Annotated in this window: 97 protein-coding genes and 1 other RNA gene (2 of these 98 running past the window's edge); 35 read left to right on the plus strand and 63 right to left on the minus strand. The window is 32.6% G+C overall.

The window, feature by feature from the left end; translation table 11 throughout:
* Together C6368_RS05185 and C6368_RS05190 are read left to right on the plus strand one after the other, a co-directional pair.
* Window positions 1–861, plus strand: partial view of a DEAD/DEAH box helicase gene (locus tag C6368_RS05185; RefSeq protein WP_107038128.1) — the 3' portion only. The gene continues 435 nt to the left of window position 1, outside the view; the window shows 861 of its 1,296 coding nt (coding positions 436–1,296); its start codon lies off the left edge, out of view; its stop codon occupies window positions 859–861.
* Window positions 862–963: 102 nt separating this feature from the next.
* Window positions 964–2,277 (plus strand): DEAD/DEAH box helicase, encoded by a 1,314-nt coding sequence (locus C6368_RS05190; protein WP_107038129.1) that lies wholly within the window; start codon window positions 964–966, stop codon window positions 2,275–2,277.
* Window positions 2,278–2,533: 256 nt separating this feature from the next.
* Here C6368_RS05190 and C6368_RS05195 read toward each other — a convergent pair whose 3' ends face one another.
* The 7 genes from C6368_RS05195 to C6368_RS05230 all read right to left on the minus strand — a co-directional run bounded on the left by C6368_RS05195 (window position 2,534) and on the right by C6368_RS05230 (window position 10,317).
* A complete protein-coding gene (locus tag C6368_RS05195; protein WP_107038130.1) occupies window positions 2,534–3,673 on the minus strand; it encodes a DegT/DnrJ/EryC1/StrS family aminotransferase in 1,140 nt (379 codons plus the stop codon).
* A gap of 150 nt (window positions 3,674–3,823) precedes the next feature.
* Window positions 3,824–4,426 (minus strand): sugar transferase, encoded by a 603-nt coding sequence (locus C6368_RS05205; protein ID WP_107038131.1) that lies wholly within the window; start codon window positions 4,424–4,426, stop codon window positions 3,824–3,826.
* Window positions 4,426–5,418 (minus strand): glycosyltransferase family 2 protein, encoded by a 993-nt coding sequence (locus tag C6368_RS05210; RefSeq protein ID WP_107038132.1) that lies wholly within the window; start codon window positions 5,416–5,418, stop codon window positions 4,426–4,428. The genes C6368_RS05205 and C6368_RS05210 overlap by 1 nt, the downstream gene beginning before the upstream one ends.
* Before the next feature lie 51 nt (window positions 5,419–5,469).
* A complete protein-coding gene (locus tag C6368_RS05215; RefSeq protein WP_107038133.1) occupies window positions 5,470–6,606 on the minus strand; it encodes a glycosyltransferase family 4 protein in 1,137 nt (378 codons plus the stop codon).
* Window positions 6,607–6,616: 10 nt separating this feature from the next.
* Window positions 6,617–7,573: a hypothetical protein gene (locus C6368_RS05220; protein ID WP_107038134.1), complete on the minus strand. Its 957-nt coding sequence runs from the start codon at window positions 7,571–7,573 to the stop codon at window positions 6,617–6,619.
* Entirely contained in the window at window positions 7,566–8,771 is a 1,206-nt protein-coding gene (locus tag C6368_RS05225) for an O-antigen ligase family protein (RefSeq protein ID WP_159038454.1), read from the minus strand. The genes C6368_RS05220 and C6368_RS05225 overlap by 8 nt, the downstream gene beginning before the upstream one ends.
* 106 nt (window positions 8,772–8,877) lie before the next feature.
* Entirely contained in the window at window positions 8,878–10,317 is a 1,440-nt protein-coding gene (locus C6368_RS05230; RefSeq protein ID WP_107038136.1) for a lipopolysaccharide biosynthesis protein, read from the minus strand.
* A gap of 474 nt (window positions 10,318–10,791) precedes the next feature.
* Here C6368_RS05230 and C6368_RS05235 point away from each other — a divergent pair, with 474 nt between their 5' ends.
* Window positions 10,792–11,826 (plus strand): hypothetical protein, encoded by a 1,035-nt coding sequence (locus tag C6368_RS05235; RefSeq protein ID WP_107038137.1) that lies wholly within the window; start codon window positions 10,792–10,794, stop codon window positions 11,824–11,826.
* A gap of 335 nt (window positions 11,827–12,161) precedes the next feature.
* On the opposite strand, the gene C6368_RS05240 is transcribed toward C6368_RS05235, so the two are convergent.
* Window positions 12,162–13,244 (minus strand): MraY family glycosyltransferase, encoded by a 1,083-nt coding sequence (locus tag C6368_RS05240; RefSeq protein WP_159038455.1) that lies wholly within the window; start codon window positions 13,242–13,244, stop codon window positions 12,162–12,164.
* Between the two features lie 282 nt (window positions 13,245–13,526).
* Complete coding sequence (gene trmD, locus C6368_RS05245; protein ID WP_107038139.1) at window positions 13,527–14,204, minus strand: tRNA (guanosine(37)-N1)-methyltransferase TrmD; 678 nt, start codon at window positions 14,202–14,204, stop codon at window positions 13,527–13,529.
* Between the two features lie 294 nt (window positions 14,205–14,498).
* On the opposite strand from trmD, the gene C6368_RS05250 reads away from it, so the two are divergent.
* Both C6368_RS05250 and C6368_RS05260 read left to right on the plus strand, forming a co-directional pair.
* Complete coding sequence (locus tag C6368_RS05250) at window positions 14,499–15,347, plus strand: transglutaminase family protein (RefSeq protein WP_159038456.1); 849 nt, start codon at window positions 14,499–14,501, stop codon at window positions 15,345–15,347.
* 347 nt (window positions 15,348–15,694) lie between these two features.
* Window positions 15,695–16,180, plus strand: a complete 486-nt coding sequence (locus C6368_RS05260) for a hypothetical protein (RefSeq protein ID WP_107038142.1) — start codon at window positions 15,695–15,697, stop codon at window positions 16,178–16,180.
* A gap of 52 nt (window positions 16,181–16,232) precedes the next feature.
* Here C6368_RS05260 and C6368_RS05265 read toward each other — a convergent pair whose 3' ends face one another.
* The 5 genes from C6368_RS05265 to C6368_RS05285 form a co-directional block, all read right to left on the minus strand.
* Window positions 16,233–17,528, minus strand: coding sequence for a paraquat-inducible protein A (locus C6368_RS05265; protein WP_107038143.1), 1,296 nt, complete (start codon window positions 17,526–17,528; stop codon window positions 16,233–16,235).
* A gap of 137 nt (window positions 17,529–17,665) precedes the next feature.
* The gene (locus C6368_RS05270) at window positions 17,666–18,502 is read right to left on the minus strand and encodes an outer membrane beta-barrel protein (protein WP_107038144.1); all 837 of its coding nucleotides are present in this window, start codon (window positions 18,500–18,502) and stop codon (window positions 17,666–17,668) included.
* Window positions 18,503–18,889: 387 nt separating this feature from the next.
* Window positions 18,890–19,933 carry a hypothetical protein gene (locus C6368_RS05275; protein WP_107038145.1) on the minus strand — a complete coding sequence of 348 codons (1,044 nt, stop codon included), beginning with the start codon at window positions 19,931–19,933 and terminating at the stop codon, window positions 18,890–18,892.
* The gene (locus C6368_RS05280) at window positions 19,933–20,412 is read right to left on the minus strand and encodes an RNA polymerase sigma factor (RefSeq protein WP_107038146.1); all 480 of its coding nucleotides are present in this window, start codon (window positions 20,410–20,412) and stop codon (window positions 19,933–19,935) included. The genes C6368_RS05275 and C6368_RS05280 overlap by 1 nt, the downstream gene beginning before the upstream one ends.
* Before the next feature lie 115 nt (window positions 20,413–20,527).
* A complete protein-coding gene (locus tag C6368_RS05285; protein WP_107038147.1) occupies window positions 20,528–21,520 on the minus strand; it encodes a DUF4421 family protein in 993 nt (330 codons plus the stop codon).
* Window positions 21,521–21,624: 104 nt separating this feature from the next.
* On the opposite strand from C6368_RS05285, the gene C6368_RS05290 reads away from it, so the two are divergent.
* The 5 genes from C6368_RS05290 (at window position 21,625) to C6368_RS05310 (ending at window position 25,677) form a co-directional block, all read left to right on the plus strand.
* Entirely contained in the window at window positions 21,625–22,398 is a 774-nt protein-coding gene (locus tag C6368_RS05290) for a class I SAM-dependent methyltransferase (protein ID WP_107038275.1), read from the plus strand.
* Complete coding sequence (locus C6368_RS05295) at window positions 22,398–23,351, plus strand: cytochrome-c peroxidase (RefSeq protein WP_107038148.1); 954 nt, start codon at window positions 22,398–22,400, stop codon at window positions 23,349–23,351. Before C6368_RS05290 ends, C6368_RS05295 begins: the two co-directional genes overlap by 1 nt.
* Before the next feature lie 70 nt (window positions 23,352–23,421).
* Window positions 23,422–23,847 carry a hypothetical protein gene (locus C6368_RS05300; protein ID WP_107038149.1) on the plus strand — a complete coding sequence of 142 codons (426 nt, stop codon included), beginning with the start codon at window positions 23,422–23,424 and terminating at the stop codon, window positions 23,845–23,847.
* Entirely contained in the window at window positions 23,844–24,773 is a 930-nt protein-coding gene (locus C6368_RS05305; protein WP_107038150.1) for an ABC transporter ATP-binding protein, read from the plus strand. The genes C6368_RS05300 and C6368_RS05305 overlap by 4 nt, the downstream gene beginning before the upstream one ends.
* Window positions 24,766–25,677 carry a YihY/virulence factor BrkB family protein gene (locus tag C6368_RS05310; RefSeq protein WP_107038151.1) on the plus strand — a complete coding sequence of 304 codons (912 nt, stop codon included), beginning with the start codon at window positions 24,766–24,768 and terminating at the stop codon, window positions 25,675–25,677. The genes C6368_RS05305 and C6368_RS05310 overlap by 8 nt, the downstream gene beginning before the upstream one ends.
* Window positions 25,678–25,816: 139 nt before the next feature.
* On the opposite strand, the gene C6368_RS05315 is transcribed toward C6368_RS05310, so the two are convergent.
* A complete protein-coding gene (locus C6368_RS05315; RefSeq protein WP_107038152.1) occupies window positions 25,817–27,496 on the minus strand; it encodes an RluA family pseudouridine synthase in 1,680 nt (559 codons plus the stop codon).
* Window positions 27,497–27,681: 185 nt separating this feature from the next.
* Between C6368_RS05315 and pheT the strand changes: the two genes are divergently transcribed.
* Window positions 27,682–30,120 (plus strand): phenylalanine--tRNA ligase subunit beta, encoded by a 2,439-nt coding sequence (gene pheT / locus C6368_RS05320; protein WP_107038153.1) that lies wholly within the window; start codon window positions 27,682–27,684, stop codon window positions 30,118–30,120.
* A gap of 71 nt (window positions 30,121–30,191) precedes the next feature.
* Here pheT and C6368_RS17615 read toward each other — a convergent pair whose 3' ends face one another.
* Window positions 30,192–30,380, minus strand: a complete 189-nt coding sequence (locus C6368_RS17615; RefSeq protein ID WP_394336203.1) for an RES domain-containing protein — start codon at window positions 30,378–30,380, stop codon at window positions 30,192–30,194.
* 719 nt (window positions 30,381–31,099) lie between these two features.
* On the opposite strand from C6368_RS17615, the gene pepT reads away from it, so the two are divergent.
* Window positions 31,100–32,350: a peptidase T gene (pepT, locus tag C6368_RS05330; protein ID WP_107038154.1), complete on the plus strand. Its 1,251-nt coding sequence runs from the start codon at window positions 31,100–31,102 to the stop codon at window positions 32,348–32,350.
* 195 nt (window positions 32,351–32,545) lie between these two features.
* On the opposite strand, the gene C6368_RS05335 is transcribed toward pepT, so the two are convergent.
* The 6 genes from C6368_RS05335 to C6368_RS05360 all read right to left on the minus strand — a co-directional run bounded on the left by C6368_RS05335 (window position 32,546) and on the right by C6368_RS05360 (window position 36,487).
* Window positions 32,546–33,406: a hypothetical protein gene (locus tag C6368_RS05335; protein ID WP_159038457.1), complete on the minus strand. Its 861-nt coding sequence runs from the start codon at window positions 33,404–33,406 to the stop codon at window positions 32,546–32,548.
* Between the two features lie 187 nt (window positions 33,407–33,593).
* Window positions 33,594–34,004 carry a hypothetical protein gene (locus C6368_RS05340; protein WP_107038156.1) on the minus strand — a complete coding sequence of 137 codons (411 nt, stop codon included), beginning with the start codon at window positions 34,002–34,004 and terminating at the stop codon, window positions 33,594–33,596.
* Window positions 34,005–34,100: 96 nt separating this feature from the next.
* Window positions 34,101–34,736 (minus strand): hypothetical protein, encoded by a 636-nt coding sequence (locus tag C6368_RS05345; protein ID WP_159038458.1) that lies wholly within the window; start codon window positions 34,734–34,736, stop codon window positions 34,101–34,103.
* Window positions 34,737–34,790: 54 nt separating this feature from the next.
* Window positions 34,791–35,168, minus strand: coding sequence for an MliC family protein (locus C6368_RS05350; protein WP_159038459.1), 378 nt, complete (start codon window positions 35,166–35,168; stop codon window positions 34,791–34,793).
* Window positions 35,169–35,369: 201 nt separating this feature from the next.
* On the minus strand, window positions 35,370–35,861 hold the full coding sequence (locus tag C6368_RS05355) for a hypothetical protein (protein ID WP_107038159.1): 492 nt from the start codon (window positions 35,859–35,861) through the stop codon (window positions 35,370–35,372).
* 83 nt (window positions 35,862–35,944) lie between these two features.
* Window positions 35,945–36,487 carry a hypothetical protein gene (locus C6368_RS05360; protein WP_107038160.1) on the minus strand — a complete coding sequence of 181 codons (543 nt, stop codon included), beginning with the start codon at window positions 36,485–36,487 and terminating at the stop codon, window positions 35,945–35,947.
* A gap of 165 nt (window positions 36,488–36,652) precedes the next feature.
* On the opposite strand from C6368_RS05360, the gene C6368_RS05365 reads away from it, so the two are divergent.
* Window positions 36,653–37,639 carry a DNA topoisomerase IB gene (locus C6368_RS05365; RefSeq protein WP_107038161.1) on the plus strand — a complete coding sequence of 329 codons (987 nt, stop codon included), beginning with the start codon at window positions 36,653–36,655 and terminating at the stop codon, window positions 37,637–37,639.
* 35 nt (window positions 37,640–37,674) lie between these two features.
* Here the strand turns inward: C6368_RS05365 and C6368_RS05370 are convergent, their stop codons facing one another.
* The 7 genes from C6368_RS05370 to C6368_RS05400 all read right to left on the minus strand — a co-directional run bounded on the left by C6368_RS05370 (window position 37,675) and on the right by C6368_RS05400 (window position 49,231).
* On the minus strand, window positions 37,675–38,562 hold the full coding sequence (locus C6368_RS05370) for an alpha/beta hydrolase fold domain-containing protein (protein ID WP_199851592.1): 888 nt from the start codon (window positions 38,560–38,562) through the stop codon (window positions 37,675–37,677).
* A gap of 79 nt (window positions 38,563–38,641) precedes the next feature.
* The gene (gene tamL / locus C6368_RS05375; protein WP_107038163.1) at window positions 38,642–40,924 is read right to left on the minus strand and encodes a translocation and assembly module lipoprotein TamL; all 2,283 of its coding nucleotides are present in this window, start codon (window positions 40,922–40,924) and stop codon (window positions 38,642–38,644) included.
* Window positions 40,924–46,047: a translocation/assembly module TamB domain-containing protein gene (locus C6368_RS05380; RefSeq protein WP_107038164.1), complete on the minus strand. Its 5,124-nt coding sequence runs from the start codon at window positions 46,045–46,047 to the stop codon at window positions 40,924–40,926. Before C6368_RS05380 ends, tamL begins: the two co-directional genes overlap by 1 nt.
* Window positions 46,048–46,147: 100 nt before the next feature.
* Window positions 46,148–47,044, minus strand: coding sequence for a DMT family transporter (locus C6368_RS05385; RefSeq protein WP_107038165.1), 897 nt, complete (start codon window positions 47,042–47,044; stop codon window positions 46,148–46,150).
* Window positions 47,045–47,292: 248 nt separating this feature from the next.
* Complete coding sequence (locus tag C6368_RS05390; RefSeq protein ID WP_107038166.1) at window positions 47,293–47,682, minus strand: hypothetical protein; 390 nt, start codon at window positions 47,680–47,682, stop codon at window positions 47,293–47,295.
* Window positions 47,683–47,686: 4 nt separating this feature from the next.
* Window positions 47,687–48,022, minus strand: coding sequence for a hypothetical protein (locus tag C6368_RS05395; RefSeq protein WP_107038167.1), 336 nt, complete (start codon window positions 48,020–48,022; stop codon window positions 47,687–47,689).
* Between the two features lie 330 nt (window positions 48,023–48,352).
* Entirely contained in the window at window positions 48,353–49,231 is an 879-nt protein-coding gene (locus C6368_RS05400; RefSeq protein ID WP_107038168.1) for an aldose 1-epimerase family protein, read from the minus strand.
* A 137-nt stretch (window positions 49,232–49,368) separates the two neighbouring features.
* Here C6368_RS05400 and C6368_RS05405 point away from each other — a divergent pair, with 137 nt between their 5' ends.
* The 3 genes from C6368_RS05405 to C6368_RS05415 are packed head-to-tail and all read left to right on the plus strand — an operon-like array spanning window position 49,369 to window position 50,624.
* Entirely contained in the window at window positions 49,369–49,749 is a 381-nt protein-coding gene (locus C6368_RS05405) for a DUF6249 domain-containing protein (protein WP_107038169.1), read from the plus strand.
* 3 nt (window positions 49,750–49,752) lie between these two features.
* Entirely contained in the window at window positions 49,753–50,286 is a 534-nt protein-coding gene (locus C6368_RS05410) for an RNA polymerase sigma factor (protein WP_107038170.1), read from the plus strand.
* A gap of 5 nt (window positions 50,287–50,291) precedes the next feature.
* Window positions 50,292–50,624, plus strand: a complete 333-nt coding sequence (locus C6368_RS05415) for a hypothetical protein (protein WP_107038171.1) — start codon at window positions 50,292–50,294, stop codon at window positions 50,622–50,624.
* Between the two features lie 49 nt (window positions 50,625–50,673).
* Here the strand turns inward: C6368_RS05415 and C6368_RS05420 are convergent, their stop codons facing one another.
* The 22 genes from C6368_RS05420 to C6368_RS05525 form a co-directional block, all read right to left on the minus strand.
* The gene (locus C6368_RS05420) at window positions 50,674–52,533 is read right to left on the minus strand and encodes a PLP-dependent aminotransferase family protein (protein ID WP_107038172.1); all 1,860 of its coding nucleotides are present in this window, start codon (window positions 52,531–52,533) and stop codon (window positions 50,674–50,676) included.
* Window positions 52,534–52,684: 151 nt separating this feature from the next.
* Window positions 52,685–53,410, minus strand: coding sequence for an energy transducer TonB (locus C6368_RS05425; RefSeq protein ID WP_107038173.1), 726 nt, complete (start codon window positions 53,408–53,410; stop codon window positions 52,685–52,687).
* Between the two features lie 87 nt (window positions 53,411–53,497).
* Window positions 53,498–53,980, minus strand: a complete 483-nt coding sequence (locus C6368_RS05430; RefSeq protein ID WP_107038174.1) for a hypothetical protein — start codon at window positions 53,978–53,980, stop codon at window positions 53,498–53,500.
* A 19-nt stretch (window positions 53,981–53,999) separates the two neighbouring features.
* Window positions 54,000–54,404 (minus strand): hypothetical protein, encoded by a 405-nt coding sequence (locus C6368_RS05435; protein ID WP_107038175.1) that lies wholly within the window; start codon window positions 54,402–54,404, stop codon window positions 54,000–54,002.
* A 209-nt stretch (window positions 54,405–54,613) separates the two neighbouring features.
* Window positions 54,614–55,066 (minus strand): DUF1569 domain-containing protein, encoded by a 453-nt coding sequence (locus tag C6368_RS05440; RefSeq protein ID WP_107038176.1) that lies wholly within the window; start codon window positions 55,064–55,066, stop codon window positions 54,614–54,616.
* 324 nt (window positions 55,067–55,390) lie between these two features.
* Window positions 55,391–56,347 (minus strand): tRNA dihydrouridine synthase, encoded by a 957-nt coding sequence (locus C6368_RS05445; RefSeq protein ID WP_107038177.1) that lies wholly within the window; start codon window positions 56,345–56,347, stop codon window positions 55,391–55,393.
* A 109-nt stretch (window positions 56,348–56,456) separates the two neighbouring features.
* Complete coding sequence (locus C6368_RS05450; protein WP_107038178.1) at window positions 56,457–57,155, minus strand: hypothetical protein; 699 nt, start codon at window positions 57,153–57,155, stop codon at window positions 56,457–56,459.
* A gap of 119 nt (window positions 57,156–57,274) precedes the next feature.
* Window positions 57,275–58,279, minus strand: a complete 1,005-nt coding sequence (locus tag C6368_RS05455) for a T9SS type A sorting domain-containing protein (RefSeq protein WP_107038179.1) — start codon at window positions 58,277–58,279, stop codon at window positions 57,275–57,277.
* A 6-nt stretch (window positions 58,280–58,285) separates the two neighbouring features.
* Window positions 58,286–58,570, minus strand: a complete 285-nt coding sequence (locus tag C6368_RS05460; RefSeq protein WP_107038180.1) for a TfoX/Sxy family protein — start codon at window positions 58,568–58,570, stop codon at window positions 58,286–58,288.
* Window positions 58,571–58,695: 125 nt separating this feature from the next.
* Window positions 58,696–59,124: a hypothetical protein gene (locus C6368_RS05465; protein ID WP_159038460.1), complete on the minus strand. Its 429-nt coding sequence runs from the start codon at window positions 59,122–59,124 to the stop codon at window positions 58,696–58,698.
* A 92-nt stretch (window positions 59,125–59,216) separates the two neighbouring features.
* Window positions 59,217–59,633 carry a DUF1493 family protein gene (locus tag C6368_RS05470; protein WP_107038182.1) on the minus strand — a complete coding sequence of 139 codons (417 nt, stop codon included), beginning with the start codon at window positions 59,631–59,633 and terminating at the stop codon, window positions 59,217–59,219.
* 178 nt (window positions 59,634–59,811) lie between these two features.
* Window positions 59,812–60,144 (minus strand): hypothetical protein, encoded by a 333-nt coding sequence (locus tag C6368_RS05475; protein WP_234369091.1) that lies wholly within the window; start codon window positions 60,142–60,144, stop codon window positions 59,812–59,814.
* Window positions 60,134–60,778, minus strand: coding sequence for a hypothetical protein (locus C6368_RS05480; RefSeq protein WP_107038183.1), 645 nt, complete (start codon window positions 60,776–60,778; stop codon window positions 60,134–60,136). Before C6368_RS05480 ends, C6368_RS05475 begins: the two co-directional genes overlap by 11 nt.
* 250 nt (window positions 60,779–61,028) lie before the next feature.
* A complete protein-coding gene (locus C6368_RS05485; RefSeq protein WP_107038184.1) occupies window positions 61,029–62,384 on the minus strand; it encodes an NAD-dependent succinate-semialdehyde dehydrogenase in 1,356 nt (451 codons plus the stop codon).
* 23 nt (window positions 62,385–62,407) lie between these two features.
* Entirely contained in the window at window positions 62,408–63,592 is a 1,185-nt protein-coding gene (locus tag C6368_RS05490; RefSeq protein ID WP_107038185.1) for a C45 family autoproteolytic acyltransferase/hydolase, read from the minus strand.
* Window positions 63,593–63,699: 107 nt separating this feature from the next.
* Complete coding sequence (locus C6368_RS05495; protein WP_107038186.1) at window positions 63,700–64,893, minus strand: C45 family autoproteolytic acyltransferase/hydolase; 1,194 nt, start codon at window positions 64,891–64,893, stop codon at window positions 63,700–63,702.
* A 22-nt stretch (window positions 64,894–64,915) separates the two neighbouring features.
* A complete protein-coding gene (locus tag C6368_RS05500; RefSeq protein ID WP_199851593.1) occupies window positions 64,916–66,541 on the minus strand; it encodes a biotin carboxylase in 1,626 nt (541 codons plus the stop codon).
* A 31-nt stretch (window positions 66,542–66,572) separates the two neighbouring features.
* Window positions 66,573–69,311 (minus strand): aminotransferase class I/II-fold pyridoxal phosphate-dependent enzyme, encoded by a 2,739-nt coding sequence (locus tag C6368_RS05505; RefSeq protein WP_107038187.1) that lies wholly within the window; start codon window positions 69,309–69,311, stop codon window positions 66,573–66,575.
* A gap of 3 nt (window positions 69,312–69,314) precedes the next feature.
* Window positions 69,315–69,716: a VOC family protein gene (locus C6368_RS05510; RefSeq protein ID WP_107038188.1), complete on the minus strand. Its 402-nt coding sequence runs from the start codon at window positions 69,714–69,716 to the stop codon at window positions 69,315–69,317.
* Between the two features lie 24 nt (window positions 69,717–69,740).
* Window positions 69,741–70,682 (minus strand): carbon-nitrogen hydrolase family protein, encoded by a 942-nt coding sequence (locus C6368_RS05515; RefSeq protein ID WP_107038189.1) that lies wholly within the window; start codon window positions 70,680–70,682, stop codon window positions 69,741–69,743.
* Window positions 70,683–70,684: 2 nt separating this feature from the next.
* A complete protein-coding gene (locus C6368_RS05520) occupies window positions 70,685–71,998 on the minus strand; it encodes an aspartate aminotransferase family protein (RefSeq protein WP_107038190.1) in 1,314 nt (437 codons plus the stop codon).
* A 512-nt stretch (window positions 71,999–72,510) separates the two neighbouring features.
* Complete coding sequence (locus tag C6368_RS05525) at window positions 72,511–74,028, minus strand: DUF4153 domain-containing protein (protein WP_107038191.1); 1,518 nt, start codon at window positions 74,026–74,028, stop codon at window positions 72,511–72,513.
* 235 nt (window positions 74,029–74,263) lie between these two features.
* Between C6368_RS05525 and C6368_RS05530 the strand changes: the two genes are divergently transcribed.
* The 6 genes from C6368_RS05530 to C6368_RS05555 all read left to right on the plus strand — a co-directional run bounded on the left by C6368_RS05530 (window position 74,264) and on the right by C6368_RS05555 (window position 83,123).
* The gene (locus C6368_RS05530) at window positions 74,264–74,812 is read left to right on the plus strand and encodes an RNA polymerase sigma factor (RefSeq protein WP_107038192.1); all 549 of its coding nucleotides are present in this window, start codon (window positions 74,264–74,266) and stop codon (window positions 74,810–74,812) included.
* Window position 74,813: 1 nt separating this feature from the next.
* The gene (locus tag C6368_RS05535) at window positions 74,814–76,652 is read left to right on the plus strand and encodes a hypothetical protein (RefSeq protein ID WP_107038193.1); all 1,839 of its coding nucleotides are present in this window, start codon (window positions 74,814–74,816) and stop codon (window positions 76,650–76,652) included.
* A 205-nt stretch (window positions 76,653–76,857) separates the two neighbouring features.
* The gene (locus C6368_RS05540) at window positions 76,858–79,209 is read left to right on the plus strand and encodes a DGQHR domain-containing protein (RefSeq protein WP_107038194.1); all 2,352 of its coding nucleotides are present in this window, start codon (window positions 76,858–76,860) and stop codon (window positions 79,207–79,209) included.
* Between the two features lie 130 nt (window positions 79,210–79,339).
* Window positions 79,340–80,551 carry a DNA adenine methylase gene (locus tag C6368_RS05545; RefSeq protein ID WP_199851594.1) on the plus strand — a complete coding sequence of 404 codons (1,212 nt, stop codon included), beginning with the start codon at window positions 79,340–79,342 and terminating at the stop codon, window positions 80,549–80,551.
* 62 nt (window positions 80,552–80,613) lie between these two features.
* Window positions 80,614–82,338, plus strand: coding sequence for an AAA family ATPase (locus C6368_RS05550; RefSeq protein ID WP_159038461.1), 1,725 nt, complete (start codon window positions 80,614–80,616; stop codon window positions 82,336–82,338).
* Window positions 82,335–83,123, plus strand: a complete 789-nt coding sequence (locus C6368_RS05555; protein WP_107038196.1) for a retron system putative HNH endonuclease — start codon at window positions 82,335–82,337, stop codon at window positions 83,121–83,123. The genes C6368_RS05550 and C6368_RS05555 overlap by 4 nt, the downstream gene beginning before the upstream one ends.
* Window positions 83,124–83,252: 129 nt before the next feature.
* Here C6368_RS05555 and C6368_RS05560 read toward each other — a convergent pair whose 3' ends face one another.
* The 3 genes from C6368_RS05560 to C6368_RS05570 form a co-directional block, all read right to left on the minus strand.
* Window positions 83,253–86,093 carry a PKD domain-containing protein gene (locus tag C6368_RS05560; RefSeq protein WP_107038197.1) on the minus strand — a complete coding sequence of 947 codons (2,841 nt, stop codon included), beginning with the start codon at window positions 86,091–86,093 and terminating at the stop codon, window positions 83,253–83,255.
* A gap of 176 nt (window positions 86,094–86,269) precedes the next feature.
* Window positions 86,270–89,386, minus strand: coding sequence for a DNA gyrase/topoisomerase IV subunit A (locus C6368_RS05565; RefSeq protein ID WP_107038278.1), 3,117 nt, complete (start codon window positions 89,384–89,386; stop codon window positions 86,270–86,272).
* 69 nt (window positions 89,387–89,455) lie between these two features.
* Window positions 89,456–91,339 carry a DNA topoisomerase IV subunit B gene (locus tag C6368_RS05570; protein ID WP_107038198.1) on the minus strand — a complete coding sequence of 628 codons (1,884 nt, stop codon included), beginning with the start codon at window positions 91,337–91,339 and terminating at the stop codon, window positions 89,456–89,458.
* Window positions 91,340–91,515: 176 nt separating this feature from the next.
* On the opposite strand from C6368_RS05570, the gene C6368_RS05575 reads away from it, so the two are divergent.
* The 5 genes from C6368_RS05575 (at window position 91,516) to C6368_RS05595 (ending at window position 96,235) form a co-directional block, all read left to right on the plus strand.
* The gene (locus C6368_RS05575; RefSeq protein WP_107038199.1) at window positions 91,516–92,628 is read left to right on the plus strand and encodes an outer membrane beta-barrel protein; all 1,113 of its coding nucleotides are present in this window, start codon (window positions 91,516–91,518) and stop codon (window positions 92,626–92,628) included.
* A 63-nt stretch (window positions 92,629–92,691) separates the two neighbouring features.
* On the plus strand, window positions 92,692–93,666 hold the full coding sequence (locus C6368_RS05580) for an NAD(P)H-dependent flavin oxidoreductase (RefSeq protein ID WP_107038200.1): 975 nt from the start codon (window positions 92,692–92,694) through the stop codon (window positions 93,664–93,666).
* Window positions 93,653–94,126 (plus strand): DUF4442 domain-containing protein, encoded by a 474-nt coding sequence (locus C6368_RS05585; protein ID WP_199851595.1) that lies wholly within the window; start codon window positions 93,653–93,655, stop codon window positions 94,124–94,126. The genes C6368_RS05580 and C6368_RS05585 overlap by 14 nt, the downstream gene beginning before the upstream one ends.
* A gap of 93 nt (window positions 94,127–94,219) precedes the next feature.
* Window positions 94,220–95,035: an AAA family ATPase gene (locus C6368_RS05590; protein WP_107038201.1), complete on the plus strand. Its 816-nt coding sequence runs from the start codon at window positions 94,220–94,222 to the stop codon at window positions 95,033–95,035.
* Between the two features lie 12 nt (window positions 95,036–95,047).
* Window positions 95,048–96,235: a vWA domain-containing protein gene (locus C6368_RS05595; protein ID WP_107038202.1), complete on the plus strand. Its 1,188-nt coding sequence runs from the start codon at window positions 95,048–95,050 to the stop codon at window positions 96,233–96,235.
* Window positions 96,236–96,526: 291 nt separating this feature from the next.
* Here C6368_RS05595 and C6368_RS05600 read toward each other — a convergent pair whose 3' ends face one another.
* The 5 genes from C6368_RS05600 to C6368_RS05620 form a co-directional block, all read right to left on the minus strand.
* Window positions 96,527–97,408 carry a DUF6438 domain-containing protein gene (locus C6368_RS05600; RefSeq protein WP_159038462.1) on the minus strand — a complete coding sequence of 294 codons (882 nt, stop codon included), beginning with the start codon at window positions 97,406–97,408 and terminating at the stop codon, window positions 96,527–96,529.
* Between the two features lie 12 nt (window positions 97,409–97,420).
* The gene (locus C6368_RS05605; RefSeq protein ID WP_107038204.1) at window positions 97,421–99,505 is read right to left on the minus strand and encodes a vWA domain-containing protein; all 2,085 of its coding nucleotides are present in this window, start codon (window positions 99,503–99,505) and stop codon (window positions 97,421–97,423) included.
* An 8-nt stretch (window positions 99,506–99,513) separates the two neighbouring features.
* Window positions 99,514–100,743 (minus strand): NAD(P)-dependent oxidoreductase, encoded by a 1,230-nt coding sequence (locus C6368_RS05610; RefSeq protein ID WP_107038205.1) that lies wholly within the window; start codon window positions 100,741–100,743, stop codon window positions 99,514–99,516.
* Window positions 100,744–100,933: 190 nt separating this feature from the next.
* Window positions 100,934–103,351: an outer membrane beta-barrel family protein gene (locus tag C6368_RS05615; RefSeq protein ID WP_107038206.1), complete on the minus strand. Its 2,418-nt coding sequence runs from the start codon at window positions 103,349–103,351 to the stop codon at window positions 100,934–100,936.
* A 102-nt stretch (window positions 103,352–103,453) separates the two neighbouring features.
* The gene (locus C6368_RS05620; RefSeq protein ID WP_107038207.1) at window positions 103,454–103,900 is read right to left on the minus strand and encodes a MarR family winged helix-turn-helix transcriptional regulator; all 447 of its coding nucleotides are present in this window, start codon (window positions 103,898–103,900) and stop codon (window positions 103,454–103,456) included.
* Window positions 103,901–104,040: 140 nt separating this feature from the next.
* Here C6368_RS05620 and C6368_RS05625 point away from each other — a divergent pair, with 140 nt between their 5' ends.
* From C6368_RS05625 to C6368_RS05635, 3 genes are all read left to right on the plus strand, one after another.
* Window positions 104,041–105,093, plus strand: a complete 1,053-nt coding sequence (locus tag C6368_RS05625) for a sensor histidine kinase (protein ID WP_107038208.1) — start codon at window positions 104,041–104,043, stop codon at window positions 105,091–105,093.
* Window positions 105,074–105,808, plus strand: a complete 735-nt coding sequence (locus tag C6368_RS05630) for a LytR/AlgR family response regulator transcription factor (protein ID WP_107038209.1) — start codon at window positions 105,074–105,076, stop codon at window positions 105,806–105,808. Before C6368_RS05625 ends, C6368_RS05630 begins: the two co-directional genes overlap by 20 nt.
* 105 nt (window positions 105,809–105,913) lie before the next feature.
* The gene (locus tag C6368_RS05635; protein ID WP_107038210.1) at window positions 105,914–106,375 is read left to right on the plus strand and encodes an RNA recognition motif domain-containing protein; all 462 of its coding nucleotides are present in this window, start codon (window positions 105,914–105,916) and stop codon (window positions 106,373–106,375) included.
* Window positions 106,376–106,587: 212 nt separating this feature from the next.
* Here C6368_RS05635 and C6368_RS05640 read toward each other — a convergent pair whose 3' ends face one another.
* Entirely contained in the window at window positions 106,588–107,304 is a 717-nt protein-coding gene (locus C6368_RS05640; RefSeq protein WP_107038211.1) for a hypothetical protein, read from the minus strand.
* 642 nt (window positions 107,305–107,946) lie between these two features.
* On the opposite strand from C6368_RS05640, the gene mnmA reads away from it, so the two are divergent.
* Complete coding sequence (mnmA, locus tag C6368_RS05645) at window positions 107,947–109,128, plus strand: tRNA 2-thiouridine(34) synthase MnmA (RefSeq protein WP_107038212.1); 1,182 nt, start codon at window positions 107,947–107,949, stop codon at window positions 109,126–109,128.
* On the opposite strand, the gene C6368_RS05650 is transcribed toward mnmA, so the two are convergent.
* From C6368_RS05650 to C6368_RS05660, 3 genes are all read right to left on the minus strand, one after another.
* Window positions 109,118–109,555: a helix-turn-helix domain-containing protein gene (locus tag C6368_RS05650; RefSeq protein WP_159038463.1), complete on the minus strand. Its 438-nt coding sequence runs from the start codon at window positions 109,553–109,555 to the stop codon at window positions 109,118–109,120. The genes mnmA and C6368_RS05650 overlap by 11 nt on opposite strands.
* Window positions 109,556–110,026: 471 nt before the next feature.
* The gene (locus C6368_RS05655) at window positions 110,027–110,221 is read right to left on the minus strand and encodes a hypothetical protein (RefSeq protein ID WP_107038214.1); all 195 of its coding nucleotides are present in this window, start codon (window positions 110,219–110,221) and stop codon (window positions 110,027–110,029) included.
* Between the two features lie 141 nt (window positions 110,222–110,362).
* A complete protein-coding gene (locus tag C6368_RS05660; RefSeq protein ID WP_107038215.1) occupies window positions 110,363–110,878 on the minus strand; it encodes a hypothetical protein in 516 nt (171 codons plus the stop codon).
* A gap of 150 nt (window positions 110,879–111,028) precedes the next feature.
* Here C6368_RS05660 and C6368_RS05665 point away from each other — a divergent pair, with 150 nt between their 5' ends.
* The 4 genes from C6368_RS05665 to C6368_RS05680 form a co-directional block, all read left to right on the plus strand.
* Window positions 111,029–112,132, plus strand: a complete 1,104-nt coding sequence (locus tag C6368_RS05665) for a hypothetical protein (RefSeq protein WP_159038464.1) — start codon at window positions 111,029–111,031, stop codon at window positions 112,130–112,132.
* A 118-nt stretch (window positions 112,133–112,250) separates the two neighbouring features.
* Window positions 112,251–113,483 (plus strand): 4-hydroxy-3-methylbut-2-enyl diphosphate reductase, encoded by a 1,233-nt coding sequence (locus C6368_RS05670; protein WP_107038217.1) that lies wholly within the window; start codon window positions 112,251–112,253, stop codon window positions 113,481–113,483.
* Window positions 113,484–113,534: 51 nt separating this feature from the next.
* Window positions 113,535–113,627, plus strand: an RNA gene (gene ffs, locus C6368_RS05675) — signal recognition particle sRNA small type.
* Window positions 113,628–114,242: 615 nt separating this feature from the next.
* Window positions 114,243–115,343: the 5' portion of a CTP synthase gene (locus C6368_RS05680; protein ID WP_107038218.1), read on the plus strand. The gene runs 510 nt beyond the window's last position; only the first 1,101 of its 1,611 coding nucleotides appear in the window; the start codon lies at window positions 114,243–114,245; its stop codon lies beyond the right edge, outside the window.

A 115,343-nucleotide genomic window follows, 5' to 3' on the forward strand; every position in this document is an offset into this window, starting at 1 on the left:
AAATCATTGAAAAATCTTGTTTTGGATGAAGCAGATGAAATGTTTCAAGCGTTGAAAGATGATTTGCTGCCAATTCTTAAGGCTTTACCTAAAAAACGACGTACACTTTTATTCAGTGCTACTATGCCGGGTGGACTAAAGGATATCGTTCATAATTACATGTCGAAAAGTGCAATTTCTGTAGATTCAGATATGGTTACGGTTGGACATAAGGGAATTGATCATCAATATACGGTTGTAGAACCGATTGAGAAATTGGATGTTTTATTACACTTTTTAGGAACCCAACAAGGTGGAAGGGGAATTATTTTCTGTAAAACAAAGGCTGCAGTGAATAAATTGGCTAAAAATTTAGCGATACGTAAGATTTCGTCAGGCGCTTTGCATGGAAGCTTAACCCAAGGAATTCGAGATCGAATTATGGAGCAATTTCGTGAAGGCCACATCGATATTCTTGTTGCAACGGATTTGGTTGCACGTGGAATTGATATAAAAGAATTGGCGTTTATTGTGAATTATCATTTACCTGACACTTACGAAGCGTATGTACACAGAAGTGGACGAACTGGTAGAGCAGGAGCGAAAGGACTTTCAATGACTATTCTTCAAAAAGAGGAGGTTGCTGAAATTGCTGGTTTTGAAAAGGAACTGGGAATTGAGTTTAAAGCTATTCAAAAAGCAAATTCTGAGGCCATCGAAGAAAATAATACTTTGGTTTGGGCGAAAAAAGTTTTCAAAACAAAACCAAATCGTCAAATGCCCGAAGAATTGAAAGACCAAGTGAAAACGATTTTTAAGCATTTAACAAAAGAAGAATTGATTGAAAAGGTGTTGGCTAATTATTGGAAAGAAAATAGCTAAACTTGATGGAGTGTTTAAAACGAAGCACTTTAGAAAAGTATAAATTGCAACTAAATTAAAAGAAAGGTATTGAATCAAATACCATTTTAAAGTAAAAAAGAAATGGCTAATAATATAAAATCGCAACGAGATATTCTTGATAAATTAAATATCGAGGAGTTAAATTCTATGCAAAAGGAGGCAAATAAGATAATCGTTAAAAATGAAAATACGATTGTTCTTTCTCCTACTGGAACGGGAAAAACATTGTCGTTCTTGATGCCATTGTTTAGTGTTTTAGATCCTAAAGTTGATGGAATTCAGGCCTTAATTGTTGTGCCTTCTCGTGAATTAGCCATTCAGATTGAACAAGTTTTTCGCCATATGGGAACGGGGTTTAAATTAAATGCTGTTTATGGTGGACGTTCAAAATCAAAGGACAGAATGGAATTAAAGCATATTCCTTCAGTTCTGATTGGAACACCTGGTCGAATTTTGGACCATTTCACAGATGAAAGAATGGATACCAATACAGTTAAATATTTAGTATTGGATGAATTTGATAAAATTCTAGAAGTTGGTTTTGAGGAGGAGTTGAGTCAAATACTTGGTTTTTTGCCCAATTTAGAAAAACGAATCCTAACATCTGCAACGAATATTGAAAAGGTTCCATCATTTGTAAAGCTGAAAGAACCAAAAATATTAAATTATTTGGATGCTGGTTCAAAATCAAAATTAGACCTAAAAGTTGTTGAATATGTGAAATCTCAAAAGGCTGATATTCTGGTAGATTTATTGAAACATTTAGGAAATCAAAATGGAATTGTTTTTTGTAATTTTAAAGCTACGATTGAGGAAGTAAGTTCTCTGCTAGAAGAGAATAATGTTGAGCACAGTTGTTTTTCTGGAGGAATGGAACAAATAGAGCGTGAACGTTCTTTGATTAAATTCAGAAATGGAAGTACGCATGTCATGGTAGCAACCGATTTAGCTGCCCGCGGATTGGATATACCAGAATTGAGTTACATTATTCATTACGAATTGCCTCATGCTTACGAAGAATTTACGCACAGGAATGGACGTACAGCAAGGGTTTCAGCGAATGGAACTTCTTATGTTTTAAAAGATAAGGACAGAAGTTTACCGGATTTCATTAAAAACACAACGCTTTTAAAGCAATTTAAAAATGCAGGATTAGCCAAACCATATCACACAACTTTATTTATTTCAGGAGGAAGAAAAGACAAGATTTCAAAAGGAGATATCGCTGGTCTTTTTATGAAAATAGGAGGGTTGTCAAGCGACGAATTGGGATTAATTGAATTGAAACAAGATTGTGCTTTTGTTGCAGTGCCATTAAAAAAGGCAGATCAATTGATTAAAAAATTGAACAATTCGCACTTGAAAAAAAAGAAGGTAAGGATTTATGGAATTTAGCATAAATCCTTTTTGAGTGTAACTCGTAAAAAATGTAGTTCATTTTTTACGAATAATAACACTGTGAGAGTGCAAAACATAAAATATAGATATAAGTATAGCTATAAAACACAAAATCCTTTGACGTAATGCCAAAGGATTTTAAAATCAATTAATACTAGAGTGATATATTCTTACTTTATTTCATAAATAATTCCAAATAATTTGGCCTCCTTTCTTAATTCAACGTTTGACTTTTTACTTGAATTCCTATACATTAATGATTCTCTACAATCTTCAATATAGCCTTTAAAATTCTTTCTCTATCGTCATCAGACAAATTCGAACTACTTGGCAGACACAATCCAATTTCGAAAAGGTCTTCTGCTACATTTGTACCGTAGTAATCACAATTTTCAAAAATAGGTTGCATATGCATTGGTTTCCAAAGTGGTCGTGTTTCAATGTTTTCTTCTTCAAGGGCCAAGCGTAAATCTTCTCTAGAGAAACCGGCTTCTTTAGCATGAATAAGTACTGTAGACAACCAACGGTTACTGTATATACCTTCTGGTTCATCTACAAATTCAAAACCACGTAGATGACCTAAATTCTCCTTGTAAAATCCAAAATTTGCACGTCGTAAATTTATGTGTTTGTCTAAAATCATCATTTGACCTCGGCCAATTCCTGCAGAAATGTTAGACATTCGATAATTATAACCAATTTCACTGTGTTGGTAATGAGTAGCTGGATCTTTTGATTGAGTGGCAAAGAATACAGATTTTTTCTTTTCTTCTTCTGTGTTACTAATTAAAGCACCACCTCCAGAAGTTGTAATTATTTTGTTTCCATTAAAGGAAAGAATACCATGTTTTGATAGCGTTCCACACTTTTGACCTTTGTAACTACTACCTAAAGCTTCGGCAGAATCTTCAACAACTGGAATATCATACTTTTCTGAAATAGCATTGATTTCTTCAGCTAAATAAGGCATTCCATACAAATGTACAGCTACAATTGCTTTAGGTTTTACACCATGCTTTTTGATGGTTCCTTCAATGGCTTTAATTAAATCAGTTGGACAAATATTCCATGTTTTTGTCTCACTATCTACAAATACTGGGTTTGCACCTTGATATAAAATTGGATTTGCAGAAGCAGAAAAAGTCATGGATTGACAAATTACAAAATCTCCATTTTTAACCCCAAGCATAATTAGTGCTAAATGGATGGCTGCGGTTCCAGAACTTAGTGCTGAAACTTGCTTTTCGTTGCCTAAGTAGGACTTTAAATCTTCTTCAAAACCATTTACATTTGGTCCAAGAGGGGCAACCCAATTTTCATCAAATGCTTGTTGTACAAATGCTTGTTCGTGTCCTCCCATGTGAGGAGATGAAAGCCATATTTTTGAGTTCATTTTTTTGTTATAGTTTTAATGTGAGTTTAGAACTAATGGTATGTAAATTAGTACATTAATCCAAAGTACCATAGCGGAATTGTATTTAAAAATCCTTTTTCAATATTGTCTTTAACAACAAATCCATTTTATATATTTTTAACTTGTTTTTTACCATTCACTTTCATCAAATCCACCTAAAACTGTTTGTATAATCAATTGAAGGTCCAATTTTAAATTTTGACGTTCTAAATAAAGTAAATTGATTCTAATTTTATCAGGGTAAATAACATTGTCATTGTAATGTATAGGGTCTTCTTGCGCAGCCAATAGCTCTTCCTCATTTTTGTACTTTAGACTTGCTGGACCTGTAATACCCGGCTTTAGCTTTAATATATCTCTGTCTCTTCCTTTTAGTAAATCAGCATAACCGGGCACATCTGGTCTTGGACCAACAAAACTCATATCACCAATAAGTACGTTCCATAAGCCAGGTAATTCGTCAATTTTGTATGCACGTAGTTTTTCTCCCAATGGAGTAATTCTGCTTTCTCCTTTTACTGAGATTGAAGATCCACTGTGTGAAACAGACATTGAACGGAATTTTATCATTGTGAACAATTTTCCGTCTTGACCAACTCTTTTTTGCTTAAAGAAAGCTGGCCCTCCTGGCATTTTAATTTTAATAAGAATGGCTACAAGCAATAAAACGGGCCATAATAAGGAGAGTCCGAACAATGCTAACAGAAAGTCTACTATACGTTTTTGGGTCATTATTTTTTAGTGATGAGTTGAATTAATCCCATTAGTGAACCTGTTCCATAAGATAAATGCAAAGTGATAAATGCAAAAAACAAGTAAAATAAATTGAGGTTCTCTTTAGATGAAATCTTTAAACTAATGAAGGTAATTAAAGTTGAATAAGCAAAAATTGATAATAAGGCGAGAAAAATAAATGGAAACCAAATCAAACTTAACAGAGTAGGGACCAGCATAGACATTACGAATATGAAAGGAATGAAATGGCGAATTGATAAAGAATCTAGGTTCTTTGTATATTTCATCATTAATATATTCCACTTTCCATTTTGGAAATTATTTTTTGCTAAAGCACCGTAATCTTCTCTTGCGAAATAAGTACAATAAGTATCAGGAACTAAATAGATCTTTCCACCATTTCTTAAAATCCTCTTGTTTAATTCGATATCTTGGTTTCTTGTTAATTTTGGGTTGTATAAACCATATTCTTCGAAAACTTCCTTTTTATAACAGCCAAATGGAACAGTATCTACTTGAGTAACATCTTCGATACCTAAGCGAAACATTGAATTTCCGACTCCAAATTTATTACTGAGCACTTCGCGAATGGCTAAACTTTTTGGAGTTTTATTGATCACGTCAGTTTGACAAACAGCACCAACGTTTGTGGCATCTAATTCAATCAATGCCTTACTCAAAACGGATACATAGTTCGCTTCGAAATGAGAATGTGCGTCAATTCGCATGATGATATCACCTTTCGCAGCGTCAATTCCATAATTCATAGCGAAAGGAACAGTCCTCTCTGGATTGTCTATTAGTTGAATAAATGGGTGAGTGGAATGGTACCGATTGATAATTTCACGTGTTTTATCTGTACTTCTTCCATCAACAAAAAGTAATTCAATATCTGATTTATCAATATCTTGAAAAAGCATTGAATCAATACACTTTTCAATATATTTTTCTTCGTTGTAAGTTGGACAAATGACTGAAATTTTAGGCATGAAAACTGTTTCTAAACTTGATGTGAATATTGAATTAAATCAATCGCAAAATTAGTTATTTCTATTGGATTCTATCCCATTATACACGTTAACATATTTAAGGGCGATTTTATTCCAGTCTAGTTTTTTAACTATTTTTTTTGGTTCATAGTCAAATTGATCATAGCTGTCAATCACCTTTTTAATTCCTTCAACAATAGATGGAATTGATCTTGGGTTAACAGCAACTCCAATTTTATCTTTAAAAACTCCATCAATTCCTTCATTTTGAGAGTAAATAACTGGAATTCCTTGTGAAAGGGCTTCTCCATATACTAACCCAAAAGTTTCTCGAATAGATGTCATTACATAGATGCTACTTTTTTGAAAGAAATTTTCTAATTTTAATTTATCATATACTTTTCCATGAAATTTGAAATAGGACTTATTCTCAATGAAATTCAAAATTTGTTTCTCCAAAGGGCCACCACCACCTACTAAGTCAAGTTGACAATCAACACCTTGTTTGACTAATTCTTCTACGGCTTTTAGTAAGTTTAGCACATTTTTCGCTTCAGAAAAGACTCCTATGTACAATAACTTAACTGGTTGACCGCAATCTAAATTTTTAGGCTTTACATGTGCTAACCAATAAGGGTCTAATCCGTTAGGAATAACAACTGTTTTAGACTTAATATCTTCACCAAGAATTTTAACTTTATTTAAGTTGAGCAAACGTTTTTGGTAGGTGGGAGTGATTAAGACAATTTTTGAAGCGTTTTTTAATATCTCTAATCCTTGTTTTTTCAGATGTGGAAGTTTCCAAAACTGGTTTAAGTCAGAGCCTCTGACCGCAATCATATACGTAATATTATATTTCTTATGCAATTTTAATGCAACAGCTCCATCGCTAAACCACGTATGTGCATGAATATTCTTGATTTTCGAGAAGTCAACTTTTGATTGAATATCCTTATAAATCTTGTTTATTTTCATATTAAACAAAACCCTATCCACATGCATGTTGAGGATGTTGCTGTAAATGATTTTAGAGTTCTTTTCTTTTAATTCAATCAGGTTCCCACCAATACTTGATTCGCTTTTTACTGGAGTGTAAACAATTTGCTCAATTCCATGCTCATCAAGATTTGAAATCAAATTTTTGTAAACTGTTGAACCCGCATAATCGTTGGTGATGTGGAGAATCATTGTGAAAGTTCTATTTGGTATTATGATTAGCCGTCACATTATCAAAAATATCTTTATTCAAAGTTTTAAGATAATAATTTCTTACAGCATTAATTTGAACATCATTAAGGTCTTCATCAACATTTTGAGAAGACAATGAAATGTTTTGTGCTATTGATATTGGAATCTGAGATGCAAATTGTGAAGAGATTTTATTCAGGTTGGTCCCATTAAGTTTGCTCATAGCATTGAGCCAAACATCATCAGCAAGCTTACAAATTTCCATAAATACTTTTTCATTCGTAGCTTCTGGATGCAAAGAATTTGGTGGAAAAAGTGTACCACCACCACTTGTGAAAAACACTAAGCTTGATGTGGTTGATTCTTTTATTTCTTTAGTCCAGCTGTTGTAACTTTCAACCTTACCATTCTGAGTTGTCATCATGTGACCACGCAAGAAGCAAATGTCCTTCGGATGTTTTTGATGCTCAGAAAATAATTCTTCAATCATATTTGAAGGGTAGAAGAAGTCATCATCAACGGTGATAAAAGCACTGATTGGATATTTTTTTAAGGTATAATAGTATTTTTTGTGTGAACGTATATCTCCTTCACACAACACAATTTCTAAACCTCTGTCTCTTAATTTTAAAAGTCTTTTAGGAAGAATCTCTAAACTGCCAAACTGTTCCTTGGAAAGCCAAAGTATGATTTTATCTGGTTTATGTGTTTGTCTAAGCATACATTCAATCACCAGCCATATTTTATTAATTCTTGCTGGAAATGTAGTTAAAGAAACAATTAGTTGATCATTTCCATCATTAGCTAAACAATGAGAACACGAATTATCTAATTTATACTTTAAAGGGATTAAAAAATTAGCTAACCTTCTTATTATAAATCTTTGAAATCCATAGAATTTAATCTTTGATAAAAAAGGATTTTTATTTTCAATGTCCGTATAGATTCGGATAAGAAAATCAGTCATATGAAATATTTGATTTGTTTAAACTACCTATACAATAGATACTAGCAATAAAAATCCAAACAATAGGATGAAGTAGATAAGTACTGTTGATAATAATTATTAAAGGGAAAGTTAAGAAAATAGAGATAAGCATAGCTTTCGGAGTAGATTTAAGGTTAGGGATATTTTTAAAAAGATTTAAAAGAATAATACATAAAACTACTGTTGCAATTAATCCGAACTGTACTAAGAACTCTAAAAATAAATTGTGAGGTAAGGTGATTAAAACATTTTCCATTTCTTCTTGAATACTTCCAATTCCAGAACCAAAAAATGGTTTTTCCCAGAAGGCATTAAAAGCGCTTAAAAATAATTCCATTCTTCCTTCATCTTGTATAAAAGAACTTCCATTAGAAACACGATTTGAAACTTGATCTAAAATAACATTTATATGGTTAAATATTGCATATATAGCCAAAGGTATGAGAATAAGCATTTTTATTTTTGGATGATTTACTTTTTTTCTTTGGGCAAAAATTATCCATGTTAAAAGAATGATACCACCAGCAATCAACCCACCTCTTGAAGCATTGATGAATAGCACAAAATAGGAAGATGTGATAACCAAAATTGTAAACAATTGAGTTTGAAATCTCTTATGAAGAAACAGAAATCCGAATAAAAAGGGAAGTGCCATTGCAATAACCATAACATAAGTATTATAGTTACCAAAGGTTACTGAAGCGAACTTCTTATAAATCCCTTTTCCATCAACATAAATCTTAAAATCACTTTCAATTAGGCTAACGCTCAAATGTTGGTTGTAAAAAATTTCAAAATAAGCCACAACTAATGACAGTGAAATTAGAATGATCCATCCTTTAGTGAGGGATTTTAATGGATTATTTGCTTTGTTATAACATAAAATGGTCAAGATAAGTAGTGAAAAATGGCTGAGGTAATAGAATATTTCTTTAGCTCCTTGCACAATGTCGGAAGTCCACAGAATAGTGAAAACTATCCATAGAAAGAGTAACCCTGATGTTTTATAAACATTGTTGATGTTTTTTACATCTCTAGTTTCTAAAAAACTAATAATTATAAAAGGAATAGAACTTAACGCAACTACTCGAATAGGTTGTAAACTATCGCCATACATACCAAATATGAGTAAACATATTAGAGTAATCAAAAAATAATCATACTTATTATTTTTCAAATTATCTATTTTGGGCGAAGGATTCATTCTTATCTTTAGCAGTGTTTTATATGTCCTAAATTAACAATATAGTTACATGATTCTAATTTACCATGTATTTTTATCCTTATTTATTTCTGTTTTTAATTAGCCAAATGGCATCATGCAGCGGACTCTTTTTATAAATCAAACTTATAGCTAGGTAAAAGACTATTCCTAAGATAGATGGAATGAAAATTTGAATAGCAATATTACTTTCTGACAAGAATGAATAAATAATGAACATTCCTATAGCCATTAATCCTGTAATTAGAAGCGTGAAAAACATATCTTTTATCTGACTCATGACAGGGTAATTGATTAACTTACTGGAATATAACATAATTACACCTAAGGAAATGAAAGAAGCAATTACAGAACCCCATAAAAGTCCTATAATACCGAATGAGAAGGTTGCTAAAATTGCAATAACGGTAATTCCATTTTTTATTAATTCTAGTTTTAGGAATAAATCACTTCTGCCGTAAACCTTTAGAATATTCAGATTAAACGATTGAACCGGAAAGAGCATCAAGGCAAGACAAAGTATTTGAAAAAAGATAACAGCTGGAAGCCATTCTTCTCCAAGAATTAAATAGAAAATTGGTTCAGCAATGGCAGCTGTTCCCAACATTAATGGTGCTATGAAATAAAATGAAACACGAATTAGCTTTTTATATAAATATTCAAGTTTTTCTTTATCATCTTGAATGCTTGAAAGTAGAGGGTAGGTTACTTTGTTAATAACCCCTGTTAAGGTTGCTGAAGGATAAGTCGCAAATTGTTTTGAACGTTCATAATACCCTAAGGCTTGAGGACTATAATATTTACCGATGATGATATTGTAAATATTTTGAAAGACATTATGAATAACACTTGAAAGCATTAGCTTATATCCAAATCCAAAGTGGTAGCGCATTTTTTCTTTTGAAAATAAAAGTTTTGGTCGCCATTTGGAAGATATCCACAAAAGGCAAGACCTAACAATCTCAGTGGTGAGGTACATCCATACTATACTCCAAACGCCATATCCATTATATCCCAGATACAATCCAACACCTATTCCGCTGAGTGTACTTGGGGCATTGATGAGCGTAATCTTCTTAAACTCCAAGTTTTTATTCAATAATGTGAGTTGAATTGCTGAAAAAGCAATAATTAAAAAAACTAAACAATAAAGTCTAATAACCTCAATAAGTATTTCTTGCTTAAAAAAGTGAGCAATTGCAGGAGCTGAGAAATAAATAACAGAATAGACAAAAAGACTTATCCCCACATTCATAAAAAAGAGGGTAGAGAAATCTCTTTGATCTGCGTTTTTGGTGCGGATTAGTGATTCTGTCATTCCACTGTCACTGATTACTTTCCCTAAACCAATAAAAACAGCAATCATACCTATCAAACCAAATTCTTTAGGACCTAACCAACGTGCCAATAAAAGCATCGCTAGGAAAGATAAAGCACGGATAAAAAATGTATCAATTAATGTCCATATAATTCCAGAAAAGGTTGTTTTCTTTAAAGACATTTAAATTATAAATAGTTTTTTCATAAAAAGACAATGAATATAGATTAGCGTTTTAAACATACATTTTAATCAGAAAATAATTATGGTTTAAGTACGGCTTCGCCCAAGCGAGTCACATTTATATGTGTCGTAACATTCCAGATTTTAACATTTGCGAATATAAAGAAATTAGCGGTACAAGCAATTAAACGGAGAAAAGTCAATGTCGAAAGGGTTGGAGTTTGATTGTATTGAAGCTTTAGTTAGAGCGGTATATTTTTAATTAAATTTAACTTTTCATTAACGCTCAAATATTATGCTTCATATTTATGGTTTAAGGTGTTGTTTTTTAATGTTTTAAATTTACTTAACAAACTATTAAAGTTAAGTTAAAGTCAAAAAAAATAATTCTCTTATGTAAAGAACAAAATAAACTAGATGTTAAGTGAAATTTGTTCATATTTTTGCCGTTTTCAGAATACTAAGATACCGAAAATGACAGAAAATTCACCTCAAACTACAAATTCAAATAAAAAAAAGGAATTCGATTATTTCCTTACCGTAATTAATAACTGGAAATTAATATTTACTGTTTGCTTAGTATTGGCAATTGTTAGTGTTTCTGTTTTTCTAATTATACCGAAACCTCAACAAGTAAAAACAAGTTTTGCAATCTCTTTACCGCAGCATATTTCAACAGCCTACGGTACATACTACCTGAAAACAACGAATCCAGAACATTACTTAGCAAAAGTAGAGAGGAAATTATTCAAAGAAAGGGTTTTACAAAGTCTTGGTTTAGCTGATAAAAAAGGGCTAAAATTGGAATTGGGAGTAGACCGTCAGTTTTTAAATTCAAATATGGAGGTAGATAAATTTCCGAATAAATTTGATTTAGTTTCTTCTGATCCTGATGCAAGCATAGAGGACTTGGTAAAAGTGAATAAAGCTGCTCTAAACAAACTCTTGGATGAATCCGATGCCTCTATAATTAAAGATATGGTGCATCAATTTAAAGTAATCCTAGGTGTAGAAATTAGTAATTTAAAATTTAGTATTGAAACTAAGAAAGAATTAATTGCTGATGTGAAAAACGAGCTTGACCTAATTAAAGGAACAAGTGAAAGTGCCTCTAACAATAATATCAAGAAAATGGCTGATAGTTATTTACTGAGTAATATTGAGGACGGAGAAAAAGGTATAATTATTTCTATGTTGCTTAATGAAGATAAAGGAAATGAATATTATCTTACATCGATGTTATCTTTAGAGAAGGTAAGTTTAAATAGAATGGTTAATGGTTTAAGCGAAAGGGAACGTCTTTTAGAAAAACTAAAGAAAAATGTTGAGAACGATAACTTTAATGATATGTTTAAAAAACCTTTCTCTAATAGTATACTTGTTTTGTCCTCATCTCAACCTTTTGATTCTGAAGGTTCAGGAAGTATGATTAAAATTATTTTAATTGTTTTGTTTGTAGGATTTATCTCTTCGGTTTCTTACGTGTTGGTTCGCGAATATTATGCTTAAGCATTGTTGACCAATTTAATAGAAATCAAAAGTGTGATAAAGAATAGTTTTAAATTATCCTTGTTTACAATTTAATCAGTTTTCATGATACCAATGACCTAACTTAATGTTGGGTCATTGTGTTAATATTCATTAAGAAGCTTCAGCTCTTTTAATGCTTACATTTGTATAAAATCCTAGAGGTTTAATTATACATCTCTTTAGAAATAGTAAGTGGAAAATTAGTGAGTGTTATTCAATTGTAGAGCAAATCATTCCTTGTATTTAAGGAAGCTGGAATAAGAAATACATTAGTCTAGAAAAACGTATTGTTAGGAGATTTAAACTCTCTTTATTTAATTCTTTCGCTCTAATTTTTTAGCAGCATTCCTTTGTTTCCTGAGTACTTTCTTTTTCTTTTTTAAGAAGGTTCCAGTCTTATTTATCATAAAGAAGAAGAGAGTAAGTATTATCAAAAGTCCTATAAACAATGAAAATAATTTCCAATTACTTGTGGTTATCGCCAATAAGGAAATTAGAACAATTACCAAGAAGTTTGAAATCGAAATAAAAAAACTAGCCTTTCTATGTGAAATACTAAATTTATCAATAATAATATGATGAATGTGAGATCTGTCTGGTTTGAAAGGATTCTTCTTTTTTAGAATACGAATTGAGAACACACGTATAGTATCAAAGAAAGGAATGATTAAAATTGCAGCAGTAACGATAGGTAAATTTTCACCACGAATTGGGAGTTTGGCAATATCTGCAGGTTCTAGTGAAAGGAAAGAGATAGCCATTACACCGAGCATGAAACCTAAGATCATAGACCCTGTATCTCCCATGAAAATCTTTTGTTTATCAGAGAAGTTATATCTTAAATAGGCAAATAATGTTCCTATTAGAACTATACATACTGAAAATAGGAAAGTGTTATTGACAGCATAAAAAACAAGTCCAAATGCAGAGAACATTATTATAGATACCGTTGCTGCGAGTCCATCGATACCATCAATCAAGTTTAAAGCATTAATAATTGCGACCAAAATAAAGACCGAAATGATTCCTGCTAAAATTGGGTGAAGATCTTCTATTCCTAAAAATCCATATAAAGTATTGATTGTTTTACTGTAATGATAAACAAACAAAACTGCCGCAAAAGTTTGTGCTAATAATTTTGAGAGTGGAGCTAAAACTAAAATATCATCCTTTAAACCAACTATGAACAAGATTGTTAACCCTGGAATTAACGAGATAATAATGTTACTTGGATCATATGATACTGTTGGGTTTTCAGTAGGGAAAATATTGAATGACGCAATGAAATAAAATGAAATCATTATATTAACAAAAAACGCAATTCCACCTAAATTGGGTGTTGGAACATCATGTGATGATCTATGATCAGGGTGTGCAGCTAAATCCTTAGTAATCATTAAAATTCTAATTTTTGGAATTAAATAATTACAGACAAGAAAAGAGGCAACAAATAATAGTGATATGTGTATGTAGAGATTCATGTTTTGATATCATCGATAAAAAAATCATTAGAATTTATTCTTTGTCAAAATTCTATCTAAAAGATTTTTTATAAGTGTTAATTTAAATTTTACGTTTTATGTAAAATGATTATTTTTCTAAGCAGCAAAATTAAGAATTTACCTGAGATTAAAAGGTATTTAAAATACATATTTAATGGTTTAATAATCTATCAATACTTAGTCTTTTAATAAATCAGGTCTTCTTTCCTTAGTCCTTTTATATGATTCTTCTTCCCTATATTCTTCAATTAACTTGAAATTACCTGACAATAAAACTTCGGGTACCTTCATACCCTTATATTCTGCAGGACGAGTATATATAGGAGGGGAAAGCAAATTATCTTGAAAGCTATCGGTTAATGCAGAGGTTTCGTCGTTTAGTACGCCAGGGAGCAATCGAATAATACTATCTGCAACTACAGCCGCTGCTAATTCTCCACCTGAAAGTACATATGATCCAATTGAAATTTCTTTGGTGATAAATAATTCTCTGATACGTTCATCAACTCCTTTATAATGTCCGCACAAAAGAATAATGTTTTTTAATCTACTTAGAGAGTTGGCTTCAGACTGTTCAAAAAGTTTTCCATCAGGTGTCATATATATGATTTCGTCGTACGCTCTTTCAGATTGCAGTTGCTCAATACAATCTGCAATTGGTTGTATAGCCATAACCATTCCAGCCCCACCGCCATATTGATAATCATCAACATTTTTATGTTTATCTGTTGAATAATCACGAATGTTATGAATATGAACTTCTGCTAACCCTTTATCCTTAGCACGTTGCAAGATAGAGTGGTTAAATGGACTCTCCAATAAATCTGGAACTACAGTTAAAATATCGATTCTCATACTGCAAAATTACGAATTATGCCTTATGATTTACGAATTTTATAGACTATTAATATTATGAAGATCATCAAAAAAAATACTGAGTTACACAAGTGCATAGTCATTACTTAGTTTCAATAATTGGCTTGGACCCTGAGTAATTCATAATTGAAAATAAATAATTTGCAATTGTTTTTAAGGAGTATTAACATTAGATTTTTTATAACAACTTTTAATCTTTAAATATCGCAGAGCATTGTAAGTTATCTTTGTAGTGTGATAACAAAAACTTCAATACATGCATTAATAAAGCTAATGGACGATCCAGACCAAATGGTTGTGGACCATGCCATGGGTAAGTTGATTGAGTATGGAGATGGTATTATTCCCAATCTGGAAAATTTGGAGGATGATTGCTTAATTCATCCTATTCAGTTAGAGAATATTGCGATTGTTTTAGATGCATTGAGGTTTCATAGAATAAGAAATGATTTAACAGATTGGTTAAATTCTGATGATAAATGTTTGATGAAAGCTGTGTATATCATCTGTTCTTATCAATATCCTGAATTAAATATTGATGCGTTTACTTCTAAATTTCAAGAGTTAAAACACTTTTGTTGGATGGAAATTAATTCTCGTCAAACAAGTTTTGAAAAGGTAGATGCCTTAAATAAAGTGTTTTTCGATACTTTTGATTTCGTGAAAGTAAATGAATTACCTCATTCTCCTTTCGAACTTTTTGTAAATTCTGTTATGGAAAGTAAGGAAGGAACAGATTTATCTTTAGGGTTAATTTATAGTATTGTTGCACAATCTTTAGATATTCCAATTTATGGAGTGACTACCATGAATAACAGAGCACCATTTATATTGGCATACATGGATAAGGACAATTTATTGCCCATTCTTGACTGGGGAATTGATAACAATGGAGTTTTGTTTTACATCAGTGTGGGTAATAAAGGATTGGTTATTGACCCAAAACAAATGAAAGAAGCTTATCTTTCGGAAGGATTACCACAGAACAGAGCTCAATTCGAACCTTCTCCGAATTCAGTTATTATCAAAAAGTATTTGAAAGATATTAAAAGAAGCTATGAGAATAAGGTCCAGTTCAGATATAAACTGAAGGATATTGATGAACTTTTGGAACTATTTTAATAGAATTTCGAAAAATCAATTATTTATTGAATATCTTTATATAAATGACTAAGACTTCAATTGTTCTAAAACTTTTCAATTCCTTTATTATCTCAATTTTCATCGTGTTAGGAATTGGTCAGATTGATCTCATTTATTCTTTAAAATTCACTGAAAATGAGAAAGTATTGCTTTACTTAGGATTTCCGTTTGATTATTTCTACTTTTCTCAAAGCAAAGGTCTTCAGGGTTTTATACTGATTAATTTTTTACTGAATTTGGGAATAGTTTATTTTCTATTAGTGTTTTACTCATCTAAAAAATTATTTTTAAATAAAAAGAAGAATCATTAATTCCTTATTATAATTATGACGCGTCTCCTCTTTATAATTTTTCTATGTGTTTTATTTTGCTCTTGTGGAATCAATACTGATAAGAACAATTTAAGTTCTAGTGGTACTTTTAGTTCACAAGATGATATCGAAGACTCCATTAAAACAATGCTTTTAGGTAAATGGAAGAGAACTGATTTTTTTGTTGAGAAAATAGGGGAGCTAAAACATTTTGATCAACTGAAGAATAATTATTACTTTTTATTTAAGGACCAAGGTGTTTTAATAGAAAGATCAAGTTTAAGTGATGATACTTTAAATTGGAGTTTAGAGATGAATCCTTTAAAGGTTATTCTAACAGTTGATGAAGAGAAAATGAATTTAAATTTTTCTAACACCTTATTTATAGAAGAAATAAATGATACCTCACTTCATGTTTTTAGTGAAGAGTCTAATAATTCAAAAGATGGAGAAGACCAAAAAATAAAATTCCACATGAAATTTATTAGAATTCCAAATTAAAGGATTAGTTCCTTTTTTAACACCACATTATTCATATAAAATTAATCATTACTTATACAGTTCTTTTCTTCTGTTTCTTTATTATCCCTTTTAGAATTGCTGCTAAAATCAATCCGAAAAGAACATAGGTAATGAATAAAATATAGCCAGGTTGTAACGAAGTATTGTTGGTGGCAATACTATTCATGGAATCAGATTCTACATTTAGATATTCCATTTGGTCTTCTAAAATTCCATTAAAACCTACATAGGCCATAAAAATTGCCACAACCATAACATCTGCCATCGACCATTTTCCAGATTTAAATGCTAACCAATGGATCAACCTATTACTCTGCCATTTTTCTTTTCCAAATAAGTATACTTGTGTTGACAGTAGTTTAGTGAGGGGTAGTATAACACTAAAACCAAGTACTAATATTCCCACAAAAATGGAATCCACTTTTCCAGTGGAAAGTAAAATTTGCACCAACTGAAGAATACTTTTACTTTGATAGAATATTACTTGGTCTTTAAAAATAACGTGTTCTCCTAATAATACGAAGTCTAGCGTATTAATTCGTGCATCTATTTCTATCATTGCACTGGTTAATCCTACCAAAAGGACAATTACCGCCAGAAGTACAGAAACGAAAAACAATGACTTTTGAAGTTCGATAAATTTAAAAACGAACAACCAAAGTAACAGGAAAATAGCCACTATTCCTAAGAGCCAGAATGTTTCTCTATAATTTTTAATTTCTAGTTCCTTGGCTTTTGTGAGTAAGATTGAATTGATATCTTGGCCCATTGCAATATCATATTTATCATGGACTTTTTTAATCTCTAATGAATCTTGTAAGTCATAAGTGTCATCGGCGAATTCGGTTAATTTACTGATGGCCAAAGTTTTCATTCGAGCTTTGTTCTTCTCTTTCATAACCTCGTCAATAATCCTGCGACTAAATTGAGGAGCACCTGCTTTTATTTCATCGGCATCAACAAATGTATTTACCGCCCACTTGCGAATTGTTTTCTTAAAACCATCATCATCAGCTTGAATTGTGTTGTCAGCTTGATCGACTAAACTGCGGATCATCTCTGTCAATTGAAGATGAAGTAAGCTGTCTTGACTTTTGGTGAGTTCGAAATCGCCTATTTGTTTTTCAACAATATTTATCATCGTGCCTTTCCAAGCTGTTACAGACAACATACCTTTATTGATATAATTAAGGGTGCTAAAGTCGTCTTTGATTTCAGATCTTTTTATAGAATCATTATAAATGTTGTAAGCCAAATACATAGCTAAAGCAAGCAGAGGGACAGTAACAACGAACAGAATAGTTCTACGAATTCTAAATGGTGACATAGTGCTTAAATATTTATATAAATATAATATTTATTGGAGTCGGAATTCAAAAAGCATTTTTTTTTGTGAATATTTTTTAAAAAACAAAAGGCGCCCTATTCGGACGCCAATTGACTCTACCTAAGTTTTAAGTTATATTAGAAACTCCAAGATAAACCAGCTGAAAAAGGTGCGTAATCTGGACCTTTTCCTGATTCAAATAACCCATTTAAACCGTAATTCGCATAAATACTGAAATCTCCAACACCAATACGAACACTTGCATCAATCAGAAATGGATTTAAGTGGTAATGACCTTTTTCAATATCTTTTCTCTTTTGGTCTTGAGTAACATATTTTTGTTTTAACCTTGAACCAATTCTATAATTTACAATAGCTCCTGCAGAAATATGAAAACTTTGATCTGGGTCATTTCCCGGCATAAAAGTTAAAAATACAGGAGCTGAAATATATGTTGTATTCAAATAGTTTTTATCAAATGTTTTCGTGCTATCCGTTCCATTAAAAATATTGGTTTCATCATAAGCCAAGGTAGCACTTGTTGATTTGAATGCATATCTATTAAATCGGAATCCTAATCCAGTAAAAAATCTGAATTTTTCTGTTCCAATGCGTGTGTTGAATTCTGCAAAATTTAAGTTTAGCATAAAGCTTTTGGCATAATTGAGTTCCAAATAAACGTTTGCAGGATCACTGTTAATCCCAAAGTCATTATCTGTAAAATATCCGTTCACTCCAAATTCTAATCCTCTCCATAAATTAACATCCCACTTTTCATCGAGGTCATCCTTATCACCATTTATTACAATTGTAGTGTCCGTATCTCCCTCAGTTGTTATGGTAATGACTTTTCCTTTAAATGAAATAGTTGTCGTTTCTTCCTCATTTTCTTGTGTTCGTTCTTCTTTTTCTTCTTGAGCGAATGTAAAGGTGAAAACTGAAAGCGCTAATAATAATGTAATTGTACTTTTCATAATTTCTAGTTTTTTGTTAGTATATCTGTAGGACGATTAACTCTTTAATTTGTTACAGTTGAATTAAAAATAAATGTCTTTCGGGATCTTTACTTGTAAATTATCTCGATGAATCGAGCTTGTGGATTTAGCAAAATTAATTAGTTGTAACCACTTTTGAATATTCCTCACCAATTGGCTTTATGCGAAATACAGGAAGTTGATCAAAAAATAATAGGTTGTTGCAATTGTAAATGCAAGGAATAGCGATAAAAAACTTACCGATTTAATTTGAAAAGAAATTCTATTGATGTGGTCCCGAAATTTTTTGGAATGTTCCCACAACTAGTCAGATATATGTTGGATTCAAAAGTATTCGAAAATCACTCAAAAAGAATAAACTTTCTTCTATTTTCTTGTTTTACGCTGGATTTTTAAGTTACCAAATTGGAAAACAGTAGTTTTCGAATCAGGTTCCTCTTCAATATAGATAATGGGCTTCTTATTTTCGTTGGAAAAAGAGTTTATTATTCCTTTAACATCTGGTTTACGATCTTCAGTAATGACATTTTTTCTTTGAAGATAATTTTCAGTTATGTCCAAAATAGTTGATGCATTTTCTTTAACTTTTTCAACAGAACTGGAGTTTAGGTGTTCTTTAGGATTTTTTACTAAAACTAAAGAGGCAGTAACTTCAGAAAAGGTTTTAGGTTCTAACTTTGAAATAACCTCTAGAGGCTTGTCCTTTTTTGTATCAGTAAATGGAATACTTTTTTCCGGAGCATCTTTCTGAAAAGTTATTTGAATCGGGGAAGAAGGGCTAAATTCCTTTTTTAGATTAGAATCATTTTTGAATTCCTTTTTAGTTACCAATTTTGGTAAAACCAGGTCATCCGTATTATCAAATTTTTCAATATCAAGTTTTTCATATTTCGCCATTTCATAACGATCAATAGGTTTCTGAAAAGGAATATTCAAATAAATGAAGAATGCCATTGATGCAGCTATCATTCCAAAAATCCATCTTTTAGTTTGAATTGAGATGATTTTGGCCTGTCCAAACAACAATTTATCTTTGTTCGAAAATGAAATTACCTCTATTGGTAATTTAGCCTTATTGAATTGGTTAAACTTTAGTTCTAAGGATGGATTTTGAATTACAAATTTATCTACTAGAAGCATCTCTTCATTTGTAAGATCTCCTTCGGAGTATGCAATAAAGAAGAATTCACAATTTTTTAAATTAATTTGATCAAAGCGAATTGAACTTTTATCAAAATCAGTATTAGAATTTGTGATGGAAATATCGTCTAACAAGCTTAAAGCATCATCATCAAGCAAATCGGGATTTTCATTCATAAATTGAGAAAGCATCGCTTCTTCTTCCTTAGAAAGACTACCTTCCCAAAGATCAAGTAAAAATGCTTCATAATTTTCCCTATTAATATCCATTATATCACTGATTCTAATTTTCCAATATATTTCTGTAATTGTTTTCTTGCTCGATAAATGTATACCTTAACCTGTGATGGATTAAGATCAAGTACTTCCCCAATTTCATCATAATTATATCCTTCATAATCACGTAAAAGAATAGCGGATTTTTGAACAGGAGGTAAGGTTGCCAAAGCCATATTCAAAACATCTTTTAAATCACAAGATTCTTGATGAAACATTGGTTCTGAATGATATTCCTCAATTGAAACTACTTTATTTCGTTTTTTTCCATCTAAAAATTGATTGAAAACAGTTTTAAAAAGATAGGATTTTACTTTTTTTGCTTCAATACTTCCTTTTTTAATCCAAATTTTCTCAAATGCATCTTGAACCAAATCTTTAGCTAAGGCATCGTCTTTGCTCAACTTAAGAGCAAAGCGATACACTCCATCACTGAAGTTGTTAACTGCGCTATGGTATTCTTTAGTATTCAATTAATAATTTTCAATTATGAGTTAGTTATGAAATTAATGATTTTATGACCAATTCATAAGTATGACGATTAAGTATTGGAAAAGTTACAGTTGGTTGAAAAAAATAATATTAATCTTATTTCTTCGATTTCTTAAAAGGATCTCCAAATCGATAACCATAGGTCAGCGTTAAGTTGTAGTAAGTTTGCCTATATTTAAATTCTTTAAAACGAATACTTTTATTGTCAAATTCAGAGGTTAACATTAAAAACCAATTTTCGACATTATAACCAGCTTGCAACTTGAGATCAATTCTTGGAGCGAGTCCAAGAAAACCTCTTCTCGTATTCTCAAAATTGTAAAATTTCGATTGAATGACTAATCCTAAGCCGGCAAAGGCTCCGAACTGCCAACCCTCAACATTGTTTATGTAACCATAACCTGGAACTGCACCAAAATCAAATGCTGAAATTGAGTTTGCTTTATGAATTGAAGATTGTGTATTTAAAAATCCACTTGGGATGATTCCATTGCTGGCAGAAATACCATGAATATTGGTTGTTAATCTTAAATAAGCTCCATGAACAGGAGAAATATATCTTCCTACAATTCCAACTGCTGGTTTCATTCTTAATTCTGGATTAAAAAATCTGTATGCATTTATTCCAAAAGAATTAGATTTTATTTTCCCATTTAAATAATATCCTGAAGGAGAAAGAGGTAAAGTATTGGAAATTAATTCTGCATTTTTTATTCCATAACCTTTGTATTCCTCGAATGAGATTGCAAAGTCCCATTTTTTATAACTGAATTGTAAACCTAAATCAAAGTATTTAGTTTTTCCGAATTTATTGGTGTTACGCACGTAACCTGGTAGTTTATAACTGAATTCTAATGAAAACCATTTGTACGCAACTCCAATTCCATGAATTAAATTTAGATTGTGCTTAAACTTTAATTTGTCAAAGCTGCCGAAATCATCTTTCAACTTAAAAGGGGCACTATTCAATGAAAGTGAAGTATGCGCGACCACATTGTCTGTGTACATAACATAGGGTAGACGTTCTTCTTGACTGTAAGTATAGCCGAAAAGAAACAGACAAAAAATGAGAGTAGATCCAGCTTTCATTGTTAACAAATTTACGTTATTCAAATTAAATTGTGACTATGTCCATCAACTTTATATTTTTGTATCCTCTAAACACTGATTTTGATTATTTTTACATCCACGATATGAAAAAGATATATAAGTTTTTACTCAATACGCTCCCTCGACCACTTCTGATTCGTATGAGCTATGCTTTTAAAAGGGTAGCACCTTTACTATATAAAGGTAATAAAGTGGCATGTCCCGTTTGTGAAAGATCATTTAGTAAATTCTTGTCTTATGGTTCCGATGTTGCACACCGCGAGAATGTTTTATGCCCTTATGACTTAACATTAGAGCGCCACCGTTTAATGTGGTTGTATCTTCAACAAGAAACAGATTTCTTTACAAACGAAAAAGAACTTCTGCATATTGCACCAGAACAATGTTTTCATGGTAAATTTAAAGCACAGAAAAACTTAAAATATATCACTGGAGATTTAGTTTCACCTTTAGCTGATCTACATTTCGATTTACATGAAATCCCTTTAGAAGAAAATAGATTTGATGTGGTTTTTTGTAATCATGTTCTTGAGCACGTTGATGATGCTATGCAATGTATGCGTGAATTGAATAGAGTAATGAAACCTGGAGGCTGGGGAATATTCCAAGTTCCTCAAGACTTATCTAGAGAATTGACTTACGAAGATCCTTCAATCACTTCACCGGAAGAAAGAGAGAAACATTTTTGGCAAAAGGACCATGTTCGATTGTTTGGTCGTGATTATCCAGAATGGCTGAAAAGAGCAGGGTTTGAAGTCGAGGAATTTGTTACTTCAAAAGAATTTCCGGCTGAAGATATAGAACGTTACCGCTTAATTCCTCAAGAAATTCTATATATTGTTAGGAAAAAAGTGTAATGAATTTTAAAATTTGGATTGGTTTACTTCTTTTTCCGTTGCTAATTCAATGTAATTCCAAACAATCTGTTGAGGTTTATAAATTTGAACCGCTAGATTCTATTTCCTTTAATTCGACACTAATCCAGTTAGGGGAAAAACTTTTTTTCGATTCCAGGCTATCACTTGATAATTCTATTTCTTGTGCAACTTGCCATAATCCGAGTCTTGCATTTTCAGATGGCCTATTGGTCAGTAGGGGAATTCATCAACGTTCAGGGAAAAGAAATACTCCTTCATTATGGAATGTCAAAAATCAAGATAAATTCATGTGGGATGGAGGAGTTAAGTCACTGGAATTACAGGCCATTGTTCCATTACAGGATACCAATGAAATGGGTGGATTAATTACTAATTTGTTCCCGAAACTATCTGATGTTGATTTTTATGATAGCTTGGCTCATTTGCTGTATGACAGGAATTTTGATCCTTTTGTTTTAACTAGGGCACTAAGTGCATTTCAACGTAATATTTACCAAGAAAATAGTGAGTTTGATGACTGGAAATTGAAAGGAATTGTAAAGGACTCTGGAATGGTAAGAGGATTTAATTTGTTTAAAGATGTATTAAATTGCACCCAATGTCATGGTGGAAATACGTTCACAAACAACACGCTTGAAAACAATGGATTGTACGCTATTTATATGGATGAAGGTCATTTTAATGTTTCACTGGATTCCTTAGATATTGGGAAATTCAAAGTACCTAGCTTGAGGAATGTTGCAGTAACATCTCCTTACATGCATGACGGGTCATTCGAAAACTTGTATGAAACGATTCTGCATTATGAAAAAGGCGGAAAACAACATGAAAATAAAAGCATTTTAATCGAATCATTCACGTTAACAGAATCAGAACGAAAGGACTTGATATATTTTCTTCAATCCCTAACAGATAAACGCTTTCTAAAATAGTTTTAATATGGGGTTGAATCTTTATTATTAAATGTACTTTTGTTTTGTAGAATATAAAATATCATACTTTATGAAGTGTACAGCACGTTTTTATAAAATGAATTACGATTTTTCACCTGAATTTGCAGAGGCGCATCACGAAGGAAAAGAATCTGAGAATAATCGCTATTATGATTGGGAGGATGAATTGTCAATTACTACTGATGTAAAAGACATTGAAGTAGTAAAAGATGGAATTTATACAATCCAAGGTGAGAAAGGAGGAGAGTCATTTTCTGAAGAGATAAAAAATGTTCACTTGTTCAATCTAATAGGTGATGATGGTTCAGTAACTCAATTGGCCTGTTCAAATTCATTGGTTTTGAAATATGATATTAATAGGGAACCTGAAACCATTACTTTAAAAGTTTTTATGGAGGAAATGGAACCTTTAACAAATCCAATTCCTGGGATTTATATCGCAATTCAAGATTTCCCTAAATCTTTGGTTGATTGATTTTAAAAGCAGATAATATTAGTTTTTCTTATTCTCCTTCAAAATCCATTTTTAAAGGTGTAAGTTTTAATTTGTCTCCAGGTGAAGTCATTAGCATTGTTGGTCCTAGCGGAACTGGGAAGTCAACTCTGTTAAGGTGTATTGCAGGAATTACTCAGCTAGATAGTGGAAAAGTATTTCTTGAAGGGAAAGAAATTTTGCAAGCAAAAAACATGCTTATTCCTGGTCATCCTGAAATTGCTGTGGTGAATCAATTGTTTGAATTAAACGATTATTTCACAGTAAGAGAGAATATTTCAAATCGATTGCATCATTTAGCTTTCGAAGATAGAGAAGAATTCATTGCAGAATTGCTCAGTATATTTGAACTAAAGGAATTGTCTTCAGTAAAGTCAAAGGACATCTCAGGTGGAGAAAAACAGCGATTGTCGATGGCTTGTGCCTTGGCGAAAGAACCTCGTTGTTTGTTATTGGATGAGCCATTTGTTCATTTAGATGTTCATCTAAACAAAAAAATAGGAGAATATATTCGTCGTTTGGCGAAATTGAGAAATATGGGTGTAATTTTGGTTACACATGATGGAGTTGAAGCTTTGTCTTGGTCAGACCGAATTTTGGTAATGCGAAAAGGGAAAATCAGTTCTAAATATACACCAGAACAAGCTTATTTTAATCCTAAAAGTTTATTTGAAGGTCGGTTTTTTGGAGAATTGAACAGCGTTTACCATGAAGATAAACAATTGTTATTTCGTCCTAACGAATTTTCATTAGAAGCTTCAAAGGGTGAATGTAGACTTGAATTAAAATGGAAATACGCTCTTTTTAAAGGTCCTATCTATGCCAATTATTTTGAAATGAATAACGGTAAAGAAATAGTTTTGTATGGAGAAAATGTAATGAAATTTACAAAAGAAATATATGTCTGAAAATAAAACTGAGCTTAAAAAAAACTCCAAAGGTAGGAGCTTAACTTGGCCGGAATTGTGGGAGCTGACAAAAATTAGTTTCAAAGAATTCTTTCAAGGCGATAGTTTCATGCATGGTGCTGCATTAGCCTATTATACGATTTTTGCTTTAGTTCCTATTATTTATTTAGCTATTACTTCATTTGGTTTGATCATGGGCCAAGATGAAGTCATCGCAATTGTTGGAGATTTGATGGAGAACAACATGGGGATTGGAGATGTTTCTTTTTTTACCGACCTCATGTATCAATGGGAAATTGGAAAAGGAGGAACGCCTTTTCTTCAAATTGTAGGTATTGTGTTCTTAATTTTCATTTCTACGGCAATGTTTAATTCTCTAAGTAAAAGTTTAAATACATTTTTTGGAATTGTACCTGTTCAGCATTATAACGTAGTTTTGGAAGAGTTGGTTAAACGGTTGCTGTCCTTCGGTTTAATGGCTGTTTTTGCGGTTATTATTATAATTATTTATTTTGCGCAATCAATTTTAATTGGAATTGGGTCGAGAGTATTATCCGATGGAAGTTTTTTCCAGGAAGTGCTGTTTTCAATTCTTGAACATGTTTCAATTCTATCAATTAACTTCTTGATTTTTACATTTGTATTTAAGTATTTACATGATGGCGTTGTAAAATGGAAATTGGCCATGGCTGGAGCCTTATTTACATCAATTTTATTGTACGCCGGTCAGTTAGGTGTGAATTACTATTTAGCTAATTACTTTTTTGCAGCCAATAGTGGTGTGGCAGGGACCTTACTCGCTGTTTTAACTTGGATTTTCTATATTTCTCAAATTATTTTCTTGGGTGCAAAATACACCTCTGTTTACGCCAGGATGGTAGGTATGCCTATCAAAGCGAAATAAATAATTACGATTTACGAATAGTTCATTATTAATGCATGTAATAATTTTCATGCATTTGAGCTTTTCTTAAAGAAGAATATAAATGGGTTCAAGAATTTATCTTAAGATTTCAATAAACTCAATTGTCAATTGTCAATTGTCAAAAATCTGGTTGAGCTTCAAAAAACATTTCTTCTTTAGTACTAGGATGTTGAATACTTAAAGTTGTGGCATGTAAATAAAGTCTATCTTCAATTTTTCCATATAAGTCATCACCTTTAATTGGAGAATTTAATCCTTTAGCATGTGCGCAATGTACCCTTAATTGATGTGTTCTTCCAGTTATAGGTTTCATTTCAATTCTGGTCATTCCTTTTTTTCGTTCAATAACTTTCCATTCAGTTCTTGCAGATTTTCCATTTTCAAAATCGACCTTTTGTCTAGGTCTATCTAAAATATCTAGCATTAATGGCAAATCAATGGTTCCTTCAGTTTCTTTTAAATAACCGGAGATAAGAGCGGTGTAGGTCTTTTGTACTTTTCTTTTGATGAATTGTTGCTGCAAGAATTTATGAGATTCCAAATCCTTGGCGATGATTAATAACCCCGAAGTTGACATATCTAATCGGTGAATTAAAAGTGGACCTTCAGCTTTCGGATATTGCTTTTTAATTCGTGCATAAACAGAGTCATAAATTTCCTTCCCTGGAACTGAAAGTAAATCATGAGGTTTGTTGATCACTAAAATAAAGTCATCTTCATACACTGTTTGAATCACTTTATCTATTCCCGGATTGGTTAACAAAGGATTTTCTTGTACATCTATTCCTTTCAACATATGAGACAGGATAGGTTTGCATTTCCCCAAACAAGCAGGGTAGTAGTGCTTATGCTTTCGAATTTCCGTACCTGGAGGAGCTCCCCACCAAAACTCAGCCATTGCAACAGGCTTTAAGTCATTTTTAAAAGCATAATGTAAAAGTTTAGGAGCAGCACATTCTCCCGCACCCGCAGGTGGTTTTTTAAATGCAGTGTCATTAAAAATATCAAGCAAGGCCTTTTCTTCTCCTTTTTTATTCAGGAATTTATAAGCAGAGAAAAGCTTTTGTTGTAACTGAGCTGAATCTGTTTTACGCTTATTAAGAAGAAGGTCCAATTCTGCTGAAAATGGTTTTAATTGACTCTCAAGCTCAATAATCCTCTCCTTTTGAAGTTGTTTGAATTGAGCTAACCTTGTTTTATACGCAATACTTTGACTGGCAAGTGTATTCATTAATTTCGCAAAGTCCTCAGAATTTAAGCTTCCTTCATTGTCCAAACGTTGTTTTTTTCGGTTGGCCTTTGCAATTCGCATTTCCTTTCTTAATTCTTCTTCTTCAGAGACTAATCTTTTATTAAGATCTGTAAATTCCTTTTTCAGCTGAATAAAAATTTCATTATTTTCAATTTCAGCAATTCTAGCATTCACAGCATTGATTTTTAACTCTCCTTCTAAAAAGAAGCTGCCTTCCGTTAACATATCAAAAACTGGTGGAACAAAATACTCGTGATGATTTGAATTGGCTAGTTTCCCTGAAAATGCAGCTAGGTAGCCTAATTCTCCAGAGGTATTAACAACCACTAAAACTCCAAACATTTTACCTATTTCAATTCCCGCAACATTAGATTCTATTCCAAAATTATGGTTCCAATCTTGTCTAGAGATATACGTTTGTAATTCCTCTGCGGCGATAATTGCGTAGGGATGAGGAGTGTAATAAAAAGGGTAATTAAACTTTTCAGGCATTGAAATCGCAGGTAATTTAGTTTTAAAGGAAACAAATCGATTTGGATTTTGCATTGTTCTAAAAAGTGAAGATTTGAAATTTGATACAAATATAGAAAGCGTAAATTATAATTGACAAATAATAATTGATATTTAAGGATTAAATCTACCGAATATCCTGACAAACTCATTGTGAATTCTCAAAATATGAGAATTATTTGACTATTTTTGTGGATTGTAAAATACCGAAATAAAGAAGGATGAAAATTTCATATAACTGGTTAAAAAATTACGTAAAAACAGAACATTCACCTGAGCGTTTAAGTGAAATCTTAACAGATACAGGACTTGAAGTAGAAGGACTTGAGAAAGTTGAAATTATTAAGGGTGGTCTTGAAGGTGTTGTGATTGGTCATGTAACTAAATGTGTACCTCATGAGGGCGCAGATCGATTAAATGTAACTAGCGTAGATATTGGAGAAGCAGAAGAAGTTCAAATTGTTTGTGGTGCACCAAATGTGGCAGAAGGACAAAAAGTGGTAGTAGCAACTGTTGGAACTACTTTATTTCCAAATCCAGATGAATCTTTCAAAATTAAAAAGGCCAAAATCAGAGGTGTTGAATCTTTCGGGATGATTTGCGCAGAAGATGAATTGGGTATGGGGGTTTCTCATGACGGTATCATGGTTTTGCCTAAGGACGCTAAAATTGGTCAAAAAGCAGCTGACTTTTTTAATCTAGCAGATGATTACAGAATCGAAATTGGATTAACACCTAATAGAAGTGATGCTTTAGGTCATCTTGGTGTAGCTCGTGATATTGTGGCTTTTAATAAAGTTCATAAAACTGAAAAGAGCTCACTGCAATTGCCAGATATTAGCGCTTACAAAGTTGTAGAAAATGGAGAGAAAGTTAAAATAGAAGTTAGGGCACCTGATGATTGCATTCGCTATTTAGGTTGTGTAATTTCAAATATAAAAGTGAAGCCTTCTCCAGATTGGTTGAAGAATTATTTGTTAACTATTGGACTTTCACCAATCAATAATGTTGTGGATGTTACAAACTTCGTGATGCATGAATTGGGTACACCCTTGCATGCTTTTGATTTGAGTAAAGTTGGTGAAAAAATTGTTGTCAAACATGCGGAAGAAGGTGAATTATTCACAACGTTGGACGGTGTTGAGCGCAAATTGTCTGATCAAGACTTAATGATTACCAATGGATCAAAAAATCTTTGTATTGCTGGTGTTTTCGGTGGTTTAAACTCAGGAGTTAGTTCCGAAACAACGTCAATTTTTCTTGAATCGGCTTATTTTAACCCAGTGAGTGTTCGAAAAACAGCAAAAAGACATGGTTTAAACACAGATGCGTCATTCCGTTTTGAAAGAGGCGTTGATGTGAAAATGATTGAGTTTGCTATGAAAAGAGCCGCAACGTTGATTGCAAAGCTCTCAGATGGATCAATTTCCCATGAGCCAATTCCGTTTTATCCAAAACGCATTAAATCAAAAGAAGTAACCTTTAGCTATTCTAGATGTAATCAGTTAATTGGAAATAAAATTGATGCAGAAAAAGTAGGAGAGATTTTGAATGCATTAGATATTCAAATCCTACAAAATAATGGTGATAGAGTTCAATTAAAAATTCCAACTTACCGTGTAGATGTTACTCGCGAGGCAGATGTTATCGAGGAAGTATTAAGAATATATGGATTTAATAATATTGAACTTCCTGAAAAATGGAACATTAGTTTATCGGATCAAAACCTAAGAAGTGAAGAGATGCGTTTGAATACAATCGCAGATTTATTGGTTTCTCAAGGCTATTTTGAAATGATGAATAACTCATTGACTTCAAGTAATTTCATTGTTGAACATGGAGGAGAAGTGTTTTCGAATGATAATTCAGTGAAAATGTTAAATCCATTAAGTTTGGATTTAGATGTCATGCGCCAATCTCTTATTTTCCAAGGATTAACTACGGTAGTTCATAACAAGAATCGTCAAAATTCTGATTTGGGATTATTCGAATTTGGAAAAATTTATCAAAAATTCAATGCTGAGTTTATTGAAAATAAACGATTATCTATCTTTTTAACTGGAGCTAAACAAGTAGAGCAATGGAATTCTAATCAAGGCGAAGTATCATTCTTTACCTTGAAAGGTATTGTAACTTCAATTCTTGAAAGGTTAGGATTGGATGCTTTGTTGAGTACCAAAGCTTTGAAAAAATCTATCCTGGAAGATGGAATACAGTTGTATATTCAAAAAGATAAAATCGGAGAAATTGGATGGACTAGCAATAAAATGAATAAAAGTTTAGGTTTAAAACAAAGGGTTTATATTGCTGATTTAGATTGGGATATGATTCTTAGTTTAGGGAATAGAAATAAAACTCAGTTTAAACCTTTACCAAAAGCATTTGAAGTTCGCCGTGATTATTCTTTACTTTTAGATAAGTCTGTTACATTTCAACAAATTGAAGAAATAGCGCGTAAAACTGATCGAAAATTATTGAAAGAAGTTAAATTGTTCGATGTATATGAGGGAGATAAATTGCCTGAAAACAAGAAGTCCTATGCAGTTAGTTTCCATTTTCAAGATAATGAGAAGACCTTAAAAGATGTACAAATTGATAAAATTATGGAAGATATCCGTAAACAATTGGAAAGTCAGTTAAAGGCTGAATTAAGATCATAATTTTTTTCCCGTAGAGACGCAATGCATTGCGCCTCTACGGGAAAAAATTAAAACAACCTCCCTTCCAAACATTATGCTTCATTTCTTACCAGTTTCACTTTCTCCTTAAATAATGGTTGATTTGCGTTTATGATGTAGTTGTATCCTTTTGGAATCACTGCAGAGGGCACCCTAAGAACCAAGAAACCTTTGCCTTTGTACCATTCAGATCCGATTTCTCGCAGTTTAGGTACATTTCTAATTTTCTCCAGTTCTGAGATAGGTTCTTAATTTTAACTTGTTCAACTAGGTCTACTTCATGTGCAATTGAAATAAGCATTACCTAGTACTACGGGATTAGACTAATTGCATTGCGATGAACCACTAATTCTAATGTTGATTGTGATCTTGGAGATCCGATATTAATAAAAAACTTATTTTTTTCTTAATCCACCGATGCGCTGAGCCAGAACTTGATAATTCTTTTGAATGTTTGGTATGAGGAATTCTGAATACTTCAATGTTTAGGCGTAACACAGTATTCAATTCCTGTCAATCGATCTTCAATATACCTGATTCCAGATATGCTTTTGAAAAAATCGACTGGAGGGTAGTTATTGAATTGAAAATAAAATGTTTATAACCATGTGTTAAAGGATTCTTCAGAACCAAAAACCAACTCGCCCTTTTAGTAAAGAGCGATTAAAAGAAAAAACTTTCTTTTAATGGTAAAGAAATTTCTGTTTTTGAATTTTTGTAATACGAGAAGGTCTTTTTGCTTAGATTAATCCAGGCAGAAATTATTTTATCAGTTCTTGTGCTAGTTTTTTAAAGTATTTGAACTCATAAGCAGCTATTTTAACTGTGTTTATGTAATAGACCATTCTACAACTGAAACTGTATCGGGTGTTCTTTCGATTTAACAATAAACTCCTTACTTAAAACGCTCCCTCAATACTCTTTTTTACTTATTTTAGCCATTCAATAAAAGTTCAAAATAATGGCAATTAAAGATTATAATCACAAAGTAGCAGAGCGCTTGATGCGATATGTTCAAATCGATACAACAGCTGATCCAGATTCAACTTCATTTCCTTCAACAGAAATCCAAAAGGATTTAGGAAGACTACTTCTTCAAGAATTACTTGATTTAGGTGTTAAGGATGCTGAAATGGACGAGTGGGGTTATGTTTTCGGAACAGTGAAAGGCAATACATCGAATGATGTTCCAACGGTTTGTTTCTGTGCACACATGGATACTGCACCGGACGTGACAGGAAAAAATGTGAAGCCAATTCTACATAAAGAATATGACGGAAATCCTATTACACTTCCAGATGATAATACCCAAATTATCACAACAGAAAAGCACCCTTATTTGAAAGAAAAGATTGGTGATGATTTGATTACTGCTAGTGGTAAAACTTTACTGGGTGCAGATGATAAAGCAGGTGTTGCTTGTATTATGGATTTCGTTGAATACATTATGGGTAACCCTGGAATTAAGCATGGTGATATCCGTATTTTATTCACACCAGACGAAGAAGTTGGTCGTGGAGTTGACCATTTAGATATGGAGAAACTAAAAGCTGATTATGGTTATACTTTAGATGGTGGAGTTTTAGGTTCAATCGAAGATGAAAGTTTTTCGGCAGATGCTGTGAAAATGACTATTCATGGAGTGAGTGCACACCCTGGTTACGCAAAAGGTAAAATTATCAACGCTTTGAAATTGGGAGGTGAAATTTTGGCTGAACTTCCTAAAGATAGTTGGTCACCTGAAACTACTGAAGCTAGAGAAGGTTTTGTTCATCCTACAGCTTTTAACGGTATTCAGGAGAAAGCTACAATAGGATTCATTATTCGTGATCATGAAACAAGTAAATTGGCGGAATATGAATCGCGTTTAAAAGAGATTGCTGAAAAAGTAGTTGCGCAGTATCCAGGTGCTAGTTTAGAATTTGAAGTGACTGAACAATACAGAAACATGAAGGAGATTTTAAAAGAAGTTCCTTTTGTTACAGACTATGCTATCGAAGCAATGAAAAAATCAGATATTACACCGCGTCTGGTTATTATCCGTGGAGGTACTGATGGTTCTCGTTTATCTTTCATGGGATTACCTTGTCCAAACTTGTTTACAGGTGAAATGGCAATACATTCTAAGCATGAGTATGTAAGTGTTCAGGATATGCAGAAAGCTGTTCAGACGATGGGTGAACTTGTTCAGATTTGGGAACAACACAAATAGTATTTGCTTAGATATTCACTTGTGTAGTTACACAGAATTTTGATATAAAAAGGTTTAGACCGCGAGGCATATAAAAAATCGCAGTCTAAACCTTTTTTTTTAGGCTGATATACTTCTTAAATTGCTACAAAAACACAATGCAGAAACTACTATCCATCTTAATATTTTTATCTTTCTTCTTACCACCATTTTAGTTTATTCACTTTGAAAAACACGTTCTCTGGTTCCATCGTTGTAGATATATATCAAAGGAGTATTCGGTTTGAATTCGGTTTCTCTTCCCATAAAGTCAATAATTTTCACTAATTCTCTTTTTTTATTGATGGAATTTTCTGCAGTATTTAAGGTTCTTGTTGAACTAATATTTACATCATCTACATAATAATAAGAACCGTAAAAAGTGGTTGAACTTGTCTGATTTGGTATGGTCGTAGTTTGGGCATCTGAATTAAAATTCCCAATGGTTACATAAGTATGGGCTTCTGTAGCCGTGATTGTATCCGAAAGTAGAACCCAATTTTGAGTTTCTGAGATCACATTGCTTGACGTGATTTGGGGTGAGTAATTTAATACCCCATCTGATGTTAAAGAAATTGGCTGAGTTGATAAATACATTCCCATTCCATTTGTTGCGAATTCCATATTGTCTCCTAATGAAACATAACATTCGACAACATAAGTTTCTCCAATATTCAGTGGTGAATCCAGAAGAATTTGCAAGTATTCTCTTTGAGATAAACCCGCAAGTGAGTACAACATTAATCCCGCCATGACTTCACCAGTTCTTGGAAGCTGCGATCCTTTTAAGGTTATTGGACCAGAATAACTACTATTTGGCATATAATTATAACAAGTTGGATTTATAGTTGTAAAGTATAAATCAGGAGTGGACTGGGTTGGGGAGTACCAATCTTCAGCTGTTGCATCGAAATCGGTGAGGTGCATAATTCCGCAAAAATCATCTGTCCGGTTTTCAAAGCTTGGATTTGAAACTAAGTTCTGTGTAAAACCTAAATGGACTAAAGTTGAAATAAATAGGGTAGTAAATAACTTCATGGAAATTTGTTTATGGTTTCAATAGATAAACGACTCCAAGACTTGAATGGTTGGCTTTGAGCTATTTCGGATTAATAAAATTAATTACTGTCAATGAGTTAAACTTTTCAACACACTTTAGGCTTTGACTATAAATATCAGATTAACTCTAGACAAAACTCTCATGAAAAATACGATTCAACATAAATTATTCAATTGGAATTACATATCTTTCTTCAGGGTATTCTGACCAATGAACTTGCCATAAATTACCATTAATTTGATCCATCACGATGAAAGTGTAAATGTTTGTAGTAGGGTAGAGCGTAAATCTATTGTTCTCCTCATTTTCTTTATTAACTAGACTTAATGAATTGAGGTTGGTTTCAAATCGATTATTACCATCAATATCAATTTTGACTTGCCATAATAAACCATTTTGCGTATTCAGTTTAATAAATATCCATTTGTTATTTGTTGGATAAAGTTTATAATTAACAATAGTCTGTGTATTTATGATGGGTTCATCATCAGGAGTTTCATAATTTTCTATTTGAGAAAATATGATTGAAGTCAATGAAATCAATAAAATTGCCATTATTGTAGTAGTTGTTTTCATACAAGATTCTTTAAAAATTTTCAATTCTGTTTCTTAAATATATTAAAAAGATCTCAAGAATTACTTTTATAATGATGAGAGAACAAAATTGTATGTCTAAAATATAATTCTAAAATTAAGAGTAAAAGTATATATATCTTCATCCAGTTGATCGATTCTAAACTTCGGATAAATATATTGAAGTCTATCGATACAATTTTCAAGTTCTTCACAATGGTATTCTCGGTGTGTCAAAGTTTCTATTTCAGTAATTTCAAAAATGGAGTCATTTTTTGAAAATGTTATTATGTAACTATGTGTATTTGAGTAATTACACATACCGTTAAAACATTCGTGCTGAAGAACTTCAAGGTATGTCAAATAATGAGTTAGCAGCCTTTGAATATCCTTGGTTTCTTCAAAAATTAAAGTATCTAAATTTATAAAATCTGATTTCCAAATTGAATCAAACCTAGACATAATCACTGAACTGATAGGAGTGAGGTATATATTTATCGTATCATTTTTGTAATTTCTTATTTTGATTTTCTCACTATATAACTCATAATCCTGAAAATGAATATTGAGTTTTTGACCTTTCTTCTTTTCTAAAAGGATTAAATTATTCAATGAATCTACCTGAAAATATGCTCTTTCTATTTCAAGTGATTCGTTTATTTGAATGTTCTCCAATGAATATGAATCAACTAGCTGAATATGACAATTGAGTTGCCCAAATGATAGGTAACTCATTAAAGGAAAGATAAATGTCAAAATTCTATTCATTATGGTATCTCAATAACACATTTAATTCTCAAATATAACCTTACCATCCTTAGTTAATTCAACTTTATCTCCTTTTCCTCTTAATACGAAACGTTCATTTTTGTACCAGATTCCGGAAGCAGCAGGTTGACCATTCAGCACTACGGGATTACCTTCGAAACTAATAGTTGCAATATTCTTAGTGTTATTAAAAGTAATTTTTAAAGTATCCCCTTGATCATCAAATAAAGTACTTACAACGATTTCATCACTTATTTCCTTTTTGATATCTTCATTTATATCACGAGATTCTTTTGTTTTTTCAGGTGAAGGATTATTTGATTTTACATTTGTATTTTCACTACAAGAAGTCAATGAAATTAACCCAAGAACAGTTAAGGATAAAATTAAATTTTTCAAATTTTTAGTTTTAAATGTTAGAACAGTACATAATTCTTCAAATAGAATGCCAAAAGCTTACTAGGTTTATATCTACACAAAAACGGGCGATAAGCTTAAAAACTTCATCACCCGTTTTATTTATCTAAATTCTTAAATATTAATGTGTTCATCATGAATAGTTAGTTGTATTCTTCATCCATTAATCATTAAGAATTATTTCTATCCAAACATTCCTCCAAGTTTTCCTAGAATTCCGTCATCTTTTCCGTCTTTGTCATCTTTGCTTCCTCCAAGCAATCCTCCAAGCGCACCAGCGATTCCACCACCACCGAGTAAATCAGCAAGGTCAGAACCTTCTTTTGCTTCACCAGTTTCTTTACTACCGAATTTACTCATGATAAAAGGAATGATCATATCAGAAACTTTCGAAGCTATTCCTTCACTAATTCCTAATTTTGAAACTAAGTTTCCAATAAATTTGTTCGCAATTCCGCCAACAATTGGATTTGAAGTTGAAGTGTCAGATTTACCATTAAATAAGTCCATTACTCCACTTAAATTACCTCCTGTAACTTCCTCTTTTAAACCATCAATTGCGCTTTCTCCTGCAACTTCAAAACTTTTATTCACTTGACTATCATCAAGCCCAATTGTTTCTTTTAATTTCCCTGAAAGCAATTCTTTTCCTTGACTAATTATTTGATCAAACATATATTTATTGTTACATTAGTTATTTATTACTTTCATTTATGAAAGCCTCATCCTCAAATATAAACATAATATCTTAACCATAATTAAGTAACAGAATTATTCTTTTCTACATTTTTGACATTCTTCAAAACTACTTCAGAGAGTTCAAAATATTCCTTATCACTCATCGAACTTTTCGGAAGAAGTATATTTGTATTTGAAAAGATCCAGATGTATCGTTCATTAATAATTGCCCTATCAATAATATTCCAATACTGCTTTAGCTCATTTTTATCTTCTTGGTGAATGAAAAAGTCATTATTGTATTTGAATTTTACCACCTCAATTTTCTCAAGTTTTTTCAGGAATTTTAAAATAGATTTTTTCCATTTATAAATCGGTTTAGCGACATCTAAGAAATGATATGCCAAAAACGAGAGCAAAATACTCCCCCAAATAAAATAAGAACTATCTGTCGATTTTAGAGCATAGTAGGCAAAGACTGGATAAATCAGAATGAACATCACTAAAAAAAGTGACTGTCGCTTAGTTTCTGGTCCGAAAAAGAATTTCTGTTTGTTCCCTTCAAAATAAATGCTTTTGATGTCCTTGATGTCTAATTTTAATATGATTTCTTTTGTTGTCAATTGAATGTAGTTTTAGATTTTCTAAAGATATTCACATTTTTATTAATTAGGATAGATTATTTTTTGTGTTTTTAATGACAAAATAGTTCAAATGGCATAATATTCTGAATTATTAACTAGCTGTTGAGGATATATTTTAGTTAAATTTAAGCTTAAAATTGGTCTATGTACTACAGGAAAAAGCATGGTAAAGGTTTTACCTATAAGGACGAAAAAAACAACACTATTAAAGATAAGGAAATTCGTAAGTGGATTGAATCCCTTGTAATTCCTCCTGCTTGGACGGATGTAGAAATAAGTGAAAACCGGAAATCTGATTTGTTGGTAACCGGTAGAGATGACAAAGATCGTAAGCAATACATCTACCATCCCAATTATGTTAATAAACAGAATTCTAAGAAATTTGATAGAATAATCGACTTTGCTGATCAATTAGAGCACATGCGCCGGGTGACAGGTCAGCATTTAAGAAAACGAAAACTCAACCGAGAAAAGGTTTTGGCCACAATGCTTAGATTGCTAGAATCTGCATTTTTTAGACCTGGAAGCACAACCTATTCCAAAGAAAATGAGACTTATGGTTTGACAACTTTGCGTCATAAACACCTTACAATAGATGGAGATGAGATTGTATTTAATTACAATGGGAAATCTGGTCAAGAACAGGAGAAACATGTAGTTGATGCGAAGCTTGCGAAAATTGTTCAGGAAATCGATGAAATGCCAGGGTATGAGATTTTCAAATATCTGGATGAAGAAAACAACATTGTTAAAGTACAAAGCGAAGATTTGAATGAATATATCCGTGAAGTTATGGGAGAGGAGTTTTCGGCAAAAGATTTTAGAACTTGGGCGGGAACTATGATTGCTGCTATAGCTTTAGATGAATTAGGTGTGGTTGACCTAAAAGACCAAAATTTGTTGGATAAGAATATTAGAGAAGCGGTTAACAGGGTGTCTGAAAGATTAGGAAATACCCCATCTGTTGCAAGAGGTTCATATATTGATCCTAGAATAATTGATGATTATACGCAAGGTAAAACATTGAAATATTTCGAAAAAGAAATTAATGTATTACTAAAAAAAGCTGAAAATTTATCGAAAGAAGAAGTTGGAGTTTTGTGTATGTTAAGACATCGATTGAAAGATTGACCTTATAATTGGAATAAAACGATATTGGATTTAGGTTATTTTTTTAAATACTGAATAATGTCATTCAAAGCTGTTTTTGCTTCTTTCATTACAGGTAGAAATGGCCAAATATGCGGCATGTCTTCACCAACAACAATTTCAAACTTAATTTTGGTCTCTTTCATTTTTTGCACAACCTTTTTTTGGTCAGGTAAAGTGATGTCATTCTCTGCAATAAAAATAATAGTTTCAGGAAATTTATCAAAACTACCGTAGAGAGGGGAGATGAGTTCGTTTTTTAAATCTGTTGTTCCTGCACACATCTTTTTAGCACTCAAAACACCTTTTCTGGATAGGATTGGGTCAGAAGCATCAATTAATTTAATTTCAGGGTTGCTCATACTTGCATCCATGACCGGACAAATTAGGATAACTTTTCGAGGTAAATCAATTTTATTTTTTATTAATCGTTGAGTTAAAGTAGTGACTAAAGTTCCTCCTACAGAATCTCCAATTAAAAAAATGTTTTCAGATTTATAACTGCTTAATGCCGTTTCATATATGGAATCGATATTCTCAGAAATTGCTGAAATATGATTCTCTGGTGCTTTAGGGTAATCACACATCCAAACCTTAAATTGTGTTTGCTTTGCTATTTCCATTAGAGCATTCCAATGATGTTCGGTAGGCCCAGAAATAAAAGCTCCACCATGAAGAAAAATAACAAGTTGTTCTGAATTTTTATTCTGACCAATCTCGGTAATTGTGGAGTTAGAGATATTGAATTTCCGCAATTGATTTTCTTTGAAGAATCTGCCTTTCGGCTCGTGTACATCCTCTTTTCTAATCTTTAAGTAATCAATTGGATCCTCACTGAAATTTTTCTTCAGGCCTTTCAGTTTTATTACCAAAAGTGTGATATAGTATGTTAGGCTGTGTTTCATCAAGTGAATTTATGAGAGTTAATGTACCGTTTTATAATCGTTAATTGGGCTGATATAAAGTAAAATAGAAAAAACAAGCCTAAAATGGATATCCAATTGCAAAGTTAAACACAGGATTTTCATAATCGAAATCCCAATCTGCTTCAGGTGTTTTTAAAGGGGCTGCAAAATCAAAACGGATAACAAATCCAGAAACATCAACCCTCAAACCAAATCCAGTTCCAATACCTAATTGTTTATAGAAATCAGATGTAAAAGCACCTCCTTCTAGACTATTGTTTAAATTCCATACATTTCCTGCATCGAAGAAAACTGCACCTTTTAATACAGAAATTAATGGAAAACGATATTCAAAATTACCTTCTAACCTCACATCTCCAGATCTGTCCAAATAATTATCTTCATTATTATCTGGGTTATAAACACCAGGACCTAATCCCCTTATTTGAAATGCCCTAACGCTATAGGAACCGCCAGAAAAATATTGCTTTACATAGGGCATCGATTTTGAGTTTCCATATGCATAACCAGCACCTCCAAACAGTCGACCAACCAAGGTATGCCCTGATTTTGTGATTTTATAATGATAACTTAAATCTATATCACCTTTTATATATTGCGCATATGGCAAACCAAGAAAAACTTCTGAAGAATCGCCTTCTCTTGTTTTACCAAACATACTAACGGCATTACCAGCCAAATCAAAATTAAATCTTGCATAAAGACGCCCCTTTCTATTTGGATTATTTAATTCATTGTAGGTGAAAGTATAATTTAAACCCGCGATAAACTGCTGTTCGAAACTTCTTTTCAGAAATGGATTTCCATCCAATATAGAGTCAAATTGTGCACTTCTGTTTCCAATTCTAACGTAATTTATTTTGATCGGATCTATTTCATGCGTTACCCATTTATTTGCGTTCCAAATGTATCCAAATGAAGCAGAGTAAGAGTTAATAGTATAAAGCTCGGTTCTTCTCATGAAGTCATAACCTGTACTGATTCTAGTTTTAGGAATGGCATAAGTGAAATAAATATCTAAATTTCCGGGGAATATTAATCTTGGATAAATTAGAGAAGCATTTAAACCCATTCTCAAACTGCTAGAACCACTCGTATTCCGACCAAATTGTTTTTCATACCCTATATTTCCTCTAGCCGAAAAGCTTTCTCCTCCTTTGAAAATATTTCTATTTATGAAAGTCAAACTTAATTCGGGTCCAGTGAAATCATTAGATTTTGTTACACCTTGTAATTCTGCTCTTAGAGACCTTTTGTTTAATGGTGAAAGTGAAATATTTGCATTCAAATGCCTTAAATAAGTACTGTCTGAGTCTAAACTATCTAATTCTTGATAATTGATATTTACGAATTTATAATTTCCTATCGAAGAAATTCTTTGACTTGTATATTTCGATTTCAGTGGGTTGTAGCGTTCTCCAGGTTCAATTAGAATAAAAGGACGCAATCGGAAAGGTTTAAAATATTCATAACTCTGTTGAAATACAATTCCATTAATTGAGGTAGCATCAGAATTAATTGAAAAAGTATCGGTAGCATCTGGGAAAACTTTCACTTGATTTATTACATAGGGAACTTTAGATTTGAATGGAACGCCTTCCTTTAAGGTTAAATATAAATTGAATGTTTTATTTGCATTTAAATTCGTATCCGCTTGAAAGAGAATAAATGTTGAATTAAAATTATAATAACCCTTATCTTTTAAATATTGGTCTATCCTTTCTCGCTCCGCCTTAAATGCGTCTAAATCATAGCGAATTCCTTTTTTAATGATTGTCTCAGAAAGAGACCTTTCCAACTCAATGTAAACAGGTACTGAGTCATTTTTACTCAAGGAATCTATGACAATTGAATAATCTGCTAAACTATATGCTTTCCCAATAATTACAGTATAATTTGTTTCAGCAGTTTTAGAGGAACTATCTTTTTCAATGGATGTTGAAATTTCAGTGTTAAAAAAACCACTGTTTTTTAAGCGGTTTTCCAGCAGTTCTTGCGTTTTTTCAATATTCACATCAGAAAAGTAAGAAGGTTCCTCACCAATTTTTTTGTTAATAAACCGAACAATAAAATTAGTATCTTCCTTTTGCGCTTTATAATGATAAACAAGTCCTGGATATAGACCTAATATTTTATTATTAGGTTCAGGGTAGAGGAGACTTTGTAATTCGCTTTCTAATCCACCAATATCTTCATTGCCAGAGGTGTCAATAATGGTTACTTTTCCACCACGAAATAACAATTCATCTTCTGGAATATATTTTTTTACTCCACAAGCGTAAAGCATTGATACTATCAAAACAGTTAATAAAATATGATATTTACTTAAGATGCTTTGCATTAATTCTTCTCTTTTATATTTGATTTAGTTCCATCTTTACTTTCTTCTTTTTCTTCTTGAGTGGTAGTTCCGGAATTTTTAGATTTGCTTTTACCTTCGTTTTCCTCTTGATCGGGTTTATCTCCAAATAACTTATTCCATTGATTGAATTGTCGCTGGAAAATTATTGAAATTCCATTTACGAAAACTTGACCATCTATTACATTTTCATATTCGCTATCTCTAAATCCTTTCAACCTCCATCTTCCATCTTCAGTTAATAGATATTGAATACTTGCATTTCCAACTACAGAGTTCTCCGCACCAGGTTGCTCATCTCCTTGCACATTTACTGTACTTCCAACCTGAACAATTAATCGATCATCTAACAATTTTTTCTGAGCACTTACATTTAAATCCGTACGTTCTTCAGCAGTTTCACCTTGATAATCTGTGTAACTATTTAAACCAAAATTTAGTTCAACACCCGAATTCCCCATTAATTTATTTGAATAGGTGTTCAATTGATCTGAAATCGCTTGGTTTATATTTTTCTTCACCAAAGCTGCTGTTCCACCACCACTACCATCTGATCCGGCATTAGGATAAAACTTTTTCAAAACCAATAAAGAAAAGACTTGTTTATTTAATGCATCTTCCTCACTATTTAATTGTTTAATTCTAGCATATACAGTTCCATCAATAGCATTTCTTGAATCTTCTGGCATTCCTAAATTAAAAGTTAACAAGGGCTGATCAATTTCACCTTTTACATTCAAATAAACAAAGAAAGGTAGGGATTGACGATATTTGTTTTTCACATCATCACTGGCACCTGCAGTTTGTGAAGCCATCAAGGCTGAGGCAGAAGTTTCTACAATATATTTCGCGGTAACATTCAATTCTGCATCCATGGGGTCTGTTCCGCTCCAACGTACAGTACTTCCGTCTTCTAGTTTAAATTGACGTTTTACTAAATTGTAAAGACTTAAATTATAATGACCCTTGTTAATTTCATAAAGTCCACTCAAAGTTGTTCGTCCATTTCTAGCAATATTGAAATCCAAATCTCCTTCTCCTGAAATGTTTAAATCGTCTCCCGTCTTAGGATCAACAATAACATTAAATTCTGAACCCTTTTCTATAATAACTCCTGCACTTAGTTCAATTCCTCCAAAAACTGTAGTTTCAGTGGAATCGCTTTTTCCAGTCAGAATGTTATCCGGATTATCCTTATTGACAAACTCAACAATTCCTTCACTTTTTTCGATCGAAGCTTGGGCATCTAACAGGGCATAAGTGAAGTTTGTGTTTTCATTTATAGCAATTTTCATGTCAACGACCGGGAAATTGAGATTACCTTTAATCGTACCATCCATATCGAAATCTAATATTCCATAGAATTCTTCATTGTCCTTTTTTGTAGAATTTATTGGTTGAAAGTTTTTGGCATTTATTGTTAAATCAAAATCTGGATTCGCCATATCTTTAGTAGAAATAGAACCTCCTAATTTGAAAGAATTATTTTGTTCATCTTCAATCGTAAAGTTATTCATTGTAATATTAGAATTGTCAATACTAATTTTGTCCTTAGCCAATGTAAATTTTGAATCTAACATAGTAACATTGAAGGCAGCGTCGTTAAATTGCAAATAACCTTTGTAATCTGGGGAACTAGTGCTTCCATTCAATGAAATTTTTGCTGATAAATAACCTGAAGCGTCATCTAAACTTTCACCAGCGATGATTGCAATGGTTTCCATTCCTATTTTATTTAAATCCACTTGAAAATCCAAGGCGTTTTCAATATTTACCAAAGAATAATCGCCTTTTACAGCCAAATCAACATCGTTTCCCTTTAAAGTTAAGTCAACATTATAATTTTCTCCTTTATCGGATTTAGCCTTTAAATCAAGTTTGCCCAGTGGGGCCTGAAGTGCTGTTAAATTTTCAATTCCAAAATCAACATTTAATCCAAAGTTTTCTAAAGGATCAATCACAACAATGTTTCCTTGCATATTTCCTGAGGCAAGAAGATTATCTTCATTGAAAAGAGCAAGAACGTTGGCTAATTTAAAGTTTTCAAAGCCAATACCAATATTGTTTTGAGGTGATTGAACTAAATCATTTGCAATTTTAACGCTTTCATTTCCTTTATTGAATACAAAGTTCTGTGCAATAATTTTATTATTCTCCAGCCTTAATTGGTTATCTTCAGGAATTGTCCATCTATTACCACTAAATATTAATGTGTCTGGTTTAATATGAACTTTAAGATTTGAACTTTTTCCACTAATTTCAGTTTCAATGAAATAAGCCCGTTCTTCTTGTTCATCCAAAGCGTGGAAATGTAAATCCAATTTTTCATTTTGTAAATTTCCATCAAAATAGGTGCGGTGCATCACCAAAGGACCTGCATTAAGTTTAATAAATCCAAATTTGAATTTCCCTTCATCCGATGAAGAATCAAAATTAAAATTTAGGCTATCTATTGTATTATCAGCATAATCTAAAAAAGGCAAGTTTAAATTTGCAATGAGTTCTTCTTCTTCCTGATTGAAATCTATGTTTAATTCAAGAGTGTCCATAGCATTAATGTCGGGAACCAAGAACTGAGAAATTAATTTGGATTGAGCGAGTTTCATATTGAATGAAAGATTTACAGGATTCTCAATATCGTGGCTGTGTGCTATAGAATCCAAAAAATAATGTTCTAAATGGTGTTGAATTGCCAAAGATATTTTATCAATTCCGGCGTTGGCACGTAGTTTTGCATTCAGAAAATTACTTTTTAAGTCCATTGAAGAACTGTCAGTTGCAACACTAGCTAATATACCAACTGGTCCTAGGTAATAGTTTTCGTTATCATACACAGCAACACCTTCAGTGATTTTAGTGTTGAAATTAAATTGATCGGCATTTCCTTCGAAATTCGCTTCCATCATTAATTTAGTTCTGATTTTCTTTTCTGTAATTCCAAGCGCATATAAATCAGCACCTTCGAGTTTTAAATCCAACGCTATTTTTGGATAAATGCTATCTAATTCAATTTTGGTGTCTACTTTGAGGTCCAGATTATCATCTTCATAGCAGATATTTACATCTCCTTTTCCACCTTGCAGTAATCCATCAACTTCAAGAGCTGAGAAATCATATCCATTAAATTCTAATTGAGAGAATTTTGAAGTTAGCTTGGCGTTGAGATCATTTATGTCATTTCCTTTCCCAGAGGCATCCATTTTAAAGGCAATTGTTCCAATTTGTGGATTGTTAAGGATTTTACCGAGGGCTAAATCAATAACATTTATGTTGGCTTTAAAAGCAATATCATTTCTTTGACTGAATTGACCATCAATATTTATTTTTCCTTCTGGAATTGTAAGACGAATTTTTCCTTTTATATCATCTAGCGCTCCCTTAATTTGACTTTCAACCAAAATATCCTTAGGAATAGAAATTCCTAAATCAGCTTCTGAAATTATACTTGTGATGTCTGATTTTGTGGAATGAAATTTAAAATTATTGATATCAGCGAATAGATTTTCAGTATCCAAAAGGTTTTTAAACTGTCCATTGGTATTAATTTCAGTGTTCTTTCCCCAATGAACTATAAATTTCGAAAGTTCCATTTCAGTCAGTTTTCCATCTGCTTTTATTTCACCTGTGAAATTGTTCTTTGCTAAATTTCTGATGTATTCATTTTCTTTTAATTCAGGAGCGAATGTAAATGCATCGTTTAGGTCAATAACAAATTCTTTTAAATTTAAGGCTAGGGGAGATTCCTCAGGATTTGTCATGAAATTTTCCAAAGAAGTAAATTTTGCATTCAAATCTAGATCAATTGAACTATTTCCTGTTTTTAAAACTAAATCGTCAACTGAAAACTCTGTAGGATCAATTGTTGTCAGCAATTTCAGTTGTTTTAATGTCAAACCACTACTTTCTTTAAATGATAATTCTTCAATTTCTAATTTTGCCGATTCTTCTTTTGAAAGAATAATATCATTTGCATTGAAATTGAATTCGGATAAAACAATGTAGTTTGGATTGAAACTGTTTAATTCTTGAGGCTTTCTTCCCGCTTGATAATGAATGTTATTCTTTTGAAGAGCAATTGATTCAACCTCAACATTCCACTCAGGCCAAACAAATGGTGCTGTATTTTCCATCGCTTGTGTATCTGACACAGAATCTGAAGCTGTAATCTGTGGTGTCCCCATTGTTAATTGAATATTAGAATTATTCAACATGAGTTTTCCCACTTTAATGTTTTGGTTGGTTAAATCTGCTTTTGGAACTTGTAAAAGTAATTCCGACAAATCGATATCGGCAACCATGCTGTCGGGCACAGATTCATAATGAGCGATTACATTATTTAATTTTAAATTGTTTAGACTTAAGTAAGGCAATTCACTTTCTGTGGTATCAGAGGGTGGAATAGGTTTAGATTGAATATAATTAACTTTGGTATTTTCTAAAGCCATTTCTTCAACTTCAAATTTCATTTCTTTTAAGTCGATATTTTTACCTTCAAAATGAAATTTTCCTAGATTAAGCTTAGCTTTCATTCCGGTAACTTCATCGTTGTAATTGACTTTGAAATCAAAAAAGTCAATTGAACCTACTGATATTTCAGGTGGTTCACTCGAAGTTGTATCAGTTTTGACCTCCGCAGTTGCAGTTGTATCAGAAGCAAAAGCATCGATTATGAATTGGTAATTAAAACCTTGAATAGAATCCTTTCTATAGACATTTGCACGTAAACCAGTCCATTCTAAACCATCAATTGAAATAGGATTTCCTGTAATGATAGGCCAAATTGGAATTTCTACTTGAAGCTTTTCAGAATATATAAGTGTATCACCTTTCGTGTCTTCTAAATAAAGACCACGTAAATCAATGCTCCCACCAAATGTGATGAATAGTTTTTCAATTTCAACTTTGGTTTTGGTTTTCTCCGAAACGAAATTTGTAGCCTTATTCACTATAAAATCTTGACCCCAAGGACTTCTAACAATAAGAACTAATGTTAGAAAAAGAACAAGTAGGACAAGTAAAATACTTCCCAAAATTCTCAAGATACGTTTCCACCAGGGACGCTTTTTCTTGATGTCTATTTCTTGTTTTGCAGGCTCTTCAGTCAATTGTGTTATTTAATAGTGATCAAAATTACGTTTTCTATTTAAGCGTAACAAAGGGTCAAGGCATAAGTTGTACAAAAAAGTATAAAAAGCAATATTATTTTTACTTTTTAGTCAGTTTTAAGACTTTAGTTGGTTTCGAAAACACATATTGTAGCAGTAAAGAAGCCAAAATTAATGTTACTCCTATCCAAAAAGTTAGGTTGAAATTTTCACCTTCATTGAAAATAATAAAAGCCAAAACAATTCCATAAATCGGTTCCAAATTGAAATTTAGATTAACAGTAAATGAATTGATATTTCTGAGAGAACGATTCAGAAGAGTATACATAAATACAGTGCAAATTGTTGCCAATATTGTGATGTACACAAGGTCTAATCCTTTTGGCACCACAAATTGAAAGTTCAAAAAGGACGCTCCAATAAATACAACACTGCCCATGATAATCGTTCCTCCAACCATTTGCAACATTGTAACTTTAAGGGTGTCATGTTTTTTGACCAGACTTTCATTGAAAAGTGTAAAAAATGATACCAGAATAGAGGAGATAATTCCTAGGATTATTCCTTCTCTATAAGTACTGTCAAAACCAAAGATTAAACTTATCCCAATAAGACTTAGGGAACTAAGAAATAAATTATTTATCGAGATTCGTTTTTTATTGAGTAGCGGGTCGAGTAGTGCGGTAAAGAAACTTGCGAGGCTCAAGCACAAGATCCCCATAGAAACAGTTGATGCCTTTATACTTCCAAAAAAGAAAACCCAATGCAATGCAAGTAAAGCACCATTTGAAATGAGTAGCAAGTTGGTTTTTGAAAAAGCGATTTTCTTGCTTGAATTTCTTTTAGACTGTAAGAAAATTAATATCAATATTACTGAAGAAAATAATACCCTATAAAACACCAACAAGGTTTCATTCAAGGTGATTAATTCACCGAATATTCCGCTAAATCCTGCCAAAAGTATGGCGAAGTGCATTTCAAAATAGGATCTACTCATTTTTTGATAAATATTCGATTAAAAGTAACTCTAATTACCTTATGAAAATGTGTTGAGTAATAAATAAACTAATAATATTTTCATTTTCGGAGAACATCAGATTTTAGAACATTCTGCTTAGTACAAATCGTCAAAGCCCGATATTCTTGACTTTTGGGTAAATCAAATGAACTCAGAACTGAAATGTATAGTCAAAAAAAACGGGAGACTTTTCCATCTCCCGTTTCAATTAATTTAATAACCCCATTTTAAGTAATATCGAGTTTATATTTCTCATTGAGAAATGAAATAATCTCACTCTCATTCAACTTGTTTTTATTTTTAACCAATGACAAGCTATTGTATTCATTTTGAACTTTGATAGCCAATGCAGTCTCCTCCCAATCAATTGTATTATCGGGTGCATGTTCTTGAACAATTTTCTCAAATTGTGTAATGAAACTTTCATCTGTAATATTTCTAGTGAACAACTTCAACGTCCATTTCGAAACGTGTTTCATTTCAATTCCTTCGTTTCCTTTTTCTCCAATTTTCCAGTCAGTAGTTTGTCCAATTTTCTTGATAGGAATTCTATATGAAAAATCTTTATTCTCAATCGAAAGATGAATCTGGTTGTCAAATATTGACTCCTTTATCATGGCCTTACTTTTTTTCTAAAATTATATCAGCAACCTTTTGAGCATCTTGACAAAATTTGTCGTTTCCAGTTAATTTCCATTCACCAGTTTTATCAATGTAAAATTGAACAGTTTTTTCAACCACCTTGTCGTAACCACCGAAAGAATCTAAAATGTTTTGAACTTCTTCAAGATAAACTTCTTTGGTTGTCCCACCAGAACCAACTTGAGTCCACAACTTATTGATTCGTTTTGACTTCTCTTTATAATTTTGGCTTGTACTTTTATGCGCCATTAAGAAAAGCGATAGTGCTTTAACTTCTGGAGATGGTTTATCTTTATTTTCTGTGCTTTTTGACATGCTTTTATTTTTGAATTTAAACACAAAGGTACTTTAATAAAACGGAAGTTTTTAATGATTAATTGTCAAGGGTAAATTGTTAACTCGGCAGATTTGTTATTCTAGTTTTTGGGATCGCTTGGTGTGAGCGGGTGTAGTCGTTTATAACGGATGATTTTTAATGGTTAAATATTAATGGTTAATGTGGCAGATTCATTATCCTGGTTGTTAGGATCGCTTGATATGAGCGGGTGTAGTCGTTTTTAACGGTTAATTTCAAGGGGTGTTAAGGAACTTCAGAGTGACTGGGAAATAGAATACTCTCAATTTTAACATAAACTCAGTATTAATCTAATTTTCAATCTCTGTTTCTATGGCAATGGAGAATTTAGTATTTGGATCAATGGATTTATAAGTTGATTTCTTTGTTAATTCTAAAGATTCATTTTCATTGTCAGGAAGTCCCAACCAAGGTTCAACACAAACATAATCGGCCGCAGGTTTTGACCATAATGCAAGATTTGGATAACCAGTAAAGCGCACAATCACACCTTTTTCTTCATGCATTTTTCTTAATCTCACCCAATCAAAATCAATGTTCGCAAATATGAGTGCATCTTCATTAAATAGCGTGTCAGTGAGTTGCAGTATTCCATTTTCAATTGAAATTTCTTTTTCATTATTTGAAAGTAAACCTGACGGACCTAGTTTTCGAGATATTAAGTTTTTCTGAACAGGAAACTCAATTACATAATTAGATAACTTTACATTTTCATCTATCGGACAGGCATATGCCGTGTGTCCTCCACAAGAAAACTGCATTGGAACATTACTTTTGTTCTCGATATGATATTGCATTTTTAATCTTTTTCCAATTAATGAATATTCAACTGTAAAGCAAAAATCGAATGGGTATTTTTCTAAGGTTTTTTCTGAGCTAATCAATGTAAAAGAGCAACATGAAGAACTTTTTTTTATGAAAACCAATTGGCCGTTATTGCGAATAATTCCATGTTTCGTCATGGCGTATTCCTTTTCTTTATATAAAATCTTTCCCGCTTTGATATTTCCTATGGCTGGAAATAACACTGGTGAACTGCTTCCCCAAACAGATGCGTTGATTTGCCAAATATATTCTTCACCGGTATTTTTATCTTTAAGCGAGCGAATTTCAGCTCCATTAGATTCAATGGTGCATTTTAGGTGTTCATTTTCGATTGTATGTAGCATAATATTATTCTGAAATTCTAAATATAGGAAGTAGAATTAAAGAAATGAAAAAAAACTTTTTGATTTTGTAACCTATTCGAAAATTCGTTAGTCTTATTAATGAGACTCAAATTAAACAAACCTTAAAATTAAATATTATGGAAGATTTTTTAAAAGCATTAGTTCCGATTATAGCAATTTTGTCAACAATAGCATTACCCATAGTTTTGGGCGTTATTTATGCCCTTAAAACTGAAAAGCAAAAACATATTGAAAGAATGGAATTAATAAAGCAGGGTTTAATGCCGCCAGTGGAAGACAAAGAAACACCAAATAGATTCAAATCATTGAAAAATGCTGTTGTTCTAATTGGAATTGGTCTTGGATTAATAGTAGGTTTAGTCATTGCAAATTATTTAAATTTAAATGAAGAGAGAACCTTTTGGGTTGTGGGACCAAGCATAACTCTCTTTCTAGGTGCTGCGTTCCTAACATATTACCTGGTGACTAAGAATCAAGACAATGACTTAGAAGGTTAACTAATGGAAGAAAAGCAATTGATAAAACAGATTTTAAAGGGAGATTCGTCTTCCTTTGCTATCCTGGTTGACCAATATCAAGATATGGCCATGACAATTGCTTATCGAATTTTGAGAAATAAACAAGAAGCAGAAGATGTAGTTCAAAATGCCTTTGTAAAATCTTACCACAATTTGCATTCTTTTCGGTTGAATAGTAAATTTTCAACATGGTTTTATCGAATTGTGTACAATACAGCGATAACATCAATGAATAAAATTAAAAACAGGAGGGAAGAAGAGATTTCTGAGCACTCTGGAGTTCATGCTTATGATTTAAAAACTGAATCGAATTTGCATTCAGAATTGGACGAACAAAAAAGTAGAGTGAATAAAGCAATTCAACAATTGTCTAAAAATGAATCAGTTGTTGTAACTTTATATTATTTGGAGGAATATTCTGTAACTGATGTTGCAGAAATTATGTCGCTTTCGAAAAGTAATGTGAAAATCAATCTTTTTAGGGCTCGAAAAAAATTAGAAGATATTTTAAAATAAAGACCATGGAAGACAAGGAATTAAAAGATAAACTATTGTTGTCCAAGCTTAAAGCAGAAGATAAACTAAAGGATAGAATCCTACATCAAATTAATGCGGAGCAAGCGTTGATTCCAAAAAAACGCAAATCAAAACGTGCGTCAAAGGAAAATTATTTTTCCATTTTTGGAATTATGTATGCAGTAATTCTGTCTTTGGGAGTTTACTTTTATTCTCAAACAGAAAAAAATCCTTTAGAATCTAATACTTTTGTTTTTTCGGTAATTTTTGTTGCAGGTTCCTTTAGTATTTATTGGTTTTTAATGGTTTACATGAATTACAAGAAGGTTAAACAATAAAAAAAGGGAGACTGTTCAATCCCCCTTTAATTCGCTTAATATTTGTGTTTTAGATACTGTCCACAAACGCTTGGAAAACCTTTTTATGCAATTCCAAGTCTAAGTCTGGTGCTAAAGAAACACGTGCAATGTAATCTTTGTCGCCTTCTTTGGTCGTTCCTTGAGTTGATGTCGCCGGAATTGTCCAATAACAACCTTTCAACTGTCCATAACTCACACAGTATTTACTTTCATTTGGAATTTCAGTTATCATCATGTTGATTAACTTCAAATTCAATTCTCTTTTATATGCTTCTTTTTCTTCTGGAGTATTTCCTTTTGTTGGAAGATCCAATGAGAATACAGAAGGAGTGAAGTCTTCACTCGCCAATTCTTCCGATACAAAGTTGATTTTCGCCTCTGGTAGAACCTCGTGAATAAAGTTTACAAACTCACGTGTGTTTTTGTATGCATCTTTAATTCGTTGATTCATTGAAGGCATTTGCGCAGCTAAAATTTCGTATTGAAGTGCCGTAGCTTCGTTATCACAAAGGTCTAAGTGCAATTCAATCTTGTCCATCAATTCATCAGTCAAGGTATTTCCGATGCAATATCCAGCGGTACATTTTCCTCCACTTGGGAATTTAGAACCACTTGCGTAAGAGATTGTTCTCACTTCAGAAAGAATCTTTCCTTCACCTAAAAAGTGAACATTAGGACAGAAAGTTTGATCTAAAATGAATACAGGATCAATTGCGATTTCTCCATTTGCAGTTTTACGTTCTTTTCTAAGCGCTGCTTTTAAATCTTCAAGGACAGGAACTTCAACTCTTGGATTTGTTGGGATTTCAGCAATTATATAAGGAATTGCGTCTTCCAAAGCTACTTTTTCCAATACTGTATGAATGCTTTGAACCATGTCGTTATCTCCGTCAACTGGTAAATCAACAACTTCAACGTTATCTAAACAGTCAGCTACTCGACGTGCTTGGTCATTTGTACCACCATAACAATTTGGAGGAACGATAAATTTAATGTCTTTTCCTGGATGATTTTCCAAAGCGTGGTCAACCAATCCCATCATAATTGCATACTGAATCGATAATCCACTTGATGCAACTAAAGCTTTACTTTTCGAGCCATTAACTTCTTGAATAGAGTGGATTACAGATTTTTTATTCTTGTTGAAATTGTTGTCTTTCTCTTCAGTGATTGACTGATTATTCAACATTTTTAATGCAGTTAAAGTATCTGCTGGAGTCATAGAAATAGTTTCTCTACGTCTCACATGTTGAATTGCAGAAATGTAACTTTCATTCTGTTTTCCGTTGACAATCAATACACTTCCTAAACCAGAATAGAGGTTCACGAAAAAATCAATTTCGCTAGCAATCGGCAAAGAAATGAGCTCCATTTCTCCAATTTCATCATCCATAGAAATGAAAATTGTGCTTCCCTCAAATGCTGTTATTTCTTCTAGTTTATCTACTTTTTTAAGTTCAAAATCGTAACCGTAAACTTTTTTAATTAACTCAGAATTAAACTGTTGTGGTAGTTCATCTGAATAAATGATTTGAGTCTTTTTGTTGTCCAACAAGTTCTTTCTAAGAACAGATAAAATTGGAGTTATCATCGAAGAAAAACAAATTACATTGTCAGCATCTAAATTATTCAATTGGCCAATTCCCCATTCTATAATACATGACAAAGGGTGTCCCAAGCGAATATAATCGTAGGCTGTTGGTAATTTACTTAAAGCTGCCGTGTCCGAAATGTTGTTTTTATACAATTCTTCAAACTCATTTAAGAATTGTGTTTTCGCCAAACTCTCATCATAAATATCTAATCTGTGTGTTGTTAATTTCAACCAGTCAGATGGCATGTTTTTCAATACATCTGTTATATAATTTTGCATTTTTTCTGCTTCCATTTAATTCAACTTTTAATAGGCGCGCAATGTACGATTATTAGATGTATTTTGAAAGCATAGAGGAGCTTTGTTGGGAAATATTGTTAATTGATAATGTTAAGTTAAGGAGTGAATTTTTGATAAATTTAATCAGACTTAAAGTTGGCTCAACTCACAATTGAAAATTTAGAGGAAAAGCAAAACGTTGTCTAGAATTTTCACCGTCTTGTTTTGCTGGAATCCAATTTGGCATTGACTTAACTAATCGAATGGCTTCTTCATCTAAGGATTCTGAAACACTATCAAGAATTTCCACATCAATAATACTTCCATCGTTATCAACAACAAAAGAAACCCTAACTCTTCCTTCTTCATTATTATCTATTGCTTCTTGAGGATATTGGAGATTATCTTTAATAAACGATTTTAAACTGCCATGCTCCGTATTAAAAATTGCATCTTGATAGTAATCGTAGTATTTCTCTCTTTTTCCCAGTGAATCGTATACTTTTCCACGCTTAAATTCACCGTTCTTATATTTATCTATTCTTCTAATTGTTCCGCTTTTCCAATACGTGACCAAATCACCAGCTTCAAGACCATTTTGAAAAGTAACTGTTTTCTTTAATTCGCCTGTTTCATACCATACTTTGTTGGTTCCATGATAGATTTCTTCACTATAATTGGAATAGTTTTGTTCCGACTTTATATTGTCACTAGGATAGTAAAATTTAGAATTCACCTTGTTGGTATCATCTTTATCCATAACAATTATTTTGTAAGTCAATGCATTAGCTTTGTTTTCAATAATCACACCATTTCTACCATAAAATGTGGTGTCTTGAGAAAATGCTAAAAATTGTATAGAAATTAAGATTAAAAGAAGCGCTGATTTCATAGTAATTTATTAGTTTTTGCTAAACTAATAAATTATTGATTTTGGTGGTTTACAAGTGATATATAATTTGGTGAAAGGTCAGAAAATCTATTCCTTCTCTAAACTCATCACAAACCCAACGCCAAAACCACTTTCGGAAGGCCAATGACGAAATTCTACATTATCGGCTTTTTTCTCTGAATTTTTGGTGTCATCTTCAAAAGTAAGGTCGAAAGTAAATTCATTCGCTATGATGAGCTTCCATTTGTTGGTTTTAGTAAAACCACTATTGACCTTTTCCAATTGTAGTTCCCATGAACTGCTTTCACTATAAACAGTATCATTCCTTGTGAAATTAAAGTCAACTTCGTTCTTTCCAAAGTTAAATTGACCTAAATCGCCAGATTCATTTATTCTATCAGTTTCATTTGTACCGATAACTACATTATTTTCAATTGTATAGTTTCCATAAATGGACTCTATGTGGTTTACATTCCAAGTTCCTACAATTGACTTGATTCCTTGTTTTTCGTCTTTATTACAGCTAAGAAAAAGAAACAAAGTTGATATCAATAGTAATGCGATTTTCATATTTATAATTTGTCAAGGATTATTTCAACTTTACATTGCTATTTTCTTCTAAAGTAATCTCAAAAGGATTGGTATATAATCGCCCTTTTGTCACTTTACCATTCAATTTGAATTTAACTTCATATTTGTCTTTTGTTAAATTTTTTAGTTCAATTAAAGCAGACGCTGGACCAATAGCAGTAGGACAAGGACCTTCTTCGTTGATGGATTTAAAAACTATTTTTATTGAAGATCCAGTCACTTTATCGGTATAAATAATTGGAAATAAGCAGTTGTACGACCTTTCAGTTTCAGCTTTTATGTATTGTTTGCCGTTCATCTCAGAAAGTTCAATTAATATGTCTGAATCGATATCAGTATGACCTGATTTATTGCAACCCAAAAACAATATTGAAAGTAGACTGATGTAAATTATTTTTCTCATAATTAGTTAATTAAATTAGTTTTAAACTTCTCAATTGCCAATAATAAATTAAGAAGTTGTTCCGAACATACTGGCAATATTAAAATATATCTTACTTCAATATTACAGTAATTAATTGAAAAATTCAAAGTGAAACTGTTTTATTACTGAAGTCGGAATAAAAGTCATTACTTAAAGACCAATAGAATTCCGGAATATTTCTCTTTTTGTCATAATCCAAATTGTCTTAAATGGTGATCGCAATGCTTGTAAACCAAAATTCCAATTTGTTCTTTTGTCATTTTTCCAAAGAAATCATGGATAAAATCAGGGTTATCGAAGTCTTTGTAATCTATAATTGTGGAAATCCATTTTAATTTGTCTGATTCTAAATCTCCATCTAATTCTTTAATTTTAAACGGGGCAGAAGTTGGAATACTTTTATCGAATGGTTTTTCATCCTTAATCATTTTCTTCAGTACCATTTTGCCGAATATTTTCCCAATGAATGCATGATAGTAAGTAAATCGGCCATTTCCGAGAATCCAATCATTCCTATAAACATTGTGTTTGACCATTTGATAAACATTCATTTTACCCCAATTTGCTGTATGATTAGAATCAATGGCTTCAATTCTCTCGATAATGGAAGACCGATCGGTTTGATCAAAAATGCTTTTCATGATAGATGTATTAAAAATTCATTCTTTAAATCACGAAATTAGGAAGAAAAATTATTTTAATAATTGGCTTATGACAATTAACCCCATAATGTGGGTTGATTGCTCTTAAAGAATCCAAATTGTTGTGCATATGCTCATGCTCACTTTGAAATTTCGAACTAATGATTCACGTTTTATGTAAATGAAGAGTGAATAGATGGACTTGGACTCAAATATATTACTTGAATATATTTTAAAGCACAAAAGCAAAATCTATGTTCTTTACAATAATTTTAAATGTCTGATTATTTACATTTGTCAGATTATCAGTTTTTAAATAATTTATTATTGTAAATCCATCTCTGTCCTCAAAATCTTATTCACAGCTTCTCTATATTTCTGAGGATTCGTAGCTTTTTTTATGGCCTTGTAGGTTTTGTGTGGGTTTGAAGTAGTTTCAGCAAAATACTGCCAAAAGCCTTGCATTTTCATTTTAATAGGAGTGGGGCCCGATAAATACTCGTCATATTGCTGGTAAATCGTATCATGAAACTGCGAGAATATTTCCCAACGATTTTTTGGATATTCTGTCGTGTTGTTTTTGATCATGCTCGGTAAAAATGGATCTGCAATCAAACCTCTTCCTATCATAAAGTGATCGAGTTGAGGGAAACGTTCTTCGATTGCCTTAAACGCTGTAACACTTGTGATATCTCCGTTGTAATATAATTTGTGTTTCGTGGCGGGAATGCATTTCTCGAATGCATCCAAATCTACTGGTCCTTTGTAGAGTTGTTTTCCAATTCTCGCATGAATAGCAATATTTTTCAAAGGATATTTGTCAAGAATAGGAAAAGTATTCAAAATTTCTTCGGGATTCTCATAACCCATTCTCATTTTCATGGAAACTACAATATCCGATTCATTGTGGGCTTTATGTAAAACTTCATTGATTTTAGCCGGCTGACAAATCATTCCAGAACCCATTCCGGATTTTGTAACCATTGGATAAGGACAACCTAAATTCCAATTCAATTCTTTGTAGCCTAAGCTTTGAACATATTTCACAACAAATAAAAACTCATCAGGATCATTGGTCATCACTTGCGGAATAACTTCTAAAGTTGAATTATTATCAGGGTCTAAATCGATTTGATAAGAGTTTTTGATGACCATTTTTCCTTGCAAGCGGATGTATGGCGCATAAAAAGTGTCAATTCCACCAAAATAATGATGAAGAGCATTGCGAAACCTGAAATCCGTAAATCCCTGTAAAGGCGATGATAGAAGAGTAAGACCCATATTTTTATTTAATCCGACAAATATAAGAGATTCGCATATCATATTTGATAAAACCCGCGTGAATTCGCGTTGCTTGCATCTGCGTCATCCGCGTTCCATAAAAGGGCAATCAGCAAATCAACAACAAGCGACTTTTCCCATCCTTTTCCTCAGGAGCACGGTGCAAACAAGGTAAAACTTCACTGTCTGGATGATCAACAGCTATTTTCCATAGATGTCCAACACCCATACTTATAGGTTGTGCATTGGGTAGCTCCTGATAGTGCAAATCAAAGAAATACTCACTCAGAAACGCTTCGAAACCCTCGTCATTTCCACCATAAAGCTTTTTAAGTTCAGCACGAATTTCTGGAACAAGAATCTTCTGAATTCCTTGAGCATTTGGCAAAATATCACTCGAAGCTCCGTAATAAGTACATAAAAAAGTAGCTGTAGGAACTGGAGAACGATCTACATGATAGGAATAAACATCCGTTGGAAATTCCGGATAACTCTCATCTTTTTCATAATTCTTGATGATATTCAGAATAGGTGAAGCCCCTTGATTTTTTAATAATTCCATATCACTGATTAGAATTTCTCTCGCCAATTGTCCTTGTTCTGTTAACTCCAATTGAAGTAAATCTTCTGTTGAAAGTTCAGCCATATTCCCCTCAAGTTCAACTTTTTGAATAATCTCAGCAAAGTCACCAACAAGTTTGCGTGACCAACTCATGGCATTTATTTCTCCTTGAAATAGAGTAGAGGCAAGCTCTTGAAAATTAGAAACCTGCAGAATTTGGTTTTCGCCTTTTTGATTACGATTCATTAATGAAAATTAGAATTGAAATGATCTGACAAAATTAGTGATTCTTTCGTGTTAAATGTGATTCCTGAGAAAGTGTGCTCATTGAAAATAACTAAATTTAAATCTCTTGATCAATTCATTTACTCCTTTATTAATCTAATTACTTCTTTTCCATCACCAGTTTCTATGTTTAAAAGGTAAACACCTGATGATTCATCAATTTTTAAGTTTAACTGCTGAATATCCTTATATTTCTTTGATTGAATAGTTTTTCCACTTAAATCAGTTACACTTATTTTTACATCGTGGAGAATTTTACCTAAATTAATCGTGAATAGGCCATTTGATGGGTTTGGGAATACTACAATATTTGTTTTGGAATATTCAGATTTTAAACTGCTTGTTGACTCTGGGGCTTGACAACTTGCCATATCTGTGAAGTTATGAACTGGAAAATAAATTCCTTCGCCCAATTCTGCAGTATTTCCATTTATGTATACTGGAAAAATGGAATCATTAAGTGTTCCGAGATAAAGTATATTGTTTAAAAAGAATGAACCATATCCTGCCAAATTATATTCAAAAGAAAAAGAATTTATTTGACCATTTTTGTCGTAAACCTTCAAACTATCGATTGAAGTTCCAGGGGTTGAAGCTGTTGTAATCCAAGCATGACCTAAAGTGTCCACACCGATATCATAAACACCTGCAAAGAATTCACCTGGCAATGAATCAATTACTTGTAAACTTGATCCATCCCAATAGTTAACATATTGAATGACTCCACCAACTACAGTATAAAATTGATCATCTAAATGTCCTCCATTGTCCTGAACGTGAGCATTCGTTGGAATATTAATCCAACCAAGCGTTGATTCATAATAATTTATTCCAATTTCACCTTGATTCCAATTGTCGGTATAAAAAGTTGGAGCATTGCTATTTCCACAATACCCTAAACTTAAACCACCGCCTGTAAGAATAGTATCTCCTCCTGTAATGATTGAATTACTCAAACTCCATTGTTGAATTTCTCCATCTGCAGTAATTGTCCAAAAATCTGTTGAACAGTCTTTTGTTTGTGCATGACTGAAAGATAAGGAAAAGATTGAAAGGAAGATGAGGATAAATATTGAGTGTTTCATAATCTTTTAATGTTTAGTATTCATAGCCGTTATTTTCTTCGAAGCTTTAGCTTTATCATTGAAATCAAGACAAGTATTTATCCAAAATTCAAAATCTGTATTGTTTTTGAACCCCATGGGCTCAACATAACAGTATCCTTTGTATTCTTTTACTTTCATTATCATTTGTAAAGAACCAGTTTTTTCTGCAAGGAATTCTGTTAAATCAGGATCAAAGCGACACAATAACCTTTCACCACCAACATTAATGCACATTTTCCCATTAACCAGAAATGCCAAATCTCCAAACATCTTCTTTTCTTCAATATCGATTTTTTCGATTTCCGAAAGATATTCTCTAACTCTGTGCTAGTTCGGTGCTGTATGTTATAATAATTGGATTTTGACTAATCGAAAGGTAAATAAAATATTTCAATCTATTGTCTGAAATTCCTTTTTACATAATTTCTAATATCTTCCATTTCCTCCAGAATTACAGATTCTAAAATCAAAGGTTCTACTATTTTAATTTCCGTGCTTGTTTTCTTCCAAAATGGATATAGCCATGTCATTGAGGTTCCTTGATGTTCAAGCGCTCCATTACTTAATATATTTTCAGTTTTATTCTTGTATTGAAAATTTCCTTTGTAATAAATAGTAATTCGTTTTCCAATTGTGATTAATTTGAAAAAGTTTTCAATAGCAACATTAAAATTGTCATAATCCGGGTTGTGGTGAGTATGAGCAAATCCATAACCAATCGTTAATTCGCTATCATCACATTCAATCCAAATTCCAGTTTTTCCAACAACCAAATGATCACCATCATCATACTCAACTAATTCTACAGGAAAATGTTTCTTCAATAGATCCCCGATTTTACAAAATAAGATTTCATGATTTTTCATTAGACGTTTTGTTACCAAGGTATTTCTTAAAGTCCAAAATTGAATTTCTTTTAAAAGTAGGCATAAAATAGATAAATACACATTCCAATGGCAATCAAAATTGTAACAATGACATTTATTTTTAAATCGATTCTTTTTTCTGGAAATACATGAGGTGGATAATCTACATTCCATTTCTTAGTGACAATAAAATCAGCTAACATTTGAGGTGTAACAGGGATTCTCTCAACTCTTTCGTAAGGAGGTTTAGAAAATAATCCTTCAATACCATATCCTTCTTCATCTGTATGAAAATACCAAAGGTAATTACTCAAATCAACTTCATATAATTTAGAGTAATTATCCATCATTTCATGAAAATCATCTCCTTTTACCCCCATATCTTTCCAAATATCGATGTTAGGATCCTGAGGGAGTACTCCCGAATAATCCTCTAAGAAATTTGAAATTTCATCTATGTAACTCATTTCTTGAAAATTGATTAATTCGTTTTAAGGAATAACAGAATTGATTTTTTTAAACACCAATTTAATCAATTCCTTTACCCGTGACCAATATCTTGTGATATCCCAAAATGCAATTATAAGAATAAATGGAATGCATAAAAACGTGATAATCGGCGCTATCAGTATTAATATGATTATTTCAATGATTATTTCCATTTTTATTGTTTGATGTTTTTTTGATTTTGTATTCAAACTGTAACACTCTTAAATTCCACAAGGTCAGTGTTTGTACAGCTGTTATTTTTTCATTTTCTGAACTAACAACCAACTTATCTCTAAATGAAGAAATGAACTTAGTCCAGATGTTTTCTTTAGAATCATTCAATAGAAAGTAAAAACCACTGTCACCAACCTTTTTACCTGATGAATTTAAAATAAGTTCACCATTTTCCCCAATAATTGGATTTAAAATCACTGTTGCACTTCCATTAGGTAAAGGAAAAATGGCTTTTATACAATTATTAAATTTCAATGTCGTGATTTTTGAGGATTTCATTTATCTCTTCAGTTGTCAAAACTCTTTCAATTCGTTTCGGTACAACAACTCCCATTGGGTGACCGAAATTTAAATATTCTACCTCATAAACTCGCCCTAAACTGTCAAATATTCTTTCGTATTCATCCCATTCATATCCGTTTAGGTCTGAATTTGTGATTACTTCATCTGAAGTAGAATATTTATCTATTGTATCAGTAATGTCTAATGAATTATAGGAGAATATAGGGAATTTAGGTGTTTCTATGAATTCACATTCATTCCAATAGTTCAAATATTTGAAATGAATTTTTTGAAGCAGATTAAAATCCTTAATATTCATTAAATGGTAGATATCATTGAAATGAATCAATTGAATCTCATGATCCTTAATGATGTCTGCAGAAAATTCTATATTTAATTGATCAGATTTTGATATTGGCATTTTTCCAACGTCAAAACCAATCACCCTATTTATCAAGTCACCTTTTAATTCAACCCAATAATATTCTACATTATTTTTAATTCTTAATTTACGATATTCTGAATATTGTCCTTTATAAATTGCCTGAAATAATGATAACTTTCTGTTTTCACTCTTGACCTCCCCTTTAGAAATTCGAATAATCATATTCAATTGGTTTTTTCTTCTTAATTTAATTTGGCATATCAATTGAATTTAATTCTTTCAATGCAACATAACATATAAAAATAATCCTGCTAAACATTTCCATATCTAGCAGGATTGATAAATTCCATCAATTACAATAAGTGCGTTTTGCAAAACGTCCCTACGTTTTATCTTCTTTTAATGTTTATTCTATTGAATATTTGAATCTTTCAATCTTTCAATTCTTGAATCTTTCAATTCTTAAAAAATCCTATTTCACATAAACCGTTTTCCTGTTCACAAACTCCATCATTCCATCTTTCGATAATTCTCTTCCGTATCCTGAAAGTTTCGTTCCTCCAAAAGGTAAACGAGCATCAGATTTTACGAGTTCGTTGATGAAATATGCTCCATCGCTCACTGAATCTGCGTAACTTAATGCCAATTCAACGTTTTCTGTACAAACAGTTACGCCCAATCCATATTTTGAATTTTCAGAAAGTTCGAAGGCGTGTTCGATAGATTTTGCCTTGATCATTGCTGCTAATGGACCAAAACTTTCTTCATCGAAAGCAGCCATTCCCGGTTCAACATTTCCTAAAATTGTTGGTTCATGATAACAACCATCTTGTTTTCCTCCATGAATTAATTTCGCTCCTTTGTCAATGGAGTTTTGAACTTGTTTTTGTAATTCTTCTGCTAAATCAAGACGTGCTAATGGTCCAATCGTAGTATCATCCTTCATTGGATCACCAGACTTTAAAGTTTTTACTGCTTCTGTAAATTTCTCTACAAATTCATCATAAACACCTTCAAGAATGATAAAACGCTTTGCTGCAATACAACTTTGACCACAGTTCATCATTCTTGCTGTTAAGGCAGTTTTAACTGTTTTGTCGATATCCGCATCTTCCCAAACAATAAAGGCGTTGCTTCCGCCAAGTTCTAATAAAGATTTTTTAATGTGTTTACCAGCAATAGCAGCAACCGAAGAACCAGCTCGTTCACTTCCTGTTAAGGTGATGGCTTTTATTCCGTCGTGAGAAACAATCTGCTCAGTTACGTCGTGGTGTATAATTAGATTTTGGAATACATTTTCAGGATAACCTGCTTTTGTGAAAAGTTCTTCAATCAATTTGGCACTTCCAAAAACATTGGAAGAATGTTTCAAGAATCCAACATTTCCAGCTGTTAGGGTAGGAGCCGCAAACCTCAATACTTGCCAAAAGGGAAAGTTCCATGGCATGACAGCTAAAACTCCACCGATTGGGTTGTGCGCAACAAAACTTTTTGAAGCATCCGTTTCAATCATTTCATTGGCCAAAAATGCTTCCGCATTATCAGCATAATAATCACAAACAGTTGCACATTTTTTCACTTCGCCTCTTGATTCTGAAATTGGTTTTCCCATTTCCAATGTGATCATTTTGGCATATTCCTCAACATTCTCAAGCAATAATTTTCCAACATTTCTTAATAATGAACAACGTTCTTTCAATGGAACTTTCTTCCAAGTTTCAAATGCTTTTTGACTATTGTCTAATTTTGCAGCCAATTCTTCTTTAGAAATTGACTGGTACACTGCTATTTCTTCCCCATTGTAAGGGTTGATTGTTTTAAATTCCATTTCTTATAATTTAATTTTTTGTTTTAAATAGGCTTATTCCAATAATCTGAAACTGCATTCCATGCAACTTCACCTTTAGGCATTAATTGACGCCTAAGTTCATTTTGTTTTTCCACTGAATCATCATTTGATATGCTTTTCACCAAAGAATCTACTAAGGCCTCTTGCCATGTATGAGGGTTTTCTACTATTCCGTCTTGATCATAAGCCACAGGAATTGATTTAGCATTTAATTTTTCTTTGTAACGGATTGTAATTCTTCCATCCTTAAAATTGTCAAAACTTCTTTCCATTACAGCATTGGGCCACATCAATTTCATTCTCAATTTTTCTGGTTGATAAACTGCAGTAAATAATGTTCCAAAACTTTTCTGGAATTTGGTATTGTATAATGGTGTGTGTAAAAAAGCCTTCGCCAATTGATCTGCGGAAATATCTTTAGATTCTAGATAATTGTTGAGAAATTTATAGCGTTTTACAGTTTGATTAAATTTAGCATTTTCAGGCCAATAAACCGCTCCTTGGTGGTTAGTAGAAAAAGCAGCTGGTGTTACTATAGTTTTTCGATTAGGAGCGAACATTATGGTTTTCGTTTCCCCAGTTTTATCAACCACAGTAACGTTATACGACATGTGGCAAGGAATATTCTTTAATTCTATCACAGCCTCTTTGGTATTAGAACAAAATTCCAAGACATACCTTAAAATAAACGGAATTCCAAAACCAAAACCAATTTCATTTCGACCTCCGAATGTCAAGGAAACACAGAGACCATCTTCATTCATTCCATCAATTAAACCAATCAAGCAATCAGAGGATCCAATCACTTTTTTTGAATTCCACTTACTTAATAATAAAGTTCCTTCGAGTAAATCGGGATGATAATCATAATTTCTAACCAATTGAATTTCATCAGTTTGTATTACTGCTTGTGCACATCCTCCAAAATAAGCGGGTGGTTGAAAACCTGTAAAAAATCGAGCAAGATCCTCATCAGAGTTCGTTATTTTACACAAATGCTGATAAGAATCCCAAAATTTAGGCATAAATTCTTTAAGCGCCTTTTCACACTTTTTAAGATCAGGAACGGACTTCGAAGTATTTGATAAAAACCAAGATCTATAACCTTCCCAGTAAGTATCAAATAACTTTTTCCATTTTCGTCCAGCCTTAGTTGGTTCAGAAACAGCTTTAAATTGTAAATGCATTAGTTGCTCAATTATTATAAATATTCTAGTTTCAAAATTTATTATTCTCTACTCTATTTTTTCAAATAGGGCAGAGGTGTTCAAATTTAATTAGTGAAATGAATTAATTAATATGAAATTGGTTCATTCCAAAAGTTTGCAATTTCGTGCCATTGAATAACTCCTTTTGGCATTAACTTTTCACGCAATTCTCTTTGTTTTGCTTTAGATTCTTTGCCAGCCATGCTTTTCACTAATGAATCCACAACTGCATCTTGCCAGTTGTAGGCACCTTCTGAAGTTGCTGTAACCGCAGGTGCAGAAATTGCTGGTGAAGTTTGAACAGCAGACTGCTCATAATAAATCGTGATTTGTTCTTCAACAAAATTACTGAAACTTTGAACCATTTTGGCATTAGGCCATAAAAGCTGCATACTCTTTTTCTTGGGATGATACACGGACGTAAAAAGAGTTCCAAATCCTTCTCTAAATTTCGTGTTGTATAAAGGTGGGTGCAAGAAAGCTTTCGCTAACTCATCTGCTTTAACATCCTTCGATTTTAGGTAATTCTTAATGAAATTGTAACGTTTCATCGTTTGATTGAAAACAGCGTTTTCTGGCCAATCCACAGTACCTTGGTGATTTGTTGCGAATGGAATTTTCGAAACTTTTGGCGCTTTATCTGGTGCTAACATCACTGTTTTGGTTTCTCCTGTTTTATCTACAATGGTAACATTGTAAGACATATGTGAAGGTATACCTTTCAAGACTTTAACAGCCTCTTTAGTCGTTGTACAAAATTCTAAAACGTATCTCAGTATAAACGGAATTCCGAAACCATAGCCAACTTCCTTACGGCCTCCAAAAGTTAGAGAAACACAAAGACCTGAATTATTCATTCCATCCACTAAACCAATTAAGCAGTCAGAATTTCCCATTACTTTCTTTTTATTCCATTTGCTTAACAACAAAGTTCCTTCTAAAAGTTCAGCGGCATAATCATAATTTCTAACCAATTGAATTTCATCAGTATCAATTACAACTTGTGCACATGCACTAATATAAGCTGGTGGCTGAAAACCTGTAAGAAAACGAGCGATATCCGTATCTGCATTAGTTAATTTGCATAAATGAAGATAAGTGTCCCACATTTTCGGCATATATTTTTTTAGCGCTTCCTGAGAAGTTGCTAAATCAGGGGTCAATGGTGAATTCTGTGAATTAAACCATACCTTATATCCAGGCCAATATGAATCAAATAAATGTTTCCATTTTTCTCCTGCTTTGGAAGGTTCAGAAACAGCATCAAATCGTAATTGCATCTTATTTTATTATTTAGTTTATTTATTTTGTCAAGCTTCCTGTGAGAATTACTTTTTCTCTTCTGTCCTCAATTATTTGAGAAGAATATTGCGCGCGGATAGCTTTGATCCAGTTTTTAGCACGTTTGTTTAATTTAAAATCGTTTGTCATCATTCTACCTCGGGATACAATGATTCCCATATCGGCACCCTCGTATAAATAATCTCCTTTTTTAGTGATATGTAAGAAAAAAGCTTCTTTTTCAGACTCAACAGCTCTTCTGTGACTGTCCATTCTATCATATTGAATATGACCATTGTCAAACATTTTCCAAATTCCTGAGCGAGGAGCTTGAGAAACATATTCTATTGTATCTTCTGTATGTTTAATAATTAATTGACTCCAGCCGTCAAGGTTTTCTTGTTTGGCCCAACGTCTATTGATTTCATTAACGTTCAGTTTATATTCAACACCCATCCATTCCAAAATATGGAAAATAAACAGTGGCGCATCAGCCAAGGCAAATACAGCATGGTTAGTAATAGAACTAGCTCCGGTAACACGTGGATTTAATTCACCCAAATAAATTTCACCGTTGTCTTGGTCAATCAAGAAGTCCAATTCAAAATAACCTTTGTAGCCTTCTTTTCTCAATTGATCTCCGAAAAGTTGGGTATATTTCGCCGCTTTCTTTCGAATTTGTGGAGTAAATGCATCTGGATATATTTCATTACCACACCATCCTCCTTTATATGGAGTCATTTCTTTAAATCCAACCAACTCTGTCATTAATGGCGCTACAATTGTACCATGTCTAGTTACACAAGCCTCAATAGCAGAACCTCTACAATTGATTCGTTTCATGATTTTTACTTCATCTTCTTTAACGATTTCTTCTTCATGTTTTTTGAAATCTTCTTCATTGGTAATAAAGAATGTTGTATGACCCGAATCACCAAATGGAGTTTGAATCACTAAATCTTTACCCAGATTTTTAGATATTTCACATAAATGATCATAATCATCAACTTTAGAAAGAACATAAGGAACACAAGCAACACCAGCTTTTTCGGCCAATCTATTCGTATTCACCTTATTGTCCATCATTGTTCTCATTTTCGCAGGAGGAAACATGATTTCTAAGCCAAGTTTTTTTGCTAATCTTTCCGTTTCTTCATCAAACATTAAAAACATTGCTTTACCAGCTGTCCTTTTTGCTTTTCTTATATTGATGTAATCTTGAACTTCTGGATGTTGCAGCAAATAATTGTTGATGTCTTCAATTCCTGTGAAATCGTCGTGTGGCATTTCCTCTTTAGGAGAAAAAACATTTGGATGCTCACCATCGAAACATTCGATATAACTAATAAATTTAAAGCCTTTTATCCATTCATCAGCACCAAGCATATTGAAGTTTGTAGCACTAATAAAATATAAAGGAGTTTCATTCTTATGAAAAAAACGTCTAATATCTGGAATACCATTAAGCACTTCAGGAACAGCCTTTCTCTTAGCAACTGTTTTCTTAACAGGAGCTTTTTTTGCCGCTGGTTTCTTCACAGTAACTTTTTTTGCAGTTGGTTTACTATCTGCAGCTTTTTGAACTTTTGGTTTTTTAGCCGCAGGTTTTGTCACCTTCTTTGTTGTTGTAGTTTTCTTCGTAGCCATATATCTTTATTTTAATCGTTAAAGCAATTGTTTATTTTTTAGTCTTACCCTTTGACATCCCACCAATCGAGGTAATAACTTTGTGCCTGTCTAATACTTTTTCTTTAAAAACTCTGATTCCTAAATCAGCTCGGTAACCATGAATTTCGCTGACATCTAATGCTGTCATGAAATTGATGATTTCTTGACTTATTACTTGACCTGGAACCAAAACTGGGAAACCAGGTGGATAAGGAATAACAAAAGTTGAAGCCACTAAATCTCTGCCTACGTTAATAATTTCTAGGCATTCATTTAATGGAACATATTCATAGTTATTTTCATCATATGCTAAGAAAAATGCTTCTCTTAAATTACCTCCTGGAACTCCTGGAACAGCTTGAAAAGAACTATGGAAATAACTAAAGTCGGGGAGAGGCGGAACTTCTTTCGTTAATGAATGAATTCGTTTTTCTCTAATTTCAATTTCTTTATCATTTAATGACCTAAATTCTTCATCCAGTTCATCTGCAATTTTCAATAAGGCATTTGTTAAATAGGTAATACTTCCTTTCGTAGTCCCAATATTGGTCATAAAAAGTACAGTATTTCTTGAAGTTTTATTGATTTGGATATTAAATTTATCCATCAAATACCTATTTTTAAAGGTATCACCATCAACTCCGGTCTTACCAATATACAAGGTTATTTTTGTTGGATCTAGAACAAATTCATCATTTGCCCATGCAGTATACATTCTATTCCAACCATTTTTCTTTGTGTAATATTCGTTTAAACCAGTTTCGCGAAATTTATTTGGGATGAAATCGCCTACTGTAAGCACGTCAAAATATTTACTTAAAAGTGGAGTATCATTAATCTTAGCCCTCAAAACCATTGCCATTTCTATACTCTTTTCTACTAGTTCAAATCCTTCTAGTTGAACTTGACGTCTACCAATATCCAAAGAAGCCAGCATTTGATAGTTTGGAGAAGTAGAGGTATGGGTCATATAAGCTTCAAGAAAAGTATTCTCGGTTTTTCTTCTAAAATCTTCATCCCAAATATGAATCATAGATCCTTGTCTAAAACTGCTTAAAGTTTTATGTGTACTCTGAGTAGCATATACTCGAATTCTTACTTTATCAGGATCAGGTAATAATGACTGCTCACCTTCTTTTAAGGTTTTAATGTACTCAGAATACTTCTTTTTGTATTTTGGACTGTTGTATCTTCTATGTAGCTTTTTTGCTACATACATTCCAGTACGTTGTTTATAATCATATCCAAAACTTGCAAATGCAAACCAAGCTTCATCCCACAAAAAGATCATATCTGGTTTAATCGCAAGTACTTGTTCCATAACACGTTCCACGTTGTAAACTAAACCATCAAATGTACAGTTTGTTAACAAAAGCATTTTCACCTTGTGCAACCTACCGGCATCCTGAAGTTGAAGTAATTTAGTTTTTATTTGTTCTAAAGGAACAGCTCCATACATTGAATATTCTTCGATTGGATAGGAGTCTAAGTAAACAGGATAGGCTCCTGCTAAAACCAATCCGTAATGATGAGATTTATGACAATCACGGTCAATCAACACCACATCATCCGGTTTAACCAAACCTTGCATTACGATCTTGTTAGCAGTTGATGTTCCATTGGTTACAAAATAAGTGTGACAAGAACCGTAAGCATCCCTTGCCATTTCTTGTGCTTTTTTAAGCGGACCAGTTGGTTGCAATAAAGAATCTAATCCACCAGTTGTGGAAGAGGTTTCTGCCAAAAACATATTTCGGCCATAAAACTCTCCAAAATCATGAATCCATCTAGATTTAAATACAGAATTACCTCTAGAAATAGGCATGGCGTGAAAAATCCCTGTTGGCTTTTTACTGTATTCAACAAGTGCAGAAAAGAAAGGCGTATTATAGCGTTCTGCAATACCTCGCATAATTGTTAAATGCAATTCTTGGATATCTTCAGTTTGATAAAATATTCTTTTAAAATCTTTTATCGTACTGTCTTTAAGTAATCCTAAGGAGGTGTCTGTAACATAATATGCATCTAATTCCGGTCTGATTTCTCTAATTAAGCTTGCGACTATTGGACCTAGGTCTGTTTCGGATTTTAGTGAATAATCATGTCTTGAAATCTTTCCAATATATGGTTTTATGACTTCAGAAATATTTTTTGATCGATAGGGTGGAGCATAACGAACCACCACTGCCTGAATATTGTGATTAAATAATAAAGAAATCAGTCCATCCTGAAAAGAGCGCTGAACAACAACACCATAAGTAAATTTATCACTTGGAGAATGTAAATTCTTTAAGGTTTCTTTTAGTTTAAACTCTTCAATGTCAGAAACGTTATCAATAAAAAGTACTTCGAAATGATTTTTCCTAACGCTATTGTGATCCTCATGATTTTCGACAGAATCCATACTTTGTTCATCAAAATCAACATAGTCAGAATTACTTTTATAGCTATCTCCAACCAATTGTTTGGTGGTATCTTGAACCATATTGGCCAATGAAGCAAACTCTTCGGCTATAAAAGTTTTTTCTAATCTATTTAAACGTTCTTTTCCAGGAGAAGCGAAAAAACATTCCACTCCTTTCAAGTCCCTGAGTAGTTCCTCAATGCTCTGTTTGTGGTCCTTTTCATTTATCGAACCTTTATTGCAACGGGTTAATTCTGAGGTTTGAATCTTTAATTTATTCCAAAAATCAACACGCAGTTGTCCAATATTATAATAAGGTGCACTTTTAGTTCTATTTTTCGTCACAAATTAGTTTTTAGAGTGTAATGCGAGTTTATTACCCTGAGAATCAATAAAGATAGCGAAGTAACCTTCCTCTTTACTTATTAAAGTTTTAGGCATGATTACTCTTCCGCCAGCTTTCTCTATTTTGTTTAAGACTTTGCTTAAATCTTTTCCTCCATTTAAATAAATAAGCGGACCTTTATCAGATGGAATTGAACCTGGTCCTGAAATCACAGCACCTCCAATTCCAGTTGTAACAGGGAAAAATGCCATTGAATTTACGTCTGTAATATTCTGTGTCATCTCTATATCAAAAATTTGATTGTAGAAATTTACTGCTTGTTCAAAATTTAAGGCCGGTATTTCAAACCAACTCACGAAATCTTTAACTGATATTTTCTTTTTACTTAATGCTGGTCCTCCCATAGTTTTAGTGGTGTTTGGTTTTAGTTATGTTAAATCTTCTCCTTTGTAGTGCATAGTTTCATCCTTATGAACAAGTGTTTCTTCTTTAATTGTTAATTCAGTAATGGCATCTAATCGAGTAGGTTTAATCAATGGACCTAGAGAATCTAAATAATTGATAGGCGCATTGGGCTGATAAATATTAAAAACACCTTTTTTCAAGTGATCTCTAAAACTTTTCAATGGTTGACCTAATCTCAAAATTCCTAATTCCCGACTTCTTCTAACTCTTTCGATATTTAATTCTAAAGGAACAATCTCCTCTGTGCCTTCTGATTGATGTAAGACACGTCCATCAGGTCCACAAACAATTGATCGACCACAACCTCCAGTGTCTAAGCCATTCATATCGAATAGATAACATTGGTTTATTGAAGCCATTGCTCTAACAATGGATAACTCAATATCTCTATCAATAGTTCCCGATAATGTAGGATGCATAATCACATCAGCTCCCATTGTAACTAAAGTTCTTATTGTTTCCGGAAACCACATGTCATAACAAATAGAAACTCCAAATCTTCCAACATCGGGAACGTCAAACACACAGAATTCTTCTCCTGGCGTTACTCCAGTCTCATAAGGATAAAAAGGAAACATTTTACGGTAGCGCGTTACAACTTCACCTTGAGGGTTTATTACTGACGCTGTGTTGTATATTTTGTCTTCACTTTTTTCAAAGATTGAACCAGGCAACAACCAAATTCCATATTGTTTTGCTTTTGCTTGCATTTCTGCTTCAAAATTGTTCGGAAATTCTTGTGCATGATGAGTTAGGGGACCGAAGGCACACAACTCACTAAACATTATCATTTCGATCCAAGGATAAAGATTCATTGTTATATCAATCTTTAATTTCATCATTTCCACATTGGAAGCGACGGCGGATACTTTCATTTGTATTCCTGCTATTGCGAATGGTTTCATATTTACTTGCTTGTAGCTAATTTAATTTGGTTTTCAAAAATTGTTAATCCCTTATCCAATTGTTCTGGAGTGATTACCAATGGTGATAATATACGAATAATATTTTTATGAGTTCCCGCTGTAATCATAATTAATCCTTTCTCAGCGCATCCTGCGACAATTTTTGAGCAAATTTCAGCATCTGGTTGTTTTGGATCATTGTTCTTAACAAACTCAATTCCAATCATTGCACCAACTCCTCTTACATCTCCAATTGACTCACATTCAGATTTTAAAGAATTTAACCTATCCATAATGGTTTTTCCAACAACCTTCGCTTTACCGTTTAGATCGATTTCCTTCATGTATTTAATTGTGGCTAACGAGGCAACACAAGAAATTGGACTTCCAATATAAGTTCCTCCAATTGAGCCACCTGCCGCAGCATCCATGATTTCTGCTTTTCCTAAAACTGCGGCTATGGGTAAACCTGAACCCATAGATTTTGCATAAGTACTGATGTCTGGAGTGATTCCATAATGTTGCCAACTCGCCCAATGACCTGTTCTGCAGAATCCACTTTGTACTTCATCCATGATCAACATAATTCCATATTGGTCACAGAAATCACGCAATCCTTGGAGATATCTTTTGTTAATTGGATTAAATCCTCCTTCTCCTTGAATTGGCTCTAAAATTACTGCAGCTATGCTTTTAGCATCTACTAAATTAAGAACGCTTTCATGTAATCGGTGTAATTCATCATCAATGAAAGCTTCTTCGTCTCTTTGTCCTTTATATCGGTAAACGTTTGGAAAAGCAATACGGTAAACTTCTGGTGCGAAAGGACCACAATCCGGTTTATAGCTAATTTTACTCGTTAATGACATGGCCATCATTGTACGGCCGTGATATGCTCCTGTGAAGCAAATAACCGCCTGACGTTTAGTTGCTTGTCTTGCAATTTTTATAGCGTTCTCAACTGCTTCAGCACCAGTGGTTACCAACATTGCTTTAGTATGTTCACCATGTGGTAGAATCTCAACCAATTCCTCACACAGCTCGATGTAAGGTTCATAGGTTACCACGTTGAAACTCGTATGTAAATATTTACCTGCTTGCTCTCTGATAGCCTCAACTACAGGTTCAGGACAATGTCCAGCGTTAACAACTCCAATTCCTCCAGCGAAATCGATTAGTTCATTCCCGTCGATATCAGTAATAATTGCACCTTTTGCATGTGCTACGGTTGCAGTGTTAAATACTCCAACTCCGTTCGCAACAATTTTCATTCTTCTTTCTAATAAAGCAAGAGAATTTACTTTTTCATTTCCCATATTAAATAATATAACTTTAAGTATTTTTTTGTTTAACAAGCCATCTTATTGTCTGTGAATAAGATCTTATTGTAGTGTTCATTATTATTAAGGAAAAGTTTGATTTGAATTTCAATATGAAGTGAGATCAAATAAAAAATAACTCTAAAACCTGAGTTTGGCTCAAAAGTGTTCGAATTAGATTAATTAATATAACCCTAGGTTTAATTGAAGTTTCATCATGAAGTTTTGAAAACTTCACATCGTAATTGCTTAATAATAATACGAGTAAAAGTAATAAAATATCATTACGATTGAATATTTATTCATTAGATTTTTCAAACTTGTTTTAAAGGTTCTTTAAAGCTTTGATTTTGAATGCAATTAAGGTATAAAGGGAGGAAGTAGTGCATTTAAAAATGGCTGACAATTAGCGCTTTAAATGTCTCTGACTTTTCCAAATGATAGAAAAAAGACAATGATTACAATCTTAAATAATCTTACTTGATCTATCCATGAAAATTGAAATGGAGTTAGTCCCATTCTTTAACTATTATTTTATAGGCTTTATACTCTGGATAATTCCAAGAAAGGGTAGATTTATTCTCCCATTTTTTAATAAAGTTTTCTTTACGGTTATCAATAATACTAGAATATCTTTCTGGTGTCATATATTCTTGCTCAAAACGAAATTTCTGGTTTTGAACTTTATTGATTTTCTCAAGCTCTAAAATAGATTTATCTAAGTAGGGAAGGGCCTTATCGGAAAGTGTGACCATATAATTGAGGTGCAAAAATGAAGTATCTGCATTTCTGAAATTGTATTTGGCTATGACTGAATCCCAATTAAATAAGGAACTTAACACCAAAACCAATAGAAACGAATTGAAGTTCGATTTGAATAAATAAAAAGCCGATTTTCTATTCTTTACTTTTACATAAACAGTATACAAACCGTAAATAGTGAGGATTAAAAATATGATTACACCAATTCTTTTGTAGGCTAAGGAGAAATAACTGATATACCAGAAGTTTCTCATTCCCACTGAAAATGTCAAAATAGCATTTTGAATTAACCAAATGTAGCTCAGGTATTTAAGCAATCTATTATTTTTGAGAAAGTTTATATTACGACGGAAATAATACAAGACTAAAATGATAGAAATGAGTATTGATAATATTAATAAGTAAGTTCCTTCATGTACAAATTGTCTCAGAAACTGACCTTCCCATTCAAAACCAAACCAAACCCATTTAATGTCAATTATGTTTAAAATAAGGAGCATTAAATTCAGCGTTATCAATAAGAAAACTCCTGATTTATATTCATTGGTTAAGGCGTTAAATTTAAAAAATCTGAGGTTTATCTTTCTCTTTCGAACCAATTCCTCATTGGAATTCTTGTCCATAATTTTCAAATTTTCATTTGAAGTTCTAATTAAGATAAATGTGCTAATTAGTACATAACCAATAAATGAGCTAATTAAGTAAAAGTCTAAGTTTTCAAAAATGAAGTCTAATTTCTTTCCTAAAAATCTACTGATTTCATCTATCAAAGTATCAAAAACAGGATTTGAATTGCGATAGATTATGATGAAGAAAATTATGATAAGAACTGGAACAATAAAAATTCCAATTTTCTTAATGTAACTCTTCAAACTACGGCCTTTTAATTTTGAACTGGTGAGTTTATTGTACAATTCTCCATGCGATGTAAAGAGGTTTGTAAATGCTTGTCCAAATGAAAAATAAAGCGATTTAGTTTGTGGATAAATTAGTAATCCGATGAATATAAATAGAACAATAAAATGTAGAATATAGGAAAACAATGAATGTGTAAATAAGGTAGAGAGCAATGTAATTATTAATCCTATACCTACTGCAATTGAGTAATAACCCTTGAATTTAAACTGTTTTGTATAAATTAACCATGAAAGAATAATAGTTTCCGCAATGATTAAATTTAAGCCTAAATCTTGCTTGTGAAAAAGTATAGTACAGAGTATTGAAAATAGTAGTACCGATAAAATGTCTCTTTTGTTGCCCTTCATAAACCCTAGAATTTATAGAAAAACGTGATTTTTTTTTGATTATTACATTGTTGGGGTTTATTGGGAAATTATCATGATACGTAGTTGAATAATGAAACTGAATGATCTAAAAGTAAAAGGACCGACCGGCAAACTCTCGCTAAAGTCACGTACTTTTTAAAATTATTATTTCCTAATGTAACTTTTCACCAAGTTAGGATACTTACTACTAAAGCCTTAAATTCGAAGTGACTTTATGAACGATTATCAGAAGAAATTTTTAGCCCTTTATGAACCTGTGCACGAATCCTTTGCAAGATTTTGTCATGCAAAAGCTTATGGACTCATGGAGGCAGAGGATTTGATTTCTGAAACGGTGCTAGTTGCACTGGAAAAGTTCGATAAAATCAAGAATGATGAAGCTTTTTTGAGTTTTCTATTTTCGGTGGCAACAAATATTTTAAGAAGTAAAAACCGAAGATTGAAATTTAGGGCAGAGTATAACGAAAGTGAAGCTTTTGCACTGAAAAACGAAGGAATTGATGCAGAAACAAGACTAGACGTGGTCATTTTGTATAAGGCATTGAATGAACTTCCAGAAACTCAAAAAGAATCACTGATACTTTTCGAAATAAGTGGGTTTTCATTGAAAGAGATCGCTGAAATGCAAAACGCAAATTTATCTGCGGTAAAGCAAAGATTAAAAAGGGGTAGAGTAGCATTGGCGGATATATTAAATTCTGAAAAACTCTTAAATGAACCTGCGTATAAAAGGTCAAAACTATTATTAACCATTTTTTTATAAGATGAAAAATAGGGAATCGAAAAGCATAGAAGAATATTTCAGTAAGGCCAAAAATCTGCCTTTGGCAATGAGTTTTGCTGATGTACAATCTTTAGTTAGTGCTAAAGGAGTTACCAGCCCGCCTAAAAAGAGTTGGTGGAATCTTAAAAACATCATTATCATGACAATTTCAACACTTTTTACCACAGCTATTTTGGTTTATAGCATATCTTTTAACAACACAGAAAACGGAAAGTACACACCTGAAAATAATTCATTTGAGAATATTTCAAAAATAAATGCTAAGGAAGAAAGAAAGCAATTTATTAATTATCAATCTATTGAAAATCAAAAAAGTAATTTAGTATTGGATGAAATTACTTCAACTAGTCCAGGTCAACATTCGACTGAGAAATCACAAGAAATTGACTTTTCGATGATTAAGAATTCGGAAAATCAGTCTTTTGGCTCAGTTGGATTTTCAAAGTATTACGGAAGTTATGAATCGAAAAATTTGGTTCCTATTCATAATAAGAGGGTTTATGAGCCAATAACCAACTCAACAGTAGAAAACAATGAGATCAATGGAGAAACGAAGTCAATCACGAAATCGGTTGATGCTGCCAATCTTAAAACTTTTACGCTCGACAATAAATTTGGTAATATCAAAATTGAATCTTGGGATAAGCCAACAATTGAAGTTACTGCGCATTTCACTTTAGAAACGAAGGATTATGAAGATACTGAAAAAGGATTGGATAATTTTAAAATGGATCTAATTACAGAAGGAAGTGACGTGAGTGTAACAAACAATTGGTCCGATTATAAAAATTGCTCCGACAATGCTAATATTTCATTTGGCAATAAAGGATTGTTTAATTTTTCAAGCCATAATAGTTTCACTACAGATCAAGGTGAAAAAATTAAGTATAAGAAATTCAAAATAGAGTATAAGGTCAAAATCCCAAAGTACTTTAATGTAAACCTCTCAAACAGCTATTCGGATATTGAATTGCAAACCATTGAAGGAGTAGGAAATATTGACATATTCCAAGGTAAATTACATGCAAATGACATGAAGGAATTAAACCTTAAAGTTAAATACGGAACCGCAGAATTGAATAACATTACAAATGGAAAGGTAGAAAGTTTTCAAAGTACATTTAGACTTGGAGATGCTGAGAAATTAACTCTAAATGCAAAATATTCTGAAGTCAAAATAGGTGGAGTAGAGGATTTGAATTTAGAAGGATTCCAATCGAATTTAGTAGCCAATGGAGAAATTAAAAACCTAAAAGGTAATTGGAAATACGGTAAAATTGAACTGCAAAAAGATGCTTCAAATGTAAAGATTGCAACATTTCAAAGTCCATTTACTACTCAAAATATAGATCATTTGACAATTGAAATGAAATATGGAAAATTGAATGCTAAATCCATAAATCATTTAAAATTAAATGAAAGTTTTCAATCCAAAATAAGAATCATCAATGTTGGAAAAATTGAAGGAACGCTAAAATATTCGCCAATTGAAATTGATTTATTAAAAACTGAAATGAACCTCAATATCTATAATGGAAATTTAAAAGTGGAGAATATTGGAGCGAATTTTACAGCAATAGACCTACAATCAAAATATGCTGATATAAGATTAAGATTCGAATCAAACGCAAAGTATAAATTGCAAGCGGAAACGAAATACTCCAATTTGATTGTGCCAGATGGGTTTAGAAATGTGCGAGAATTGAGTAATACAAAAACAAGTGTTCAAAATTTCTCGGGGACATTTAATGAAGCTGGTGCTGGAGAAGTTTCTAGGGTGAATTTGGAGTGTTATAATGGGAAGGTTGTGGTTGAGTAGGGGTGGGTAGGCTTCAGCTAAAGTGGTTTTGAAGTGGTTTGTAAAATAATCTTTTATGACCTTCTGAGATTGTAGTTATGATTTAATGTAAATGTTAGTTGGTATATGATTATTCACATTTAATTTTCAGAGTAATTCATTATTATTAAAATCAAATTTATGTTTAATTTAACAAAATTATAATGGGATCATAAAATTAAAATAAATGGAGGAGGAATGTAGGCTTGATTTATTAGGGAGTTTGTCTAGTGGGAAGGAATTAGAAAAAATATTAAAATTAAAAAAAAGAGATTATATTCTAGAAGATATTCCGATTGATGCAGAATTACTTGAGGAATATAAGAATAAAGGTTGGGTAATTCAGCGACAGCTGAAACATCATTATAGAATGAAAGCACCTAAACCACATGACATTTTATTTGAGGATAAGGTTTGGAGTGTTTTTGCTCAACTAGGTTTTACCCATCTTAACTCAGATCGAAGATTTGTCTTACCTTATGAGAAGAATAATCCAAATTTAACTAAACAGATAGATGTTTTTGCCAAGGATGATGAATCCATTTTATATGTTGAATGTAAATCATCACTTGAATATGGAAGGGGGAATTTTAAAAAAGAATTAGAGTCTTTTAAAGGTATTAAAGGAGGGTTGGAAACAACCATAAAAAAAATGTTTCCGAATAGTAAGCCTAGAATAAAATTCATTCTTGCAACTGAGAATAAAACACTTGGCGAAAATGATTTGGAGAGATTGGCTAATTTGGGGGGATTGCATTTAGATGAAGAGTCAATAGAATATTATTTAAATATGTTTAATCAAATTGGTATTGCCGCAAGATATCAATTGTTAGGTGCCTTATTTTCAGGGAATACAATTCCTGATCTTGACAATCAAATACCTGCAATTAAAGGTAAAATGGGAAGTCATACGTATTATTCCTTCTCAATTGAACCGGATAAACTATTAAAAATTGGATATGTTTTACATCGAAGTAAGGCAAATAGAAAAATGATGCCTACATACCAAAGGATTATAAAAAAAAATAGACTTAAACAGATAAACGAGTTCATAACTAAAGAATCGGGATTTTTTCCGAATTCCATAATTATTAGTCTTGATGCTAAAGATTCACGTTTGAGATTTGATTCTGCCAATACTCAAGTTCCTACAGCAATTTCTAAGGTTGGTGTCTTACATTTGCCTAAAAAGTATAGATCTGCATATATTATTGATGGGCAACATAGGTTATATGGATACGCAGGTTCAAAGTATGCTAAAACTAATACAATTCCTGTTGTGGCTTTTGTTAATTTAAAAAGGGAAGAGCAGGTTGATTTATTTATGCAAATAAATGAAAATCAAAAAGCCGTTCCTAAGACATTAAGAGAAACTCTTAATGCAGATTTATTATGGACTTCTACTAATTTAAAAGAACAATTTAAAGCACTTTGTTCAAGGGTTTCAATTTTTCTCGGTGAAGAAAAAGATTCACCTTTTTATAATTACATTTCATTAGGAGAGGACAATAGAGTATTAACACCTGGAAACATTTCATCAGCGCTACTAAAAAGTGAATTTTTAGGTTCAGTTTCTAAAGGTGAAATTGAGAGTTTGGGAATTTTTTACAAGGGTAATTTAGAAGAAGCCTTTAATAAAACCTATGAATATTTAAGACTTTCATTTGAGTATCTTAAAAATTGTCTTAATGAAGACTGGATACAACAAAAAGATAGCTTTCTATTTGTAAATAAAGGTGTTCATGCAGTTATATTACTATTCAGTGATATACTTATCCACCTAGAAAGTTTTAATGTAATTAATAGTAGTTCTGATAAGCCGCATACTCTATTTAATGAGACACAAAAATATTTAGACCCACTAATTACATTTGTTAGAGAAATGGATGAAGATACCTTTTATAAATTTAAAGACATGAAGGGGTCTACCGCTCCTTCAAGATATTGGAGGAAATTTCAAATTTGTATAAGGGCTGTTCATCCAAATTTTGATCCAGAAGGATTGTCAGAATACATAAAAAAGCAAGAAAGAGAATTGAATTTCAATACATTTAAAATGATCCAAAATGTGGAAGAGTTTATGCGTAAAGATTTTAAATCGAAGCTACATAACAAACTAGGAGAGGAGTGGGCTTGGAAAAAAGGGGTACCAATTAAAATTCAAGATGACGCTGAGGACCGAATGAGGAGAAAAAATCGAACTAGAACTAAAGAAGAGGAAACTGAAGTTTGGGACAATCTAAATTTAATTCATTACAGGGAAATTGCTAAACAGAATTGGCAGTATGTCAACGATGATAAGAAAAGAGTTAAGTTTTTTGAATTCGATTATACAATGCCAAATGAAGAGAATTTAAACAAAGAGGATAAAACCAAGTGGTGGGTAAGGTTAAACGAATTAAGAAATATTGTTTCACATGTTTCAAGCGATCAGATTTCCGATGAAGATTTTGAATATGTTCAAAACATACATGAATGGTTAATTGATAAAAAAGTACAAAACAAATGGCAAAGAGAAGCCCAGAAACAAGCTGAATAAATACAATAGCAATGCTTTTATCGAATTTGCTTAATTTCAAATGGTGGATAATTTTCTTTTTAGCCTACATTTTGACTATTTTAGCATTGTTTAGAATGTTATATAATTCACGTCCTCAAATTATAAATTAATGAGTCCAATATTTACAGTAGATAAAGTCTTAAACTACAAACTGAAAGTTCCTCATATTATTAAATATATGGGTTCTAAGAGTTCGCTTTTAAAATATTTGGTTGATTCATTTAACGAAATATATGAAGGTGAAGATATTTGCGATTTATTTTCTGGAAGTAGTGTCTTAAGCGGTTCACTTGGAAATGAAGTAACAATGCATGTAAATGATATACAAAGTTATTCAGCAGTACTAGCTAAAACTTATCTTGGAAATTATTGTTGGGCGGATTATCCTAATATTATAGAAGAGGTTATCCAAATAGCACAAAAGCATTTAGAGAAAGTTCATGTTCTCTACCCTAAATTAAAGTTTGAATATCATCATAATATGCCGCTTAAGGAATTTAATGATCTTGAACAACAGCAACAGGAGTTAATATATTCTGATTTTATAGATATTGAACATCATTTATTTATAAAAAAATATTCAGGGACATATTGGTCTTTTGAGCAGTGCCTTTGGATAGATGCCATTAGAATAGCAGCAGAAGAATATTCAAAAACTCCTGTTTATAATACTATTTTATCAAGCCTTATGTTTGCAATGGCATATAATGCACAAAGTACAGGTCATTATGCACAATATAGAAAGGCTAACAATCCAAACTCCATGAATGATATAATCATTTATCGAAAAAAAGAAATAATACCATATTTCGAGAAGAAATTTAAAGAATTAATTGAATTTACAGGTCAAAACCAATTTGAACACACTTTTAATTCTTTAGATTATAGAGAATGCTTAGAGTTTATACCTGAAGGAACATTGGTCTATGCAGATCCACCTTATAATTTTGTTCATTATTCAAGATTTTATCATGCATTGGAAACTTTAATTAGATACGATTATCCAGATGTTTTATTTAAGGGAAGATATCGTACAGATCGACATCAGTCACCGTTTTGTAAAAGCAGTGAGGTCGTTGGAGCCTTTGAAGAATTATTCCAAGGAATTAAAAATAAAAAAGCTAAACTTGTATTAAGCTACAGTAATTCGGGTATGATTAGTTTAGAAGAAATCCTTGAGCTAGCAAAAACTACCCTAGGAAACAATTATGAAGTATATTCTAAAGGTATTGATTACAAACATAGTACAATGGGAAGGGTGGATGATAAATCGAGAGAGGTTAAAGAGTATTTAGTAATGGCAAAACCAATTAATAAATGAGTAGAGAGTTTGATTTATCGAAGTTGAAGACGTCTTGGACTAAATTTGATATTGTTCAAGTAATGGAGATTATTTATAATAAGGAGACTCTCTTTAAGTTTAAAAATAAGGAGGCTGCTATTGATGAACCTATTCTAAGATCTTTTTTGGGTATTAATAAACTTAGTGATCCATTACCTGAATATTGGCTAGAGATACAAAACCATCAAAGTGAAAAAGATTTGTTTTCTATGTTTTGTCTTATATTCACTCATGGAGAAGTAATAAGAAATTTCGCTAATAAATATTCCAAAGGTAATATGAAAGGAGTATTTACGATTGATGATGGGGGCAAGCAATATACAAATTTACGTAGTGCATTAATCGAGTCAGGTGCTTCAGCACCGTATTTGCGAAGAGCACACAAAGTTCCTTACGATTTTACTCCAATATTTCAGAATTTAGAAGTTGGTAAGCTTTTTAAACAAGTTTTAATTGAGAGAATAACTAGGATAACTAAAGAAGAACAGCTCGAGGATTCAGAGTTCTATAAAATTTGCTTTGAAAATGATTTTAACAAAGCAATTAGTCTAACAAGAGAACAATTTAAGTCTTGGCTGGAGGGAGTTAAGTTAATCGAGAGTAAATTCATTAATAAAGTTTGGATTAAAAACTTTTACTCTATTTCTGAAATTGATTTAGAACATATTAATAGTTCCAAAGAAGTTTATTTTCTTGGAGAAAATGGAGACGGTAAATCGCTGATATTAATGGCTATCTATCTTACCTTTAACAGACATTTCATTACTCAAAAGACTGACAAGGAACAAACTGGAAAAATTATTGATATCCTCACAGATAATAAAAATCTCGAACTTAAAGGGTTAGATAGTGGTAATATAGAATATGGACATGTAAACGTGGGTTATTTAAATAACTTTTTAGCTTACGGAACACATCGAGGCAGATACTCCACAGATACTTCAGAAGAATACGGATTCATGTCATTATTCGATAATAACGAGACGCTCTTAAATCCAATGTCATGGCTAAAAGATCAGAAACTGCTGGAATTAGAAAAAAATATCGAAGCTAAAAATGTGATATACCAGGATAAATCGCTACCGAGTTATTTTTCAGTAAAATCATTAGAAATTATGTTTTACGATCTTTTAGAAAAAAATGTCAGTATTTCAATCGAAGGGTCAGGAATTATATTCGAGGAGAAAGGATCAAAATTGAATTTTGATCAATTATCGGAAGGATATAAAAGTATAATTATTTTTGTATCTGATGTTATATTTCGTCTTCAAAAAAATCAACCAAAAATTAAAGTTATTGAAGATTTGTCAGGCATAGTGTTAGTTGATGAAATAGATTTACATCTACATCCAAAATGGCAGAAAGTTATTATCAGTAAATTGAGAAAATTACTTCCCAACGTGCAGTTTATGTTTTCAACGCATAGCCCTTCTATTATTCAAGGAGCTTCTGATGAGGCAATAATATATCGAGTTTATCGTAACAAATCTGATGGTAAAACCAGAGTTTCTGAACCTTATTTTAGAAGTGAACTTAACCATTTGATGATTAACACTCTATTAACATCACCTCTTTTTGGTCTTGACAACTCTAGGTTAGATGACGATAATGATTTATCTAACACAAGTGAAAATTACTTGATTTATAGAATCCATGAGAAATTAAAATATTTGATCAATGAGAAGAATGAAGAAGGGGAGGAGTTTATATCGAAGGACGATATAGATAATTTAATTCAAAGAATTATTGATGAAGAAGGAGTATGATCAGAATAATTAAAAATTTAGCGAACCCGCCTTCCTCACTTATAATACCGCATAGTAAAAAACAAAACCCAAGGAAAAGAAATACTACACATAAGAAGAGGTTAGAGATAATTGATAACAAAAAATACGTTGATAACAAAAATTACAACTCAAGATACAAACTTAATGACGTAAGGGAAGCATTGTTGAAAATATATAATCACAAATGCGCATACTGCGAGCAAAGAATCGAACAATACCATGTGGATCACTTTAGACCTAAGTCAATATATTACTGGTTAGCATTTTCATGGGATAATTTGTTAATTTCCTGTCCAAAATGCAACGAAAATAAGGGTAAAAAATTTGATATTGATGGAAAAAGAATTGTATTTGATAGCAATGAAAATAATTTAACCTTCTTAAATAAGTCCTCTGTTAAGTATGATTTAATTGAAAAACCAAAAATGATCAACCCAGAGAGAGTGGACATATCTAATAAGATTTGCTTTCAAGTATCGGGTAAGATTTTTTCAAGTAATAAAAATTTTGGGTATACAATAGAATCCTGTGGTATTGATCGGAAAGATCTCAATGATCAGAGAAGAAAAATAATTGATGATTTTGAGAGAGACATAACTTCAATCAAAAAGGAATTCAAAAAGAATGAAGATAAATGTAAAGAGTATGAAACTATAATTCGTAAATTTATTAGAGATTCCAAATGTAATAGCAATGAATTCTTAGCATTTAGAAACTTTGCAATAAAAAATGATTGGCTTAGAGATATTATTTTGAAAAAATAGTTGTATACCAAGCTAATCTCAGCTTATCATTTTTATATTTGTCTTATAATTAATATTATGTTAAATAGAATTTTACAAGAACAATCAGAACAGTCGGTTTTCTGCTCTGATTGTTATTAATATCAATGTTTATCTTAAAAGGTTAACTATTCCTTTTATAACCTCATTACTTGTGTTGCTTGAATTATTGTATTGTATAACCCATACATAAGTTCCTTCTTCAACTAAGTTGTTTCCATAAGTTCCGTCCCAACCAATTTCGTTATTGTGAGATTCAAATAGTAGTTCTCCCCAACGGTTATAGATTAACAAAGTATAATTTTGCGGATCAAATCCAGATGTAAAGATTGGTTTGAAGTTGGAATTGTATCCATCATTGTTTGGTGTGAATGAATTTGGCACATAATACACGATATCATCTTTGATGTCTAATTTTAAGCTCGCTGTATCAACGCAGCCTGAATTGTTGCTCGCTGTTAATATTATGGTGATTGATTCCTCCTCAGCAACTGTATAAGTATGAATTGCATCAAATGAATTGTCTAATGCTGAACCATCACCAAAATTCCATGTATAACTTGTAGAATTAGATGATTCATTGTAAAAGTTCACCTGAGTTTCTCCTTTTGCTAATTCCTTTTGATCTGATGAAAATTGTGCTACAGGAAATGGAGAAATCTTGATGTAATCTAATTTTGTATGGATTCCAATACATCCTTTATCATCAGTAATTGTTAGTGAAACGTCATATTGACCTTCTATATCATAAAAATCAGCTACATCCGAGCAATTTGTACTGGTATTTCCATTTCCGAAATCCCATAAACAATTGTTCGAAATTTGAGTTGAAGTATTAGTGAAATTAACCATTCTTGGTCCGCAACTATCTATAAAATCAGATGTAAAGCTTGGTTCTTGAATTGAATTCACAGTTATTTGAATTTGCTGAGAATAAGCACATCCTGCTGCTGTTACTGAGTTGTATTCGTAAGTTCCTGGATTCATTGTTGCTGGATCAAAAACTCCAAGGTTTCCTCCTGTCAATGTTGATGGTCCAGACCAAATTCCATTATTGGTTGGGTTACCTCCTAATTCGTTGTAAAGATTTATTGCTGATTCATTATTGCAGATTTCTAAAACCGTGTTGTTTCCTGAATTTCCAGATAAATTAATATTTACTGCTACACTCGCACTATTTTGACAATTTCCATTTCCAACGGTATAAGTGTAAAGACCTGAAGTCATTGTTCCAGGATCAAATGTTCCTAAGTCACCACCGGTTAAAAGTGATGGTCCAGACCAAGTTCCATTATTATCCGGGTTCCCTCCTAGTTTATTGTATAGATTTAAAGGTTGATTGTTGTCGCATACTTGCAGCGTACTATTTACTCCAGCATTCCCTTGTGGATTTACATTAACTGTAACTGAAGAACTCGAAAAACAAGTTGCAGTTCCTACGGTATAAGTGTAAACTCCGGCATTCATGGTATTGAGATCAAAAATCCCAAGATTTCCTCCGGTTAAAATTGAAGGTCCAGCCCAACTTCCTGTAGCGTCAGGCGTTCCACCTAATTCATTAAAAAGATTCACTACTCCGGAATTATCACACAAATCAATAGTATTCGCTATGCCTGAATTACCTGATGAATTTATTGTCACTGAAACTGTTGAGTTGGATTGACAGACTCCATTAGTTACAGAATAGGTGTAAACTCCGGTATTCAAGGTCGTTGGGTCGAAAGTTCCAAGGTTCCCTCCTGTTAATGTTGATGGACCAGACCAAATTCCAAAATTATCTGGTGTACCCCCCAGCTGATCAAAAAGGTTAATTGTAGCTGCATTATCACATAAACTTATCGTCCCATTGTTCCCAGAATTCCCAGTAGGATTAATATTCACTGTAACAGTTGCTGTCGATTGGCAAGTTCCCGTTCCTGTTGTATAGGTGTAAACTCCCGCATTCATCATTGTTGGATCGAAAGTTCCTAAACTTCCACTTGTTAAAGCTGAAGGTCCTGACCAAGTCCCATTGTTATCGGGTGTTCCAATTAATCCATCAAAAAGATTAATCGAATTACCATTATCACAAAGAGCAATTGTATTGTCAATTCCAGCGTTTCCTGCTGGGATAAGGTTTACCGTCACGGTTGAACTTTCTTGACAAGTTCCAGAACCTACAGTATAAGTATAAACTCCTGCATTCATTGTTGCTGGGTCAAAAGTACCTAAATTTCCTCCTGTTAGTGTTGAAGAACCCGACCAAGAGCCATTATTTTCAGGCGTTCCACCCAATTCATCAAATAAATTAATTGCTGTTGTCGAAGAAGAACAGATGTCAATATTTCCATTAGTACCGGCATTTGTAGAACCACAATTTACAGTAACATTATCAATTCTCCAGTATTCACTTCCAGCCCAGGTTTGAACTAAAATTCTAATTTGTAAATTACTTCCAGTGGTTGTAATGCAACCTGTGGAATAGTTGGTAAGTGGAGTATCACCTGATGCTACCACATTCGATCCAGCGCAAGGTCCACCGCAAAAATATGAGTTTGCCGGATCGGTCCAACCTGCTCCGTCAATATTGTATTGAAAACGAACAAAGTCAACCGAATTACACCCAGTATTACAATCTTCCATTGATCCTACGCTTTCAATGTCGAAACTGATTTCAATACTTCCACAATTTGAAATATCTATGGGAGAATCAGTTTGCCAATCTGCTTCTCCATTGGTATCATTTCCTTCAAAAACCCCATTATTGATTTCCCAATAATCTCCAGAAACACAAGCTGGACAAGAGGAAGACCAATTTACTCCATTTGCAGAGCCTGAAGTTGTTCCATTTGAACCATTAAAATTTTCTTCGAAAATTACTTGCGCATTTAGGCTGATAATTGAAGTTAAGATAAGGATAAAAGACAAGAAAAATTTCATAAAATATCTGTGATAATAAAGCTGTGCATTCATAATTTTTTCACTTTCAATTTTGCAAAGAAATAGCTTTTATTTCATATTAGCATTATCTCAGTGTTAAGAATTCAGTGAAACCTCGAATTCAACCTCTTTAAGTTGTGTGTATAAAAACCAAAAGAGACCGTTCTTTCAAACAGTCTCAATCTAGTATTAATGATATTCTTGGTTAATTATTTATCCTCCTTTTTTTTGTCATCTGACGATTCTGAAGAACTAAATAAATCCCAAGTAACCTGTTGAGCAGGTTTGTCCTTAATTGGTCTTCTCGACAAACTTCTTTTCCTCGGTGCGGGACTTGGAATTTCTTCGGTCTTTGGTTTTAATACATTTTTTGGCTTAGCTTGAACGTTTTCCTCATCTCCTTTTTTCGATTCAGTTTTTTCGCTCTTTTCTTCGGTTTTTGAATCAATTTTTTTGGCATCATTTTTATCACTTGATTCATTCTCAACTTTCTGATTGTCCGTTGAAACCGACTTCGTAGACTTTACCTTTTTGAACGAAGTTTTCTTTACCTCTGGCTTTTCTTTTACATTTCCACCAGCAGATTTTGGAGCGTCATCCTTTGGAGAATCATCGTCGCCAGGGCCATTATTTTCTCCAGCATCATCATCCGAATCTTCGTCAATATCATTTTTATCTCTTGAATTAATTTCATCAGAACCTTCGTTGTCGTCATCTAATTCTTCATCCTCTGAATCATCTGTGGTATCTTCTTCTTCATCAGGCCAAGGTGTTTTACCTTTTATAGGATGAGTTAATTCAATTTCTTTGACTTTCAGTTTTTCAAGCTGATTTCCAATGGATTTCATTCCTTTCACATCGATAAATTCATCTAAACGCACTATTTTGTCGGGCAAATGTTTCGTTGCTTTTAATAGTTTGTTGTAAACGATTTTTACTTCTGGCTCGTACGCTGTAGAAACAGCATCCAAATGAGAACCCTCAGATTCAGAAATAAATGAAACTCTTCGGTCTGTGGTAATTTCACACACAAATCTCTTCGCATAATGAATATCTTTCTCTGCATCATAGTATACCGCAGAAATCGCATGATCAGGATTCCATTTTTCAATATGAATCATGTCATCGCCAAAGTGAATTGTTAAATCAAAACTAGACAATCGGTATTCTCCGTTCTTATATAAGGTCAAAATCTTGTCATCCCCTCTAAATTGACCCAAGAAAGTACCCCTTTGATCGTCGTTTAGTCGACCAACAATGCCATCGTACCAAATTTTACGAGCAGCCAAAGTTGAACCTCCAACTTCTTTCTGTGTAACTTTCGAAATAGGTTCTTTGGTTACTATATTTCCTTTAGCAGAACGACTTTTAATGATTTGTTCTCCTAAATCTATATCCAGTTTGAGTTTCTTTAAATGTGTTCTTGACTTCAATAAAATACTCACCACTTCTCTTTCTCCATTCGGATGAGCAGAGAAATAATGCAATTTAGAACCTTTTTTACCAGTTGTTAAATCATACTCTTTATCTCTGGTAATGGAATTGACCAAGAAACGCTTCATGTAAGAATACCCCGTTTTTCCGTCCTTATATATGACATGATAAATGGTGCGCTTATCCCCTCTTTTCCAAACGGCAGCATGCACAATTCCTTTCCCAACAAATTTCTTGTCGGCAACTTTGGTAATCATCATTTTACCAGTATCGAAAAAGACAATAACATCGTCAATTTCTGAACAATCTTGAACATATTCAGCTTTTCTCAACTTATATCCAATAAATCCTTCTTTGTAATCCACATACAACTTCTCGTTTGCGATAATTACTTTCGAAGCATTGATATTGTCGAATACTCTAATTTCTGTTCTTCTTTCTTTTCCTTCACCAAAACGTTTTTTCAAATCTTTAAAGTAATCCACAGAGAAATCAATAATATTCTCAATGTTGTTGATTACAATCGCTAATTCTGCTTCAATCTTTGCGATAATTTCATCTGCCTTGAATTTATCAAACTTCGAAATACGCTTGATTTTAATTTCAGTTAATCGGATGATGTCATCTCGAGTGACTTCACGTTTTAAATGTTGAATATATGGTTTTAAACCTTCATCAATTGCAGTAAGAACACCTTCCCAGGTTTCCTCGTCTTCAATTAAACTATAGACTTTATTTTCAATGAAAATTCTTTCCAACGAACTGAAGTGCCATTGCTCTTCCAATTCTTCTTTACGAATTTCCAATTCGCGTTTCAACAAGCGAACTGTATTGTCTGTATTGTGCTTTAAAATCTCGCTCATCCCCATAAAACGAGGAGTATCACCATCAATTACAGTTGAATTTGGTGAAATGGAAACCTCACAATCTGTGAACGCATAAAGCGCATCAATCAATTTATCAGGAGAAACATTACTCGCCAAGTGAATCATAATTTCAGCTTCGGCCGCAGTATTATCATCAATCTTCTTGATCTTGATTTTCCCTTTGTCGTTTGCACGTAAAATAGAATCAATCAACGACGAAGTATTGGTTCCAAAAGGAATTTCTGTAATCGTTAAAGTTTTGTTGTCAATTTTATTGATTTTGGCACGAACACGAACTTTTCCACCACGTAAACCATCATTGTAATTGGTGAAATCTGCCATTCCTCCTGTTAGGAAATCTGGAAAAATTTCAACTTTTTTACCTCGTAAATGGTTAATGGAATTGTCAATTAATTCAATAAAGTTGTGCGGTAGAATCTTACAAGCCAAACCAACAGCAATACCCTCTGCTCCTTGTGCAAGCAATAACGGAAATTTCATCGGAAGATCTTCTGGCTCCTTATTTCTACCATCATAACTTGTAAGCCATTTGGTCGTTTTGGCATTAAAAGCAACGTGTAAAGCGAATTTAGATAATCGGGCTTCAATATAACGTGGAGCAGCTGCACCGTCTCCAGTGAGCGTGTTACCCCAGTTTCCTTGCATGTCAATCAGCAATTCTTTCTGACCCATTTGCACCAAAGCATCACCAATCGAAGCGTCTCCGTGCGGGTGAAACTTCATCGTGTTTCCAATGATATTTGCTACTTTGTTGTAACGACCATCCTCCAACTCCTTCATTGAATGAAGAATACGGCGTTGAACAGGTTTTAAACCATCATTTAATCCAGGAACCGCACGTTCAAGAATAACATAAGAAGCGTAATCTAAAAACCAGTTTTCATATAAACCATCAAGCGAAATGATATTCTCATCCACCTTTTTGATTCCATTTACATCACTTCCGTCATCGCTAGATTCTTCATAATTTTCATCAATGTTGTCATCATTAGAATCTTCATTCATATCATCATTTTCATTCTCTGGAACATTGTTGTTCTCTTCTTCGTCATGGTTATTATCTTCCGCCATAATTTATGATGCTTTTTCTATTTTTTCTTTGTCGCTTGCTACTTCTTCCGCAATGTCTGATTCAACCCTCAAGTTATCAATAATGAACTCTTGTCGGCTTGGTGTATTTTTTCCCATGTAGAAACAAAGTACTTCCTCAATAGAAGCACCTTTGCTCAACATTACAGGCTCTAAACGAATATCCTCTCCGATAAAATACTTGAACTCGTCTGGAGAAATCTCCCCAAGTCCTTTAAATCGCGTAATTTCTGCTGTTTTTCCTAAATCCACTAATGCCTCTCGTCTTTCCTCTTCAGAATAACAGTATCTTGTCTTTTTCTTTGTTCTCACCCTAAATAACGGAGTTTGAAGTACATAAACATGATTTCTTTTCACCAAATCAGGGAAAAAACGCAAGAAGAATGTCAACAATAACATACGAATATGCATACCATCGACATCGGCATCTGTTGCGATTACAATCTTGTTGTATCTCAAATTGTCCATGTCGTCCTCTATATCTAAGGCCGCTTGAACAAGGTTAAATTCTTCGTTTTCGTAAACAACCTTTTTGGTTAAACCATAAGTATTTAAAGGCTTTCCACGTAAACTAAAAACCGCTTGGGTATTCACATCTCTAGATTTCGTAATAGAACCAGATGCAGAATCTCCCTCGGTTATAAATAATGTAGTTTCTTCACGACGGTCATTTTTCATATCCGTTAAATGAACACGACAATCTCTTAACTTCTTATTGTGTAAATTGGATTTCTTAGCTCTATCACGCGCTAATTTTCTAATTCCAGAAAGTTCCTTTCGTTCTTTTTCAGATTGCTTGATTTTCTTTTCTAGAATTTCCGCCGTTTCTGTATTCTTATGTAAATAATTGTCTAGTTTGGTTTTTAAGAAGTCATTAATGAAAGCACGCATTGACTTTCCACCTGGTTCAATTTCTTGAGAACCTAATTTCGTCTTTGTTTGTGATTCAAAAATAGGTTCAACAACCTTTACTGCAATAGCTGCTACAATTGACTGTCGAATATCAGAAGATTCATAATTCTTTGCATAGAAATCCTTGATTACACGTGCTACAGATTCTCTGAAAGCACTGTGATGCGTACCTCCTTGAGTGGTGTGTTGTCCATTTACGAACGAATAATAATCTTCTCCGTAAGTTCTACCATGCGTAAAAGCAACTTCAATATCTTCTCCTTCTAAATGAATGATTGGATACAATGGATCACCATCTTGATTGTTCTCTAATAAATCCTGAAGTCCGTTTTTCGATTCAAATTTCTCTCCATTGAAATAAATAGCGAGTCCCCTATTCAAATAACAGTAATTCCAAATCATTTTCTCGATGTAAGGAACCTTGAATGCGAATTTTTTAAATATTTGTTCATCTGGATAAAACTCAACAAATGTTCCGTTGCGTTCTTCCGTTTTTTCAATTTTAGGATCTTCTTTTAATACTCCACGCTCAAAAGTTGCACTTTTCTTCTCGCTTTCTCGAACAGAATAAACCATGAAATGACTACTTAAAGCATTAACAGCCTTCGTACCAACTCCATTCAGTCCTACAGATTTCTTAAAAGCTTTAGAATCATATTTTCCACCGGTATTTATTTTCGAAACCACATCAACTACCTTTCCGAGAGGAATCCCACGACCATAATCGCGAATCGTAACTTTTCCATTTTTGGTTTTAATGTCAATGCGTTTTCCATTCCCCATTACGAATTCATCGATACAGTTATCGATAACCTCTTTCATCAAAATGTAAATTCCATCATCAGCAGAAGCTCCGTCTCCCAGTTTTCCAATATACATCCCTGGACGCAAGCGTATATGCTCCTTCCAGTCTAATGAACGTATATTATCTTCTGTGTAATTATTCTCTTGAGCCATATTTGTAAAGCGAATTTTTGAGTATGTAAGCAAATATAATATCTATTTCTTAGTATTTTAGCACCTAAGTCATAAGGTTATACACGATACATAGTTAATAGTAACATCTAAGCTTTTCGATTTTTAAAAGTGATGAATATAAGGATTATTTTTTGATTTATTAAAACTGCATATTTATGATTTTTAGACATTCAATTATTGCTTTAACTACAATTACTTTAATTGTTGTTGGTCAAACATTTGCACAAAATAGCAATGGTATAAATATTACTCCTAAACTTGCATTGAATGCGTACTTAGAAACTTATTATGCTTATGATTTTGGACAACCAGAAAACAATCGACGTCCAAGCACATTATACAATTTCACAGATCATAATAGTATAGATATCAATACTGGTATAATCGGACTCAATTATCGTGGTAATAAATTTAGAACCAGTATTTCATTCGTTGGAGGAACTTATGCCAATGAAAATATGGCCACCGAACCTAAATTTTTCAAAAATATCTATGAAGCCAATTTCGGAATTAAACTATCAAAAAAGCATGATTTATGGTTTGATTTCGGAATAATGGAATCTAATGCCGGATTCGAAAGCGCACGAAGTAGCGAATGCTACACGCTCTCTCGAAGTCTGTTGGCTGAAAGTTCTCCTTATTATTTAAATGCAGCCAAACTTGGTTATAAAACAAAGAATAAAAAGTGGGAAATGGAATTGATTTTCTCAAATGGTTGGCAACAAATGGTGAATGGCTTCCCCTCTATTGGACATACACTAATTTACAAACCCAATGATTATTGGAAAATCAACAGTAGCTCATTTCTTGGAAGAGTTAAACTTGAAGGTGCGGTTCCCATCCTAACACGTGAAGAATTCAGGATATTCCATAATTTTTATGCTAAATACGAGAAGGAAAAATATGGTTTCATACTAGGTATTGATTATGGAGTAGACCAACTAGTAGAAAACCGAGAAGATCTAGGGAGCTGGGTTGGTGCAGCTGCTGTTTTTAGATATAAGTTTAATAAAAAATGGGCAAGCGCAGTTAGGACAGAATACTTTTTGGACCCTAGCAATAGTGTAACAGGAATTAATAATATCAGTGGTTTTGAGAATTTTGGAGCTTCTTTAAATGTAGATTACCAATGCATAAATTCAATATTAATTAGAGCCGAGGGAAGAATGTTCACCGGAAAAGAAGAGTATTATTCCATAAATGATTTACCATCTAGAAGTAATTTCTACTTGGGAATAGCGGTTTCATTTAGGATTTGGAAAAACTAAACTACGATTCAAAATATCTATCTTTTTTCTATGCATACATAAAAACATTTCTTAGTTTAGCGTATGGAAAACAATGAAATAAAATCAGCATTGAGTGAAATGCTAAACATCCGCTACCCTATCATAATTGCACCAATGTTTTTGGTTTCTAATACCAAAATGATCATTGCTGGTGTGAAAGCAGGAGCTACAGCTGCTGTTCCTGCGATGAATTATAGAACCACTGATGAACTTAGGGCTGCTATTCAAGAAATTAAAAAAGAAGCTGGCGGACCTTTTGGCATAAATTTGATTGTTAACAAGAGTAACTTCACTTATAAAGAACAGTTGGCAGTGATATGTGAAGAGAAAGTTGATTTCATTATCACTAGTCTCGGTTCTCCAGAGGAAACAATCAATCAAGCACATAAGCATGGAATTAAAGTATTTTGCGATATTACCACGTTGAAATATGCAAGAAAGGTTGAATCCTTGGGTGCTGATGCTTTGATTGCAGTGAATAAAGAAGCTGGTGGACATGCTGGTAACATTTCAATTAAAGATTTGGTTCCAGAATTGAAAAAGCATTGTAAGATTCCTGTAATTTCGGCTGGTGGTGTTGGAAATGGCTACGATATGAAAAACGTTATGGACTTAGGTGCTGATGGTTGTTCCATAGGTTCAATTTTCATTGCAACAGAAGAATCTGATGTGAGTCAAGAATACAAACAAGCCTGTGTAGATTATGGAAAGAACGATATTGTTTTAACTTCAAAACTTTCTGGAACACCTTGTACTGTGATCAAAACACCTTATGTTGAAAAAATCGGTACTGATCAAAATTGGCTAGAACGTCTTTTAAACAAAAACAAAAAGTTAAAAAAATGGTTTAAAGCCTTTACTTTTATTCGCGGTATGAAATCATTGCAAAAAGCTGCTTTCAGTGCAACATACAAAACACTTTGGTGTGCTGGACCAACAATTGAGAATGTTAATTCAATTCGTCCAATTGCAACAATTATTGACCAATTTGTATCGGAATACCATGAAAAAAAGTAAGATTTCCTTAAAAAAAATGCGTCGTTTATTGTGGTTGTTGGGAATGTTCAAAATTCCAATGATCGCTTATATTCGACCAAAGTTGATGCTTTTGGATGAGCATAAGGCACAAGTTAGAATAAAACTTAAAAGAAGAACAAAGAACCATTTGAAATCCATGTATATCGGGAGTTTAGCTGCTGGAGCGGATATGGCGGCTGGACTTCATGCACTATATTTTGCCGAAGAGTCAGGAGTTAAAATATCATTTGCTTTTAAAGGTTTAAAGGCTGAGTTTTTGAAACGTGCTACCACTGATGTCTATTTTAATTCTGATGAAGGTCAATTGGTCAAAAAAGCTTTTGAAGAAGCCATGTCAACTAAAGAACGCGTCAATAAATGGATTAAAGTTGAGGCTAAAAATACCAATAATGAGATTGTTGCGGTATTTGACATGGAGATTTCGGTGAAGGTGCAGTAGGGACGGTTTGCAAACCGTCCGTACAGCAAACCGTCCCAACGACAAACAATCCCCAAACATTTCCTATTTTTGCACTAAAATTCAAATAATACAATGAATAAATTTCAAGGAACAGAAAATTACATTGCATCACATGATTTATCAGTAGCTGTAAATGCTGCAATCACATTGGAAAAGCCCTTATTGATTAAAGGAGAACCTGGAACTGGGAAAACTTTGTTGGCGCATGAGATTGCAAAAGCATTGGATAAGCCGCTTTATACTTGGCACATTAAATCGACAACCACCGCTCAACAAGGCTTGTATGAGTATGATGCTGTTTCTCGTTTACGTGATTCTCAATTGGGAAATGATAAAGTGGATAATATCGCAAACTACATCAATAAAGGTAAATTATGGCAAGCTTTTGAAGCGGATGAACGTGTTATTCTTTTAATTGATGAAATTGACAAAGCAGATATTGAATTTCCTAATGACCTTCTACTGGAATTAGATAAAATGCAGTTTTTCTGTTACGAAACAGGTGAGGAAATCATCGCAAAACATCGCCCAATCATTATTATCACATCAAATAATGAAAAAGAATTACCTGATGCTTTCCTTCGTAGATGCTTCTTCCACTACATTTCGTTTCCAGATCGTGTAACGCTAAAGGAAATTGTGGCTGTACACTACCCCAACCTTGAAGACGAATTGGTTGAAAGCGCTATGAAGTTGTTTTACGCCATTAGAAATCAGAGAAATATCAAGAAAAAACCTTCTACGAGTGAATTAATCGATTGGATTAAGCTTTTACTTGTTGGGAAAATTAACGCGCAGGAATTAGACGATGTCATGGAAGGAAAAAATCCAACTCCATATTTAGGTGCATTATTAAAGAATGAGCACGACAAAGCGTTGATTCGTTAAAACTCAAAAATCATGTTTTTAGATTTTTTCTTATTACTGAAACAGAAAGGTATTCCTGTAACCTTACGTGAATATTTAGATTTACTCGCTGCTTTGGAGGCTAATGTTGCTGAATACCATGTGGATGACTTTTACTTTCTCTCTCGAACTGTCTTGGTAAAAAATGAAGAACACTTAGACTTGTATGATCAAATTTTCGGCGTTTATTTCAAAGGGATTGACCAAATTCAATCATCCGATATTTTGAATATTCCTGATGAATGGTTACGAAAAAATGGTGAACGCTTATTCTCTCGTGAGGAGTTAGAAAAAATTAAAAAACACGGTGATTTAGAAAGTTTACTCGATCGAATGGCGGAGCTTTTTAAAGAGCAAAAAGAACGTCACCAAGGCGGAAATAAATGGATTGGAACTGGTGGAACTTCTCCTTTCGGTTCTTACGGTTATAATCCTGAAGGTGTGCGTATTGGACAAGATAAAAGCCGCCATAGAAAAGCGGTAAAAGTTTGGGATAAACGAACTTTTAAAGATTTAAGTCAGGACGAAGAATTGGAAACACGCAACATGAAAATGGCGCTTCGAAAGCTGCGTATTTTAAGTCGTGAAGGAAGAACGGAAGAAATTGATTTAAACAAAACCATTCGAAGTACTGCCAAGAACAGCGGAATGCTAGAAATCGAAATGGTACCTTCTAAAAAAAATGTGGTGAAAGTCCTGCTTCTTTTTGATATCGGTGGCTCAATGGATGACCACATAGCTTTATGTTCACAATTGTTTTCTGCCGCGAAATATGAATTCAAGCATTTGGAGTTTTTCTACTTTCACAATTGTTTGTACGAAAATGTTTGGAAACAAAACGAACGCCGATGGGACGATAAAACACCGACTGAAACGATTTTCAACACGTTTAATGAAGATTATCGTGTCGTTTACGTTGGAGATGCATCAATGTCACCCTACGAAATATTCTCTCGAATGGGAAGTGTAGAACATTACAACGAAGAGCCTGGTCAAGTTTGGTTAGAACGTATGACAGAAAAGTTCCCCTATTTTGTTTGGTTGAATCCTGTGGCAAAAAGTGAATGGAAATTTACTCAATCGATTGGAATGATTCAGAAAATTATGAAGGATAGAATGTTTCCGTTGACTATGAAAGGAATTGAGGAAGCTGTTGGGGTTTTAAAACATAAAGCCAAGTGAAAAGAGGATTTCGCAAAGTTACGCTAAGTCACAGAGTTTCGCAGAGGAGTAAGGAAGTATTACGCGGAGTTACGCTAAGCATCAGAGCTTCGCAGAGCTGTTGGGATGTATAGAGCGCATACGGTACTTGTTTCAAATAGAGAACAAAGAAGTGATTCAGCACCAACTCCCGTTAACCATTAATAATTCAACATCCGATTACTATTGAATAACTTTTTGCAGCTACGAAGCGAGACGTCTCACGAATATAGTTATTTGCGACTTGATTTGTTATTGCTGTTAGTCGCATTTTTATTCTAGCATTGGAGGTGGAGGAATTGGGTAGCTCATCATTAAGTGTTTATGAAATGAGAAGCGACTATCAATAGTGCTATCTCTGCGTAATTCGATTCGTTTATATAAATCCAATAAATTCCCATAAACAATTGAAATTTCGTGGGGTTGTTTGTAGTTACCATAAGATTTAACAGTAATAATGGTATCCTTAGTTTCCAAGTATAAATAACAAGTCTGATCATCTGTCCAAGGGGCAGTATATTCGGATTGTAAAGTATTTAAAGAGATATAACTTATTTGTGAGAGTATTCCGTTTAAGGTCTTTGTGGGGATTTTACCTGAATAGCCACCTTCTAGATCTGAAAATACTCCACCATAGAACTTAACGTTACCAATGCTGTCTATTTCCAGCTTCATTGACGGACAGGTTCCAAAACATCCGCTAGACGAAAACCCTATTTTAATGGGTTCAATATTGTTCTTCTCTTTTATTTTAGTACATCTCAGAGTGTCTACAAATGGATATTCAATGCGTTTAAGAAATTGTTTAGACTTAGCCGATAGGTTCAATAGTTCTAATTCTTCTTCATTAATTTTCAAGATTTTAAACCGTTGTTTGTTTCCAAGGTGTTCAGGTCTTACAGAGTTATAAACTGTGATGACACTATCCTTCAATTTGAACAGAACAGAATCACTTATCGCCGAAAATAAATGAAAAAAGGAGTCTTCAATATTGAGAGAAAATGCCTGACTATATCGAGAAGAATCGATTTCTTCTGAAATCCAATTACCTTGAAGCAATTCAAAAGTAGTTGGTTTGGAGTCCTTTGAGTTCAACTCATTTTCAGCGCACGAAAAAATAACAGTTAACAGTAATATGATACTCCAATACTTCATTGCAATTAACAATTAATACGCTCCAGAATATCGTCTAATAACCCACTCAGTAGAGAAAAGTGCAACTATAACCAGCATCAACCAAAAATAATCAATCAATTTGTTGTAAGTACTCGATTCATAGGCCACAGGAACTATGTCATCGCGTTTATTAATATCATCCAAAATACTTTGGTAATCAGAAAGCATTGCAAATTTCCCTTGTCCATTTTCAGCCATTTGCATTAATAATTGATGGTTCGCTTTGGTTGATTGTTTTTCTAAGGCTAAGTCTTTAACTCCAAATGTTCCTTCTTTTGCGAATGTGGAACCGTTGTATGTCGTTGAAGCTTTCCAAGCATATCTTCCTGCCGGCAATTGACCCAAATCTAAATTATATTCTTTGTCTTGTGGCAAGAATGAATAATCGAAGTTTTCTCCGTTGGGTTTGCTTAATTCAAATTCGATTGTTGGATCTGTTATCGCTTCATAGCTTTCATTGTAGAATGATGCTTTGATGTACAAATCTTCTGTACTGCTCACTAATGTTGGCAATTGAATTCTTAATCGAGAAGTATTTTCTTTTAGAATCAGATATTGAACCGTTTTGTGTACAATTTCATTGAAATGTACTTGATTTTGATTCGACTGATAATCTGCTAATCTCCAACTCCAGAGTCCACTTCCATATGTTACCGCAAATTTCTTGTTTTGTTTTCCTCCAAAAAAGAACAAAGGATCTGATTTTTGAATTGCTCCTACCCTTTGGTAAGCTAAAATTGATGCATTGTTAGAATAATTTACATTTCCGTAATGTGCATTTAAGGGTGGAAATTTATCCATCATTTTACGTGTTTCCGCAGACAATTTGAATAATGTGAATCCTTTATTATAAGCCGATCCAAAATTATCAGCTGAACCTGTAACGTTTATATTGGCTGAAAGCTGAAGCTTAGAAATACTAAATCTAGTGGTTTGAGGTGTAATTATATACCAAACTGAAATTTGCTCAGAATTAATTTGATCAAAAGCTTTTTGATTTTGAGCAACTCCTGGATTGTGCCAAATAATTAAATCATAATCTGAATAATCCGAAGGTAAATCATATTCTGAAACTGTTTTTATTTCAAGGTTATTTTCAGTGACTAAAGCACTTTTTATTGCACCTATGTCTGGATTTAGTGCTTCTGCTATCAACAATACACTACTTCTGTCGTCTAGAACTTCAACATATATTGTTTTCTCGTTATTACCAAGGTTAAATTCATTGTCGATTGGACTTAAACTCACTGTATATTCATGAACCCCAATGCTCACAGCATCAAGTGTGAAATCAGCTTTAACCAAACTATAATCACTGTCTTGATGTTTTAGCGTCTTACTTGAAATGACCTTGCCATCTTCTTTTATTTGAAGTTCAAATGATTCAGACGGTGTTTTATTTCCTTCTATACTGATTTCAACTGGAAACTTATTGTCTAAAAAAGCAATTTCGTTAGCTGTTATGCTTTTCACCAAGTGATCAACCTTCTGTATGGTGTCACCAACGCTTAAAGTGTAAACCGGAGTTTTTTTGAATTTTTCAGCAACTAAAAGCGGAGTTGAACCGGCATTGAAATTGCCATCAGAAAGTAAAACAATCGCACCAATATTTCTCCCGTAGTAATTATCATAAACTTTATTGAGTACTCTACTTAAATTAGTTTCTGACCCATTAAAAACCACTGAATCAACGTTTTCCAATGATTTATTTAAAGTAAATATTGAATGATTGTAGTCTTTGTTTAACGAAGTGTTGGCTGTATTTAAAAATGCTTTTGTTTGATTTTCAATATCAGAACTATCTGCATAATTCAACATGGATTCAGAATCATCAACGACGGTAATTATTAAAGGTTGATCAATTTCCGAATCAACTCCTTTGATTAATATTCCCAACAATAGAACACCAACAAAAAACAATCCCAAACTTCTTAAACCGATTAAAAGAAAACGTTTGAAATTCGAAATATCCTTTACCCATGCCCTCTTTCTATACAACAAAATTGATAATAAAAGGGCAATAATTGACCAAGGAAGCAGAACCCAAATGGGTATGTCGCTAAATATTTCTGTCATGATTTATCTTAAAGCTGAATTGTTTCTTTTCCTGCTACATAATCAGCCAAATACTTAAATTCATAAGTTAGTTTCCCATCTTTGGTAGTTTGAGACCCTCTCTCAATAATAGCTTGAGGATCCTCTCCAAATAGAGCTGGAAAAACGCTTTTAATTAATTCATTACCAAAATCGATAGAAGCATCTTTTGGTAACTCACAAGGCAAATTATCCACTGCCATAACTGCTATAGCGTTTGGATTATCAAACTCAACCTCCTGTTCATTTATAGGATCATATCCATAAATTGGATCAGCAATGGTGCTTGGTCGGATAGTTGAAGCCACTGGACCATCTATGTCGCAAGAAATATCTGCTATGACCGAAACTCTTATGTTTTTATTCTTTAAATCTTCACGCGTTACTAGAAAAGGTGAACTATTTTCCCAGTAGTGACAAGCAATATACATGTCCGCTTCATGTAAATAAGGTGGGAAATTAGATTTATGTCCAGATCCATCCTCAAAGAATGCTTCCATATCAAATTCCTTCCCATCATTTCTCTCAATATAATCAGCAAGTCCTAAATGAGTAAAAACAGGTCCGTTGAAAACATCTTCTAAAAATTCTTCAGGACTCACTTCGGTAATTGGAAGCATATTCATAATTTCCAAAGCACCATGTCCTACTCTACCAAATCCGGTAAGTGCAATTTTAGTATCTTTTAAAAGCTTGATTTTACACAATTCACTTTCCATTTCTTTACGGTCTACACATTGATGAGCCGGTTTCAAGTTATAGAGAGAATGTTTCAATCCGTAAGTTCTAAATCCATTATAACAGCCTACAATTCCTGCATAACGACCAAAACCAATAATTCTGTTACCCGTTTCATTCGTTAATACTTCATAATCGGTTAATTGAATTTTTTTCTCAATAATTGTTTGCAACAATTTTCGATTGTAAGGTTGCATTTTGAAAGTGTGAGAAAAGAAAAAATAATGTTTATTAGGAAGTAAATCATTCAAATTAACTTCCTTAACTCCTAAGATTATATCACAATCATCTAACGCATCAACAAGTGGTATTCCTAAATCAGCATATTCCTTGTCTTTAAAAGATCGAATTTGACTTTTTTGAACAACTAATTCTACATTTGGAAATTCTTCCATAACGCGTACACATTGTTCAGGAGAAAGTGGTACTCGGTGATCCGTTGGAATCTTACCTTCTCTAATAATACCAATTTTTGTAGTCATAATAATAAGCGTTTTTACAAAAATAACAGAATTAAACGACTTTAGGATTTGCTTTTCACTAAAACTATGGATTGCTAATATTGAGTCATATAAATCAGTTCAATTTTTAAGCCAAATTACAATCGAACTATTTTATATTAATATTTATTTTTTTGACTGATATCCTTTTATAATAATAGAATTCAGCTTTCTATTCTTCTATTTCTGACTCCTTTATTTTATCTCGTAAGTCTTTATCTTTAGTTGTTAAATTTCCAAATTTGTAAGATAAAGTCAAATACAAACGACGTGTTGTCCATTTGTAATCAGTTTTTTGAATGACGTTTCCATCATTAATCTCAAAATAAAAGCCCATTTTATTAAATACATCAGAAACTCTAACTCCTAAAACAAGATTTTTATTCATTAAAGAGCGTGTAAATCCTACATCCAGACCTGGACTTCTTTTGTAAAAACCTTGAACGGTATAACGCGGTGCGATATATTGAGCATTAATTTGAATTGCAGTTGTATTGTCAAAGAATGAGAAAGTTGAATTTAATTTTGCGTCCCAACTCACTCCTCTATTGCTTAACTGTGTCCCTCCAACATTTGCTGAAAGTCTACTCTCAAAAGCATTCACAGAAATCATGTTTCTCCACCAACTGAATGGTGAATAGGTTCCAATTAATTCTACTCCATAATCATAGCTTTCATCTACATTTGTAAATGTGGTAACACTTAATCCACTTTCATAGAATTGACGAATCCTTTGAATACGATCTACGGTTTGCTTAAAATACAATGTACTAGTCAAACTTACCTTTTTCCACATCTTCTCATACCCTAATTCATAAGAATTGATGTATTCTGGACTGATTTCAGGATTTCCTCTCATCAAATTTAATGGGTCACTGTAAATTGGAAATGGATTTAATTCTCGTGATCCAGGTCTATTAATTCTACGACTATAACTTGCAAATATACTTCCTTGATCATCATCCCCATAACTTGTGTGAATTGATGGAAAAAAACTAAAGTAATCGTTTTTAAAAGACTCTCCTGTTGACACAAGCCTTGGCTCCGTATATGCCTGTTCTAATCTAATTCCTGCTTGGTACTTAAATTTATCTGTTGGTTGATGCCCGAAAATACCATAAGCTGAAAATATATTTTCATTAAAATCTAGTTCATTATTCACATTAACATCAGGAATAACTTCTTGAGAAATTGTATCGAAATACTCTAAATAATTAGCCTCATTTTGACGATTAATCAATGCTTGAACTCCTGTTTCATATTTCATATTATCATTGATTATTCTTTCTAAATCAGCAGAAAATGTGAAATTACTATTGAAATCTTCTCTTTTTTGATTTTGAAAGCGGTAATTATTACTTGCAGGCGTTCCATCCGGATTGAAATAATATTCTTCAAACTCTCCTACTGAATTTTCATTACCTACTGATTGAGTCGCAGCTACAATTAAATTCCCTTTTTGATCTTTAAAATCTAATTTATAATCCGCAGTTAAATCTACTGAATTTCGATTTCTTGGATCATAAACTTGACGATCCCAAGTTTGAAAAAGCATGTCATCATAATACAATTCATTTGTTTGCTTACCATTTCTTATCCTATCAGTATAGCTTCCAGAAGCTGAGATTCCTAATACTTGATTTTCTTTTAGAAAGAAGTCAGCTCCAACTTTACCAGTATGTGATTCTCTAAAATCTGTTCCTAATCTTTTTTGTTTGAAGAATTCAATTGAATCCCCTATTTTTGAAGTACGCTCATTGAAATTATTTCTAAATCCTTCTCTGTAGCGGTAAGAATAATTAGTGTAAAAATTTAACTTTTCATTTCTAATGTTGAATCCAACCGAAACACCAAACAGATTTTCACTTGCTGCTGAAAGTTGAACATTTGTATTAATTCCCCTCAATTTTTTCTTCTTTAGTACAATGTTGATTATACCAGCAGTTCCTTCAGGATTATATTTTGCAGATGGGTTTGTCACCAATTCAATGCGTTCAATTGCACTTGCAGGAATTCCATCTAAAGCACCGTCACCACTTGATAGCGCACTCTGACGCCCATCAATTAAAATTGTTACACTTCCATTTCCACGTAAAGAAACATTTCCGTCATTATCAACTTCAACTGAAGGAATATTATTAAGCACTTCTGTTAGACCACCTCCGACTGAGGTCATATCTTCACTCACGTTATAAGTTCTTTTATCAATACTGGACTCCATCAAAGCAGTTTTCCCTTCAATAACCACTTCCTCAAATTCTTGACTTTTAATCGCAACAACTTGAACGTTCCCTAGATTTACAGATTTTTCTTCATTACTTATACTAATGTTAGTAATGAATTTATTTTCATATCCAAAAAACGTAAGGATGGCATAATAGTTTCCAAAAGGAACATTACGCATAGATATGATACCTTCAGAAGTAGAATATTCACCAGTAACCACAGAAGAGTCTTTTGGAGAAAATAATCGAAAGTTGACGTATTCCACCGGATTCTTGTCCTCATTGATTACTTTCAAATCAATTTGACCTTGAGAAAAAACGTTTAATCCGGTAAATATTATTATAAAACAAAGTGCAATGCGCATAGAAAAATTTTGAAGAACGAAATTAAAAAAATGAATTAGGGTAATGCTTTAATTAACTTTAACCTAACTTATGACTCATGAACATCTTGTAGAGAAAGTTGTTTATTCATTCCTGAATTTATTCAACAAATAATTCATGGTTTCAACTTCTTCATCCGTCATATTTTTACTAAAAATTCTATGATCGAGATGAATATCCAAGTTAGATAAAGTATAAAGACCTAGTTCCGTAATGGAAATATGGATAATTCGGCGGTCTACATTGCATCGAAAACGCTCCACAAAACCTTTAGAAATTAGTTTATCTACCAACCTAGTCGTATTTGGAGATTTTTCAACCATTCTTTCTTTGACGGTTTTTATGCTAAGGAGTTCTTTTGCACCCCGTAAAATTCTCAAAATATTAAACTGCGCTAAAGTCAGGTCAAAAACCTCAAGTTGCTGATTATAATAGGCACCAATAAAGTTTGAAGTATACCTTATATTAATGAGAGCCTTGTGGTGCTCATCTTTAAAATCGGCCGTAATAATTTCTTCGATTTTTTTCATAATAATGCAAAGGTAATTACCTTGGTAACAAATTCAAAATTAAAGGCTTTATTAGTTTCATTCTTACTAGTGTAAACAATGTTTATATAAATTACCACACTATATTCATTATGTTAAAAATAAATAACTAGATTTAAGCAATGGGAAAACACAAGTTGCTATATTGGATTGTTCAGTTCGTTGCATGGGGAATTTTGTGCGGAATTATCGGAATAGCAGCATACATTCAAGGAGAATTCAATTTTCAAACAAGTTTAAAATTGATAGAACTTTATGTGTTATTGATATTTTTTTCAAATTTAATCAGATGGGTATTTATTAAGCGGAATTGGTTTAATTTAAAACTTAAACTTTTAGTTCCACGCGTGGTTGCTATGTCTTTCATACTTTCTGCGCTACTTATGTTTATTACAAATGCCAGCAATAGTATATTTAATGGCGACGAGTGGCTATCGTTTTCAGAATTTTTAGTTAACACTTTATTGTATTCCTTGTTTCTGATTATGTGGAGCGCTGTGTATCTAACCTATCACCTACTCCAAAAATCTAGACTACAAGAAATATACAACCTAAAATTACAAGCAAGTCAAACCCAAAACGAATTAAAGACACTTAGAGACCAATTAAATCCACATTTTTTATTTAATTCACTAAATAGTATCCGTGCTTTAATTGCAATAGAGCCATTAACTGCAAAGGCTGCAATTACCACGCTATCAAGTTTACTTAGGAGCTCTTTGATTTTAGGGAAAAAATCATTCATTTCCCTTAGTGAAGAGTTGCAGCTTGTTGAAGAATATTTAAAGTTAGAAAAAATTCGTTACGAGGAAAGATTAGTGTACTCCCTCAAGTGTAAATTACCAAACGCTATTCAAATTCCCCCTTTTTTAATTCAAAGCATGGTGGAAAATGCCATCAAGCATGGAATTTCTAAGAAAATGAAAGGTGGACAAATCAATGTTTCTGTATTTTACTTAGGTGAAAATTTAATCATGGAAGTAATCAACGATGGAGAATTTAACGAAAACAATAACGTCGGAATTGGAATTAAAAACACAAAAAGAAGGCTTGAAATAATTTATGGAAATAAAGCTGGATTTGAAATAAAAAATATAGAAAACAAGGTTCATACATCCATTTGGATTAATAAAATTGAATTAACAGAAAAACATTATGAAAGCAGTATTAATTGACGATGAAAGACTAGCACGACAAGAATTAAGGCACTTGTTAGAAGCCCACAAAGACCTAATTACAATTGTAGGTGAAGCAAGTAATGGAAAGGAAGGAATTGAGTTAATCAAAAATTTATCACCTGACTTAATATTTTTAGATATTCAAATGCCAGAAATGACAGGATTTGAAATGCTTAAACAATTAAATGAAATACCAAAAGTAGTTTTTGTTACCGCGTATGATGACTATGCCATTGATGCCTTTAAAGTAAACGCTTTAGATTATTTGATGAAACCAGTAGAACCACAATTACTTAAAGAAACCATAGAGAAGTTGGAACAAAATTCTGAGGAAGAATTCCTTTCTACTGAAGAAAACAGCCGATCAGATAGAAAACTAAATGTATCTGATAATATCTTTATAAAGGACGGAGAAAAATGCTTTTTCCCAAAACTTAAAGATGTGCGTTACTTCGAAAGTCAAGGTAATTATGTACGCGTATTCTTTAATGAGAGCAAACCTATGATTTTAAGAAGTTTGAATGCCCTTCAGGATAAATTGTCGTCAGAAGATTTTTTCAGGGCCAACAGAAAATATTTAATTAATCTTAATCATATTGAAAGTATTGAAAATTGGTTTAATGGAGGACTAAAAGTTAAACTAACTGATCAGATGGAGATTGAGGTCTCTAGAAGACAAACAATAAGATTTAAGGAAATTATGATGTTATGAAACTGACAATAATTAACATAAAATATACTTAAATTGATATTTCCTTGTGATTTATGAATTGTAAACTGTAATTTTGTTTTCAATTATAGAGAGAAAGACTTAAAAATGACAAATATATTTATAGCCAATTTAGATTTTGGGATTACATCAGAGGACCTCAAGGCTACATTTTCCCAATTTGGAGAAGTATCATACGCACATGTTGTATACGATAATAAAACAAAGAAATCTAAGGGATTCGGTTACGTTGAAATGGAAGATTTATCCCAGGCCAATACTGCAATTCAAGCTTTAAACGGAATGGAAGTTAACGAGCGTGTTCTAGATGTGAAATTAGCAACTCCTAAAGAGAAACGTCCACAAACTATTGACAGACCAAAAGAAAAATTCACTCCAAGTACTTCGAGAGAAACAAGAACCCCACGAGAACCTAGAACACCTAGGGTGTCTCGAGAATCCAGAACAATGAATGAGGAGAGACCTGCTAGAGATGTAAAAACTGTAAAAGAGGTCAAAACGAGTGAACGAAGAGTTATGAGACCACGTAGAAAGAAAAAAGAAGATTAAAAGCTTTCGAATTCTTCTACTTTTAAACGTTGTTTTAATATATTGGCTTATGCATACCTCAAAAGCCTGACGTTATATGAAAAACAAGGAATAAATACATCTATTTTTATAACTTCTACACATCTTATTTTCTAATGAAAATATAGACCTTAATTGTGTACATCAAAATAATTTTTAATTATTAATTGTAAAGTTTCACTACGTTGTTGGTGTTATTTAAACAAGTCTGGATGTAAAATCTTATAATGATCCAACTTATCTTGGATATATACTATTAAATCATAATCAGAAGCTGTTTTTAAGAAGTGCTCATCAATATTCAAAAAATTAATGAACGCCATGAATTGCTCTTCTTCTAAATGAACAACATCATATGAGACATATGCACGTAGTAATTCTTTTACCACAAGGTTCATATTGTCTTTGTGCTCCATTTCAGCGACAAATCTCTTGGATTTAGCCGTTTGACCAAACCTTTCGTATATAGCGGTAATTGGACTCTCAAGGACATTGATTCCGGTAACAGTTCTTGTTTCTCGCAGACTTAAAGCTTCACGTTCAGCTTTAATCGTTTCTAAAGTTTTTACAGGATAAATGGTGATCTCTTCAAATTTTTGAATATTTGGACTTAAATATATCACCGTATCAATAGAACATTGAGATTGATCAGGAATTACAAGAAATTTCTTTCCATACCCCTTTACTGAAAAAGCAATTTTATCACCTGGTCTAACATAGACAGAGAAATCTCCGTTTGGACGACCGAAAACACCTTGTTGAGTTGTTACATTAATAACCATAAGATTGTAAAAACTCTGAAACATTGCAGTGTCCTTAACAGTACCTTTAAGATAAATCTCCTCACACTGTCCATATGTGTAAGACCAACCAATCAAAGCCATTGCTATTGTGAATACCTTTTTTCTCATGCGTGTAAATATATTGAAAATATGTGATTTCAATAGGTGTTTACAATTGTAACAAAGTTAATTTTTACTAAAACAAAATAGGTTTACATTTGTTATCAATATTATCGTTCTATTCGAAATCTAGAAAACATTTGTAAACAAGCACCAAAGCCAATTATCGCAATTCTAATACACACTTGTAAACAACCAATAAAACTTATGAGATACTATTTAAGAGATAGTTTGTTGGTAGAAATATAACTTCACTACATTTAATTAAATGATTAAACTACTTTTGGGTAACTCTCAATTCTAATTAGTGGAGAATGAACCCTAATTCAATTGACTATAGGCAATAAAAGTGACTTCCTTGAATTAAATGGCTGAAAAAACATTGTTTAAACGCAAAAAAAAACAGCACTGTTATCAGTTTGAAAGGAAAGCAATATACGGCCAACTCATCTCAAACTCACAAAAAAAACTTTAGCTCTATTCCTAGCGGTCTCAACGGCTTATAATTTGGATTTCAAGAATATGAAACAAACCCAAAATTTAAGCATTGTAAAACTTTTGGTCTACTTGACAAGTTTCAAATAGGCATTAAATCTTTATTTTGAATAGCCATAAAACTTACGTAAATTTGCACTCCTTAAAAATATAATCATGAAACGTGTAGTTGTAGGTTTATCTGGTGGTGTTGACTCAAGTGTTGCTGCTTATCTATTGAAAGAGCAAGGTTATGATGTAATTGGTTTATTCATGAAGAATTGGCACGATGAATCTGTTACCCTTTCTGACGAATGTCCTTGGATTGATGATTCTAACGATGCATTGTTGGTTGCTAATAAATTAGGCATTCCATTCCAGGTTATTGATTTAAGTACAGAGTACAAGGAGCGTATTGTTGAGTATATGTTCGATGAATATGCTGCTGGAAGAACACCAAACCCAGATGTTTTATGTAATCGAGAAATTAAGTTTGATGTTTTCATGAAAAGAGCATTGGAGTTAGGTGTGGATTACGTTGCTACTGGTCACTATTGCAGACGACAAGACAATGCCGATGGAAGTGTAAGTTTACTTTCAGGGCTTGACAGAAACAAAGACCAATCTTATTTCTTATGTCAGTTAAGTCAAGACCAATTGAGTAAAGCACTTTTCCCTGTTGGAGATCTTCAAAAAGACGAAGTGCGTAGGATCGCCAAGGAACAAGGATTAATTACTGCTGATAAAAAGGACTCACAAGGTCTTTGCTTTATAGGTAAAGTAAGTTTACCTGAATTTTTACAGCAAAAACTAAAAGTTAAACAGGGAAAAGTAATTGAAATTCCTGAAAACCTACCAGCTTTAACTGAGTATCACAATATAACTAGAGATTTTGATCACATCGAAGAACTAGTGAAGCCTATTCATTTAAATGAAAAAGATGGAATTGAAGTAGCACAGCATCAAGGCGCTCATTTCTATACGGTTGGCCAAAGAAAAGGACTACACATTGGGGGACGACCAAACCCCTCTTTCGTACTTGAGATTGACACTGTTAACAACCTTGTTTTTAGCGGTCAAAAGGACACTCATTTAGGATTAAATAAACCAGCATTAAAAATTGATAATGAGTCAATTAGTTTTGTTAATATGAATAATCAGTTTAAGACGGGTGATATTACGGATGTTTTAGTTCGTATTCGCTATAGACAAGAACTTCAAAAAGCCAAGGTATTGCGTAAAGAAAACAGTACTTATGTTTTGTTTGATGATCTACAACGCGGAATTACACCAGGACAGTTTTGTGCTTTTTACGACAATTCTGGCGAATTAATTGGTTCGGGAGTAATTAGTTTTTAGGCAGCATCTCCTCAAAAGTCCCATCAGTGTAAAAGACTAAGATTTTCGAGATCTCTCTCGAACTATCTTCGCTTGAATCAGAATTTGTGACTGAATCCTCTGATTTACCCCCTCCATAAGCTCCTTGCTCCTCTTCTTTTAAAACCGTTGACAATGATTGCTCCTCTGAGTTTGTCACAGTGCTATTACGCTCATCTAGTTCTGCGCTTTCTACTGTTCTACCTATTTTCTTACCAGTAATCAACCAGTCTGCATTAACTTTGGGAAAAGTCAATAGGATTTTCTGAATAAAATCTATGCTTGGCTTATTCCTACCTGCTAATACATGAGAAATACTAGAACGTTGAACTCCTATCTCATCCGCAAAAGTTGCGTTGTTCATTCCATTCATTTTCATTACCATTTGTAACCTTTCGCTAATAGACATATACATTTGTTTACCGCTAAAATAAGAAAAACAAAGTTACAATTACAAAAGTAAATAAAGTATTTTTTATTGATTAACTTTTGTAAATCATTAAGTTTAGTATTTAGTTACTTTTGTAAACATGCTTTTAACATGTTCAAACTGCAAGTTGCCGTTACCAAATGATTATTTTGTTGATAATAGAGCGCAATAATTAAAGATTAGCGAATAAATCTCTTCCGAACTTCACAATATATTAGTGTGTGAAGACCTGGAATGAAATCAAATCCAATTATCTCTTATTTTCAACTACACAGTTAGGGTAAAACTATAATACAAACACTCTTCTACCACTCCTGAAGAATATGTGACATATTAACGAAAGATTGTCTGTTTAAAAATACAAGGCATAAAAAAAAGAGGAACCTTAAACCCTCTTTTCTTTAAATAAAACAACGTTAAACTATAAACATTGAACAAAAGTATAAACTATTAGTTCATTGAAAACCCGCAAGTAAACAGGTTTTTATGTTCAATTTTCTTTTCTGGATATTTTCGAACTACATCCATCAATTTCTCAACTTGAATCTGTGTAAGCTGAATTTCAATCTCTTTATTAAATGGATTTGACAACTGCTCCTGGGCAATTTTCAAATGATTAAGCGCTATAACATATCGATTTTTCATATCTCTTTGTTTTAATAACTATTCCTTCTTACGCACGTTCACTCAAGTGGTTACATTATTTAACGTTTAATTAACATTATTGAATGTTTTTGTAAAGAATATATTTAGACCAAGGTTAACAAAATATTGATTTATAAGCACTTATGGTCGATATGTGTTTTTTACATTTTTGTTGTTTTTTTTGCTTTCATCTAGCTCAAAGAGTATACTAATGATTAGAATAAAAATATAAAAAGGAAACAAAATTAGCTTCATACATTTTTGCAAAATAAACCTAGCTCCTATTTTTGACTTTGATTTTGAATTTTCCCTAGTATTTACGGCATTCTTAGATTTGAATTGTACAATCCTTTCTTCCTTTTTTAACTTGAAGCGAAATTTTGCCTTTTTCTTTTCTTTTGCTTTTTTCTCTTTTTCATCGTCTTGATCTAATTTGAAAAATCTATTTGCGCGACTCATTAATATCTCAGCTAATCCATATTCTCTTATATTGGTCAGTGAATACTCCTTATAACTTAATAAGAACTGAAACAACAAAGTCTTTAATTGAATTACCAGTGAAATGCTTAACTCAATAACTTCTTGCTTAATTTGTATTAACTCTCCTTTAAGTTCCTCTAATACAATTCTATTCTCTTCTGATACGGCTATATACATGACTATCGTTGTTGTTTATTGCAAATATCCACAGAATGCTTGTAACCTTTTCTTCAATTAAGCACTATACATGTATTAAGTGAATTGTTTAAACTTAATTAAGTAGATTAAGCTAAGAATTAAGTTAAGTTTTTCTATTTTTGCTATTTCATGAGACTGGCTGGTACATATCACCCCATACCTTATCTTCTAGAAAGGATTACCGAGTATTTACCGGGAGTTACTGTCATGTCTGGAATTTGGCTAGACTTCAACAAAGAGATTTACTCTTCGAATGAAAAAATCCCATTAAACCACTATCTTAAAGTAAGAGCTCAAAACATTAGAAATACGTCGCTTAATTACGAATGGTCGAATGACACGGAATTGTTTTCAGAAATAAAAAAATCTAAAACCCAACTTAGCTTAGAAGATGAAGATGCTTTAAATGTTTTAAAATTATATTTCCCCTCGCCTGTTGATGAATTCAAAGATGTTGTACTTATTGCTTTTCCGCAAAATGTATTTCTAAAAAGTCTAAATTCGAAATTTAAAGGAATTAGCACTCAAGAAAAACACATCCTAGGAAACCTTTTAATTTCAATTCTTTCTGCTGAACACAAAAGAGCAATTCAAGAAAGGTCATTTTTACATAGTGTTGAATATATAAATCGCAAAAAAGACGCAAGAATAAAACAATTAACTGATGATTTAAAATCAACAGAACAACTTTACAGTTCTTCAATTCGAAATATTATCAATGATTTTAAAAATAAGTTAGAAAAGAACTTAAATAAAACTTTTGTGATTCAGAATCAAGTGATTTACAGATTAGCTAAAGAACGTTTAACTATTGAAAACATTGAATTAGTGATTAAAAACGCTGTTTACTTAGCTTATAATCTCAGTGTTTCAGATGAAACAATTCAAATCTCCATAGATCACCTTCATTTGGATAAATTGCAAGAAATAAAAAGCAAAACTTCATCAATTACTGCTTCAAATAATGGAAAAACCTCTGTATTATTGGATAAATATGAAGAAGCTGCAATTCGAATAGCTTCGCTAGGCTTGACAATTAATGGTAAAAATATAGCTATGCAATTAGACCCTCCGGTAACCCCCCCAGCTATAACGGATGCCGTAAAAAAGAAGAAATCAAAAATTGCATATTTACTTCAACAATATCCAGAGAAGTGGCCAAACATTCGAAAAGCAATTAGACCGATATCAAATTTAGATGCATCCAACAAAATGGTAAGTAACGCATCCTAATTTATATTTTTTAAATTTCTAATAATTGTAATTTTATAACATTATATATTACTAACATGATTCAACCTTTCAAATCAATAAATTAGCATTAACTTTGAAAATGTAAATAGTTTAGAAGATGAAAGAGTTTGATATCCCAGAGTTTTACCGCTCTCCTATTATATCTAAAGTTAAGAATCTGCGTAAAGTTGCAGACCCAAGAAAAAGAGACTTTACACCAACAGTTTTAGACTTTGGCCCTGTCCGTTTTCATATTTCTCGTCATTTTGGCTTTTGTTACGGTGTTGAGAATGCAATTGAAATTTCATACAAGGCCATTGTAGAAAACAGAGGAAAAAGAATTTTTCTCTTGAGTCAAATGATTCATAATCCTAATGTAAACACTGACTTATTAGAAAATGGAATTCAATTCTTACAAGATACTGAAGGAAATGAATTAATATCTTTTGATGAACTAAATTCAGAAGATGTCGTTATCATCCCTGCATTTGGAGCGCCTATTGAAACCATTTTGAAACTTGAAGAAAAAGGGGTTGATGTAAAATCCTACAATACAACTTGTCCTTTTGTTGAAAAAGTATGGAATCGTTCAAAGAAACTTGGAGAAACAGAACACAGCATTATAATACATGGTAAAAATAATCACGAAGAGACTAGAGCTACCTTTTCTCATAGTTCATCAGAAGCACCTTCTGTTGTTGTAAGAGATATTGGAGATACAGTTTTTTTAATGGACATTGTCCTAGGCAATAAACCAAAAGAAGATTTTTACACCTATTTTGCCGGAAAACATTCTGAAGGATTTGATGTGGAAATTCATTTAGACAAGCTAGGTGTTGTGAATCAAACTACCATGTTAGCCACAGAAACACAGGAAATCGCTGACTTTGTAAAAGACACAATGATTCATAAATATGGTGAACAAAATATTAAAGAGCATTTCGCCGACACCAGAGATACCTTATGCTATGCTACAAATGATAATCAAAATTCAACTTATGGATTAATGGAATCAGATGCTGATTTAGCTATCGTGGTTGGAGGTTACAACAGTTCAAACACTACCCATCTCGTTGAATTATTAGAAGAAAAATATCCAAGTTACTTTATTAATACAGAGAAAGATTTAATAAGTGAATTTGAATTGAGCCATTTTAACATTCACTCGAAAGAAGTTGAGAAATCGACTAATTATTTACCAAAAAAATCAATTGTAGACATTATTTTAACCTCAGGTGCCTCATGTCCTGACGCTGTAGTCGATCGAGTACTACATAAATTACTTTCTTATTACAGTGATACAAAGTCAATTGAAGAAGCATTAGCTGATGCAGCAAATAATATTCAATAATATTTTTCAATAATGCTTGCAGACTAAAATCAAATTACTAATTTTGCGGCGGGGTAAGTCTTGTACGACCAGCTCCCTCTGAACCCCCCAGGACGGGAACGTAGCAAGGGTAAGAGGTTGTAGCGGTGCGATTCAAGTAGCTTACCCCACTTTTTTTTTATAAGAAAAAGTAATTCACCACCATCTTCCAAAGAACTCTTTTCGAATTTAATTTAATAAGGACCTCACCTCCCTAATAATATTATTATATTCTAAATAATCCATTTAGACCCAATGGTATTAAGTAAATTAAATTTAACCTTTTAATATATTTATACAACAATAACCATCCTTGGGATTTCACAAGATCATCTTTAAATGAAATTTATATAAAACAGAACACTATCTATTTATAACTATTTAACAAACAGATAATTAAGTTGTTAAATAATGAATAAATTGGTGTAAATATTTGTGATATCTTGCATAATAATCTATTTTTGTATCGATTTAGGTGGTTAAGTTAGGTTGATATGCAAGAGAGAAAGACGCTCGTTTTTCTCTCTTGTTTTTTATGCAAGAAATTGATACTTCTTATATTCATTCAACCCTAAAACCAATTTCAATTTATACTTATGCAAATTATGCGATTCACTTAACCATTTCAATCAAAGAACATTCAATATTATTCTAAAAAACATTGATAAAAAAATAAAGAATTCATGTAACTCATAAGTATTCTTGTATCTTTGCCCCCCGTAGTTACAAATCAATTATAAAATGTCGAATTCAACGAAATATATCTTTGTAACTGGTGGGGTTGCATCCTCATTAGGGAAAGGTATTATAGCGGCTTCATTAGCCAAGCTTTTACAAGCACGCGGTTACACAACAACCATACAAAAATTAGATCCATATATAAATATTGATCCAGGAACGTTAAATCCATACGAGCACGGAGAGTGCTATGTGACGGATGATGGTGCAGAAACGGATTTAGATTTAGGTCATTATGAACGATTCTTAAATGTGAAGACTTCACAAGCAAACAACGTGACTACTGGTCGAATTTATCAATCAGTAATTAATAAGGAACGTCGTGGAGATTATCTTGGGAAGACTGTTCAAGTAATTCCTCATATAACAGATGAAATAAAGGAAAATATCCTGAGTTTAGGAAAAGAAGGTAAATACGATATCATTATTACCGAAATTGGAGGAACTGTTGGAGATATAGAATCACTTCCTTATGTTGAGGCTTTACGTCAAATGCGTTGGGAATTTGCTGATGATTGTATCGTTATTCATTTAACGCTTGTACCTTTTCTTCAAGCAGCTGGTGAGTTAAAAACAAAACCTACTCAACATGCAGTAAAACAACTTTTAGAATTAGGTGTTCAACCAGATATACTATGTTGTAGAACTGAACATAAATTAGATTTAGATTTACGCAAGAAAATTGCTAGATTCTGTAATGTTGTTCCAGAAGCGGTAATTGAAGCGATGGACGCTCCTACAATTTATGATGTTCCATTAATAATGCAAGAAGAGGAGTTAGATGAAGTAGTTTTAAAAAGGTTAGGACTTTCTCGTAAATCTAAACCAGATTTAACTTCTTGGAAATCATTCTTACATAACTTAAAAAATCCAACTTCTGAAGTCACAATTGGTTTGGTAGGAAAATATGTTGAATTAAAAGACGCATACAAATCAATCAATGAAGCATTTATTCATGGTGGTACTGCGAATTTGTGTAAAGTGAACATCAAATGGATTCACTCTGAAAAAATCACCAAATCCAATGCAAAAGATTTATTAGGTAATTTGGATGGAATTTTAGTTGCTCCAGGATTTGGTTCTCGTGGTATAACAGGAAAAATA

Source organism: Brumimicrobium mesophilum, assembly GCF_003025005.1.
In the GTDB taxonomy this organism is placed as follows: Bacteria; Bacteroidota; Bacteroidia; order Flavobacteriales_D; family Crocinitomicaceae; genus Brumimicrobium; species Brumimicrobium mesophilum.

Excerpts from the sequence above, each read along its gene's own strand:
- C6368_RS05420 (WP_107038172.1), bottom strand. The coding sequence starts at position 52,533 with ATGGAAGCAGAAAAAATGCAAAATTATATAACAGATGTATTGAAAAAC.
- C6368_RS05535 (WP_107038193.1), top strand. The coding sequence starts at position 74,814 with ATGAAAAATAGGGAATCGAAAAGCATAGAAGAATATTTCAGTAAGGCC.
- C6368_RS05480 (WP_107038183.1), bottom strand. The coding sequence starts at position 60,778 with ATGATTATTCGAATTTCTAAAGGGGAGGTCAAGAGTGAAAACAGAAAG.
- C6368_RS05485 (WP_107038184.1), bottom strand. The coding sequence starts at position 62,384 with ATGGAATTTAAAACAATCAACCCTTACAATGGGGAAGAAATAGCAGTG.
- C6368_RS05400 (WP_107038168.1), bottom strand. The coding sequence starts at position 49,231 with ATGCTACATACAATCGAAAATGAACACCTAAAATGCACCATTGAATCT.
- C6368_RS05340 (WP_107038156.1), bottom strand. The coding sequence starts at position 34,004 with ATGAAAACAACTACTACAATAATGGCAATTTTATTGATTTCATTGACT.
- C6368_RS05355 (WP_107038159.1), bottom strand. The coding sequence starts at position 35,861 with ATGTTTGATCAAATAATTAGTCAAGGAAAAGAATTGCTTTCAGGGAAA.
- C6368_RS05570 (WP_107038198.1), bottom strand. The coding sequence starts at position 91,339 with ATGGCTCAAGAGAATAATTACACAGAAGATAATATACGTTCATTAGAC.
- C6368_RS05495 (WP_107038186.1), bottom strand. The coding sequence starts at position 64,893 with ATGCAATTACGATTTGATGCTGTTTCTGAACCTTCCAAAGCAGGAGAA.
- C6368_RS05270 (WP_107038144.1), bottom strand. The coding sequence starts at position 18,502 with ATGAAAAGTACAATTACATTATTATTAGCGCTTTCAGTTTTCACCTTT.
- C6368_RS05550 (WP_159038461.1), top strand. The coding sequence starts at position 80,614 with ATGGAGATTATTTATAATAAGGAGACTCTCTTTAAGTTTAAAAATAAG.
- C6368_RS05515 (WP_107038189.1), bottom strand. The coding sequence starts at position 70,682 with ATGAAACCATTCGCAATAGCAGGAATACAAATGAAAGTATCCGCCGTC.
- trmD (WP_107038139.1), bottom strand. The coding sequence starts at position 14,204 with ATGAGAATCGATATTTTAACTGTAGTTCCAGATTTATTGGAGAGTCCA.
- C6368_RS05525 (WP_107038191.1), bottom strand. The coding sequence starts at position 74,028 with ATGAAGGGCAACAAAAGAGACATTTTATCGGTACTACTATTTTCAATA.
- C6368_RS05190 (WP_107038129.1), top strand. The coding sequence starts at position 964 with ATGGCTAATAATATAAAATCGCAACGAGATATTCTTGATAAATTAAAT.
- C6368_RS05390 (WP_107038166.1), bottom strand. The coding sequence starts at position 47,682 with ATGATAAAGGAGTCAATATTTGACAACCAGATTCATCTTTCGATTGAG.
- C6368_RS05220 (WP_107038134.1), bottom strand. The coding sequence starts at position 7,573 with ATGACTGATTTTCTTATCCGAATCTATACGGACATTGAAAATAAAAAT.
- C6368_RS05640 (WP_107038211.1), bottom strand. The coding sequence starts at position 107,304 with ATGAGAAAAAAGGTATTCACAATAGCAATGGCTTTGATTGGTTGGTCT.
- C6368_RS05445 (WP_107038177.1), bottom strand. The coding sequence starts at position 56,347 with ATGGGTCTTACTCTTCTATCATCGCCTTTACAGGGATTTACGGATTTC.
- C6368_RS05500 (WP_199851593.1), bottom strand. The coding sequence starts at position 66,541 with ATGGCTACGAAGAAAACTACAACAACAAAGAAGGTGACAAAACCTGCG.
- C6368_RS05300 (WP_107038149.1), top strand. The coding sequence starts at position 23,422 with ATGAAGTGTACAGCACGTTTTTATAAAATGAATTACGATTTTTCACCT.
- C6368_RS05610 (WP_107038205.1), bottom strand. The coding sequence starts at position 100,743 with ATGACTACAAAAATTGGTATTATTAGAGAAGGTAAGATTCCAACGGAT.
- C6368_RS05455 (WP_107038179.1), bottom strand. The coding sequence starts at position 58,279 with ATGAAACACTCAATATTTATCCTCATCTTCCTTTCAATCTTTTCCTTA.
- C6368_RS05555 (WP_107038196.1), top strand. The coding sequence starts at position 82,335 with ATGATCAGAATAATTAAAAATTTAGCGAACCCGCCTTCCTCACTTATA.
- C6368_RS05415 (WP_107038171.1), top strand. The coding sequence starts at position 50,292 with ATGGAAGACAAGGAATTAAAAGATAAACTATTGTTGTCCAAGCTTAAA.
- C6368_RS05410 (WP_107038170.1), top strand. The coding sequence starts at position 49,753 with ATGGAAGAAAAGCAATTGATAAAACAGATTTTAAAGGGAGATTCGTCT.
- C6368_RS05230 (WP_107038136.1), bottom strand. The coding sequence starts at position 10,317 with ATGTCTTTAAAGAAAACAACCTTTTCTGGAATTATATGGACATTAATT.
- C6368_RS05660 (WP_107038215.1), bottom strand. The coding sequence starts at position 110,878 with ATGTATATAGCCGTATCAGAAGAGAATAGAATTGTATTAGAGGAACTT.
- C6368_RS05655 (WP_107038214.1), bottom strand. The coding sequence starts at position 110,221 with ATGAAAAATCGATATGTTATAGCGCTTAATCATTTGAAAATTGCCCAG.
- C6368_RS05235 (WP_107038137.1), top strand. The coding sequence starts at position 10,792 with ATGACAGAAAATTCACCTCAAACTACAAATTCAAATAAAAAAAAGGAA.
- C6368_RS05450 (WP_107038178.1), bottom strand. The coding sequence starts at position 57,155 with ATGAATCGTAATCAAAAAGGCGAAAACCAAATTCTGCAGGTTTCTAAT.
- tamL (WP_107038163.1), bottom strand. The coding sequence starts at position 40,924 with ATGCAAAGCATCTTAAGTAAATATCATATTTTATTAACTGTTTTGATA.
- C6368_RS05430 (WP_107038174.1), bottom strand. The coding sequence starts at position 53,980 with ATGAAAATCGCATTACTATTGATATCAACTTTGTTTCTTTTTCTTAGC.
- C6368_RS05585 (WP_199851595.1), top strand. The coding sequence starts at position 93,653 with ATGAAAAAAAGTAAGATTTCCTTAAAAAAAATGCGTCGTTTATTGTGG.
- mnmA (WP_107038212.1), top strand. The coding sequence starts at position 107,947 with ATGAAACGTGTAGTTGTAGGTTTATCTGGTGGTGTTGACTCAAGTGTT.
- C6368_RS05315 (WP_107038152.1), bottom strand. The coding sequence starts at position 27,496 with ATGCAAAATCCAAATCGATTTGTTTCCTTTAAAACTAAATTACCTGCG.
- C6368_RS05435 (WP_107038175.1), bottom strand. The coding sequence starts at position 54,404 with ATGAGAAAAATAATTTACATCAGTCTACTTTCAATATTGTTTTTGGGT.
- C6368_RS05250 (WP_159038456.1), top strand. The coding sequence starts at position 14,499 with ATGGACGATCCAGACCAAATGGTTGTGGACCATGCCATGGGTAAGTTG.
- C6368_RS05285 (WP_107038147.1), bottom strand. The coding sequence starts at position 21,520 with ATGAAAGCTGGATCTACTCTCATTTTTTGTCTGTTTCTTTTCGGCTAT.
- C6368_RS05490 (WP_107038185.1), bottom strand. The coding sequence starts at position 63,592 with ATGCATTTACAATTTAAAGCTGTTTCTGAACCAACTAAGGCTGGACGA.
- C6368_RS05195 (WP_107038130.1), bottom strand. The coding sequence starts at position 3,673 with ATGAACTCAAAAATATGGCTTTCATCTCCTCACATGGGAGGACACGAA.
- C6368_RS05240 (WP_159038455.1), bottom strand. The coding sequence starts at position 13,244 with ATGATTACTAAGGATTTAGCTGCACACCCTGATCATAGATCATCACAT.
- C6368_RS05210 (WP_107038132.1), bottom strand. The coding sequence starts at position 5,418 with ATGCCTAAAATTTCAGTCATTTGTCCAACTTACAACGAAGAAAAATAT.
- C6368_RS05365 (WP_107038161.1), top strand. The coding sequence starts at position 36,653 with ATGTACTACAGGAAAAAGCATGGTAAAGGTTTTACCTATAAGGACGAA.
- C6368_RS05510 (WP_107038188.1), bottom strand. The coding sequence starts at position 69,716 with ATGGGAGGACCAGCATTAAGTAAAAAGAAAATATCAGTTAAAGATTTC.
- C6368_RS05370 (WP_199851592.1), bottom strand. The coding sequence starts at position 38,562 with ATGAAACACAGCCTAACATACTATATCACACTTTTGGTAATAAAACTG.
- C6368_RS05335 (WP_159038457.1), bottom strand. The coding sequence starts at position 33,406 with ATGAAGTTATTTACTACCCTATTTATTTCAACTTTAGTCCATTTAGGT.
- C6368_RS05575 (WP_107038199.1), top strand. The coding sequence starts at position 91,516 with ATGATTTTTAGACATTCAATTATTGCTTTAACTACAATTACTTTAATT.
- C6368_RS05290 (WP_107038275.1), top strand. The coding sequence starts at position 21,625 with ATGAAAAAGATATATAAGTTTTTACTCAATACGCTCCCTCGACCACTT.
- C6368_RS05520 (WP_107038190.1), bottom strand. The coding sequence starts at position 71,998 with ATGGGAAATGAAAAAGTAAATTCTCTTGCTTTATTAGAAAGAAGAATG.
- C6368_RS05560 (WP_107038197.1), bottom strand. The coding sequence starts at position 86,093 with ATGAATGCACAGCTTTATTATCACAGATATTTTATGAAATTTTTCTTG.
- C6368_RS05460 (WP_107038180.1), bottom strand. The coding sequence starts at position 58,570 with ATGTTTGGAGATTTGGCATTTCTGGTTAATGGGAAAATGTGCATTAAT.
- C6368_RS05665 (WP_159038464.1), top strand. The coding sequence starts at position 111,029 with ATGAGACTGGCTGGTACATATCACCCCATACCTTATCTTCTAGAAAGG.
- C6368_RS05580 (WP_107038200.1), top strand. The coding sequence starts at position 92,692 with ATGGAAAACAATGAAATAAAATCAGCATTGAGTGAAATGCTAAACATC.
- C6368_RS05605 (WP_107038204.1), bottom strand. The coding sequence starts at position 99,505 with ATGACAGAAATATTTAGCGACATACCCATTTGGGTTCTGCTTCCTTGG.
- C6368_RS05615 (WP_107038206.1), bottom strand. The coding sequence starts at position 103,351 with ATGCGCATTGCACTTTGTTTTATAATAATATTTACCGGATTAAACGTT.
- C6368_RS05215 (WP_107038133.1), bottom strand. The coding sequence starts at position 6,606 with ATGATTCTCCACATCACCAACGATTATGCGGGTTCAACAGTTTACAAA.
- C6368_RS05595 (WP_107038202.1), top strand. The coding sequence starts at position 95,048 with ATGTTTTTAGATTTTTTCTTATTACTGAAACAGAAAGGTATTCCTGTA.
- C6368_RS05260 (WP_107038142.1), top strand. The coding sequence starts at position 15,695 with ATGACGCGTCTCCTCTTTATAATTTTTCTATGTGTTTTATTTTGCTCT.
- C6368_RS05565 (WP_107038278.1), bottom strand. The coding sequence starts at position 89,386 with ATGAATGAAGATTCTAATGATGACAACATTGATGAAAATTATGAAGAA.
- C6368_RS05395 (WP_107038167.1), bottom strand. The coding sequence starts at position 48,022 with ATGTCAAAAAGCACAGAAAATAAAGATAAACCATCTCCAGAAGTTAAA.
- C6368_RS05625 (WP_107038208.1), top strand. The coding sequence starts at position 104,041 with ATGGGAAAACACAAGTTGCTATATTGGATTGTTCAGTTCGTTGCATGG.
- C6368_RS05630 (WP_107038209.1), top strand. The coding sequence starts at position 105,074 with ATGAAAGCAGTATTAATTGACGATGAAAGACTAGCACGACAAGAATTA.
- C6368_RS05295 (WP_107038148.1), top strand. The coding sequence starts at position 22,398 with ATGAATTTTAAAATTTGGATTGGTTTACTTCTTTTTCCGTTGCTAATT.
- C6368_RS05670 (WP_107038217.1), top strand. The coding sequence starts at position 112,251 with ATGAAAGAGTTTGATATCCCAGAGTTTTACCGCTCTCCTATTATATCT.
- C6368_RS05345 (WP_159038458.1), bottom strand. The coding sequence starts at position 34,736 with ATGAGTTACCTATCATTTGGGCAACTCAATTGTCATATTCAGCTAGTT.
- C6368_RS05635 (WP_107038210.1), top strand. The coding sequence starts at position 105,914 with ATGACAAATATATTTATAGCCAATTTAGATTTTGGGATTACATCAGAG.
- C6368_RS05540 (WP_107038194.1), top strand. The coding sequence starts at position 76,858 with ATGGAGGAGGAATGTAGGCTTGATTTATTAGGGAGTTTGTCTAGTGGG.
- C6368_RS05385 (WP_107038165.1), bottom strand. The coding sequence starts at position 47,044 with ATGAGTAGATCCTATTTTGAAATGCACTTCGCCATACTTTTGGCAGGA.
- C6368_RS05440 (WP_107038176.1), bottom strand. The coding sequence starts at position 55,066 with ATGAAAAGCATTTTTGATCAAACCGATCGGTCTTCCATTATCGAGAGA.
- C6368_RS05530 (WP_107038192.1), top strand. The coding sequence starts at position 74,264 with ATGAACGATTATCAGAAGAAATTTTTAGCCCTTTATGAACCTGTGCAC.
- C6368_RS05545 (WP_199851594.1), top strand. The coding sequence starts at position 79,340 with ATGAGTCCAATATTTACAGTAGATAAAGTCTTAAACTACAAACTGAAA.
- C6368_RS05425 (WP_107038173.1), bottom strand. The coding sequence starts at position 53,410 with ATGAAATCAGCGCTTCTTTTAATCTTAATTTCTATACAATTTTTAGCA.
- C6368_RS05275 (WP_107038145.1), bottom strand. The coding sequence starts at position 19,933 with ATGGATATTAATAGGGAAAATTATGAAGCATTTTTACTTGATCTTTGG.
- C6368_RS05310 (WP_107038151.1), top strand. The coding sequence starts at position 24,766 with ATGTCTGAAAATAAAACTGAGCTTAAAAAAAACTCCAAAGGTAGGAGC.
- C6368_RS05590 (WP_107038201.1), top strand. The coding sequence starts at position 94,220 with ATGAATAAATTTCAAGGAACAGAAAATTACATTGCATCACATGATTTA.
- pheT (WP_107038153.1), top strand. The coding sequence starts at position 27,682 with ATGAAAATTTCATATAACTGGTTAAAAAATTACGTAAAAACAGAACAT.
- C6368_RS05600 (WP_159038462.1), bottom strand. The coding sequence starts at position 97,408 with ATGAAGTATTGGAGTATCATATTACTGTTAACTGTTATTTTTTCGTGC.
- C6368_RS05620 (WP_107038207.1), bottom strand. The coding sequence starts at position 103,900 with ATGAAAAAAATCGAAGAAATTATTACGGCCGATTTTAAAGATGAGCAC.
- C6368_RS05470 (WP_107038182.1), bottom strand. The coding sequence starts at position 59,633 with ATGAGTTACATAGATGAAATTTCAAATTTCTTAGAGGATTATTCGGGA.
- C6368_RS05265 (WP_107038143.1), bottom strand. The coding sequence starts at position 17,528 with ATGTCACCATTTAGAATTCGTAGAACTATTCTGTTCGTTGTTACTGTC.
- pepT (WP_107038154.1), top strand. The coding sequence starts at position 31,100 with ATGGCAATTAAAGATTATAATCACAAAGTAGCAGAGCGCTTGATGCGA.
- C6368_RS05405 (WP_107038169.1), top strand. The coding sequence starts at position 49,369 with ATGGAAGATTTTTTAAAAGCATTAGTTCCGATTATAGCAATTTTGTCA.
- C6368_RS05650 (WP_159038463.1), bottom strand. The coding sequence starts at position 109,555 with ATGTCTATTAGCGAAAGGTTACAAATGGTAATGAAAATGAATGGAATG.
- C6368_RS05205 (WP_107038131.1), bottom strand. The coding sequence starts at position 4,426 with ATGACCCAAAAACGTATAGTAGACTTTCTGTTAGCATTGTTCGGACTC.